Raw genomic sequence first — 113940 nt, 5'->3', positions numbered from 1 at the left:
GGACGTGTGTGCCGGCGCTGGTGCGCAGCCACTGTCCGGGGTGGAGGTCTCCGGCTTTCAGCCATTTCTTGAGTTTGGGTTCCCAGAAAGGGTGGGTGTCGGTTGCGATGATGCTTGAGTGGTTGCCGTTGTTGTCGGAGATGGTGATGTCGGTGAAGTCCTTGTCGTCCTCCGTGGTGATGGTGGAGACGACCTTTTTGTGGACTGTCTTTCCCGTGTTGGTGTCGGTAGTGACGACCGTGTCGCCGGCTTCGACATCCTCGATGGCTTTGTGTGTGCCGTCAGCCTGGAGGACTTTGGTTCCGGGGAGGAAGCTGTGGCACATGCCGAGGAATTTGGCTGCACCGAATCCGAGGTCTCCGGCGTGTCCGCGAGCCCGGGCGGCACCGCTGCGAGTGCGTCCGCCTCCGTGAGCGCGTCGAAGTCGGCCTCGACCGGGGCCGTCGCGACCGCTACGTCCACCACCACGACCGAGCCGACGCGTGGCAACGCCAACGGCAACCCCGGCCACGGTCAGGGGTCGACCAAGAAGCCCAGGTGACCGGCCCGCCGGGCCGGGGGAGCGGGAGAGCCGGGGAGACGGGGGAGCCGGGGAGACGGGGGAGCGGAGGCCCGTCCGCTCTGCACCTGCCCGGTGATCCTCTTCGCCGCGTGGTTCACCCCGAGCCGGGAGACCGCGCACCAAGATCAATCCGTACCGGGCCACCCGCCCCCGCTACGCGGCCAGGCGGCGGATTCCCGCCCGGCCCTCCGGCCAACCCCTCCCGGCCGGTGTCCTGCTCCCCGTCAACCGCTGTAACGGAAGGGGAGGCCCGCGATCACGGACGTGCCGCGAGTGGGGCGGGGCCGTACGGTCCAGGCGGTGGCGAGGTGGTCGACGAGGAGCAGGCCACGGCCGGTCTCGGCGTCCGTGTCCGGGTGGGCCGGCACGGGTTTGCCGGTGCCGGGATCGGAGACGGCGAGCCAGTAGTGTCCGTCGGCGGGCCACAGGACGAGTTCGACGAGGTCGTCGTCCTCCCGACAGGTCCCATGGCGGATGGCGTTGGTGACCAGTTCCGAGGTCAACAGGCCGAGGTCGTCGCCGAGGTGGGGGCGAAGGGCGTGCGGCAGGGATTCGGCAACGGCGTGCCGGGCTCGCCGTACGGAGGCGGGGTGGGCGGGGAAGCGCCAGAGGACAGGTACGAGAGGGATCTCGGGCATGGCGAACTCCATGGCGGTGGTGAGGGGTTGGGGTTGCCGGTGGCCTACCGCCCTGGTCGCGGGCGCACCCGTCCCAGGGCAGGCGGGCATGCTCGCGCGGTGCGCTTCCGGCGTTGCGGTGTGTAACTTGCTCGTGACCCAACGCTAGCGGTTCATCGTGGCGCGGCGCCAGAACTTCGATGGCAATTTGCCACGATAGGGTTGGACCAAGCGTGCGGAGCCCGGCAGACTGACGGGGCCGGGCAGAGAGGACAGCGTGTCGATGCGAAGTGCACCCACAGAACGCCAGCAGCGCGTTGGAGCTGAACTGCGTAAACTCCGCGTCGCGGCAGGTGCAAGCACGCAGTACGCGGCCGGCCTGCTGGGCCTGGACCGCGCGAAGGTCTCCAATATGGAAGCGGGCACTCGGATCGCGAGCCCGGAGCGAGTGCGGACGCTGGCCAGCAACTACGACTGCTCGGACGACATTTACGTCGATGCTCTGGCGGCCATGGCCGATGAAGCGGAACCCGGCTGGTGGGAGCAGTACCGCGGAACCCTGCCGTCAGGACTGCTCGACATCGCCGAGCTTGAGTGGCACGCCAAACGCCTGCTCACCGGGCAGATCGTCCACCTGCCTGGCCTCTTGCACACCGAGGAGTACGCCCGTGCGGTGTTCAACGCCGGGCTGCCGCGCATGTCCCGGCTTGAGATCGAGTTGCGCGTGGAACATCGGATGGATCGACAGCAGGTCCTGGATGAGCCGATCTCACTCCCGTACGTCGGATACGTCCACGAGGCGGCCCTCCGTATGCAGTTCGGTGGGAACAAAGTCACTCAGACCCAACTCGACCACCTGTGCGCCATGTCAGAGCGCGACAACATCACTGTGTGCGTCATCCCCGTCAGCTGCGACGGCTTTCCAGGAGCGGGGCACGCCCTCCTGTATGCCGAAGGCCCCGTGCCGCAGCTCGACACAGTCCAGTTGGATTCCACACACGGTCCCGAGTTCCTCCATGCCGAAGCCCAACTCGCCAAATTCCGCGCCCACCTCGACTGGATGGACGAGCACTCTCTGAGTCCCGAAAAGTCTCGGGAGCTCATCCACGCTGTCGCCCGCGAGCTCTGAGGAGCCCTCATGCCTGTCATCACCTGGGAAGCCCCCTTCTGCGCCGAAGGCAACAACTGCTTCCGCCTCGGCACCGACGCCGACGGGAACGCCTACATAGCCGTCAACGGCCAGGAGGACCGCTACCTCACCGACTCCCTCGAAGCCCTTCGCACCCTGATCACCGACATCAAGGCGGGCAAGGCCGACCACCTGCTGTAGGCCCGCGCCGGTGCCGTCTCGCCGTCCACGAGGGGGCACGGGCGCACGGGCCCTGGGCCAGCGCCCGCTGTGACCGTCCCCTGCTCGGGACCTGCTGGTCTTTTGCCCGACGCGGGCCCCGGCCCGGGGAGGTGGGTAAAGCACACGGAGCCAACCGCCTCACCGCCGGGCCCGCGCCTCGGCCAACTCCCCGCCGTCGGCCTGGCGCTCGTCGCGCGAGCGCGTCCGGCTCTCTCCCTGCTTCCGGTCATCCGCTGTGCTGTCGCGCGCTACCCGCGTCAGCGGGTCGCCTTCTCCGCTGCGTCCAGTCGCTGAAGCACCACCACGAACAGCAGCAGCGCGAGCGTGAGGCCGCAGGCACCACGTGGCAGCACGGCGGACACGTGTTCACCACTCTCCAGGGAAGAACGACCGAACCGACCAACCTCACCCGTACCTTCACCACGCTCCTCCGCAAGGCAGGCCTCCGCCGCATCCGCTTCTACGACCTCAGGCACTCGACGGCCACCCTGCTCCTGGAACAGGGCATCGAACTCGTAGTCATCAAGGAACTCCTCGGCCACGCCCACATCGGCGTCACCGCCGACGTCTACGCCCACGTCCGGCTACGCCTCCAACGCCAGGCCATCGATTCCCTCAACGACGTACTCAGCTTGGACGGCGACAGCTCCGACGACCCGCTCGCTTCAGCAACTGTCCGCTGACGTTGCCGTCAAATGCCGCAGAGGCCCCGCTGAAAGTTTCAGCGGGGCCTCTGCGGCATCACCCAAGATGATTTACGCCACCGGCGTCCGGGCAGGGTCAAAGCGATCCCATTCCAAGCCCCAAAAGGCATCGAATCCATGCGAGTAAACGAACTCCCGCTCCGAGGAATGGATGGGGTAGGCTCCGACAATTTCGACTAGGTCACGCCGCTTTGCGTCAACTTCATCATGACTTAGATCGAGCAATCTCGGGCCATACCCGAAGGCAGGTTCGGCCAAGACAATGCTATTCATCGGGGAGCCTTCTACGTACGGCTCCATATAGCCAAGGACTTGACCCGGACTAAATGGACAGATGCCCCGGAGTGCCGCAACTATCATTGCGGGAACCCGAGACCACTCAACGTCGTCAGAGCGGACAGTAATGGATAGCTCGCGACCCCTTGGCCCCCAATCTGGATTACTAGAGAGGGAAAGCCCGTAGGTGAAGCCTGTCACATATCCAGGTTCTGGCGTTCCGATGTACGAGACGGCACGAACCGGCCCGTCCCCTACCACCCGCGGCGTAACGTCACTGATGACAGGCGTCTCGCCCGTAAGCGAATCGAGCAGCTCGCAGTAGCGATCGAACCGGCCAAGCGTGTCGCGGCCAACCATGACGCCCCCTGAGTTAGCGCTGTTCCTGAAACGGATGGGCGCTGCCGACGATACGCGCGACAGCGCCCACATTACTACTTTCGCCTACTACCCAGACGGCGGATAGAAGTGCCCCAAGGCGGCGTCCCACCACTGAGTTTTACTGTGATCAATGAACGAGTTGAACTCGTCGATCCTGCCAGCTGGAATCCGCCACTCGGTCAGGCCGGTCATGCCGTTCTTATTTGGCAATTCGAATTCAAGATGTCCGAAAGCCTCTCGGAATCCCGGCTTCATCGCAAACCGATGGAATCCCATATCGTGCCCGTTTCCGGCGTACTGTGCGGCACCCTCTGGCTTATTGGCAAGATATGCCGTGGCGTGAGGTCCTGAATGGTTGTCTGCGTTCAGTCCACCCGCCTCACTCGCCCGCTTCCCTTCCGCCGGCGAGCGGTAGAGAATTGTTTCATCGCAATTATGGACGAGGACCGGCGTGGCCCCCGCCAGCACATAGTACGTGTGCTACGCGGCCCCTCCCCACCTGCGTTTTCGCAGGTCAAGCGGTATTCGGCGGTTCGCTGGGATGCGGGTTCGGCCGGGGTTGTTCGTGGTTGTTGCCGTCACTACTGCCGTCAAGGGTCTTGACCAGCCAGGCGGGGCTGGGGCCTCGCGGCGGCTCGGAGGTGGGCCTCCGAGGCGGCCCTCGGTCGGCGTGCGGCAAGGTTCGTGCGTCCGCCAGTCTGGCAGTGCGGGGGCCAGGGCGGGACGGGTTCGCCGCTCGGAGGGGCCGGGAGCTTCGCTCCCGGTCGGAGGCGACGCCAGCCACCGCTCGACGGCGAGCTGGCGATTCGCGCGGAGAGCCGGCCCCTGCCCGGCCCTGTTCCCCATATCCAACGGGACAACGACGCGCCAGCAGCCAGTTTCTGGTCAGCCTGGTCACAGGCCGCTGCCTCGTCTGGGAGCCGGGTCCGGCTGCGCCAGCGGCGAGCGGCTACTCCGCGCCGAGGATGCGCAGACCGTGGTGGGCTCGGAAGTCCTCGTAGTCCTTGAGGTTGAGCGTGGCCAGCGGCAGGTCGTAGGTGAGGGCACAGGCCGCGATCCACATGTCGTTGATCGGGCGTGGGCGTCCGCGCTGGATGCCCGCGGCTGACAGGCGGCCCCAGGTTGCGGCGACGGCTTCGTCGCCGGGCAGGATCGGGATGCCGGAGAGCCAGTCGGCGAGTTCCTGGCGGCTGCGGGTGCCCCAGTGGCGGATCTCGGTCCACTTGGTCAGTTCGCCGAAGGTCACGAAGGTGATCAGCGGCTTGCGGCCGATCAGCCTGGTGGCGAGCGGGCCGGTGAGCTTGCGCTTGTGGGACAGCGAGGCGACGTCGGTGTCGAGGATGACGGGTTGCACGGCGGCGGCTCAGGCGACGTCGCGGTGGCGCTCGGCGTACGTGAAGGCCAGGAACTCCTCCAGTTCCTCGTCCGACTCGAAGGTGTCGGCGGCGAGGTCGTCCAGGGACCGGATCGGCTGGGTGTTCTTCGCGGCCAGCAGCTCCTCGACCGAAACGCGGGGCCGAAGCGGCGGGTAGCCGGAGTACTCCGCGTCGGGTGTGCTCATCGGGACCTCCACGGGACGGGATGTGGCTACCGAGGCCAGCATACGGGGGCTGCCCCGCGCTGACACCGGGCTTCACCCCACGGAGCCGATCTCCGAACATGCGTGCGCCGATCCTCGCAGGTGCTGGCGGGATCTTGGGCCGGTGGCCTGCCTGGGGCGGGGTCGGGTACGGGCAGGGGGCCGTACACCGGGCCGGCGAACGGGGCAGGCACGTGGTCCTGCTACATCAGCGCGTCCGCCGGGACGGCTTGCTGCGCCGGAAGCCAGGTTCTGGTCAGCTCGGTCACCAGCCGTCGACGGATCCTGAGTCGGTCGTCGCTCAAGGCTCGACGCGCGTCCGTGAGCCGCGCCGGGAGCCAGCCGCGGCGAACGGCCGAGTGCATGTTCCGGGGCCGGGCGGGGAGGGATCGGCCGATGGCGGGGGCCGGGAGCTTCGCTCCCCGCCGGAGGCGACGCTGGCCACCGCCCTCGGTGCGCCCGGCGACGAACGTGAAGGGGGTCGGTCCCCTGGTCGGCCCTGTGCCTGCGATCCGGCCGTAGGACGGTCGTAGGCGACAACTTGCTGTGCGACGGGCAAGGGCTCCACGCCCACAACTTGCTGTGCGACGGGCAAGGGCTCCACGCCCACAACTTGCTCCCGATGGTGCCAGGTTGAGTCCTGCTCACGCCCGGGACCGGCCGCCCGCCGACACTCGGCACGAGCGTCGGCTGCTCGCCCGACGGCGGGTCAGTCGGCGATGTTCGGCCAGCTCCGACGGGCGGACGCCGCCTTGAACCTCGTAGAGAAAATCTGAACGCACGCCCCCGGGCCACTCGGCACGGCGGGTCAGCGGTCCCGCTCGCCGCTGCCCGTCTCCAGTGCCTCGACGCGGCCACGAAGGTCGGCAATCTGCTGAGCGGCCTCGGCCAGCGCCCGTTCCAGCGCCTCGACGCGGGCCGCCGTCCCGCCGACGGGTGCGGTCGCCTCCGGGCCGTCGAGGTCATCAGCATCGTCGGCGGCGTGGCCGCGGTGCGCGACGAAGGCGCCCTTGCCTGGGCGGGAGACCGCCCATCCCTCCTGCTTCAGCAGGGCCATGGCCTTCTGCACTGTCAGGCTCGCCGCCCCGAACTCCCGCATCAACACGGCCTGCGTCGGCAACGCGTCGCCCGGCCGCAGCCCACCCGAGCGGATCCGCTCACACAGGGTCTCGGCGATGAGCTCGAACGTCAGCGGCACCCCGCTGCCTGCCGGCCTGCGCCCGCGCCGCCCCACCACCACGCCGGTCACCCCCGCTTTCACGCCCTCTACCAGCACAATCCGGCCCGTCCAAACCGGGAAACCGCCCTCACACTACCCGCGTCCCACTACCCACGAGAAAGGAATCAGGAGGGATGCACTTGAATGCGCCCGTGATGCGATGTTAACGTCACGCACCCTCCGGTGATCACCACCGCGCCCCGCCGACCAGCCCCTCTGGTCTGGCCCCGCGCCCAACTTCGAGGCGCCCCCGTTCCCTGTGAGCCGATCACTTCGGCCTGCCCACGCCGCTCCGCGCCGTACCGCTTCCGCGCTCCCGCCGAAAGGCCCCGTCCCGCATGCCCGCACAGCTCCAACTCCCGTACCCCGCGACCGTTCCAGCCACCTCGCTCCCGTCGTCGGCGTTCACGGCGCCGACCTGCCCGGCGCACGTCACCGCATCGGCAGCAGGGCGGTCGGCGCTGGAGCGACGCGCCAGGCTGACCGCCAGGCTGGCGAAGCTCGCCGCCACCGGCCAACTCGCACCCCTCGCACGGCAGATAGCCGGACTCGGTGGCTGCGCGCACCCGATCCGCCTGACCGGGCACCGCACCCGTCTCGACAGCGCGACCGGCGAGATCCTGAACCACTTGGACTCCGGCCGGCTCCCGGCGGGCGAACTGCTGGTGCGCTGCGGCAACCGCCGCGCCACCCGCTGCCCCGCCTGCTCCACCGTCTACCGCTACGACACCTACCAACTCATCGCCGCCGGCCTGCGCGGCGGCAAGACCGTCCCGGCAAGCGTGGCCGCGCACCCGCGCGTGTTCGCCACCCTCACCGCACCCGGCTTCGGCCCCGTCCACAACCAGCCCGACACCGGCCGCTGCCACTGCGGCCACACCCACCCCGACGACGACCTGCTCCTTGGCACCCCACTCGATCCCGAGCGCTACGACTACGCGGGCGCGGTGCTGTGGAACGCGCACGCCCCGGCCCTGTGGGCACGCTTCACCACCCACCTACGCCGCGAGATCGCCAAGGCCGCCGGCCTCACCCAGCGCGCGCTGCGCCACCACGCCACACTCTCCTACGCCAAGGTCGCCGAGTACCAAAAACGGGGCCAGGTCCACTTCCACGCCGTCATCCGCCTCGACGGACCCACCGGCCCCGGCAGCACCCCGCCCGCCTGGGCCAGCACCCAGCTCCTCGACCACGCCGTCCGCGCCGCCGCCACACGCACCCATGTCCACCACGAGGGCGAGCCGTCGAAGCAACCGCAGCCCGCCGGACGCGTCCCCACATCCCAGCCCCAAGGCTCAGATCGGGCCGGGCGGTTGGTGTTCCGGTTCGGGCGGCAGATCGACGTCCGGGCGATCCGCAGCACGGACTTCACCGAAGGTGGCCCGGTCACCGAGCGGCACGTCGCCGCCTACATCGCCAAGTACGCCACCAAGGGATCCGAGACCACCACCGGCACCCTCGACCACCGACTCCGCCTCCTCGCCGAACTCGCCACCCACGACATCACCGACCACGCCCGCCGCATGATCCACACCGCCTGGCATCTCGCCACCAACCGTCGACACGCCCACCTCCGCCTGCGCCAATGGGCCCACATGCTCGGCTTCCGAGGCCACTTCTCCACCCGCACCCGCCACTACTCCACCACCCTCGCCCACCTCCGAGCCGAACGCACCGCCTGGCGAACCGGCCGACCCGACACCCAGACCCCAGCCCCAGACCCCAGCCCCAGCCCCAGCCCCAGCCCCAGCCCCAGCACCAGCCCCAGCACCAGCACCAGCACCGGCACCGGCACCGGCTGAAACGCAGGCCCGCCAAACGGACGGCACTCCGGTCGGTGACCACACCGAACACTCCACCAACCTGGCCGCCGGTCACCCCAACACCGCCGGTCAGCGCGTGGACTCGGACACCACGCTGGTCATCTCCCACTGGCAGTACACCGGAACCGGCCTCCTGCCCGAACTCGAACACCTCGCCAACCTCCTGACCGCGAAACGGCAGACCCGATCCGAGCAACCGACCCGAACCCGGCACTCGGAGCGCTCCGGCGACCGCGCCGGTCACTCCACCCATCGGCTGACCCGTGCTGTCCGGACGGGGGCCGTCGCGTGACCGCCGGCACCGAACTCCTCACCGTCCCCCAAGTCATGGAACGCCTCCAACTCGGCCGAACCGCCGTCTACGACCTCATCCGCACCCGGCAACTCGCCTCCCTCACCCTCGGCCGAGCCCGCCGCATCCCCACCCACGCCCTCACCGACTTCATCCACACCCGCCTCGAACAGGAAGCCGCCTGATGACCACACCCCGCGACACCCCAGCCTCTCGCCGCACCCGCGCCAACGGCGACGGAACCGTCTACCAGCGAAAAGACCGCCGCTGGGAAGCCGCCGGATACGTCCTCGCCCCCGGCAACACCCGCAAACGCATACGCGTCTACGGCAGCACGCGCACGGAGGCGCTGGCCAAACTGACGGAGAAGATCGCCGCCAGCAACCGCGGCGTCCCCGCCGCCACCGCGCAGGGCAGCGTGGCCGCGTACCTGACGTACTGGCTGGAGGCCGTCGCCGTCCACCACCTGCGCGAGAACACCCACACCCGCTACACCGCCGTCGCCCGGCTCTACCTCATCCCCGGACTGGGCAAGAAGCGGCTCACCAAGCTCACCGCCAAGGACGTCCGCACCTGGCTCAACCAGCTCCGCACCACCTGCCAGTGCTGCACCCGCGGCCTCGACACCGCCCGCGACCAGCCCCGCTGCTGCGCCACCGGGACGTGCTGCTCCAAGCGGCTCTCGCCGCTGACCCTGGCCTACGTGCACTCCGTGCTCAAGTCCGCCCTGGAGCACGCCGTCCGCGAGGAGGAGATCCCGCGCAACGTCGCCCGCAACGTCCGCACCGGCACACCCCGGCCCCGCCGCTTCGAACCCCTCACCGCCGAGGAAGCCCGCCAGCTCCTCACCACCGCACAGGGCCACCGGCTGCACGCGCTGTTCCAACTCGCCCTCCACACCGGACTCCGCAAGGGCGAACTCCTCGGCCTGCACTGGGAAGACCTCGACCTCGGCACAGGCACTGCTGCCATCCGCCGCACATTGCAGCGCACCAGCACCGGCGGGCTCACCCCACTGCCCACCAAGACGCGGGCCTCCGAACGCCGAATCGTCCTCCCCACCCGCTGCGTCCATTCGCTGAAGCTCCACCGTGAACAGCAGCAACACGAACGCGAGGCCGCAGGCACGGCATGGCAGCACAACGGGCACGTGTTCACTACAGCGCAGGGCGGACCGATCGACCCGACCAACCTCGCCCGCGCCTTCACCACGCTCCTTCGCAAGGCCGGCCTCCGCCGCATCCGATTTCACGACCTCAGGCACTCGACCGCGACCCTGCTACTGGAGCAGGGCGTCGAACTCGTCGTGATCAAGGAACTCCTCGGTCACGCCCACATCGGCGTCACCGCCACCGTCTACGCCCACGTCCGACTCCGCCTCCAACGCGACGCCATCGACCTCCTCGGCAACGCTCTCCGCAACCCCTGCGAGCCCATCGCCCGACCTGACGACGGCGGCGAACCACCCCTTTGCGCAGCGCACGTCCGCTGACGTTGCCGTCAACTACTGCCGTCAAACACCACTGAAGCCCCACCAGCCACAACCGGTGGGGCTTCAGATTTGCCATCGCGATCGACAGAGTGGGTGCAGTTACCGTGAATTCGAGTCCGCCCACGCATCACCGATGCAGGATTCCTCATAATCCCACCAATCGGCCTCAGCGCCTCGAACCAGAAGTCCTTTAACGCCGGGAATATCGGCCGACGGCGGCACGCTCAGAGCAATCATTCCGAATTGCTCAATTCCCTCAGCACGAACACCCAGCGGCGAGAAGATATCGATAACCCCCTGCGGGCCCCCAGAAAATCTACCCGACTCGTAGGGGATGATCCGCACCGTACAGTTCCCCGACCAGGAAACCTTCCCAACCGCCTCCAAATCTCCCCCGCCAGCCCTCGCGCGCGTCCTCACGATGTCATTCAGCGAGAGGTCGCGCACGAACCACGGCACGTTATCAATTCGAACTAGGTCGACATCCACCGGCATGGCCCACAGCCTCTCACTAGCCACAGGGGGCCACCCATCATTCTGTTCGAGCTGGAAAACAACTCGGACCCGATCATTCACTTCACCCTCAGGCATCGTCACTTGGCCAGTATGCACCAAGTGGCGAGACCTAGGTGGTGCAGGTTACGTCGAGCCAAGCAACTGCCACCCGCACCCCACTCCAACCCCCGCAGTCAGCACCAGCCATCAGCTCGCGCAGTTCAACGGGATAGGAAGACGGATGTGCCATGACTCGACCCCTCTCAAACGATCAAGTCTCTACAGAACCGGAACGGGTCACACTACCGATTACATCGATCTCCCCAGTCAACCCAGCGGGCCCTTTGGTGTATCGAGCCAAAATTCGTTACATGAGTAACACGTAACGCGGCCATTCCACAGAGCTCCCGGGCCGCCCAAACTCTGCGGCCAGATATGGTCAACGCGAGTTTCCTGACGATTCACGGGAACACCACTGCGTGATTGAGTCGCCGGAACAGTCTCTACCTGACAGTCATCACAGACCGTCTTCCCGCCATTGACATCCCTATTTTGCGCGATCACCTCCCTCTTACCCTTGGGAGTGAACGGCTTGCCCGCTCGCGACATGTCGGCTTCGAGATCAGTTGCCACGCCATTGGAATTGACCTCAAATCGGGCGGTATTGCAGTTGTGAACGAGGACCGGCGTGGCCCCCGCCAGCACATAGTACGTGTGCTGTGCGACCCCTCCTCACCTGCGTTTTCGCAGGTCATCGGCGGGTTCGTGCTCCGCTGGCGTCCGTGGCTGTGCCCTGGCGTCCGTGCTTGTTGCCGTCAGCGCTGCCATCAGAGGTGTAGACCTCTGGTCGGCCTACGGCAGGAGTGTCAGCGCGGGGACGTGGGCGGGCTTGACGACGCTGAAGTGCCGCCGGTCGAGGGTGGCTACCCGGTCCACGCCGAAGCGCTCGGCCACCGCGATGACCGAGGCGTCGACCCCGCCGAGCGGGAAGTCGGCGTACTGGAGGACCAGCTCACCCATGCGCGTCAGGTCGGTGGGAGTGAGGTGGACCAGCTCGAATGTTCCCCGTGCGACCTCGGCGAGGAACGCCGCTTCGACCTGGGGCCAGCGCTCCAGCAGACCTCGGTCATGACCGGGCTGGGCAGCAGACGGCGGCCGGTCAGCGACGTCAGCAGGGAGGCGCACTCCGGGTGACGCCGGTCGGCCGCGTTGAACGCCGCAGCCAGGGGTCCGGTGTCCAGGACCGTGGCAATCACGCCGAGTCGCCGAAGCGCTCGCGCATCCGCTCGCGGATGTAGTCGTCGTGCCGTTCAGCCAGATCCTCTGGGCCATTCACACTGCCGATCAGGGCCAGCAGCCCGGCCGGGACCGACTTCTCGTCCTCGTTCGCGTCGACTGCCGACAGTGACTGGGCAACCTGGGACAGTTCCTCATCCTGGGTGACGAGCAGGCGCAGGCGTCGCACCTGGGTCGGGGAGAGTCGGTCCACCAGGTGGTGCATGTCCTCGTAGTCGAATGCAGCGGTCACGCCAGCAGCGTAGGACGGCCCTGCGGCCTTGGACAGCTGGATCGGCAGAGGTTCACCCCCGCTGGCGTGCGGGCAGTCGCCCGAGAATTGCCAGGAACTTGGTCGATGTCCCCGCGTGTGTCCTGTCTGGTACTCCTCTGGCGGCCCGTTCGCCGGGGAGGGCGGTCCTTGGGCGTCGGGGCGATGCCGGTGCCCCCGCCAGTGCGGCAGCGCGGAGGCCGGGTGGGGAGGGGTCCGCCGAGAGGGTGGGCCGCTGGGGGTATCGCTCCCCGCTGGAGGCGGTGCCGGCCACCGCCCTCGGTGAGCCCGGCGACGGATGCTGAAGGTCGGCCCCCTGACTGGCCCTGTGCCTGCGATCCGGCCGCAGGACGGTCGTAGGCGACAACTTGCTGTGCGACGCGCAAGGACTCCTACTGGAACAGGGCGTCGAACTCGTCGTCATCAAGGAACTCCTCGGCCACGCGCACATCGGCGTCACCGCCGGCGTCTACGCCCACGTCCGACTCCGACTCCAACGCCAAGCCATCGACGCCCTCGGCAACGCACTCGATGGGACCGACGACGACCCTGGCGCCCCACCCGCCACAGCCGTCGTTCGCTGACGTTGCCGTCAAACGTCGCAGAGCCCTCACCGATATCACTGTCGATGAGGGCTCCGTCGCACTGCTACCGGACTTCGGTAACCCAGTCTCGGGTTACGGAGAAATCGTCGGAATACTCCATCCGGCGCACTCGGCTACGACTCGCGCAATCTGTCGACGCTTCGGATAGTTGGAGCGAATCCTAGAGAGGCGTTCCGCATATACTTCCGCGGCATCGACTCCTTCATTGGACAAAAGGTGGATATCTCCATCGCGCCAGATGTCCTCAACTCCCCGAAGAGTCGTCTTAATCCCCTTAAACTCTTCCCTTGAGTATCCACCGCCGACATGCAACAAGTCATCGCAGGAATCCCAAAAGTTTCCCACGCTTGACCTGATCCTCCACTCGCGGTCGCTTGCAGGCAGCTCTTGCGACGCCACCAGAATCGCTACGCCAGCAGCTGTCGATTGAAAATAGGCCGGGGTGGACGAGTCCTCTAGAGTGCCGATCTCACTTCGCCAGCTCCTCAGCGAAGCGATCTTCTCTGTACCTCCAGGAACCCCTGGAGCACTGCACCCAGCGACAATGTCATCGATCTCTGCCAGGCGCGAGGCCCCGGCAACCTCAAGGATGGGCCTCATCCTGGCGAGAGACAGCCCTCCTGTCAGGCTCCACAAGTCCATCAGCCGCCGCCCCCTAGAACCACTCGCCATGGCGTGTTTCCAGTACTCGACGCCCCGGTGCCCTTGCCGATCGGGCTCGGTGTGAGGCCCACGCCTGGACCTGTTGCTTGCGCGAAGCACGCAGGGCACATCCTAGTCGACGAAGCCATCCCCACGATCTCCCAGTCACTCCCCAAGCGATTCATGATCGTAGCCTCGGCATGACCTTGCCCGGGGATATAGCGCTCCCCACGCAGCGGCGCATTGCCTCCCTTCCATTCATCGGGGAGACCGGTACGTTCAGTTGCAACCCATGTTTCAGCTCTGCCCGTATTCACGTTCCGAACTCGGGCAACTGCAACTGTCGACGCCTCATCGGCCCGCGTTGCATAGAGCCCACGGGCTCGATCAAGCAGAGCGCCGCCGCAATTGTGAACGAGAATGGGGGTGGCCCCAGCCAGCACATAGTACGCGTGCACGTCCTGGATGGTCAGGTCGTGGGTGCGCTGGCGCTTGGTGTAGTGGGCGACTTCGGTGATCTGGACGTGTGTGCCGGCGCTGGTGCGCAGCCACTGTCCGGGGTGGAGGTCTCCGGCTTTCAGCCATTTCTTGAGTTTGGGTTCCCAGAAAGGGTGGGTGTCGGTTGCGATGATGCTTGAGTGGTTGCCGTTGTTGTCGGAGATGGTGATGTCGGTGAAGTCCTTGTCGTCCTCCGTGGTGATGGTGGAGACGACCTTTTTGTGGACTGTCTTTCCCGTGTTGGTGTCGGTAGTGACGACCGTGTCGCCGGCTTCGACATCCTCGATGGCTTTGTGTGTGCCGTCAGCCTGGAGGACTTTGGTTCCGGGGAGGAAGCTGTGGCACCCGACAATGAATTTTCCTGCACCGTATCCGGCAACGCCTGCTGCTGCGCCCCAGATGGCGGCCTCGGCTTGGCTTGTGAGCTGGCCGGACACGCTGTGATCGGCGTTGTCGTCAAGCGCGTTTCCTACTGCGCTGCCCGCTGCTGAGGCTACGGCTCCGCATCCGCCGGCAGCAGTGAATCCCGCGCCGCCGGTGGCCAGGCCTGCGCCGGTTGCTGCCGAGAGGCACGTTGCTCCCACTGCGAATTCAGTGATGGTCGCGATGACGACCTTGTGTTCTTTGGCAAAATTTATCCCGGCATGGGCCGCGTGCGACCAGCCGCAGGTTGAAAAGAAGCCGCAGCCGTTGCCATTCCGGACGTTTCCCTGACTGTCCGAGGAGGAGGTGCCGACCGTTCCTCCACCACGCGTTCCGTCGGAGTTGACGTTGGTAGACCCGTTGCCAGTGCTGGGGCCGTGGGGTTGGCCGTCGGCGCTACAGAAAGGGGGGCACTGCTTGTTGCCACCATCACCACTTCCGCCCGGGTCAGGATGGAGCATGAGACCGGTGGGGTCGCTCATGGTGACCGGGTTCTGGTTGGCGTACGTGTAGCCGTTGAGGGACTGGTGCTGGTCGACCGACAGCACTGGGTCGATGCTTATGAAGCGGCCTATGACCGGGTCGTATTCGCGGGCACCGAGGTGGGTGAGACCCGTCGAGGAGTCGGCGGAGGCTCCGAGGAAGGCTTTGTCGTCGGGCCAGGTTCCCGTGCCGCCGCTGCGTGGGGCGCCGAACGGAGTCGTGTAGCGCTTCGTCACCGCCTGGGTCGAGGCGTCCACGCCGATGGTGCTGGTGCCGTGGTGGTCGGCGGCGAGCCAGGTCAGCGTCGAGGTGCCGGACTTGTTGCTGCGCAAGGCGATGGCGGAGCCGGCGCCGGTGTAGTAGCGCTGGGCCCAGTACTTTGCGGTCGAGGTCGAGGTGTCGAGGTGGACCTCGGTGGCGCCGAGGTACAGCACGGTCTCGCCGCCGGTGTTGCGTCGGATCAGGAGGTTGCCGTCGGCGTCGTAGACGTAGCCGGTGGTGCCGGCGCCTTCCTTGGTCGTGTCGAGGCGGTCCTCCGCCGACCAGGTCAGGCTCTGGCTCGCGGTGCCGTCGGGCCGGGCGATGGTGTTGCCGGTGGTGTCGTAGCCGTAGGCCGCCGTGACGCCGGTGCAGGTGGAGCCGGTCGTGGTGGCGGTGAGCCGGTGGACCTTCGTGGCGTCGTAGCAGTAGGTCTTGGTGGTGGTCGCGCTGGTGGTGTGGGTGGTCTCCTTGTCGCGCAGGCCGGAGTCCTTGTAGGTATAGGACGTCCAGTACGGGGCGGCGCCACCGAGGTTCGCCGTCGTGCGGCCGGAGGTGGCGCAGTCTGCTGTGGAGGGGGTCCAGGCTTCGGTCAGGCGGCGGTGGCCGTCGTAGGTGAAGCACTGGTTGTCGGCCTTGCCCGTGCCGCCCAGGGTGGTCGGGTCGGTGATGGCCGTGACGTTGCCCGCGTTGTCGTAGGCGTAGTTCAGTTCCTGGAGCTTGTAGGAGTGGGTGTCGTCGGTGACCGACGACCGGGTCAGGCGGTCGGTGCCGGTCTCGTACAGGTTGCTGACGTACGCCTTCTTGGTGCCTGCTGCTTCTGAGGTGCCCAGGTTGAGGACTTCGGGCTGGCCGAGGGCGGAGTAGCTCGCACTCAGCAGGTAGCCGGTGGTGCCGGTGGTCTGGGTGTTCTGGCCGAGGCCGTTGTATTTGTAGCTGATGAACTCGGACGGCAGGCCGCCGGCGGCGGGTTCGCTGATGTTCTGCTGGGTGCCGTCGATGTTGTAGTAGGTGGAAGACGTCAGGGTCGAGGCGACGGCTTTCGAGGTGACGAGGGGGTCGCTGGCGGGCAGCAGGAGCTGGGTGGTGGTGGGCCGGTAGAGGCTGTCGTAGGCGGTGACCTTGTTGGTGTAGGCGCTGCCGCTGGTGGTGGCGCCGCCGACGTAACGGGTGGAGGAGTCCAGTTGGCCCTTGGCGTTGGTGACGCCGTCGTAGGTGTAGGCGGTGAGTTTGTTCGCGTCGACTTGTTCCTCGGTGGTGGAGGTCAAATCGGCGGTGGAGGGCGCGGACCAGGTGCCGGTGGGACGTCCGAGGACGTCGTAGGCGCTGATGATGACGCGTCCGGCGGCGTCCTTGATCCAGGAGACCTGGTCGAGGCCGGTGTAGCCGGTGGTTGAGGTGCCCTTGTCCGGGTCGGTTGCGGAGGTCTGGCGGCCGAACAGGTCGTAGCCGTAGGACCAGGTGCTGTCCGGCCCGGTGATGGTGTCCTGTTTGCCGTCGAGGGTGTACTTGAATTTCGTCGAGGTGTAGGACGCGCCGACCGTGGCCCCGTAACCCGTGTCGGCGGTGCTGGTGCCGGCGTATTCCCGGGTTTCGGTGGTGCGGCCGAGGGCGTCGACGATGGTGCGGCTCGCGGAGGCGCCGTCCAGCGCGGTGGTGGCGGTGGAGTCGCCGGTATAGGTGGTGGTGGTGCTCCACTTGCTTACGCCGTTGACGAGGAAGGTGCTGGTGGTGGGGCGTTCGGCGCCGTCGAATACGGTCTCGGTCTGCTTGGGGGCGTGGCCGTATTCGGCGCGCGTGTAGGTGCCCGAGGGTGCGGTGGTGGAGTCGTAGACGTCGGCGAAGGTCTCGTATGCGAGGCCGCGGGCGTTGTAGCGGGTGTCGGTGAGCAGGCGTCCGCCCAGGGGGGTGGGCGTCTGGGTCTGCAGCGTCCGCAGCAGGGAGTCGTAGACCGTGTAGGAGGTGTTGTACGTGATGCCGTCGGCCTTGATCGTCGAGGTGGAGGACCAGGACGGGGCGTTGTTGCTGACGGAGTAGGCGTAGGTGTAGTTGGGGCTGTATTTCGAGGCGCGGTCGCGGTTGGGCAGCCAGGTCGCGGTGGTGCGGCCGAGGGCGTCGTACGTGGTCTCGGTGATCTTGTTGTTGATGTCGTAGACCATGACCGGCAGGCCGCGGGCGTAGTCGCTGTAGGTGAAGGTGCTCTGCGTCTTGGCGTTGGTGACCTTGGTCTTGGTCAGCGGGCCGGTGGTGAGCGGGGTGTAGGTCGTGGTGGTGGGGTTGCCGGCGGCGTCGGTGGAGCTGGCTACGCGGCCCATGGGCTTGTCGTAGGTGGCCCGGCTGCGGGTCTGCCAGCTGGTGGGGCTGCGTTCGCCGCTGGTGGCGGTGGCGGGGTAGGCGGAGGCGCGTCCGGTCCAGGTGGCCTCGGCGAGGGTGGGCGTCTGGTCCGGGGTCCAGGCGGTGGTGGTGGCGGGGCCGTCGTAGACGGTGGCGGTGTCGGACAGGACATCGCCGCGGGTGGCTACGGAGGCGGGCAGCGACAGGGACGTCTCCGCGGTGGTACAGGCGCGGCCGACGGTGCGGGTGCGGGTGGGCAGGGAGTTGATGCCGAGTTGGGTGTTGGCGGCGTACCAGGTGCGGGTGCAGGTTTCGTCGCCGGTGACCGCGGCGTCGCCCTCGTCGTACACCTTCAGGGGGTTGCCGTAGCCGTCCCATTCGGTGGTGGAGGTGGTGCGGGTGCGCCAGCCCGGCTTGGCGGTCAGGTAGGTGTGGGTGGCGGTCTTCTGCGTGCCGGTGTAGTACGCCTCGGTGTCCGCGTAGGACTTGTGCTGGGTGGCGGTGCGGCGTGACCAGGGGTCGTTCACGGTGACGGTGACCGGGGTGGCGCCGTCGTAGGTGATCTGCTCGCGCAGTGATCCGGCGTACTGGTCGCTGTCGGTCTGGTCGGCGACGGCCAGACTGTTGACGTCGATGCCCTTGACGCTCACGGACCGGGGGGCGGCGGGGGCCTTGCGCTTGTCACCGTCCATGCCCTGCAGGTAGAGGGAGACGGTCTTGGACTGGGTGGTGCCGGAGACGCCCTTGGTGACGGTGACCTTGCCGTAGCCGCGCCACTCGGACCAAGTGCGCTCGTCCTCGGGGACCAGCGGGTTGTCGTTGTGGTGCCAGGCGGGGTCGGCGTAACTGTAGGAGTTCTCGGTGTTCTCGTTCTTGCCAGTGGGGTCGGCGGTGTTGACGGCGGTGACGCGGTACTTGTGGAACCAGTCCAGGGAGGCGTCCTGGGCGCCGTTGATGTTCCAGTACTGGGGGTAGCACGAGGTGTTGTTGTCGTCCTCGGCGGCCGGCATGTTCGAGCCGCGCACGCACTCGGGCCCGGAGAAGTTGACGGTGGTGAGTGCGCCGGTCTCGGAGGTGATCGACCGCATCCGGGGGCGGGTGAGCGGCAGGATGTCGTCGGTGGCGTCGACCCGGTTGGGGCGCATCTCGTAGGTGAAGGTCACCGGGTCGAGGGCGATCGCGGTGCCGTTCTTGCCGGTGTGACGCAGCGACTTGAGGGTGAGGCTCTGGTCGGTGGTGTCGCCGATGTCGCCGCCGTCCAGGAATTCCTGGGTCAGGTCCCAGGAGTCGACGTCGGTGAACTTGCTGTCGGTGGCGGACCAGGCGTGGGTGGTGATGTTGGTCAGGCGCTTGCGGGTGAAGAAGGCCGGACCGGTCGCGTCGCAGTCCGCGTCTGAGGCGCAGATGGAGTCGAAGGGGACGTCGGGCCAGCGGGTGGCGGTGGATTCCTTCAGGTCGGTGCAGTCGGAGGCGGTGCAGCGCTCGGTGTAGTCGAAGGTGACCTGGTCGGAGGTCACGCCGGAGAACAGGGTGTCCTTCTGCTGCCCATAGAGGATCTTGGTGAGGTAGCCGCCGCGGGTGTACCTGGCGGTGGCGGTGTCGGCGCCGTTCTTGGCGTAGTAGTTGGTCTCGGGGGTGTACCAGTAGGTCATGGCGTTGCCGTGGAGGTCGACGACGTAGTCGAGGTTCCAGCGCCACGCCTGAGTGGCGGACCGGTCGGTGAAGGCGGAGCCCTGGTCGTAGCCGGGCTCACCGGAGTCGTCGCCGTAGACGGGGACCGTCCACACCGAGTTGGTGGCGTCCGAAGTTCCGGCTCCGGGGAGTTTGTCGAGGCCGAAGACGTACCGGGTGCCGTCGCCGGTGGTGACGGTCCAGTACTCGCCGTTGCCGTCGCCGTTGTCGGCGCCGGTGGAGTGCGTGACCGTGGAGGCGTCGTCGTTCTTCAGGTGCCACGCACCCGAGGTGTCGTCCTTGACGAGTTCGCTCGACTTGCCGTTGAGGACGAGGGAAGCGTTGTCGTACTTCCAGCACAGGTCGAACTTGTCCTCCTGGCCGTCCTTGTCGCACGACCCGTAGGAACGGTCGATGTACGAGGAGGAGGACAGGTCGAAGCCTTCACCGACCTGGCTGCCCTGGTTGTTGGTGGTGGCGGTGCGGCCGTCGATGCTGCCCGAGTTGTAGGACAGGGACACCGAAGGAGCGGGGCCCGCTGCCGCGGGCGGCACCGTCATGCCGTAGGACCAGCCGAAGGCGCCGGATGAACTGCCTGCCTCCCAGGTCGACGATGGCGCGAGGGGGGTCGCGGTGTAGTCACCGGAACCGGCGGCGGAAGCACCCGTGGTGGCGGCCAGCGCCAGCACGGTCACCGGCGCGGGCTGCTTGGCCCGGGCGTCCGGTGCGCTGATCAGTGTGCTGGCGGTGACGGTGTGGGCAGAGATGTCGTTGTGGGAGGAAAGAGGGGTGCGCGTGCGGCAGGACGCCTTGTCCGGGGTGGTCAGGGCGCAGGCCGGGAGTTGGAACAGTTGCAGGCGGCCGGACCAGCCTCCGCCGTAGGCGGAGGCGAAGCGCGCGTAGTCGATGCCGATCTTCGCGGTGCCCGGCTGGTCGGCCGTCGCCGTGAGCAGGACTCCCTTGATGCCCGCGGCCTGCGTCCTCGCACGGCTCTGGACTGATACGTGGGTGGTGTCCGGGGCATGGTCGGCGGCTGCGGTGAGCGTGACGGGCAGGCCGCCGGCATTGAGGCGGACGGTCTTGCCCCGTGTGGCTAACTGCGCAGTGTCCGATGCGGGTGCGGGCCAGGACGCGGTCTGCTGCGCGCGGGCGTTGTGAGCCTGGCGGGTGTTGGCGGCGCGGGCGGCGGCTACCCGGTCACGGGCCGTTTTTGCGCCGAGTCCGGTGACGGCGCGGACCTTGCTGACTTCCTGCTTCGGCGTGGCGGGGCGGCCCAGTCCACCTTTCTCGGCTGCCTGGGCGGGGACGGCGACGACAGTGGATGCGATGAGCGCCAGGACCAGGGCCGGCAGGAATCTTCGCCTGACGGAACGTGTGGCCCAGCGCGCCTTGCTGCCGGTACTCATGACACGACTCCCCAAATGATCACTGCGGACAGAAGTGGAACGGTGGAACAGGAAGCGGGACAGACCGCGGTCAGGCATCAGAGCCGCCGGTGTAGTCCTTGATCTGCAGGTCAGACATGGCTCCGGCCCAGACCCGCGCTCTGGTGATACGTCCTTCGAGGTACTGTGCGGATTTCACGAAAGCCTCGCCGAGCGCAAACTCTCCGGAACCGGTGATGGCCGTGTAGGTGAGGTAGTCGCCGCTGCGGTTGGAGCCGAGGTACAGACTGATGGTGCTGGTGGAACCGTCACGGACTTCGAAGACACCAGTCAGCTGAGTCACGCTGTTGGACGACACGAGAGTGGGTTGATCGGAGACAACAGCAGTCCACGTGCCGTCCGCGTTCAGCCGGCCAAAACGCCAGACGCCCTTCGGGGTCTGGACGCCGGTCTCGGGATCCCGGATGCTCCCGGTCTTCTCGAACCACAGGCCCCACGAGGTCCCTCCGCCGGTGCCGCGCTGGCCGGCGACCTGGGCTACGTACCCGTCGTCCTTGGCGGCCATGGCCGCGGTGTCGAGTCTCACCCCCGCTGTGACAGTGAACGAACCGGACTCGTCGACGATCGGACCGGCGGCCGTGGCCGCGCCGTTCTTGCCGTCGAAGACGACGGCCTCACCGTCGAGGCTCCCCCCACCGGTGAGTGTGAGGTTGTGCCCGTATCCGATCGCGGCGTCGGCGAGGGTAGTGCCGCTCGCGCCGACAGGGTTCCAGTCCGCAACCAGTTCGACGTCCGGAGTCCTGTCGGCCTCCAGCAGGCGAGACTCGGTGACGACCTCGTCATCGGGCAACTGCCGCTGCCAGAGGGCCACCTCGTCGACCCGACCGCGCCAGTAGTTCTGGTAGACGCCCGGGGTGTAGGTGACCCGCCCGAACTGCAGGGTCCCATCTGACGATCCGGCGACCGCCGCCTCAGGCAGGACGGCCGTGGCCGCCTGCAGACGCCCGTTGACGTAGAGACGGATCGTCTTCGAGTCGGCGTCGTAGGAGCCCGCCAGGTGGGTCCACGTCTTCAGCGGTACCCCCGCGGCGTCCGCGTTGACGCCCTGGTACTTGCGTACCCCGTTCTCGTACCAGCTCCACAGGAACACCCAGCGCTGCACACCGGAGGAGTAGTACAGGGAGAACCCGGAGTTGTCGCTGCCCATCTCCGACACCACGGTGCGGAAGTCGGAGGAATCTGTCAGGTAGGTCCAGGCCGAGACGGTGAACGAGGAGTGGGTGTTGACGACCGACTCGGAGGTCGCGGCGTATCCGGACTGATTAATGGGGTTGGAGGTGTCGTTCAGCCACAGGGACCGGTCGCCCTCCCCGCGACGGGCCAGCGACGACCAGCCCGCACCCTTGGTGTAGAGGGTCGCGGGGTGCCGGGTGCCTTCAGTCGCGGTGTCCTTCGCGATCGTCACCGGCGAGTTCGGCGCCGCGTCGTCGAAGTGCCAGCGTCCGACCGCGTTCGTGCCCTCGGCGACCTTGAACTCGACGACGCTCTCGGCCCCCCAGCCGTTGGCGTCCCTGGCCCGCACGTGCAACTGCTGCAGACCGGCCAGACGGGGGGTGATCCACGGCTTGACCGTCTCATCGTCGATCGGCGGCGACGGCTCCTTCTCAGTCGACAACCGGTACTCGTAGCTGATCACTGTGCCCTTGTCTTCGGCCAGCGGCGCGAAGATGAACTGCGCCTTTGTCCCCGGCCCGCCGGCGGGCTCGCAGAGGTTGTCGGTGCATTCGGTGTAGGGGGTGCCGAAGGTGATGTTCACGCCCTTCGGGGCTGTCGTGTCGATCTTGAAGTAGCACCAGTCCTGTGTGGTGACCGTGCTGTGAGATTCCAGGTGGCTGGTGTCGTTGCTGCCGTACATGGACTGCGTGAACACGGCCAGCCGGTATGTCGCCCCGTCGGTCAGTGAGATCGGCGAAGGGTACTGGACCAGGCCGTTGTCGCCCACAGTGCCGCCACCCGGCAAGGGGCGTACCGGTTCCGTCGCCAGCTCCCAGCTGCTGCCGACCTTTTTCTGGACGTAGAAGTGGGCGCGCAGGTGGGCGCCGCTCTCTCCGCCCGCGGCGGTCTGCGGGCGGGCGCTGAGCGTCGGGGTGGGATCGGCGACGATGTCCGGGGCAGCGGCCGGGCGGCACGTGGTGCCGCTTCCGTGGACGATGCCCGCGCTGGTCGGCACGGCCGGCACGCCGACATAGGTGACCGAGAGGTTGGCGTCGTCGTCGAAGCGCTTCCAGCCGTTGGGGTCGGACTCGTCGTGTGCCTTCAGCATCAGCGTCAGCCGGGAGATGTCGCCGTCGGCGAAGCTCTTCACCGTCGACGTCAGGTTCTCGTAACTCTGCGAGGGGTCGTCGTGGAATTCGATCGGAGCGTCCGGCTGGTCCGGGTCACACAGCGTGCCGCGTCCCGCGGCGACGGTCCGGTCGCCCATCGTGTCCCAGTTGGAGGTCGGTCCCGGCCACCGCGTCGAGGAGGAGATGTTGCCGGTGCGCACCAGGTCGACGGTCGTCCTCGTGCAGGACATCGACCAGCGCTCCGTCACCCGGAACGTGGCGTCCAGGACGTGCTTGCCCGCCAGCTTGCTCGGCGAGAACTCGAAGTACATCCGCTGCTTGTAGCCCGAGCCGCAGTAGTAGGCGTAGCCGCCGGTCACATAGGTGCCGCAGTAGCCGACGCCCTCACCGTCGTCGCCTCCGGGGAAGTTGTAGAAGGTGTCGCCGTCGGAGGACAGGACGGTGCGTTCGTCCTCCCCCAGCCCGACGTCGGGGTCGATGTAGAGGGGGTAGACGGTGTCCTCGCCGCCGAGGAGGTCCGCATCCGGCTGGACGGCGACCGTGTTCCCGTCGACGGTGACGGGAACCATCACGGAGGCGTCTCCGTCGCTGGGACCGGAGGCCTGGTCCGTGGACGACTTGCCGCCGCCGTCCTGCACCGGGGTGTCCTCGTTCGCGGCGCGTGCCGGCTTGGCGGCCGCAGCATCGCCGGAGGAGTCCCACATCAGGGCGGCCGGGGAGCGGAAGACGGTGTTGCCGTCCTCATCCACCGCGTCCAGGCCGCCACCCGGGCGGGTGGCGACCGTCAGGCCGTCCGTCTTGAGAGAGAACTCGATCTTCTTCAGTCCCGGGTTCGCCGCGGCCTGCGCGTTCTTGACGATCAGTACCTGGCGCACGCCCTCGACGGTGGCCGTCATCCGCAGGTCCACCCCGGGCAGCACCTCCGGGTAGGTGGCGGAGGAGCCGTCGAGGACCGGCTTCGGCAGCGTCCCGGCCCAGCCCAGGCTCAGGGACCGCTTGTCCTCGGACAGCGTGACCAGCGGGTCACTGCCGCCCCCGGGCGACAGGGCGATACCGGCGACGGCCGCCTTGGGAGCGATCGCACCGTCAGCACGCCGCTCCAACGTCGTATCCGGTGCCGCCCACGAACCGTCAGGCCGCGCCACCCGCACCGGCACAACCGACTGCTCCAACGTGAGCGTGTAGCCATCAGGGTTCGCGTAGGTCGTGGAGTACTCCGCACGCTCGTCGAGGACCTCCACCCGCTCCCCCGACGCGGCGGCCTTGCGCAGCGCGGCCGCCGCGCCCGTCCCGTCCGACGGAAGGGCCTCGGCCACTGCCCCGGACACCCCCAGCACGGGCAAAGCCGCCAACAGCGCGGTCACCGCGGCGACTGAGACGAACCGTTCCCTCAGCCGCCTTCGTCCGCCACCCGGGCAGCATAAAACGCCCCGACCCATGTCCCCCACCCCAGACTTCTTACCTGATCCTCACAATGCGTACCCGAAGATCACACAGCAGGTAGTCAGCGCGGTCAAACAAAGAACAGGTGAACCAGCACCGAAAGCAAGGCGGCCATGAATCGGTCACAAAACCAGGAAAGCCGCTTACAGTCATGCGCACGCTTCTCGAATGTCGCAGCATGACGGAAAGACAACACTGTGCGAACTTTCAGGCATTCAGAGCGCCATGCCGGATTCCCTCGCGCTCCAACCCGTCTTCGCTTCAGCAGATGCCTCAGGCGTATGACAACGTCGACGGGCTCGACTGGGCATGAGCCTCATGTGTTCAGCTGGGGCCGTGACTTGATGCTCCGACGGAAAAAGGGTGCCTCCGACTTGTGATGGTCTGGACTTTCTGGATCAAAAGCGTCGCAGAGAAGAGGCACCCGGCAGGTGCAGGCTGCCGAATGGGATCACCGGCTTGCCGTGCGGGAGGGCGGGTAACTCCAGTACCGCTGGCGGCCGGTGTTCCCTGGGTCGGTCTCGGGCGGCACCCTGCGCCGCGCCCTGGCCGCGATCGACGCCCAGGTCGCGGCCCAGGTCCCCTGGGGGAATGAATCAAACATTGGGGATGTCCGGCTTCGCCGCGATGAGCATGTTCCTGGGGATCACCACGAGCCGTTCGTCGGGGCCGAGCGACACTCCAGCGGGCAGCTTCGTGCAGAGCGAGCTCGACAGGTCCCTGCCGATGACGGCTGCATCGCCGTTCTCGAGCTCCCGGATATCGGGGCAGTCCGGGCCGTCGGACGTGACCCCCAGATCCTGTGGCGACTTACCGATCCGCCGCAGAAAAGCCGTCTCCGAATCCGTTTCCCACGGCCTCGCCACAGCTGTCTACCTCGGTATGAATCCAAAACACACCGACTCCAGCGCTGAGCACATCAGTCCGGTCGGCCGATACCGAGGTGACTGACTGCATCGCACGCGAACACCGGGGAGTTCGCCCGCCTCCGGCGGTGACTCGGCGGTGATGGTCGGTCCCGCGGAAGGCTCCGGGCCGGCGGCTCGACCTACCAGAGGGGGCGGCGGACGGCGGGACGGGGGCGCGGCGCGTGGCGCAGGTGCGGAGGATCGGCGAGTTGGGCCGCTATGAGCTGATCGAGGAGATCGAGTCCGGCGGTATGGGCACGGTCTGGCGCGGCTGCGGCGCCGTCCTCGGCCGGGAGATCGCGGTCAGGCTCATCAGGCGTACTCCTCGGCGGGGATCACGAGGAGACCCGCGGGATCGCCGGCCTTCTGGTGCGCCCGCGCCGCCCGGCAGGGTGACCGCAGCTCCGCCTGTGCACCGTGCGCCGTGCACCGGTACGCATCGCATCACCAGAAGCAGGGAAAGCCGAGGTCTCGCGGGACAGGCCGGGACAGTGCGGGTGCGGACGGACGTTCCCCCGCGCCGACGGCCTGAACGCGCGGCCGGAAACCGCTCCTTGCCCACCGCGCCCCCTCGAATCACAATGCGCATGACAAAACTGGAAGTGGCCGGAAGATCTCCGGTCGCCCAAGTCGCAAGAGGGGACCCCCACATGAGAAAGCCTCTCGTCGCCGCGTTGTTCGCCCTGGTGATCGCCGGGGCGGGCGCGGCACCCGCGGTCGCGGCACCCGCGCCCGAGGCGGCGTCGGTGTCGGCGTCGGCGTCGGTGTCCGCGGTCACGACGGACACGAAGGCGGCGGCGCCGACCCTCCAGGCCGTCAGCCTCGCCGGGACCGTCGCGCTCAGCAACTGCTCCGGCTCCGTCATCCGCTTCCCCAACTCCGCGGCCACCGACCCGGCGCTCGTGCTCTCCAACGGCCACTGCCTGGAGACGGGCTTCCCGGAGCCCGGTGAAGTGATCGTCGACCAGGCGTCCACCCGTACCTTCGGCCTGCTCAACTCCGCCGGCACCCGGGTGGCGACGCTGCGGGCCAGCAAGGTCGCGTACTCGACGATGACCGACACGGACGTCACGATCTACCAGCTCACCAGCACCTACGCGACGATCCTGAGCTCGTACGGCATCAGCGCGCTGACCGTGCAGGACACGCACCCGACCGTCGGCACCGCCATCACGGTCGCCTCCGGGTACTGGAAGCGGCTCTACAACTGCAACATCGACGGGTTCGCGTACCGCCTCAAGGAGGGCGACTGGACCTGGAAGGACTCGATCCGCTACACCTCCGCCTGCAACACCATCGGCGGCACCTCGGGCTCGCCGGTCATCGACCAGGCCACCGGCAAGGTCGTCGCCGTCAACAACACCGGCAACGAGGACGGCGAGACCTGCACGCTGAACAACCCGTGCGAGGTCGACGCGAGCGGCAACGTCACCATCCACCCCGGCATCAACTACGCCGAGGAGACCTACCTGATCCCGGCCTGCTTCACGACCGGCAACAAGCTCAACCTGAGCGCGAGCGGGTGCGCCCTGCCCAAGCCGTGACCCCTGTGCGGCGGCGGGCGGTCACCGGGGAGTCCGGCGGACCGCCCGCCCCGCCAGTACGTCCGTCCGGCGCCCGTCCTCGATCACGAACCGGCCGTCGATCAGGACGTACGGGATGCCCGTGGGGAGCGTACGGGGGGAAGCGAACGTCGACCCGGCCGCGACCGTGTCCGGGTCGAACAGGACCAGGTCCGCGCGGTACCCCTCGCGGACCAGGCCGCGGTCGGGCAGACGCAGCCGGGCGGCCGGGCGGCCGGTGAGATGGGCGACGCACTCCTCCAGCGGGAGGACGCCCAACTCCCGTACGTACGTCCCCAGATACCGCGGGAACGTGCCGTACGCGCGCGGGTGCGGCTTGTCGCCGCGCAGGATGCCGTCCGAACCGCCGGTGTGCACACGGTGCCGCATGATCGCGCGGACGTTCTCCTCGTGCCCGACGTGCTGGAGGATCGTCGGCCCGAGCCGGTCGTCGAGGAGCAGGCGGCGGGCGGTCGTCCAAGGGGTCTCGCCCAGCCGGTCGGCGGACTGCCGGACCGTGCTGCCGACGTACGACGCGAGCGCCGGGTCGGTGACTCCCGAGATCTCGATCGTGTCCCACTCGATGGGCACGCCGTGGCAGCCGTCGGCCCCGATCACCTCCATGTGGTGCCGGATGCGTTCGGCCGTCTCCTCGTTTTTCAGGCGCGTGAGGACCGCCTCCGGGCCGCCCTCGCCCGCCCAGCTCGGCAGCATCGCGACGAGCGTGGTGCAGCCGGGGGTGTAGGGGTAGGTGTCGAGGCTGATGTCCGCGCCCTGGGCGAGCGCGCGGTCGAGGAGGGCGAGCAGCTCGGGCGCCCGGCCCTCGTTGACGCCGAAGTTCATGGTGGCGTGGGCGAGGTGGAGCGGGCAGCCCGCCTCCCGGGTGAGGGCCACCATCTCCTCGTACGCCTCCAGGGCGCCCGCCCCGTACGAGCGGTGGTGCGGGCAGTAGTAGCCGCCGTACTCCGCCACCACCCGGCACAGCTCGGTGAGTTCGGCGTCCCGGGCGTACATCCCGGGGGTGTAGGTGAGGCCGGAGGACAGGCCGACGGCGCCCTCCCGCAGGCCGTCGGCCACCAGCCGCCGCATCCGGTCCAGCTCCCGCGCCGTCGCCGGGCGGTCGTCCCAGCCGACGGCGAGCATACGGACCGTGCCCTGGGGGATCAGGTACGCGGCGTTCACCGCGATGCCCTCGCCGTCGAAGCCGTGGTCGAGCCGGTCCAGGTACTCGCCCACCGAGCGCCAGCCGAAGTCGATGTCGTCGCCGGGCCCGTTCCAGCCGGTGATCGCGCTGCGCACCTCCGCGAGGGTGCGGTCGTCGACCGGCGCGTACGACAGCCCGTCCTGGCCGATGACCTCCAGGGTCACCCCCTGCGCCGCCTTCGCGCTGTGATCGGGGTCGCGCAGGAGCGCGAGGTCGCTGTGGGCGTGCATGTCGATGAAGCCGGGGGAGAGGACCAGCCCCTCGGCGTCCAGCACCCGCCGGGCGACCGGCCGCAGACAGCCGGCCGCCGCGCCCTCCTTGAGCAGGGTGGTGATCCTGCCGCCCTCGACGCCCACGTCGGCGCGGTACGAAGGGCCGCCGGAGCCGTCGACGACCTCCGCGTCGCGGATGACGAGATCCATCACAGGGGCCTCCAAGAAACATTCGTCACAACGGCCTCTTAGAAGAACGTACGGACGTAGTCCACGACCGTGCCGTCCGCCTCCACCAGCGGGATCAGCTGCCATTTGTCGAAGGACGTGCAGGGGTGGGACAGGCCCATGCCGAGCCAGTCCCCGACCTCCAGATCCGCCTCGGGAGCCGTCCGCAGCCACGCGTGCTGGTCGGAGAGCGCGCCGACCTCGATGCCGGTCGCGGGGCGCTCGGAGCCGTCCCGGCGGACCACCTGGGCCAGGGGCAGGTCCAGGTCGTACGCCGCGTCCCGCTTGCCCGCGTTGACGAAGGCCTGCTCGGGGGAGGGGCGGGAGACGACCTGGGCCCAGAGGCGGAACGCGGGGTGCAGGGCGCCTTCCTCCGGGACACGGGTGAAGGGCGTCAGCTTCCGGTAGTGGCCGTCGTCGTGCGAGACGTACGCGCCCGAGCGCAGCAGCTTCAGCACAGGCAGGGAGAGTCCGGGGATCTCCGCGAAGACGTCGGCGACGGCGTCGAACCAGGCGCTGCCGCCCGCGCTGACGACGATCCTGTCGAGGCCCTTGAAGCGCCCGGCTCCGTCGAAGTCCACCGCCAGCGCGGTCAGCCGCCGCAGCCAGGCGTGCACGCGCTCGGGGTCCGCCCCCGGCACCTCGCCCTCGTACCCCGCCACGCCGACCAGCCGCAGTGTCCCCGTCGCGGCCACCGCGTCCGCGACCGCCGCGCACTCCGCCTCCGTACGGACGCCGGTGCGCGCCCCGTCACCGGCGGCGAGCTCGACGACGACGTCCACCGGGCGCAAGGAGCCGTGCAGCGCGGCGTCCATCAGCTCGACGCCGCGCACCGAGTCGACGTAGCAGATGAAGCGGAAGTCCGGGTCGGCCGTCAGCTCGGCCGCGATCCAGCGCAGCGCCGCCGCGTCCACCAGCTCGTTCGCGAGGAAGATCCGGTCGATCCCGAACTCCCGTGCCACCCGCACCTGGTGGGGTACGGCGAGCGTGATGCCCCAGGCGCCGTGCTCGATCTGCCGCCAGAACAGCTGCGGGGCCATCGAGGTCTTGCCGTGCGGGGCGAAGGTGAGGCCGTGGCGGGTGGCGTAGGTCTCCATCAGTTCGAGGTTGTGCGTCAGGCGCTCGGCGGAGAGGGCGAGGACGGGGGTGGTGAAGCCGCCGGTGAAGAGATTGCGGCGCTGGGCGGCCAGCTCACCCACGGTCAGGCCCCCGGCGTCCGGGGGGAGGCCCTTGAAGCGGTGGTCGACACGGTCGGCCGCGAGCCGGGCGGCCATCTCGGAGGCGGTCATGAGGGCCTTCCCTTCACCGTCATTGCGCTGTGTGCAACGGTCATTGCGTATGCCGCTTACTGCTGTCTAACATCCCAGCCAACGCAGGGTCAACGGTGCCGTTGCGCCACCGTCGGCCGCGAGAGCGAGGAGCCCCCGTCATCGTGACCCCCAACGGACCCGTCGACGCCCCGGACGCCGTGGCCGCCCCGGACGTGGTGGCCGCCCCGGACGGGGTGGACGTCGTGGCGCTCGGCGAGTCCATGGTCACGTTCCTGCCCACCCGGCCCGGGCGCCTCGCCGACGTCCCGTCGTTCGAGCGGGGGATCGGGGGCGCCGAGTCGAACGTGGCGTGCGCCCTCGCCGCCGCCGGCCACTCCGTGAAGTGGGTCGGCCGGGTGGGCGACGACGGGTTCGGCGACCATCTCGTCGAGGTGATCGCCGGATACGGCGTCGACACCTCCGCCGTACGACGGGACCCCGCGCGCCCGACCGGCATCTACTTCCGCACGGCGGGCGACCGGGCCACCGACGCCCACGAGGTCGCCTACTACCGGGCCGGATCCGCCGCCTCCGCGATGGCGGTGGACACCGTGGACCTGGACGACGTCCGCGCGGGCCGCGTACTGCATCTGTCCGGCATCACCGCGGCGCTGTCCGAGGACTGCCTCGGCCTGATGCGCGAACTCACCGCGCCCCGCGCGGGAGGCCCCCTCGTGTCCTTCGACGTCAACCACCGCGCCGGGTTGTGGCGCGACGCCGACGGACCGCGCGTCCTGCTCGACCTCGCGCGCGGCGCGGACATCGTGTTCGTCGGGGACGACGAGGCCCGCGCGGCCTGGGGGCTGCGCGGGCCTCGGGCGATCCGCGACGCACTGCCGGAACCCGCCGTCCTCGTCGTCAAGCAGAGCGGGGACGGGGCGACCGTCTTCGAGAGGGCCGCGGCGGGAGCCGCCCGGGACGCCACCGACACCGCCACGTTCGTCCCCGCCCTGCGCGTCGACGTGATCGCGGCCGTCGGTGCCGGCGACGCCTTCGCCGCCGGGTTCCTCTCCGCCACCCTGCGCGCCCTGCCCGCCCGGGACCGGCTGCGGCACGGCCACCTCATGGCCGCCGCCGCCCTCACCGTCGCCGGCGACCTCGCCGCGCCTCCCGCCCGCGACCACGCCGACCGGCTGGCCGCTCTGGACGACCACGCGTGGGAGACACTTCGACTCGGCCCCGGCTGGACCGAAGCCGTCATACGGGCCGAGGAGGAGGTACGTACCCCATGAGCCAGACCGTCGACCGAGCGCTGAGCATCCTGCCGCTCCTCGCCGAGGGCCCCGCCGACCTCGGTCAGGTCGCCGACCGCCTCGGCGTCCACAAGTCCACCGCGCTCCGCCTCCTGCGCACCCTGCACGAGCACGGCCTCGTCTACCGCCAGTCCGACCAGCGCTACCGCCTCGGCGCCCGCCTCTTCGCCCTCGCCCAGGAAGCCGTCGAGAACCTCGACGTCCGCGAGATCGCCCACCCCCACCTCGTACGGCTCAACGAGAACTGCGGCCACACCGTCCACCTCGCGGTGTACGAGGAGAACGAGGTCCTCTACATCGACAAGGTGGAGAGCCGCTACCCGGTGCGCATGTACTCGCGGATCGGGAAGCCGGTGGCCATCACCGTCGCCGCCGTCGCGAAACTCCTCCTCGCCGACCTCCCCGAGCCCGAGCGCCGCGTACTCGCCGACAAGCTCGACTACCCCATGTACACGGCCCGTTCGACCCCGGGCGCCGCCGCCTTCCTCAAGGAACTGGCCACGGTGCGCGAACAGGGCTGGGCCACCGACCTCGGTGGCCACGAGGAGTCCATCAACTGCGTCGCGGCCCCCATCCGCGGCGCCGACGGACGCGTCGTCGCCGCGATGTCGGTGTCCGCGCCGAACGTCGTCGTCACCGCCGAGGAACTCCTCACCCTGCTCCCGCTGGTGCGCCGTACCGCCGTCGCCATCAGCCACGAGTACTCCGGCAAGCCCCCAGCCAAGGAAGAGAGTCCAGGACGTCCATGACCGAGAAGACCGCCCTCACTCCCAAGACCCACACCACCCCGCCCGCCAGGTTCTCGCACGGTGTGCGCAAGGGGAACATCCTCCAGGTCGCCGGGCAGGTCGGCTTCCTCCCGGCCGAGGAGGGCAGGCCCCCGACGCCCGCGGGCCCCACCCTGCGCGAACAGACCCTCCAGACCCTCGCCAACGTCCGGGCGATCCTCGAAGAGGGCGGCGCGACCTGGGACGACGCGATGATGATCCGCGTCTACCTCACGGACGTCGGCCACTTCGCCGAGATGAACCAGATCTACAACACCTACTTCGAGGAGCAGGGCCTCACCGCGCCCCCCGCCGCCCGCACGACGGTCTACGTCGGCCTGCCGGCCGGCCTCCTCGTCGAGATCGACGCGCTCGCCGTACTGGGCTGAGCGACCGCCCCCCTCCGACTCCCGCTCCGACTCCCGCACCCGTACGACATCACGGCACGGCGTCCACCCCCACGGGACGCCGTGCCGCGATCCCCCTTGCCCGAAAGCCGCATGCTCCACCTACCCGACTGCAGAGGTCCCCCGCCCATGTCCTCGCTCATGTCCCCGCCCCTGCCCTCTCCCACGTCGTTTCTGCTCGCAGCCACCACCCCACCACCCGCCCCGCCCCACACCGGCGGCCTGATCGCCCTCATCCACGGCACCGCCGGTCTGCTGACCGTCGCCGCGCTCGGCATCGCGCTGCTCCTCGTCCTGATCATCAAGGTGAGACTGCAGCCCTTCGTGGCGCTCCTCGCGGTCTCCATAGCCGTCGGCCTCGCCGCCGGTCTCTCGGTCACCGAGCTCTTCGGCACGGTCCAGAGGTCCGACGCCGTCTCCCTCATCGAATCCGGCATGGGCGGCACCCTCGGCCATGTCGCGATCATCATCGGGCTCGGCACGATGCTCGGCGCGATCCTCGAAGTCAGCGGCGGCGCCGAGGTGTTGGCATCCCGGCTGCTGAACCTCTTCGGTGAGGAGCGGGCGCCCCTCGCCATGGGCCTCACCGGCCTGATCTTCGGCATCCCCGTCTTCTTCGACGTCGGCATCTTCGTCCTCGCGCCGATCGTGTACGCCGCCGCCAAACGCGGTGGCAAGTCGATCCTGCTGTACTGCCTGCCGCTGCTCGCCGGTCTGTCGATGACCCACGCGTTCCTGCCGCCGCACCCGGGCCCGGTCGCCGCCGCGGGACTGCTCCACGTACAGCTCGGCTGGGTCATCCTCATGGGCGTCCTCTGCGGTATCCCGGCCGTGCTCGCCGCCTGGGCCTGGTCCGCGTGGATCGGCAAGCGCATCTTCGTACCCGTACCGCAGGACATGGTCGAGGCCGCCGAGGAGTCCAGGGCCGCGCTGGTGGAGGAGCAGCGGGCGGCCGGGATCGAGCTGCGGGAGGAGCCGGTGCCGCTCGGCACGGTGCTGGCCATCATCGGTACGCCGCTGGTGCTGATCCTGCTCGCGACCTTCTCCTCGATCGCCTTCGACCCCTCCACCGGCCGTTCGGTCATCGAGTTCTTCGGCCACCCCTTCGTCGCGCTGACGATCGCGCTGATGCTGGCGTACTACCTGCTCGGTATCCGCCGCGGCTGGTCCCGCAAGTCGCTGGAGACGGTGTCCACGGCGTCACTGAAGCCGATCGGCAACATCCTGCTCGTCGTCGGTGCGGGCGGTGTCTTCGGCGCGGTCCTCAAGGGCAGCGGTGTGGCCCAGGCGCTCTCCGACACCTTCAACGACGTCGGTCTGCCGGTGGTCGTCCTCGCCTATCTGATCTCCCTGGTGCTGCGGGTCGCCCAGGGCTCGGCCACGGTCGCCATCGTCACCACGGCCGGCATCGTGGCCCCGCTGCTGACCGAGGGCGACCACTCCCAGGCCTTCGTCGCCCTGGTCATCATGGCCATCTCCGCGGGCTCCATCTTCGCCTCGCACGTCAACGACGGCGGCTTCTGGATGGTGGCGAAGTACTTCGGCATCAGCGAGCGGGACACGCTGCGGACCTGGACCGTCCTGGAGTCGGTGCTGTCCGTCGCGGGGTTCGCCGTGGCCGCCGTGGTGAGCCTCTTCGTATAACAGGCGGATAGCTAAGTGGGGGCTTGCTGTGCCAGACACAGGATCTTCGACCATACTTCCCGCTGTGGAGCAGCGCATAGGTTCGAAGAGCCAGCCCCTGGACGCCGCCGCGGTGAACCCGGCGTACATCCCCGGGCTTACGTCACCCGCGACGGCGGAGCCGAAGGGCGCGGTCGCCGAGGAGGCCGCCTCCGAAGAGGCCGCGTCCGAGGCGGCGGTTGTCGAGGACGCCGCCCCCGAGGACACCGCCCCCGAGGAGGCGGTCGCCGAGGAGGCGCCCGCCGAGCCCGAAGAGGAGGCCACTTCGGAGTCCGACCCGGACTCCGAGCCCGAACCGGACCCCGACGGGCCGGTCTTCGAGGCCTCCGACCGGCGGGCCTCGATCAAGGCCGACCACAGCGGTGTACACCTGCGCCTGGACGACCAGGCGGCGGAGTTCCGCTGGGACGAGATCGGCGCCGTCGAGACGGAGTCGCCCCGTTTCGGGAAGCGGTTCACCATCACGGTGCACACCCCGGACCGCCGCTGGTACCCGATCGAGATCGAGGCGACGGCCCGGGCGCGCTTCAAGGAGTGGGAGGACCAGCTGGACGCGGTGCTGGACGCCTACTTCGAGGAGGGCGACGATTCCGAAGAGGCCCCGGACGAGAGCGCCCCGTAGGGGCGCGGGGCTGTGACCTATGCGGCTTTGCCGCGTGGGCGCGCCCAGCCACAACCGGCCCGCAGTTCCCCGACCACCTGTCCGTCCCCACTCCTAGCTGCAGTACTGCGTCGCCTTCCCGATCGACCGGTACATGCAGTCCGCGTTCTCCAACAACTGCAGCACGGCGTCCCGGTTCCGTGAGGTCTCCCGCTCGATGACCTCGTCGGGCGGGTAGAACCCACCTCCGGAACTGGACGTCGGATACATCTCGAAGGTGTAGTCGAAGATCTTCTGACTGCCCCAGAGATAGTCGTCGATCGACCCGTCGGTGATGTACAGGTCGCTGGACTGCTCCGGCGTGTACCCGTTGCTGGCCGCCATCTTCTGGCCGACGGCCTTGAACGCGGCGGCGTCGTCCGCGGTCATGCCGGTCGCGGTGTCGGCGGTGGTCCACCCGAAGGGCCACAGGACCAGTTCGCTGTACGTGTGGAAGTCGATCCCGGCGGTGATCTGCTGCTTCCCGCCGACGACCCGGCTGCGTACGAAGTCGGCGACCACCTTCACCTCGGGCGCGGACTCGGCGGAGGCGCCGCGGTAGGTCTCCGAGGAGGTGGACCCGGACGAGCCGCCGCAGCAGCCCCACTTGTAGTTCCAGTTCCGGTTGAGGTCCGTACCGACGTACGAGGAACCGGAGTTGGGCTGGCGGTTCTTGCGCCACGAGCGGTACGAGCCGGTCGCGATGTCGTACTCGCCGCCGTCCGGGTTGAGGTCCGGGACGATCCAGATCTCGCGGTTGTTCACCATGCTGGTCACGCGGGAGTCGCTGCCGTATCCGGCCCCGAGCTCGCGCAGCAGATACAGCGCCATCTCGACGGTCAGGTGCTCGCGGGCGTGCTGATGAAAGGTGAGGATGACCTCGGGCTCGGACTCGTCCGTCGCCACGTTGTCGCTGACCTTGATGGCGACGATGTCCCGGCCCTCGTACGACTTCCCGATCACACGCTTGCTCATGATGCTCGGGTACGCCGCGAGCCGCTGGTTGATCTCCGTGTTCGTCTCGGTGTAGTTGTGGTACTTCGAGTCGGCTGTCGGGAAGTCGAAGAGCCGTACGTCGTCGGCGCTGCTGGACCGGTCCGGTGCCGAGCCCAACAGCGAGACCTCGTAGCCCTGTTGGCGCAGCTTCTTGATCTGGTCCGCGCGGCCGGAGACGACGACGGTCTCCTCGTCCGCCTCGTCCACGGTGACGCCGGTCTGCTGGATGGCCGTACGGGTCACCGGGGTGGTGCTCTGGTGGATCTCGTACTGGCGGATGTCGTCGGCCGAGGGCGCGGGGGCCTTCGCTCCGGTCGCCGTGGCGCTGGTGACCGTACCGGTGACGGGGGCCGCGAGGGCGAGCGCCAGCAGGGTGGCGAAGGCGGCGGTGCGCTTGCCGCGCCTGCCACCGGCGGTGTCTGCGGGGCCTGGGGCGCCGCTGCCGCGTATGCGAAGTCGCATGAAGTCTCCTTGTTTCTCCAGTGATCCGGGGTCGCCGGATGTGGGGGATGGAGCTGGGGGGTGCTTCTTTCACTGCGACGTACGGGGTGCGTGCGGGTGCGTGCGGGTGTGGCGCATATGGTGGGCGTTTGGCATGGCCAGGTCAAGAGGTGACAAAGAGCCGGTGGCGGGAATCGGCCGCGTACGTGGTCGTGGCTGTGGGCGCGGGCGTGACTCGGGCCCCGCCGACAGGTGCGGATGCTGTTGGCCAACCCGGTTGGCCACGCCGGCTCCGTGGCATGTGTGCCGGAAACCGTGAACACTAGATCGATCTAGTGTTCACGGTTTCCGGGGAGAGTGGTCCCTCCGGCGGATTTGCCAACAGGGTCAGGTGCGGCCGGCGGGGCCCGGGTCGTGCGCGCGGCGAGGGATCTCAGCTCAGGCCGCGCCACTTCGCGCTGAGGGCGATCGTCCTGAGCTGCTTCAGCGTGAGCGCGGGGGTGGCGCGCGTCGCGGCCGTCTCCTGGCTGCCGGAGTTGAAGGCGCTGACCACCACGCGGAACCCGTCGGTCCTGATGGTGTCGGCGGTCCACATGACGACCCCTGAGCCGCCCTTCTCTCCCGGCTCCTTGCGCGTGACGACCTTCGTGCCGTCCGGCAGCGTCTGGGTGCCCGGCCCGAAGAGCTGGTCCTCGACGTCCGACATGTTCGGCTGCACATTGATCTGGACGAGGCTCTTCCCCTTGCCGTCGTCGACGACGACGTACGCGTACTCGCCGCTTCCGTCGTCGCTCTTCGAGACCACCTCGACGCCCTTGGGGAGCAGGGAGACCAGCGCCGACCCGATCGCGGCGCCGCCGATGCCCGTGGGCTGTGCCGGAGCGGTCGTCAGGGCGGTCGTCGGGGCCTTGGGCTCCACCGGGATCGCGTCGACGACGTCACGCCACGTGCCGGCCGTGACGAGTGTCCTCAACTGCGCGGTGGACAACGGGGGTTCGGCCCTGCTGACCGGGGCACCTTTCTCCGCCGCGGCGTTCCACTCGCTCACGCTGACGTGCTGCCCCTCGGGGGTCACGAGGTCCGCCGTCCACAGCTTCGTGTCCACGCGGCGGTCCGGGTACTCGTAACCCTGGAAGAGCTTGAGCGCCGAGCCGTCGGGCAGCCTGGTCGTGGCACAGCTGTCGTACGGCGTCAGCGTCTTGTCCGGGCACGCGGTGGTCTGGCGGGTCTGCTCGCCGCCCGGTACGACCCGGTCGAGGCCGACGGCGACGACCGCCTCGCCCTTGCCGTCGTCGTAGACGACCTGCGCGTACGGCGGCAGCTGCGCGTCCGTGCCGCGGGCTTCCGCCTTGCTGAACTCCCCTTTGGGGAGGAGCTTCTTCAGCATGCCGACCAGTTCGTCGCCGGAGAACGACGGCTTGGGGGCGGCGGAGACGGTGGGGGTCTTCGCGCCGGTGGCCACGGACCGCTGTCCGCCCCCGTCGCCGGGCACGAGCAGCGCCCCGCCGAAGCCCACGAGCGCGATCGAGGCCGCGCCGGCCACGACGGCGGCCCTGCGCCGCCGTAGCAGTAGTCTGCGGCCGCGCAGTTCGCCGTCGGCGACCAGGGCGAGCCGGTCGGTCTCGTAGGCCCCGCCGGCCTGGTGCAGGGCCTCGCCGAACCGCTCCTCGAAGCGGTCCTGGTGGTCGTCGTGGTCGTGGTCGTGCCTGTCAACGGGCATGGCGAACCACCCTCTCTGCTCTCCGTAAGGGCTGTCTGTAGGTCGTCGGCGCCGGGTCAGGGTCTGGCGTGCTCGCCGAGGGAGTCGCCGAGCAGGGCGCGCAGCCTGGCGAGGGCGCGGGTGCTGCGGGTGCGTACGGCGGCCGAGCTGGCGTTCATGGCCTCGGCGGTCTCCTCGATGCTGCGGTCCTCCCAGTAGCGCAGCACGACCACGGCCCGGTCCTTGGCGGACAGCCGGCCGAGCGCCTCGACCAGGGTCAGCCGCAGGGGGGTGTCGGCCTCGGCCGTGTGCGGGTCGGGGAGGTCGGGGAACACGTCCGTGGCGCGTTCCCTGCTGCTGTGGCGCCGCTGGTGGGCGAGGAAGGTACGGGTGAGGACGGTCTGGGCGTACCCGGCGGGGTTGCCGACGCGGGACACCCGGTGCCAGCGGAGGTACAGGCGACCGAGGGTCTCCTGTACCAGGTCCTCGGCAAGATGGGTGTCCCCGCCGGTGAGCAGGCAGGCGGAGCGGTAGAGATGCCCCGCCCGCGCCGCCGCGAACTCGGTGTAACCGTCCGCCCGGCCCTGTCTCATACCGCCCCCCGTTGTCCCCCGCACCGCCGCCCTCACTCCATTGATGCGGTGGCCCCACGAAAATGTTTCAGAGCAGGTGGTCGGCCTTGCCGTCTTTGATGCCGAGGATGAGGGTGCGGAGGGCTTCGCGGGTGTCGGTCAGGTGGTGGTCTTCGGCTCCGGCTATGGCGATGTAGGCGTTGCCGTGGTCGTCGGTGCCGAGGCGGAAGCAGTTGTTGCCCTCGCCGCAGAACGGGTCTTCCCAGGCGATGTGGTCGGTCACGACGTCTCCTACAGTTCGTGGGCGATCTGTTGGATGAGGTCGCGTGACGCTGCTGGGGTCATCGCCGCACCGTCCATCCAGTCCAGATGGGAACGGTACTTCGTGAGCTGAGCCTCGGCATGGGTGAATTCCGGTCCGTGGGCCGAGTCCAGTTGCACGGTGTCCAGCGGGGGCACGGCCCCGTCCGCGAAGAGCACCGCGTGTCCCGCGCCGGGGAACCCGCCCTTGGATGTGGGGATCACACGGACCTCGATGTTCTCTCGCTCGGACTGGGCGCCCAGATGACTGAGTTGCTGCCGGGTCGCTTGCGCCCCGCCGTACGGCATACGCAGGGCCGCTTCATGGACGTAGGCGACGTACGGGAGCGGGTCCGGCCGCTCGAAGACCTGCTGGCGTTCCATCCGATGTGCGACCCGGAGTTCGACCTCGAGCCGGGTCAGCGGCGGCAGGACGGCGGCGAAGATCGCTCGGGCGTATTCCTCGGTCTGGAGCAGCCCTGGCGCGTGCATGACCTGAGCGGTCCGGACACGAGTGGCGTGCCACTCCAGCTCCGCGATGTCCAGGAGCCCGGAGGGCAGCGTGCCCCGATGACGCTCCCACCAGCCGCGCTCCTTTCCGTCTGCCATGGCCACCAGGGCTTCGACATAACCCTCGTCCGTGCAGGCGTAGTTGCATGCGAGGGTGCGGACGCGCTCGGGCGAGAAGGGGCGGATGCCCGACTCCATGTTGGACAGCCGTGTCCTGTCGATGCCGAGAAGACCCGCCGCGTACTCCGTGGTGGCTCCCGCCGCCAGGCGCATCTTGCGCAGCTCGGCACCGAGACGCTTCTGCCGTTCCGTCGGGGTGGTTCTGGTTGCCATGGCGACAGTCTGCCTGCGTCTGGCGGGACAGGTCCACGCCCTAAGGGGGTAATTATCCCCAAGGTGATGGACATAGTGACTCCGTAATCCCTACATTCGGTAACGCGCCAGCCACTCTTGGCAGTTGGAAGTGCATCGCAAGCCTCTGCCCGCGACAAGCCACCGCTGCCCTCCCCCCAGGAGGATCGATGTCCCCATGCCCCCTCGCGACCGCCCACCCCGCTGACCCCGCCCGGCCCAGCCCCGAAACCCTCGCCTACAGCCTCACTCTCCCGGCGGCGCTGGCCAGCCCGGCGCTCGCGAGAGCGGCCGCGCGTGCGTTCCTGACCGCGCATGACCTGCACGACATCATGGACGCGGCACTGCAGGCGGTCGGTGAACTGACGGCGGCAGCATGTCAGTTCACCGACTCCCCCGACTTCTACCTGTCGCTTCGCTACCGGGGTGGCGCGTTCCGCGTGACCGTCTATGACCGTCACCCCCGCCACACCCACCCCCGCTTGACCGCGGCCTGCGACACCCGTCGCCGCGCGGCCCTGCGGGTCCTGGCCTGCGTGTGCCGGGCCTGCGACGGCGACTGGGGCTTCGGGGAGTCGCGGGAGCCGGGCGGCGGAACGCGGATGTGGGCGACGCTGCCGCGGGCGAGCGCGGCAGCGTACCTCACGGGTGGTTGAGCCTCAGGTCCTCAGGTCCTCAGGTCCTCAGGTCCTCAGGTCCTCAGGTCCTCAGGTCCTCAGCTCCTCAGCTCCTCAGCTCCTCCTCAAATCCTCAGAGTCCGTGTACGTGCGGGCCCACCGAGTTCGACCACGCGTTGCCCGCCGCCGCGTCCCAGTTCGTCGACCAGGTCATCGCGCCGCGCAGGTCGGGGTAGGTCTTGGAGGGCTTGATGGAACCGCAGTTGGTGGCCTTCGTCAGGCAGTCCAGCGCGTTGTTCACCACCGTCGGAGACACATAGCCGCTGCCCGCGCCGCTCGTCGAGGCCGGCAGGCCCAGGCCCACCTGGGACGGGGCGAGGCCGCCCTGGAGCTGGATGCAGGCGAGGGCGGTGAGGAAGTCGACCGAGCCCTGGCTGTAGACCTTGCCGTCGCAGCCGAGCATCGAACCGCTGTTGTAGTACTGCATGTTGACGACCGTCAGGATGTCCTTGATGTTCAGGGCGGTCTGGAAGTACGCGTTCGACGTGGACTGCATGTCGATCGTCTGCGGGGCCATGGTGATGACCAGGGACGAGCCCGCCTTTGACGACAGCGACCGCAGCGCCTGCGTCATGTACGTCGCGTTGAGGCCGTTCTCCAGGTCGATGTCGACGCCGTCGAAGCCGTACGTCTGCATCAGGGAATAGACGGAGTTCGCGAAGTTCGCCGCGGACGTCGAGTCGTTGATGGACACCGTGCCGTTCTGGCCGCCGATGGAGATGATGACCTTCTTGCCCGCGGCCTGCTTGGCCTTGATGTCCGCCTTGAACTGGTCGACGGTGTAGCCGCCGAGCCCGGCCGAGTCGAGGGTGAAGGCGACCCAGCCGGGCATGGTGTGTGGCGTCACTTGTTGAAGTTCTGCCATTGGCGCTCCCGCCCGTGTGCGCACGGACGGTTCCTACCGCTCCACGCGAAGGAGCCTCGGTGGTTTCCTGCTTCACAGGTCGGCGCCGGGACGAGTCCCGGACTTACCCAGCCTCCACAGGCGTTTTACGTCTCCGCCTCCTCGGGCATCTCAGCCCGAGGTTTCCGCCCAGCGGCGACAGCGGTCACGTAATCACGCAGAGTGCCTGCGTGATTACGAATCCGCTGTCGCTGAAGTCCTTGCCGCCGCCGTCACCTTCGTGCCGGCCCGGTAGACGTTGTAGCCCGTCGCGCCCGACACCGTGTTCCGGGAGAGGGAGACGGAGGAGGAGGTGGTGGAGGAGACCGCCAGGCCGGCCGGCGCCGCCGGGATCGTCGGGGCCGGGTCGCCGCCTCCGCCGCCGTCGGGGCCGAACACCGAGAGGTCGTCGGCGTAGTAGGGGGCCTGGCCGTACCACCCGTGCGTGTAGACCGTCACCGAGGTCGTTGACGCGCCCGTGGTGAAGGTGGTCGAGAGCTGTTTCCAGGAGCTGGAGTCGGGCGTCCAGGTCGAGACGTCCGTGGTGCCCGTGCCCGTCACGCCCAGGTAGGCGTACCCGCCCTGCAGCCACGCGCTCAGCGTGTACGTCGAGTTGGGCTTGACCGCGACGGATGTGTGCACTGGGCGTTGTCCTGCCCGGCGGGCGTGCCCTTGAGCGCGGCCGAGCCGCCGTGCACCGGCGAGGAGACGGTCGTACCGCTGCCTGCGGTGCACGTCCAGTTGCTCAGGGCCGACTCGTAGCCGCCGTTCTTGGCGTTGTTGACGTCCGCGGCCTGGGCCTGGCCGGCCAGGCCGGTGAGGGAGAGGACGGCGGCGGTGACGGCGGCGGCCAGGGCGACCGCCCCTCTTCGTGCGGGCGTGCGTGTGACGCGGTCCACGGGGTCCTCCGGGAAGGTGGGGGAGGTGTGGGGGGATGGGGCATGGGGGAATGAGGGAGGGGTGCGGAACGGTGGCCACCGTCGATGTACAAGTTGGTCCAGACCAATTGGGCTGTCAAGACCTCCGGCGGTCTTCGGGGTCCGCCGAGTTCGCCAACGCCCCCACGGAGTGGGCGACTTGTGGCATATTCGCCTCACTCTCCGTTGATCAAGCCGTACCTTCCGTGAGTTGATCTGGAAGATTCGGTGTTGAGGCGGCCATGCCGTGGATATGGTGCTGATGCAAGAGGACGTCACAGGGGCCATCTGAGGCGGTGGTCGACCACCCCGCCACAGTGAACGGGGTGTGTGCAGCGTGCCGACCGCGATAGCCGTCACCAGTCCCGATCTGGTGCTCCCGCCGCACGACCGGCAGACTCCGCCCGCCGTGGTCCAGCCCCTCGAAAGTCTCGAAAGCTCCCTCACCGGCATGCACGCGCTCATCGAGCAGCACGGGTACGTCATCTCGCTCTACCCGGCGTCGGTCGAGGGGGCGGTCACCCAGCGGCTGCACACCGTCCGCTCCGTCCTGGAGAGCGACCGCATCGCGCTGCTCGGCGTCGATCTGCCGCCGCTCGGCGTGGCGTTGCTGGCCCAGCAGCTGCGGCAGCTGTCCGTCTGCGACTTCAGCCCCGGCGTGCTCGCCTCCTCCGCCCGGCTGCTCGCCCACTACATCTACGCCGGCGCCCTGCTCGGCTCGGTCGCCAAGCTGGACCGGGTCCCGGTCACACTGAAGTCGCACGCCAAGTCGTGGGTGCCGGGCGCCCAGTTCGCCGTACTGGCCAATCCGCGGCCGCAGCTCGTGCGGATCGGGCAGGACGAGCTCGCCGGGCCCGAGTTCAGCACCCGGCTGCTGGTCGCCGCGGGCCAGCCGCCCTCCGACTGGGTCACGGCGACCCTCGCGCCCGACTGGCGCGTGCAGGGCGTCGTGACCGTACCGCTGCCGGAGGAGTCGGCGCGCTGGTGGGGCACCACCAAGCTGGCCGAGTTCGCCGCCGGGCTGTACGACGTCTCCGTGCTCTACCAGCTCGTGTCGTCCGTACGACGGGAGGAGTGCCACTGGTGCGGTCTCGAACTCATCGGTGACCGCTGCGGGTTCTGTGCCGCACCGCTGTCCCCGCCTCCTGAGCTTCCGGTGGCCACTGTGCGGGCAGCATCCTCAGTACGCGCCCTGCCCCGAGGCGCCACGTAGGGCACGTCCGTACGGCCGAGCAACACGCCGAACATCACACCGAGCACCAGCGACCTTCTGAACAGCGCACCGAATGCCACATCGAACAACACGCCGAACGACCTGCCGAACGACCTGCTGAACGCCCCGCTGAACGACCCGCCGAACAACACCAGGCACGACCGCTCGACCCCGCCGTCCCCGCCCCACGATCGAGGTTGTCCGCGTCATGAACTCACGCCAGCGCCGCGGCGTCATCCTGTTGGTCCTCTCGGTCCTGTGCGCCCTGGGCGCCTTCGCCGGGGTGCTCTCGGTGATCCGCGACGTGAACTCCAAGGTCGGCCCGGAGGTCGCGGCGTACCGCCTGAAGAGCGACATCGCGCCCTACAAAGAGCTCTCGGCCGACCAGTTCCAGAAGATCTCGATGCCCGAGCGGTGGCTGTCGTCCACCGCTGTCACCAGCCTCACCCAGATCCGCGGGAAGATCGCCGTCACCCGGCTGGAGAAGGGCTCCCTGCTCCAGACCGACATGATCGTGAACCGGCCCGAGCTGACGGCCGGGCAGCAGGAGATCGCGATCATGATCGACGCCGCGACCGGAGTGGCCGGAAAGATCGACCCGGGCTCCCGCGTCAACATCTACGCCACCTTCAAGGCCGAGAACGGCAAGGGCATCGACCAGTCCAAGCTCATCGTCGAGAACGCCCGCGTCATCGACGTCGGCAAGCTCACCGCCCTCGACCCCGGCCAGTCCAGCTCCGACCGCCGCAACAGCGCGACCCAGGCCGTGCCCATCACCTTCGCGCTCGACACCGCGGACGCCCAGCGCGTCGCCTACGCCGAGTCGTTCGCCGAGCATGTCCGCCTCGCCCTGGTCGCGGGCGGCTCCGACGCGACCGTCGCCCCCGGCGACCGCACGTACACCCTCGACGAGGACAAGTAGGAGGCCGCGCATGAGGTCCACGCCCAAGGGGCTGTGCCGATGGCCGCGCACGAGGTCGACGGCGACGGGGCCGCGCCGATGGCCGCCCACCGGGCGGACGGCGACGGAGCCGCGCCGAGGGCCGTCCATGACGTCGACGGCCGCGGCGACGGCGGCGATGGCGGCGACGGCTGCGGCGATGGCGGCGACGGCTGCGGCGACGGGGCCGTGCCGATGACCGTCCGCATCCTCCCGGCCGTCGGCGACGTCGACTCGGCCCGCGCGCTCACCACCCTGCTGAGCCAGCTCGCCGACGCCGAACCGGCGCCGCCCGTCCCCGACTCCACCGCGCTCCTCGACACCCTCGCCCGGCTCGCCGCGGAGTCCTTGGACGAGCTGCCCGAGGTCGTCCTCGTCCATGAACGCATAGGCCCCGTCCCGGCCCTGGACCTGATCCGGGACCTGGTGATGCGCTTCCCGGCGGTCGGTGTCGTCCTCATCACCGCCGACACCGGCAACGGCGTCCTCACCGCCGCCATGGACTCCGGCGCCCGCGGCATCATCGGCCTGCCCCTGAGCTACGACGCCCTCGCCGAACGCGTCCAGGCCGCCGCCGGCTGGTCGCTCGGCATGCGTCGCCACCTCGGCGGCAGCACGCCCGAGCTGTACGCGGGCCCCGGCGGCACCGTCGTCACGGTCACCGGCGCCAAGGGCGGCGTCGGCGCGACCGTGACCGCGGTCCAACTCGCCCTGGCCGCCAGGGCGTCGGGACACGACGTGGCGCTGGTGGACCTCGACCTCCAGTCCGGGGACGTGGCGTCCTACCTGGATGTGCAGTTCCGCAGGTCGATCGCCGACCTCGCCGGAATCAGCGACATCAACCCCCGCGTCCTGCAGGACGCCGTCTACATCCACGACAGCGGAGTGGGCCTGCTGCTGGCTCCGGCCGAGGGCGAACGCGGCGAGGAGGTCACCGACCGGGTCACCCGCCAGGTCCTGTCCGCCCTGCGCTCCCGCCACGACGTCGTGGTCGTCGACTGCGGCGCCCAGATGAACTCCGCGACCGCCGCGGCCGTCGAGATGGCCGACCGGGCGCTGCTTCTCGTCACCCCCGACGTCGTCGCCGTGCGCGCCGCCAAACGCATGGTCCGCATGTGGGACCGCCTCCAGATCCGCAAGGCGGAGGAGACGACCACGGTCGTCAACCGGTTCGCGCGCGGTACGGAGATCCAGCCCTCCCTGGTCGAACGCGTCACCGGCACCAAGGTCGCCCGCACCCCCGTCCCCGCCGCCTTCAAGGAACTCCAGTCCGTCGTCGACGCGGGACGCCTGCAGGACCTGGACGCCCGCTCGACGGTCAAGCAGGCGTTGTGGGCGCTGGCGGGGGAGCTCGGGCTGGTGGTCGCCCAGGAGACCGGCGGTGGTGGCGGCAGGCGTCGCAAGGCCTCCTCGGACCGGGGCGCGCTGCGGCGCCGGGGCGGCGACCGGGGAGCCGTGACTCTGGAGTTCGCGGGCATGTTCCCGATCCTGCTCGTCGTGATGACGATCCTGTGGCAGTGCGTGCTGTACGGCTACTCGTACTCGTTGGCCGGGAACGCGGCGGACGAGGCGGCGCGGGCGGCGACGGCTGCGTACGCGGTCGACGGTGACGTCGACGGGGCGTGCGCGGCGGCGGGGAACAGGCACCTGCCCGGCGCCTGGAGGGGCGCCACGATCGACTGCGCCCCGGCGGGCTCGGTCATGAAGGCCGGCGTCGACGTCGACGTGCCCCTGTTCTTCCCCGGCTTCGACGCCGGGTGGCGCGTGCACGGGGACGCGGGCGCCGCGCTGGAGGGGGTCGACAACGGATGAGGCCCTTCCCGAAGAGGCCGAGGCGTCGGCTCCGTGACGACCGGGGCGTCTCCATGCTGGAGTTCGCCGGGTTCCTGCCCATCCTGCTCGTCATCGGGATGGCCGCCATCCAGCTCGGTCTCATCGGGTACGGCATCAACCAGGCCGGGACGGGGGCGCGGGCGGCGGCACGGGTCGCCTCGCAGGAGGGCGACGGCGCGGGCGCGGCGGCCGGACAGGCCGCCGTCAGCGGCTGGCTCGACCCGGAGGTGACACCCGCCGAGGGACCCGACCTCACCACGGCGACGGTCACCGTGCGAGTCCCCGGAGTCATCCCTCTCCTGGGCCCCTACACCGTGACCCGCCGCGCCACCATGCCCACCGACGACTGACCCGTACAGCCGACGTACAGCCGACGTACAGCCGACATAAAGCCGACGTAAAGCCGACCCGTACGACCGAACCGACGAACGACCGAACCGACGAACGACCGAACCGACGAACGACCGGGAGGAGCTGAACCCATGAGCCTGCGCAGCCGACTCTCCACCCCCGACGAGTCAGGGCCCGCCCGCGAGGACGGACACCTCGTCGCCGTCTACCGCGCCAAGCTCCTGGAGGAGATCGACCTCGCCGAGATGTCGAGCCTGGCGGCAGCCGAACGGCGGGTACGCCTGGAGCGCGTACTCGGCCACATCATCAGCCGCGAAGGCCCGGTCCTCTCCTCCGCCGAACGCTCCCAGCTGATCCGCAGGGTCGTCGACGAGGCCCTCGGGCTCGGCGTCCTCGAACCGCTCCTCGCCGACGCGTCGATCACCGAGATCATGGTCAACGGGCCGGACTCCATCTTCGTGGAGCGCGCGGGACGGGTCGAACAGCTCCCCCTCCGCTTCGCCTCCAACGAACAGCTCATGCAGACCATCGAGCGCATCGTCTCCACGGTCAACCGGCGCGTCGACGAGTCCAACCCCATGGTCGACGCCCGCCTCCCCACCGGCGAGCGTGTCAACGTCATCATCCCGCCGCTCGCCCTCACCGGGCCCACCCTCACCATCCGCCGCTTCCCCCGCGCGTACACCCTCCCCGAACTCATCGACCTCGGCTCGCTCGACGAGCAGATGCTCATGCTGCTCGCGGCCTTCGTACGGGCCCGCTTCAACCTCATCGTCAGCGGCGGCACCGGCAGCGGGAAGACGACCCTCCTCAACGCCCTCTCCGGCCTGATCCCCTCCCACGAACGCATCATCACCATCGAGGACTCGGCCGAACTCCAGCTCCAGCAGGAACACGTCATCCGCCTGGAGTCCCGGCCCCCGAACGTCGAGGGCAAGGGCCACATCACCATCCGTGACCTGGTCCGCAACTCCCTCCGTATGCGACCCGACCGCATCATCGTCGGTGAGGTCCGCGGCGGCGAGACCCTCGACATGCTGCAGGCCATGTCGACCGGCCACGACGGCTCGCTCGCCACGGTCCACGCGAACTCCGCCGAGGACGCCCTCATGAGGCTCCAGACCCTCGGCTCGATGTCCGAGGTCCAGATCCCCTTCGAGGCGCTGAGGGACCAGATCAACTCGGCGGTCGACGTCGTCGTCCAGCTCTCCCGGCACGCCGACGGCTCCCGCAAGGTCACCGAGATCGCGCTGCTGATCTCGCACGGCCGCCAACAGTTCCGGGTCATCCCCGTGACCCGTTTCGTGCCCCGCCCGGTCGGGCCCGACCGCGTCGTGCACGGCCGCTTCGAACACCTCCCGCTGCCCCGTCCGGTCGCCGAGAAGCTGTACGTCGCCAACGAGTCGCTGCCGCCCGCCTTCGGCGTCGCCGAGGTGCTCGACCCGCTCGACACGAGGCAGGCCATCGGATGACCAGCCCCGCCCCCGAAGGGAGGCAGCCATGAAGGACCCCACACTCCTCGCCCTCGGCGCCACCGTCCTGTGCGGCACCCTCGCCGTCGCGGGCGTCCACACCTACGCCTCGGGCCGCGCCCAGCGTCAGGCGCTCGTCGACCGCCTCGCCGGTGGCGGCCCCCTGCGCACCGCGGCCGGCCGGGTACGCCGTTTCGCCGCGATCGACCGCCGACTGCGCCGCACCCGCCTGGGCCGCACCATCCATCTGCGTCTGTCGGCGACGGGCCTGGACGTGACGGCGGGCGAGTTCGCCACCTACGTCACCGCCCTCGTCGTCGCGCTGTGGCTGCTCGCGGCGTCGCTGCTCGCTCCGTTCTTCGGCCCGATCGCGGGGCTCGTCGGTGTCTGGAGCGCGGCGATCTTCCTCAACTGGCAGCGCCAGAAACGCATCGAGGCCTTCATCAACCAACTTCCCGACGTGGCACGCCTGCTGGCCAACGCCACCGCCGCCGGACTGGCCCTGCGTACGGCACTCGCGATGGCGGCGGAGGAGCTCGAAGCACCCGCGGGCGAGGAACTCGCACATGTGGCACACCAGTTGACGATGGGCCGGAGCATCGACGACGCCCTCGGCGAGCTCTCCGAACGCCTCCCCTCCCGCGAGCTGATCGTCCTTGTCACGACCCTGGTCCTCGCCAACAAGGCGGGCGGCTCGGTCGTCAGCTCGCTGCGCAACCTCACCCAGACCCTGGAGGACCGCAAGGAGACCCGCCGCGAGGTCCGCACCATGCTCTCCGAGGTCAACGCCACGGCCTTCACCGTCCCGATGCTCGGCCTGGGCTCGCTGCTCCTGATCAACTCCTCGAACGAGGGCGCCCTCGCCCGTGTCACCGGCTCCGGCCTCGGCCAGGCGCTCGTTCTGATCTCGCTCGCCCTCTACACCGTCGGCTTCTTCGTCATCCGCCGTCTCGGCAAGATCGAAGTCTGAGGGAGGAGGGGTTACGTTGCTCGCGTTGCTGCTCGCCCTGCTGACGGCCGGGGCCGTCGCGGGCGCCCTGCTGGGCATCCGTATGATCCGCGCCGACGCCAAACTCCCCAGCGACCTCGCGCTCGCCCTGGAGGTCGGCGGAACCCGGGTCTCCGCGGCGGAGTCCGCCGTCGACCGCCTCGGCATGCGCTTCGCGCCCACCGTGCTGCGGCTGATGGGCCCGCGCCGCGTGGACGCCAAGCGCCGCCGCATAGACATGGCGGGCAACCCCGGCGGTCTGACCCTCAACCGCTACGCCGCCCGCCGCGCGGTGTACGGCGTCTTCGGCGTCCTGTTGGGCCTCATCTTCCTCTCGAACGGCCACCCCCTTCTCGCCGTCCTCACGCTGGCCTTCGGGCTGTCCGCCGCCGACGCCCTCATCTGGCAGGCCGTCCGCGAACGCAAGGAGGTCATCGACCGCACCCTCCCGGATTTTCTGGATGTGCTGGCGGTCGTGGTCTCGGCGGGCCTCGGCTTCCGCCAGGCCCTGGACCGGGTGGCGGAGAAGTACGAGGGCCCGTGGGCGGACGAGCTGCGCATCACGCTCCGCCAGATGGACATGGGCGTCAGCCGCCGCCAGGCCTTCGACGAACTGCGCAAGCGCAACTCCTCCGAGCAGGTGGCCCAGTTCGTCTCGGCGCTGCAGCAGGGCGAGGAGCTGGGTTCCCCGATCGCCGAGACCCTCATCCAGCTGGCCACGGACATGCGCCGGACCGACGCCCAGAACGCCCGCCGCCGCGCGGCCAAGACCATCCCCAAGGCGACGATGGTCACCCTCGTCTTCATGCTCCCGGCGACGATGATCCTGATCGCCACCGGCATGTTCCTGGGGTCGGGCACGAACTTCGGCTCGATCCTGGGCCGCTGATGAACAGCCGCCGTACGCCGTTGCCCTGGCTGTCACAGCTCTTGCCGTGGCCGTGGCCGTGGCCGTGGCCGTGGCCGTGGCAGGGGCAGGGGCAGGGGCAGGGGCAGGGGCAGGGGTCGGGATCGGGGTGGGCGTGGGCGTGGGCACGGCGGCACCCGGCCGCCACCGACTCGGGCGGCGGCCTCCACGGCGCGACCACGGGCCGGCCCCCGGAGGACGGCGCGGGTGCCGACGCCGGCTATCTGGCCGACGACGCCCCGCCCCCGGGAAGCGTCCGCCTCCAGCTCAACGCCCTGCAGGCCCTCTGCCGCCAGGCCTTCGCCGTCCGTCTCGCCGCGATCGCGATCGGCGCCCCGTTCGCGATGACCAACACCACGGACGGCCCGCCCCACTACACCGTCCTCGCCGCCGCCGTCCTCGGCGTCATGGGCTCGTACGCCATGCTCAGGGACTGGGACCGCTTCGGCCCCCGCCTCCTCGCACACCCCACCCTGATGGCGGTGGACCTGACCTTCGGCGCGGTCCTGCTCCTGACGGCGTCCCCCGCGTCGCCCCTCGCGTACGCGACGGTGTGCACCCCGCTGCTCGCGGGCCTGCTGTACGGCTGGCGCGGCTCCGGCATCTTCACGGGGCTGCAGCTGATCGTCCTGGTGACGGTGTACAGGGCCTGGCAGCACCACCCCGGAGCCGGCGCCAACACCCTTCTCGTCGCGGGCTTCTGCGTCGGCGCGGGCGTCATCGGCGTCACCCTCCGAAACCTGATGTTCCGCTTCGGTACGGCGAGCCAGGCGCTGTCGGAGGCGAACTCACGCCTCGCGGTAGCCGAGGCCGTGGAGTCCGAACGGGCCCGCCTGGCCCGCGAGATGCACGACTCGGTCGCGAAGACCCTGCACGGCCTGGCCCTGGCGGCGGAGGCCCTGGCCGCCTCGGCCTCCTCGGAGAACTCGGACCCGCGCACGCTGGGACAGCAGGCGACGATCGTCGCGGGCGCGGCCCGCAGGGCGGCGAAGGAGTCCCGCGACCTGCTGTCGGACCTGCGCCGCCACACCGACCTCACGACCCCCGACATGGACGTCTTCGCCGAACTCACCTCACGTGCGGGCGATTTCGAGTCCCGCACGCACCTCGCGACATCGGTCCGACACCGGGGCGGGCGCCCGATCCTCCCCTACGCCATCGCCCACCACGTCCTGGCGATCGTGTCCGAGGCACTGGAGAACGCGTACCGCCACGCGGGTGCGACGGGGGTGACGGTGGAACTCGACGTGTCGGGGGCCGCCTTCACCGTACGGGTGCAGGACGACGGAATCGGTCTGCCGCCCGCTGTCGTGCTCGACGACCTGACCAGAACCGGCCACTTCGGTCTGCTCGGCATGGCGGAGCGAGCCGCCTCGCTCGGCGGCCGTGTCGACCTGGGCCGCGCCCCGCGAGGCGGTGCGGAGGTCCATCTGACCCTCCCGCTCCGCTCCGCCGTCCCCCACCCTCCCCACACCCCCCAAGAGGAGGCCGCACATGCCTGACCAGGCACTTTCCGGCCCGAACCTCCGCGTGCTCGTGGCCGACGACAACCCCGTCGTGCGGGCCGGCCTGACCGCGCTGCTCGGCGGCCACCCGGACATCGAGGTCGTCGCACAGGCCGCCGACGGCGAGCAGGCCCTCAGGTCCGCGACCCGCCTGCGCCCGGACGTCGTCCTCCTGGACGTCCGCATGCCCGGCACGGACGGGCTCACGGCCCTGCCGGGCCTGGCCCGCCTCGCCCCCGTGATGATGCTGACGTACAGCCGTGAACCCGAGGTCGTGGCCGAGGCGTTGCGCCGCGGCGCGGTCGGCTATCTCGTCCACGGCGAGTTCACGGCCGCCGAACTGATCTCCGCCGTGCGCGAGATGAGCCGGGCGAGGGCCACTGTCCCGGATTCACTCGGTGTTTCGTACGAACCGAACCAATTCTCTTCGCATCTGCAACCATCTATGGCACAGTCGTCAAAGGGTCGCCCCGGCTACCCGGCAAGGCTTCGCCGTCGTGTGCCCGACCGGCTCAACTTCGACCTGAGTTCGAGGGAGGTGGAGGTGATGGACCTCATCGCCGCCGGCATGAACAACCGTCAGATCGCCGCCGCCTGCTTCATCAGCGAGAAGACCGTCAAGAACCACATCAACCGCATCTTCGCAAAGCTGCACAGTTCTTCGCGCAGCGAAGCGATCGCCCACTGGCTGGGCACGGCACGGGAGGGGTGGAGCCGATGACTCCACCCATCGGAAGTTGGGCCCCTGGGCCCACCCGGAGTAGGCGTGCTCTCACGTACGGTGCTCAGGTCGGTAGTTGCGTCGCGCGGGAGGGCAGTGACGATGAACAGGTTCGACAGGTGGAAGCGGACTGTTGTCTCCCGGATGCGGGGCGAGAGGCGGGACGCGGGGGCCGGGTTCGTGGAGTACGCGGGCCTGATGATCATCATCGCGGGGATCTTCACACTGATCGACCAGATCGGCCTGGACGGGTTGATCTCGAATGCGATTCGGACGGCCGTCACCCAGGTGACCGGCGGTGGTGGCTGAGCCGACCGGTCCGCAGTGACCGAGGGCAGACCCTCCCCATCTACATCTGGCTGACGGGGATTCTGCTCTTCGCTGCGCTCGCCTTCTTCGTCTTCGCCCAAGCAGCGTCCGCCCGGAACGGAGCACAATCCGCGGCGGACGCTGCGGCGTTGGCGGCCGCACAGGACGCCCGTGACGAGTTGATGACCAACCTGGGCGACGCCATCGGCCAGGAGGACAACTGGCTGGACTGGCTCGACGGCGTGCAGGACCCGGAGGGGACGGGGGCCGCCGCCGCAGCTCAGCAGCTGGCTGCCGAGAACGACTCGACTGTCCAGGGCGGAGCCCAACCCACCGAAGTGGACGGCTATCCCGGATACCGGGTCGACATCCAGACCAACTACACGGTCGGCAAGTCGATCATTCCCGGTACGGAGGACAGACGGGCCACGGCTCATGCCGTCGCCGTCATCCAGCCGCGCTGTGACTTCGACCCGGCCGCGGATCCCCAGAAACCCGTTGAGCTGGACTGTGACGGCCAGACCGTCGACATCGACCCCGGAAATTTCGATCCGGTCGACCTTCCGGACGCGTCCGTGCTGTTCTCTGTGCATCTGGCCGAGTGAGAGGAAGCCGTACCGATGGATCTCCGGCACACCATGAAGGGCCGACGCGCACTGGCCGCGGTGGCCATCACGACTGGGTTGCTCCTCACGGTGTCCGGTTGCGGCGGGGGAGACGGCGGCGATAAGCCGAACGGGGCTTCCTCCTCCTCCCAGTCGAGCAAGAGCGACAGCGGAAGCAAGCCCCAGGCGTCTCAGACGCAGAGCCAGGAGGCGGCACTGGCGGAGGTGAAGGGCGGCGACATCACACTCACCATCACCTCGGCCGTCCGTGACCAGGGCGACTATGTGACCGTGAGCGGCAAGGTGACCAACGGCGGCGGTCAGTTCTGGATCGCGTCGAACTGGCGGGGCGATGAGCGGGAGTTGAGCGGAAACGGCGCATCCCTGGCCGGAGCGTCCCTGATCGACAGCAAGGGCAAGAAGAAGTACCTCGTCCTGCGCGACACCCAAGGGCGCTGCCTCTGCACGAAGTTCGACGGCGGAGGCGTGGAAGCGGGCCAGTCGGCCGACTGGTTCGCCCAGTTCCCCGCCCCCCCAACCGACACCACCACCGTCGACTTCCAAGTCGGCTCCATGCCCCCCGCCTCCATCACGATCTCCGAGGGCGAGTAGCCATGGCCCTCCCACCCCGTACCGCCGCGACGACGCTCACGGCCCTCGCCGTCCTGGTCGCGCTGGGCCTCACCGGCGGCCCGGCGCACGCCGACGGCACCGACCCCAGCGCGCCGCCGGGCAGTGTCACCACCTCCCCGCCCCCCGAGGTGGACGCCAACAGCCCGGGCCTGAAGCTCGCCGACGGCGCCACGCTCGCGCCGGCCAAGGTGCTGGACATCAAGTCGGTGGTGGAGGACCTCGGCGGTGAGGAGCGGCGCGAGGACACCAACTCGGACGTGACGTTCGCGTTGCAGGCCGAGGTGCTCTTCCCCAAGGACAGTTCGAAGCTGAATCCCGATGCCCGTTCCCGTATCGACGCGATCGCGGACGAGATCAAGGCGCAGAACGCGACGACGGTCAGGGTCTTCGGCTTCACCGACAACCTCGGCTCGTACGCCCACGGTCTGCTCCTCTCCAAGCGGCGCGCGGAAATCGTCCACGACGAGCTCGCGGCGGCGCTCGGCTCGACGGACGTGACCTTCGAGGTGCGCGGCTACAGCGAGGACTACCCGATCGCGGACAACACCTCGGAACAGGGCCGCCGGAAGAACCGCCGCGTGGAGGTGACGTTCCCGAGGGGCGCGACGGCAGGCTCCAACGCAAGCTGAGGCCCTATTCGTAGTGGTAGCGGGCTTGGAGCACGATTACCTCGTCGTTCCGGGGCAGGTACACCAGCCGGTGTTGATCGGTGATGCGCCCGGGACCAGGCCCCGGCCTGCGCGTGCTTGAGGGGCTCGGGCTTGCCGACGCCTCCGTAGGGGCACGGAGGGTGTCGTCGACGAGGCAGTTGGTGCGCTTACGAGCGGAGCAGCCGAGGGCGTCTCGGGGGAACGCAGTAGGTGGGCGGTCTCCCGAAGGCCCTCGTTGTTGCCGGAGTGCTCTGCGGGCATGCCCCTCACCCTCTCTTCTCGCACTTATCGTTCCGCGACGAAGGAGCCCATGCCTTGGGTCGTGATGATGAGGCCTTCTTCACGTAGAGCCGCAGTGGCTTTGCGCACCGTCACGCGGGCGACGCTGAACTCCTGCTCCAGCTTCACTTCCGAGATGAGTCCGCGCGCGGGGTACTCGCCGCTGGCGATCCTTGCCCGGACCACCTCTGCAATTTGCTGCCACTTGGGCCTCGTGGGGTCGAATTCGAACACAGGTGGACTGTACGTAGGGGCTGGGGGATAGGCATAGCAGGCCTCTTAAGCGCATAGCTATAGACAGGTGCTTACATGTGGACCTACGGTGAAGCAGAAGAAGACCCCCGCGACCGATTGGGACGGCCCGGGGGCATGGCCAACGCTGCTCTAGGAGCGTCAACATGCTGGACCTTACCGTCCGCACCCTCGCCTGGATGCTGAGCATCTGCACCCCACGCCCCCGAGGCCGCCACCGCTTAGGCGCGGTCCCGACGTTGTGCATCACACACGCCCCGCCGCCCCGCTTCACCGAACCGCTCGACGGCAGTGCGTCACACCTCGTACGTCCCTACGTCCTGGACCCGGCCGAACGCCGTCGCCGGCGCGAGCCCCGTCGCGCCGCCTACCTGGCAACCCTCGGCATCGACTTTGGCCCGGACCGCATCCACGGCGTACGCGTACCGGTGGCCGCCCGATGACGCGACCTGCCCTGCGGATGTGTGCCCGCTGTCAACGCACGACGGACGAACCCGTCCTGGTCCATGAAGTCCACGCCCCGACGGGCCCCGGCTTCAACGTGTACGCATGCCAGGAGTGCGCGGATCACTACCCGCCGATGACCGACGTACTGGAACTTCTGGAATCCACCCGCCACCGGTCACGACTCACCCTCCGCGTCTACAAAGTCGACGCGGAGGGTGCCGTCACCGAGGACCGAGGCAAGATCGAGATCCTGATCGGCGGCCGGGCTGACCCCGTACCGCCCACGTCGGCGTATCCGCCGTGCGGGTGCCGACGGTGTCGAGCGCGCCGACCATGACCACCTCCAAGCCGGGACACGGGGCATGCTCCCGCGTCCCGGCTTGGGCAGGACCAGCCTCAACGGTCCACGACCACCACGATCCGGTGATACCGCGGCGAAGCGGCCAGGTCCGCCGCAGGTACCCCCTGGAGATGGGACCGGACATCTGACGAGAACGGAACGCGATGCCAGAGCCGGATGGTGATTTCACGATCGAGCTGGAGCCAGAAGCGCGCGCATGGCTGGAGACGCTTTCCCCGCCCGACCACAGGGCCGCAGAAAGGTTCGCCGACCGACTCGCCGCCGAGGGCACGGCCCTGCCCTGTCCTCTCGCCAGTCATCTCGGTGACGGCCTTCGAGAACTCCGGATCGGCGCCATCCGCGTCACGTACTGGCTGGCGCCCGGCCGAAGGGCCGTCCTGCTGACCGTCTTCCGGAAGGCGAAGATGCGGGAGAACGAAGAGGTCCTGAGAGCGCAAAGGGTGCGGAAGTACTGCGAGGCCGAGCACCCGCCGGTGGCCGAGCACGACGTCAACAGTAGGGGCGAGGAGGCCCGATGATGAGCAGCGGATACCACACCAGCTGGAAAGTGCCGCCCGAGCACCGCGAGGACCCCGCTTACCGTGCCGCGGGACGCCGGATGGACTTCGCTCAAGCGGTCTACGACCGCCGTTCGGCTCTGGGCTGGAGCACGGCTCAGCTGGCGCACCGGGCCGGGATGTCCGAAGAGGACATCGAGTCCATCGAGGAGAGCGGGGTCGATCCAACCCTGGAGCTGATCGAGCAGTTGGCCACCGCCCTCGAATCGGGCGCCAGTATCGACCCGCGCACTTCCCCTGAGTTCCGCTTCGAGGAGCGCGCTGCCTGAGCGGCCGGGTGATGGGCAGATTCAGGCCAACGGGGATCAGGGCAGTACTGATGCTGTTGGCAAATCCGCCGAAGGGAACACTCTCGCCGGAAGCCGTGAGCACTAGATCGATCTAGTGTTCACGGTTTCCGGCACACGTGCCGCGGAGCCGACGTGGCCGACCGGGTTGGCCAACAGCATCAGTACTGCGCTGGGTGCCAGGGAGGCGGCCGGAATCTGCCAATCACCGTGCGGGACAGGGGGAGTGGCCGCCCCGACGCCGCTGCATTCCGGAGGGGCGACACGGTCCAGGCAGTCCTGGCCGACTGGCTGAGCCTCCTGTCACCATGCTCCCGGAACGGCCTGGCAACGACCCCGGCGAGGATGCGATGAGGAAGATCGTCCTGATGATGTCGGTGTCCCTGGATGGATTCATCGAGGGACCGCACCGCGAGATCGACTGGCACCGTGTCGACGCGGAGTTGCACCGCCACTTCAACGAGGAGATCAAGAAGCTCGGCGGCCTGCTGGACGGGCGGGTGACGCACGAGCTGATGGCGGAGTTCTGGCCGACAGCCGATCAGGACCCGGAGAGTACGGCCGAGGTGGCCGAGTTCGCCGGGATCTGGCGGGACCTGCCGAAGATCGTGTACTCCCGGACGCTGGAGCACGCCGACTGGAACACCACGATCGTGCGCGACGTCGTACCGGACGAGGTCAGGGCACTCAAGGAGCGGCCCGGCGGGGACCTCGGCCTCGGCGGCGCCGACCTCGCGGCCACGTTCCTGCGGCACGACCTGGTCGACGAGGTGCGGGTGTACGTCCATCCGGTGCTGATCGGCCGCGGCAAACCCCTGTTCCCCGAGTCGGACACCCCGACCGACCTGCGGCTCGTCGAGTCGCGGACCTTCGGCAACGGTGTCGTACTCCTGCGGTACGAGACCAGGAAGGCCTGACGACCCCCATGACCGTTCTCGGTGCCGTGTTCCGGCCCCAGCTGCCCCCCGAACGCCTGCGCGCCGTCGCACGCGCGGCCGACGAAGCGGGCCTGGAGGAGCTGTGGCTGTGGGAGGACTGTTTCCTCGAAGGGGGCATCTCGGCCGCGGCGGCCGCCCTCGCCTGGACCGAACGGGTGCGGATCGGCGTCGGTCTGCTGCCTGTCCCGCTGCGGAACGTCGCCGTCACCGCCATGGAGGCCGCCACACTGCACCGGATGTTCCCGGGGCGCGCGATCCTGGGCGTCGGCCACGGCGTACAGGACTGGATGGGACAGGTCGGAGCGCGGGCCGAGTCACCCGTGACGCTGCTGCGCGAGCACCTCGACGCGCTGCGCGCCCTGCTGCGGGGCGAGCGGGTCAGCACCGACGGCCGGTATGTGAAGCTCGACGGCGTCGCCCTCGACTGGCCGCCGACGGGGTCCTCCGAGGTCGCCGGGGTTCCCGAGGTGCTCGCCGGCGCCACCGGACCGCGTACGCTCCGGCTCTCCGGCGCCGCCGCGGACGGCACGGTCCTCACGGCCGCCACCGCACCGGACGGGGTACGGCGGGCGCGCGGACTCATCGACGAGGGGCGGAAGTCGGCGGGCCGCACCGACCACCACCGGGTCGTCGTCTACCTCCACACGGCCACCGGCCCCGACGCGGCCGCCCGGCTGCGCGCCGAGATCGCGGCGAACGGCGAGGACCCGGTGCCGGAACACGGCGTGGCGGGGGACGCGGCCGCGGTCGCCGAGGCCGTGCGGCGCCTCGCGGACGCCGGCGCCGACACCGTCGTCCTCCAGCCCACCGCCGACGAACCGGACCCCGAGGGCTTCGTACGGTTCGTGGCCGGAGAAGTACGGCCGCTCGTCGCGTAGATGTAGATGTAGATGTAGATGTAGATGTGGATGTGGATGACGAGTCTGCCGGGCGTTTGGCGCCTTCCCTTCGACCTCGCCCGGGAAGCCTTCCGCGCCGGCAGCCGCCCCGTCGGCGCCGTCCTCCTCGATGCCGAGGGCCGACCCGCCGCCACCGGCCGTAACCGCAGCCAGGAGTCCACCGCCCCGCCCGGCCAACTCGTCGGCACGGCCCCCGGTCCGGCCGGTGATCCCCCGGGCCGTCGTCCCGCCCGGGTCGGCGCTCCGCCGGAAAATCCCTCGCCCGTGCGGCGTCCCGTTGAGAAGATCCGCCCATGACCGCCGCCCGTACCTTCGAAGCCCTCGTCGCCGAGGCCGAGGCCGCGTCCGTCGACGGCTGGGACTTCTCCTGGTTCGAGGGCCGCGCCACCGAGGAGCGGCCTTCCTGGGGGTATGCGCGGGCCATGGGGGAGCGGCTCGCGCACGCGTCCGCCGCGCTCGACATCCAGACCGGCGGAGGCGAGGTCCTGGCCTCCGCCGCACGGCTGCCCCCGCTCACCGCCGCCACCGAGGGCTGGCCCCCGAACGTCGCCCGGGCCACCGCCCTGCTCCACCCGCGCGGCGCCGTGGTCGTCGCCTCCCCCGAGGACGCGCCGCTGCCCTTCGCGGCCGGCGCCTTCGACCTGGTCACCAGCCGGCACCCGGTCACGACGCACTGGGCCGAGATCGCCCGCGTCCTGCGCCCCGGCGGTACGTACTTCTCCCAGCAGGTCGGCCCCGCGAGCGTTGTCGAACTCGTCGAGTACTTCCTCGGGGAGCAGCCGCAGGACGTCAGGAACGGCCGTCACCCGGACCGTGCCCGCGCCGCCGCCGAGGCCGCCGGGCTCGACGTGGTCGACCTGCGCGCGGAGCGGCTGCGCATCGAGTTCCACGACATCGGAGCCGTCGTCCACTTCCTGCGCAAGGTGATCTGGATGGTCCCCGGCTTCACCGTCGACCGGTACCTTCCGCGGCTGCGCGCCCTGCACGAGCGGATCGAGGCGCAGGGGCCGTTCGTCGCCCACAGCACCCGCTTCCTGATCGAGGCGCGCAAGCCGGAGTAGCCGGAGTAGTACGGGTCCCCGGCCCGCGGTTCGGGGCGCGCCCCAGCGGGCGGGAGACGATTGACCGAAAATACCCTGATGCCGCCCACCATGTGTGAGATGTCCGTCCATATGTTGGAAGAACGGACGAACGGGCGAGCGGTGAACGCGTGAGTCAAGTGCGGCGCAAGTGCGGGGTTCCCACATCGTTATCGGAGGTGGCTCGCCCCGGCCGTTGGCCTCACGTAAGTTCAGACCAAGGTAATTCGCGTGAGCAAAGCTGCGCGTGTGGCACCGCGCAGTGGAGGGGGCTGCGCGGTGCTGCGCCCACCGCCTGAGGCGCTGTCACCGCTCGTGCATCGTGACCCGTACTCCGCGTCGCACACCCCACCGCTCCATGGACCCGGCCTCCGCCTCCAGGACGTACCGGGAGCGCGGGCGAGGTCGCCCCACCCGCCCCGGACGCATCGTCCGTACCGCGAGGACCCGGAACTTCCGGTCCAAATAGGCGACGTCGATCGCGAACCGCATCCCCAGGGTGTGCACCGCGCTCGCCGGGCCGAGCAGCAGAGCCCCGTCGACCCCGTCGCGCCCGAGCAGTCCACGGCGCCGGGCGCGCGCCGACTCGGCGACTTCCAGCGGCACCGGTTCGGGCGTCAGGGGTGTGCTGAACATGGCCATGGCTGCGAAGTTAGCGGCGCCGTCAAGCGGACGACCGCGAGACCCGTCACTCTCCCGGAGGACGCGGGGGTGAGTCGGGGAGGAAAAGCGCACCGGGGGCAAACCCTCTGGATCTCCCCGTTTACCTCTCCATTTCCTTTGAATCCGCTGTGATTCGGCCATGATCGCACCCTGAATGGGGGGTTCCGCGGCCACCGCGGCGTCGTCGGCCGGTTTCGGAGAGTAGTTGTGGCACGCCGATGCACGCAGCATCACTTACGAAGGGTTATGGTGAAACCCCCCCCCTCGGGCCGGTCCGTCTCCCCCCCACGGACCGGCCCGTTTTTTCTGCCCGCACACGCCGCCCCGCCGCCGTCCCGGCCTGCGCCCCCGTGCGCCCCCCTGGCCCCGCGGGACCGTCCCGGTAACTCAGCGCCGCTCGGCCCGCCCGGCGCCCGCTTCGCCCGGTACGCCGACATTCCATCGAGTCGTACCGCTCCGTTGTGCAGCGGTACAGAGACGGGCCGTTCGTGGGCACGAACCTGTGTCAGGGCACTGACACCCCTTGGCGGAGCCTGGGTATCGCGGGGGTAGGCTTCGCCCCCGGGGACCGCCATACGGGCAGGGACCGCGCGGAGCGAGGCCGTTCCGTCGCGCCCGTCCGATCCGCACGGAGGGGCTGACAACACGTGAACCTGCGGGACAACCTGCGCCGGCTGCTGCTCAGGTTCTACACACGCAGGGTGGAGGGTCACCTCGACCACGACCAGGTGCCCAAGCACATCGGGGTCATCATGGACGGCAACCGCCGCTGGGCGAAGGCGGCGGGCAGCACGGCCGCCCAGGGCCACCGCGCCGGTGCCGACAAGATCGAGGAATTCCTCGGCTGGTGCTCGGAGACCGACGTCGAGGTCGTCACCCTCTGGCTGCTGTCCACGGACAACTTCGACCGTCCCGAGGACGAGCTCGTTCCGCTCCTCGGCATCATCGAGGGCGTCGTCCGCACCCTTGCCTCCGACGGCCGCTGGCGCGTGCACCACGTGGGCACGCCGGACATCCTGCCCTCCGAGATGCAGACCGCGCTCAAGGAGGCCGAGGAGGCCACCGCGCACGTCGACGGAATAGTCGTCAACGTCGCCATCGGCTACGGAGGCCGCCAGGAGATCGCCGACGCGGTGCGCTCCATGCTCCTCGACGCCGCCGACAAGGGCTCCTCGATCGAGGACGTCGCCGAGTCGGTGGACATCGACCTCATCGGCAAGCACCTCTACACGAGCGCCCAGCCCGACCCCGACCTGGTGATCCGTACCAGCGGTGAACAGCGTCTGTCCGGATTCATGCTCTGGCAGACCGCCCACTCGGAGTACTACTTCTGCGAAGTCTTCTGGCCGGCGTTCCGCAAGGTGGACTTCCTGCGCGCCCTGCGTGACTACGCCGCGCGACACCGCCGTTACGGAGGCTGACCAGCAGGGGTGCGAGGGGTGCGCGTCATCCGGTGTTAACGAACCCGTGGTCACATGCTCTTGCATGGCCGCGCATGTTCGAGGGCATAAGCCATGCAGGTCGACGCCCGAACCACGGGTGTCGTATCTCAGCGGACGGCACGGGGCCGTCCGCCCGGGAGGCCCTTTGCACCAGCCCGACCGTGCGGTCAGCATGGACGAGACGGAGGGCCGGTCCCCGGCCCGCGCAATGCGGCCGGGACCGGTCCAGCTCTTCTCCGTCGCTCCCCGACCTCATCCGAGGGGGTACGTCCTTCCGTGGTGACCAGCACAAAGCGTCGTATGCCAGACCGGCGCACCTATGTTCTCGACACCAGCGTCCTGCTGGCCGACCCGAACGCTCTGAGCCGCTTCGACGAGCACGAGGTCGTGCTTCCGATCGTCGTGGTGACGGAACTGGAGGCCAAGAGGCACCATCCCGAGCTCGGCTACTTCGCCCGGCAGGCCCTGCGCCTGCTCGACGAGTTCCGGGTGCGGTTCGGCCGCCTCGACGCCCCCATCCCGATCGGGGAACTCGGTGGGACCGTACGCGTCGAGCTCAACCACTCGGACCCCAGCGTCCTGCCCAGCGGGTACCGCCTGGGGGACAACGACTCCCGCATCCTCGCGGTCGCCCGCAACCTGCAGGCCGAGGGGTACGACGTCACCGTCGTCTCGAAGGATCTGCCGCTCAGGATCAAGGCCTCGTCCGTCGGTCTCCTCGCCGAGGAGTACCGCGCGGAACTCGCCATCACAGGCTCCTCCGGCTGGACCGGAATGTCTGAACTGACCCTGTCCGGCGAGCAGGTGGACATCCTCTTCGAGGAGGGGCACGTGTATGTCCCCGAAGCGGCCGACCTGCCGGTGCACACCGGTCTGACGATCCAGTCGGAGCGCGGCAAGGCCCTCGGCCGTGTCACCTCCGAGGGCAACGTCCGGCTGGTGCGCGGCGACCGGGAGGCATTCGGCATCAAGGGCCGCAGCGCCGAGCAGCGCATCGCACTCGATCTGCTGCTCGACCCGGACATCGGGATCCTGTCGATGGGTGGCCGGGCCGGCACCGGCAAGTCGGCGCTCGCGCTCTGCGCGGGTCTGGAGGCCGTGCTGGAGCGGCGTCAGCACCAGAAGGTGATGGTCTTCCGGCCGCTGTACGCGGTGGGCGGGCAGGAACTCGGCTATCTGCCCGGCTCCGAGGCCGAGAAGATGGGCCCCTGGGCGCAGGCGGTCTTCGACACCCTGTCGGCGGTCACCTCGCGCGAGGTCATCGAGGAGGTCACCGCGCGCGGCATGCTGGAGGTCCTGCCGCTCACACACATCCGCGGCCGCTCCCTGCACGACGCGTTCGTGATCGTGGACGAGGCCCAGTCACTGGAACGGAACGTACTGCTGACCGTTCTGTCCCGTATCGGCGCCAACTCGCGGGTGGTTCTCACCCATGACGTGGCACAGCGGGACAATCTGCGCGTCGGTCGATACGACGGTGTGGTCGCCGTCGTGGAGAAGCTGAAGGGCCATCCGCTCTTCGCGCACGTGACGCTGAACCGTTCCGAGAGGTCCCAGATCGCGGCACTTGTGACCGAAATGCTGGAGGACGGGCAGATTTGATGCCAGTGGTGAAGATGGTGAACATGTAGTAGCCACTGGGTAGTTTGGCAGTGGACGCCGTCCGGCAGAAGGCGAAAAGCCTAGCCGGGCGGCGTCTTTGTGCGCGCTTGGTTCCGTGAAATTCCTGGGCCAAACGAAGTGTGAGCTTTCACACGCAACTGAGAATTGCCTCGCGGTGTCGGGTTGCGGCAGAGTCTCATTCCTGTCAGGCCCCGCATACGACACACCTGTACCCCCAGCGGTATGGCACCACAGGACAGTCAGAACTCCATAGAGCAGTCGTATGCCGCCCGTGCACCACGCGGCGCTCCCTTCACGGGAGTTGCCCACCGGGCCCGCGCCTCCCGTGACCCCGCAGTTGGGAGGCCAGTGTTCAGGGGCACGATTGCGTCCGCGAGGGTCACCTAAGCGGGCGATGCTGGAAGGAAACCGTGTGAGCCGGATCTCGGTCCGGGGACTCGCAGTGGCCTCGGCCACCGCGGTCACCGCTGTCGGCGCCGTTAGTGGTGTTGCCTCGGGCAGCACTGGCCAGCCCTCGATCGACGCTGAGGCGACGGCGAGTGACTCGACCCTCCTCGCGGATCTACCTGCGGGCCAGCAGGCCCAGGTACAGACCGCGTCCCTGACGCAGCAGGCCGATTCGCAGGCCATCGCCGCGGACGCGAGTGCCAAGAAGGACGCGGAGGAGGCTGCCCGCAAGCAGGCGGCCAAGGACGCGGTCGCCAAGCAGCAGGCCGCGGCGAAGGCCGCGAAGGAAGCCCAGGACCGCAAGGACGCCGCGGAAGCGGCTTCCCGTTCGGCGTCGCGAGGCGCCATCAGCCTGGCTCCGCAGTCCTCGTACACCGTCGCCGAGGTCCAGGCCCTCGCGCGCCAGATCATTCCCAGCGGCCAGTTCCAGTGCTTCAGCAACATCGTGGACCACGAGTCCACCTGGAACTACCGGGCCCAGAACCCCTCTTCCGGCGCTTACGGTCTCGTCCAGTCGCTGCCCGGCAGCAAGATGGCGTCCGTCGGTGCCGACTGGGCGACCAACCCGGCCACGCAGATCAAGTGGGGCCTCAACTACATGAACGACCGCTACGGCAGCCCCTGCGGCGCCTGGTCGTACTGGCAGTCTCACGGCAACTACTGAGCCGTCGCCACCCTCCGGCCGCTCAACCTTTCGAAGCCCCTCCCCGTCCTACGGGGAGGGGCTTCGGCCATGTACGGTCGGACCCGAACGACTCCAGGGGGGAGTGGTGGGGAGCAGCGGGGGAAGAGGACCGATCATGTCGCGAGTGCCAGGGTTGCTCGGTCGGCTCGGTGCCGGACTGACCGAGCTGGGAGAGCGGCTGGACAAGCGCCGCGCGGAGGTGGAGAAGGAGTCGAGCGGTTCGTTCGACCCGGAGCAGTCGGCCGAGGGCGGGAACGCTCACGATTCCACGGACGAACCGCAGGACGCGAAGGCGCCTACGTCGGCCCCTACATCCGCACCCGCATCCACGCCCGTTTCCGCACCCGCACCCGCACCGACATCCGCATCCGCCGCCGCACCTGCCGTCGGATCTTCCCCCGGATCTTCCCCCGGGACTTCCCCCGGATCCTCACCCGAACCCACTCCCGTGGCCGGGCCCGCGCAGGCCTACGACTACGGGCTGGAGGCGGCGGTTCGGCGCGATCCCGATCCCGATCCCGCGCTGGCCGTGCCGTGGGGTGTGCGGGTCGCGGCCGAGGCCGGCTGGCGGCTGCTCGTGCTCGCGGGCACGCTGTGGGTGTTGATGCGGGTGATCAGCGCCGTACAGCTGGTCATTCTGGCCTTCGTCGCCGCGTTGCTCATCACCGCGCTCCTGCAGCCGACCGTGGCGCGGCTGAAGCGGTACGGGATGCCGCGGGGCCTCGCCACCGCGCTCACCGCCATCCTCGGCTTCGTCATCATGGGGCTGGTCCTCTGGTTCGTGGTCTGGCAGGTCCAGGAGAACATCGACAACCTCTCGGACCAGATCCAGGACGGCATCGACGAGTTGCGCAAGTGGCTCCTCAACAGCCCGTTCCATGTGACGGACAAGCAGATCAACGAGATCGCCAAGAACCTGCGGGAGGCGATCGGCGCGAACACGGACCAGATCACCTCGGCGGGTCTGGAAGGCGTGACGGTCATCGTCGAAGCGCTGACCGGCATCCTGCTGACGATGTTCTCGACCCTCTTCCTGCTGTACGACGGCAAGCGGATCTGGGAGTGGACGCTGAAGCTGGTGCCGGCCGCGGCGCGGCCGGGGGTGGCCGGGGCGGGGCCCCGTGCGTGGCGGACCCTGACGGCGTATGTGCGCGGCACGGTGATAGTGGCTCTGATCGACGCGATCTTCATCGGCCTCGGCATCTACTTCCTCGATGTGCCGATGGCCGTCCCGCTCGCCGTCTTCATCTTCCTCTTCGCGTTCATCCCGCTGGTGGGCGCCGTGGTTTCGGGGGCGTTGGCGGTGGTGGTCGCGGTGGTGACGCAGGGGGTGTTCACCGCGCTGATGACGCTGGTCGTCGTGCTCGCGGTGCAGCAGATCGAGGGGCACATTCTGCAGCCGTTCATTCTGGGGCGGGCCGTACGGGTGCATCCGCTGGCGGTGGTGCTGTCCGTCGCGGCGGGGGGGCTGGTCGCCGGGATCGGGGGGGCCGTGGTGGCGGTGCCGTTGGTGGCGGTCACCAACACGGTGGTGGGGTATCTGCGTTCGTACTCTCATGAGCCGGGGCCGGGGCCGGGGCCGCGGCAGTCGTCGGAGCCGCGCGGTGCGACGGCGGACCGTTCTTGAACCGGGTGCGTTGTATGTCAGCGGGCCCGGTGGGGGCTGGTCGCGCAGTTCCCCGCGCCCCTGAAAGCCTCAGCCTGTCCGGCGTTTGAGGACGAGGCCGTTCAGGCCGAACGGGGGGCTGGGGGCGGAGCCCCCAGGTTGGGGATGATGGGGGTCCCCCCTGCTCGAGCGAAGCCGAGAGCTTGGGGGAGGGTAGGGGCGGCGGGGGCGAAAAAAACTGGGCCCCGGTCACCAGGTGAGGTGAACGGGGGCCCAGGGGAAGGCGCCGGAGGCTAGTCGGCGAGGATCGCCTCGGCATCCAGGGTCGTACCGACCGCCTGGATCACCGACGCGATCTTGAACGCCTCCTGGATGGTCTCCCGGTCGACGCCCGCCTTACGCAGCACCTGCTCGTGGGAGTCGAGGCACTGCCCACAGCCGTTCACCGCGGAGACCGCCAGCGACCACAGCTCGAAGTCGACCTTCTCCACACCGGGGTTGCCGATGACGTTCATCCGCAGACCGGCCCGCAGGCTCCCGTACTCGGGATCCGACAGCAGATGCCGCGTCCGGTAGAAGACGTTGTTCATCGCCATGATCGCGGCAGCGGACTTGGCGGCGGTGTACGCCTCCGGCGACAGGTTCGCCTTCGCCTCGGGCGCAAGCTCACGCAGCACCCGGGGCGAGCGGGACGCGATCGCGCACGCCAGCACCGTCCCCCACAGCTGCTGCTGGGGCAGCTCGGAGTTGCCGATGACCGAGCCCAGGTTGAGGCGCAGGTCCTTCGCGTAGTCCGGTAGGGCGGACTTCAGTTCGTCGAGGGCCATGGAGGGTCACTCACCCGCCAGCAGGGCCACCGGGTCGAGGGTGTTCTCGCCCTTGGTCCAGTTGCACGGGCAGAGCTCGTCGGTCTGGAGCGCGTCGAGGACCCGCAGGACCTCCTTGGGGTTACGGCCGACGGAACCCGCGGTCACCATGGAGAACTGGATCTCGTTGTTCTGGTCGACGACGAACACCGCACGCTTGGCGAAGCCGTCCTCGCCCTCGATGCCGAGGTCCCGCATGAGCTCGTGCTTCGAGTCGGCCATCATCGGGAAGGGCAGGTCACGCAGGTCGTCGTGGTCCTTGCGCCAGGCGTGGTGCACGAACTCGGAGTCGCCGGAGAAGCCGAGCACCTGGGCGTCACGGTCGGCGAACTCGTCGTTCAGCCTGCCGAACGCCGCGATCTCGGTCGGGCACACGAAGGTGAAGTCCTTGGGCCATGCGAAGATCACCTTCCACTGACCCTCGTAGGTCTTGTGGTCGATCTGCTGGAACTCCGCGCCCTTCTCCAGCGAGACACAGGCGGTCAGATCGAACTCGGGGAACTTGTCACCGACAGTGAGCACGCGCTCTCCTTGCAGCGAGGAAAAGCCCTTTTTGGGGGCGTTTCCCGGGGGTTGGACGTTCTTGATGTTGGCACAGGCTGCATTGATTATGGAAATAGCTACACTCGGTCGTGTTGATCGGCTGCAACTATCAGTGACTATGAGTAAGAGGTACGGCCATGGCCAGCCCCGCAGGCAGGGCGAGCACCAAGGGGAACGGCCGCCGTCAGCCGACCCTCGCCCAGCTGCGCGCCTTCGCCGCCGTGGCCGAGCATCTGCACTTCCGTGACGCCGCCGCCGCGATCGGCATGAGCCAGCCCGCGCTGTCGGGCGCGGTCTCCGCCCTGGAGGAGACGCTCGGGGTGACCCTGCTGGAGCGTACGACCCGCAAGGTGCTGCTCTCACCCGCCGGCGAGCGTCTCGCCGTACGCGCGAAGGCGGTACTGGACGAGGTCGGCGCGCTCATGGAGGAGGCCGAGGCGGTGCTGGCGCCGTTCACCGGGGTGCTGCGCCTCGGCGTCATCCCCACCGTCGCGCCCTATCTCCTGCCCACCGTCCTCAAACTGGTCCACGACCGCTACCCGGACCTCGACCTGCAGGTCCACGAGGAGCAGACGGCCAGTCTGCTGGAGGGGCTGGCGGTCGGACGGCTCGACCTGCTGCTGCTCGCGGTGCCTCCGCCGGCCTCGGACGAGCTCGGCCGGGGGGACCCCCAGGGTAGGCCCGGCGTCGTCGAACTCCCTTTGTACGACGAGGACTTCGTGCTGGTGACCCCGTTGGACCACTGGCTGGGCGGCCGGGAGGGAATCCCCCGGGAGGCGCTGCGCGAGCTCAACCTCCTGCTGCTCGACGAGGGGCACTGTCTGCGCGACCAGGCCCTCGACATCTGCCGGGAGGCGGGGCGCGCGGACGCTCCCGTCACCACCACCGCCGCCGGTCTGTCCACCCTGGTCCAGCTCGTCGCCGGCGGGCTCGGTGTGACCCTGCTGCCGCGTACCGCAGTCAAGGTCGAGACGACCCGCAGCAACCAGCTCCTCACCGGCTGCTTCGCGGACCCGGCGCCGACCCGGCGGATCGCCCTGGCGATGCGCGCGGGGGCCGCGCGCGGCGACGAGTACGAAGAACTGGCCGCAGCGCTCCGAGAAGCGCTGCGGCCGTTGCCGGTACGGGTGTTGTAGCGGGCCAAGGGCCCCGCGCGCCGGAGGTTATTCGGTGCGCAGACCCTCCGGTCGCATCATCCGCAGCAGCGGAGGCAGGCTCAGCAGCGTGACCACCAGGACCACCAGCGCGCCGATGCCCGTCATGGACAGCACGCTCAGCCAGTCCACGACGACCGGGGTGGCGGTCATCTTCAGCAGGACCGTGCCCAGAGCCAGGCCCGCCGCCGCCGCCAGCACCAGACCGATCCCGACCGGGACCGCGGTCTGCCACAGCACCGACAGGCTCAGCGTGCGGCGCCGGGTGCCGAAGGCGACCAGGGCCGAGAGCAGCTTCCTGCGCTCACGCAGCTGCTCCAGCTGGGAGACCAGCAGGCTCGCGCCGATCAGCGCCAGCACACAGGCCGCGCCCACGAACAGACCGGTGCGGATGGACGCGTAGCGCCGGGAGGGGGTGGACAGGAACCACTGCGAGTCCTTGGTCAGTGGATCGATCCTCGCCATGGTGTTGTGTACGAGTTCCAGTGCGTCCGGCACCGACTTGTCCAGCTGGACGAAGACCTGCCCCCGGACCACCGCGGCGGCCGCCCTGGGCAGCGCGCTCGCAGTGACCAGGACGCCCTCGTGCTCGGTGCCGAACGGGTCGACGCGGGTTTCCGCCTTCTTGATGCCCTGCGGCACCGTCCAGGCGATCTCCATGCCCTCTTCCGAGCCGGAGAAGGACGGGTCGATGTAGAGCGTGCGGCCGGGCTTGCCCAGCTCCGACGTCTCGGCGGCGTAGTCACTGCCCAGCGCGACGAAGACGTCGCCGTCGCGGCACGACGGCAGCTTCGCCAGCTTGCGCAGTTCCGTGCAGCCGGCGACCGTCATCGTCGAGTAATGCTCGGGGTCCTTCTGCCGCTCGCCCAGCTCGGTGTCGGAGAACGCCGTCGTGCTGAGCACGCCCTTGGTCCCGGCCAGCCGGCGGTTGGCGTCGGCGAGCGAGGTGCCCCGCGGCAGGTCGATCGCCATCCTGGAGTTCGCGTCGTCCCTGTTCGCGGGCGAGGTGTCCGTGTAGGCGGCGGAGGTCCCGGCGAAGAGCATCTGCAGGGCGATGGCGCCGGCCACCGCCACCGCGATGCCGTTGACCATGCGGGCCGCCGTGCCGCTGCTCAACTGGAGCCTGCGGACGGCCAGTTGCCAGGACACGCTGCCGGAGCCGAGCCGCGCGACCACCGTCTCCACGACCCACGGCAGCAGCGCGGTGATGCCCACCAGCAGCAGGACGACACCGGCGGTCACCATGTACTGGTTGAAGTTCCCGTTGTCCTGCCCCTGGCCGATCATCGGGTAGAGCAGCGCGAGCCCGCCCAGCGGCAGCAGCAGCCGCCACCACAGCCGGCGCCGCGGGGGTTTGGCCGTGCGCACCACGCCGAGCGGCTCGATGACCACTCCGCGCATCGCCAGCAGCGTCACCGCCACCGCCGCGGCCGGCACCGTCACCGCCACCAGCAGGGCGAGGGCGGGGGAGGGGTCCAGATAGCTCGGGAACACGCTGATGCCGAGGATCTCGACGGAACCCGCCACCTGACGCCCGATCAGGAAGAACCCCGTGCCGAACACCAGCCCCAGCACGGCACCGGCGAGCGCCTCACCGGCGGCGATCCTGCGGGTCATCCCGCTGTCCGCGCCGACCAGCCGCAGCGCGGCCAGCCTGCGGTCGCGCCGCTCGCCGCCGAAACGCACGGCCGCGGCGATGAAGACGCCGACCGGCATCAGCAGGACCACGAAGACCACGAGGACCAGCAGCAGCAGTACCGGGTCCCACGGGTCGCCCGGCTCGCCCGGCGAACCGAACATGTCGAGCCGTGCCACCGTGGCGTCGTCGAGGTGCGCGGCGAGCCCGGTGGCGCCCGTGAAGAAGGCGAGTTCGTGCGAGCCGATCAGGCCCTTCTCGTCGATGGTGCCGATCGTGCGGTACGGCAGGCGTTCCCGGAGCAGCTTGCCGCCGTCGGACTTCAGCAGCCGGTCCAGCGCGGGCGAGACCACCATCTCGCCGGGCTCGGGGAACTTGCCCACCCCCGGCGGCAGCGGCGCCCGTGCGCCCTCGGGCTCCAGCTCGCGTCCCCGGACGTCCGTGTCGTGGAAGGTCGTGTCGACGTTGGCGACGAGCAGCGTGTTGTCCGCCTTGGCCTTGTTCGGCCGGCTGATGCTGACGTCCGTGCGGGCGTCCTCACGTTCGTGCCGCGCGCTCAGCATGTTGGGTACCGCCGCGGTGAGCAGCAGCAGCGCCACGCCGAGGCCGACGCCGACGGCCGTGAGCACGACCCGGGCCCAGCCCTCGCGGCCGCCGGTGACGGCGAACCTGACGCCCATCGACAGATCCTTGGCCCAGCTCATACGGCCCGCTCCATGTCGCGGGACTTGCCGTCGCGTACGACGATCTCGCGGTCCGAGTAGGCGGCCACCCGCGCCTCGTGCGTGACGAGTACGACGGCGGCGTTGGTGGACCGGGCGGCGTCCGTGAGCAGTTCCATCACGCGCTCGCCGTTGAGCGAGTCGAGGGCGCCGGTGGGCTCGTCGGCGAAGAGCACGCGCGGGCTGGTGACGAGGGCGCGGGCCACGGCGACCCGCTGGCCCTGGCCGCCGGATATCTCGCCCGGCCGCTTGGCCCCGAGGTCGTCGACCTCCAGGCGTTCCATCCAGGACAGGGCGGTGCGCTCGGCCTCCTTGCGGGAGGTGCCGTTCAGCCGCAGCGGCAGCGCGACGTTCTCGACGCAGGCCAGCTCCGGGACCAGCTGTCCGAACTGGAACACGAACCCGAACTCGCTCCGCCGCAGCGCGCTGCGCCGGGCGTCGTTCATGGTCGCCATCTCCTGGCCGTTGTAGACGATCGAGCCGGAGTCGGGTGTCACGATGCCGGCCAGGCAGTGCAGCAGGGTCGACTTGCCGGAGCCGGAGGGGCCCATCACGGCGACGACCTCGCCCGGGTGGATGGAGAACTCGGCGCCGTCGAGGGCGTTGGTGGGGCCGTACGCCTTGCGCAGGTCGTGGGCCGTGAGCAGGGAACCTGCGGGGGTCATCGGGTCACCGCCGCGGCGAGTTTTTCGAGGCGCGCGGCGGTGAGTTCCAGCCACCGCAGGTCGGCCTCCAGATGGAAGAGGGCATGGTCGCAGATCAGCTGGTCGGCGAGGTCGCCCTTGCGCTTGCGGTCGGTCAGGATGCGCATCATGCGCAGATGCTCGGACCGCTGGGTGTCGAGGATGTCGGACGCGTCGCGGTGGGTGAGCAGCGCGAGGACGACCTTCGTGTAGAGGGTCGACTGCAGATACGGTTCCGGCTTCTCCGGCGTCGCGAGCCACTGCTGTACGTCGGTGATCCCGGCGTCGGTGATCGCGTACCGCTTGCGCTCGGGGCCGCCGCCCGCCTCTATCCCGTCTACTTCGACGAGCCCGTTCTTGAGCAGCCGTGACATCGTCGAATAGACCTGGCCGTAGTGCAGCGGCCGATCGTGACCGAACTTCTCGTCGAAGGCCCGCTTCAGGTCGTAACCGTGCCGGGGCCCGGACTCCAGGAGTCCTAGGAGGGTGTGACCGATGGACATGCGGAGCACTCTACACACGGCGTATACACCCCGCGTATACACACCGCGAATAGATCATGGTGAGGGGCGTATGAGCGCAGGTCGGACCCCATTGTCACGGTTCCGTCACCGGCGTCTTCTCGTGTCCATGCCCCCTCGTCCTCAGACCCTGGGCGGGGCTGAATGACGCGAGCCCGGGGTGGGTGAGAGGGGCGCGAGGAACCGCGCGATCAGCACCCGCCCGTACCCGGAGGAACCCCCGGGCGATGAGGCGGGCGGATGGCGGCGGGGGCGGCTAACTCTCCGGGTCGCCGGAGGCACGGGCGCCCGGGGGGTCGGAGGCCCGGGCGTCCGGGGGGCCGACGACGGGCGGCCGCCCCCGGCGGGGAATCGGCCTCGTGCCGCCCGGCAGCCGCCCCGCCTCGGCCAGGGCCCGCCGCAGCAGAAACTCGATCTGCGCGTTGGCCGAACGCAGTTCGTCCCCCGCCCAGCGGGCCAACGCTTCGTAGACGAGCGGATCCAGTCGCAGCAGGACTTGCTTGCGCTGCTGCGGCGGCCGTCGCTCGGAGGCGGGTCCCCCGGAGGGGCCGGTGGCTGAGGGATCCGTCACTGGTGGAGGGGCCCCGTGTTCAGGACGGGCTGCGGGGCCCGGTCCCCGCACACCACCACCATCAGGTTCGACACCATCGCCGCCTTCCGCTCGGAGCCCAGCTCGACGATGTCCCGCTCGGTGATCCGGGCGAGTGCCGCCCCGACCTCCTGTGTGGACATGAGCGGGTCCCCCGTCTCGTACGGCATGTTTCGATCGTAGCTTTGACCTAACTAACTGTTATCAGATTACACATCTCGACAACCTTCCACCCCTCTCGCTCGTCGGTACTTATGGGGCTGATGAGAAGTCCGTGCGGAGGCGTGCTGATTGTCACGTCCGCAAAAGGCCGGATCGGCAGCCCTTTGCCACAGCGGTCGGTGTTAGCTTGCTGAGCTGACCTGAGCGATGAACCTGTGTGACGCACGAGAACCAACACGACACAAGACGTGTGAGTGAACGCGGCAGGACACGCGTACAAGAGAGCGCGACACGAGAGCGAGCGGAGCGGACGCAGCCATGGGACGAGCGGAAGAGAGACGAGCGCGGCAGCGCGGTGGCCGCCGCGCGGCGGCGATGCCCTCGTCCGGAGCCAGGACCGGCCGCACCGGCATCCGCCGGTTCGTGAACTGGAAGACGATCCTCGGCACGTTCTTCGGCTTCTGCCTGCTCGGCATGGGCGCCTTCATCGTGCTCTACATGGTCGTGTCCATACCCAAGGGCAACGCCTCCGCGGAGCTGCAGAGCAACGTCTACAAGTACAGCGACGGCAGCACGCTCGCCCGCACCGGCGAGGTGAACCGCGAGATCGTGGACCTGTCCAAGGTCCCCAAGGACGTACAGCTGACCTTCGTCGCCGCCGAGAACAAGTCCTTCTACAAGGACGCCGGCGTCGACCTGAAGGGCACGGCCCGCGGTCTGATCAACACGCTGTCCGGCAAGGGCAAGCAGGGTGGTTCGACGATCACCCAGCAGTACGTCAAGAACTACTACCTGAACCAGGACCAGACCGTCACGCGCAAGCTGAAGGAACTGGTCATCTCGCTGAAGCTGGACCGTCAGAAGTCGAAGGACGACATCCTCGCGGGCTACATCAACACCAGCTACTACGGCCGCAACTCCTACGGCATCCAGGCCGCGGCGCAGGCGTACTACGGCAAGGACGCGAGCGACCTCTCGGTCGAGCAGGGCGCGTACCTCGCCTCGCTGCTGCAGGCCCCGAGCCAGTACGACTGGGGTGTCGCCACCGCCACCGGCAAGCGGCTGGTCACCGCCCGCTGGAACTACACCCTCGACAACATGGTCGAGGAGGGCTGGCTGCCCGCCGTCAATCGCCAGGCCATGAAGTTCCCGGTGCCGCAGGACCCCAAGGGCGTGCCCGGCATGGAGGGCCAGGCCGGCTATCTGGTGGACGCGGCCAACAGCGCGCTGGCCAACCGGCTCGTCGCCCAGGGCGCGGCCGCCAACTACGACGACGCCAAGGCGATCGTCGACGCGGGCGGCTGGACGATCACGCTCAACATCGACAAGAAGAAGCAGACGCAGCTGGAAGTCGCCGTCAAGACGAAGCTGACCGGCAAGCTGGACGCCAAGGAGCGGAAGGTCGACGGCGATGTGGAGGCCGGTGCCGCGTCCGTCGATCCCAAGACGGGCAAGGTCGTCGCGATGTACGGCGGCGAGGACTACTTCAAGCACTATGTGAGCAACGCGACCCGCCGCGACTACCAGCCCGCCTCCACCTTCAAGCCGCTGATCTTCGCGGCGGCCCTGGACGAGCAGGCCAGGACGCAGGACGGTGAGGACATCACCGCGAGCACGGTCTACGACGGTACGAGCGGCCGCTCGGTCAAGGGCAGCTCCATCGGCTTCGCGCCGCCCAACGAGGACGACCAGGACTACGGTGACGTCACCGTCCAGACCGCGATGAACAAGTCGATCAACTCCGTCTTCGCGCAGATGGGCGTCGACGTCGGGATGAACGAGGTCCTCAAGGTCGCCGGCAAGCTCGGCATGGACACCAAGGGCATGCAGGCGGTACCCGCGCAGACCCTCGGCACCATGGGCGCGAGCCCGCTGGAGATGGCGGGCATCTACGCGACCCTCGACAACCACGGCCGGAAGGTCACCCCGGCCATCGTCGCCTCGGCCGAGCACAAGGACCGTCCGGTCGACTTCCCGAACCCGATCGGCGAACAGGTCATCAGCAGTGAGGCGGCCGACACGGTCACCTCGGTGCTCACCGGCGTGGTCAACGACGGTACGGCCCAGGTCTCGGTGGCCCAGGCCGTCGACCGCAACGGCCAGCAGGTCGCGGGCAAGACGGGTACCTCCGACAACAACAAGTCGGCCTGGTTCACCGGCTACACGCCGAGCCTGGTCACCTCGGTCGGTCTGTTCGGCGAGGTCCCCAAGGACCGCAAGGACACCGCCGGCAAGGTGGTCAAGCAGGGCACGCAGGTGTCCCTGAAGGGCGCCGCGGGCGGCGGCCGCGTCAACGGCGGTGGCTTCCCGGCCCAGATATGGGCCGCGTACACCTTCAACGCGATGGGCAAGGTCACCGAGTTCGAGCTGGACACCACCCAGGGCGCGGCGATGGAGCCCTCCTTCACGCCGACGATCACCGAGACGCCGAGCGACACGCCGTCGGAGACACCGACCACCGAGGAACCGACGACGGAGCCGCCGACGAGCAGCAGCGCGCCGCCCACGACGTCCGAGCCCCCGGCCAGCCCGACGACGACGGCCCCGACCACTCCGATCGAGACCCCGACCGACGAGATCTCGCCGGACCCGTTCGACCAGAACGACCAGAACGACCAGTAAGAGGCTCGTGGACCAGTACTCGTGAACCAGTACTCGTGAACCAGTGAGAGGCTCGTGAAGAGGGCGCCCGGTGATCCACCGGGCGCCCTCTTCCTGTTCGTACTCAGCCTCCGTTGACGCCGTTCGCGATCCGGTCGCCGAGCTCCTTGTCGATGTTGCGCCAGTACTGCAGGGCGCGGTCCAGGACCGGGCGGGACACATCGGCCTTCAGATGGCCGCTGACGTTCGACACGAGCCGGTCGCGGGCCGCGTCGTCGAGGACCTGGCGGACCATCGTGCCCGGCTGGCCCCAGTCGTCGTCCTCGCGATGCAGTTTGTACGCCTCGCGTACCAGCTCGCCCGTGGCCTCCCAGCTCGCCGGCTCGCCGAAGCCCGAGAAGTCGGCCGCGGGGCCGCCGTAGGAGTTGGGCGCGTACGGGCGGGCCGCGGTCGACGGCTCGTGGCGCATCGGGCCGTCCTTGGCGTACGAGTGCACCGGGACGTGCGGCCGGTTCGGCGGCAGCTGGGCGTAGTTCGGGCCGATCCGGTACCGGTGGGTGTCCGGGTAGGAGAACAGCCGGCCGAGCAGCATCTTGTCCGGCGAGGGGCCGATACCCGGCACCAGGTTGGACGGCTCGAAGGCGGCCTGCTCGATGTGGATGAAGTAGTCCTCGGGGTTCTTGTCGAGCGTCATCCGGCCGACGTCGATCAGCGGGTAGTCCCCGTGCGGCCAGACCTTGGTCAGATCGAAGGGGTTGAACCGGTAGTCCGCCGCGTCCTCGAACGGCATGATCTGGACCTTCAGGCTCCAGCTCGGCGCGTTCCCGGACTCGATCGCCTTGTAGAGGTCCATGCGGTGCAGATCCGGGTCCGTACCGGCCAGCTCGTCGGCCTCGGCCTGGGTGAGGAAGTCGATGCCCTGGTCGGTCTTGAAGTGGTACTTCACCCAGAACCGCTCACCGGCGCCGTTGATCCACATGTAGGTGTGGGAGCCGTAGCCGTTCATGTTGCGGTAGGTCTTCGGGATGCCCCGGTCGCCCATCAGATAGGTCACCTGGTGCGCCGACTCGGGCGAGAGCGTCCAGAAGTCCCACTGCATGTCGTTGTCGCGCAGCCCGTTGTCGGGGCGGCGTTTCTGCGAGCGGATGAAGTCCTGGAACTTGATCGTGTCGCGCACGAAGAAGATCGGGGTGTTGTTGCCCACCAGGTCGTAATTGCCCTGCTCGGTGTAGAACTTGAGCGCGAAACCGCGGGGGTCGCGCCAGGTGTCGGGCGAACCCTGCTCGCCGGCCACGGTGGAGAAGCGGGCCAGCATCTCGGTGCGCCTGCCGGGCTGGAAGAGATCGGCCTTGGTGAACTGACTGATGTCATTGGTTACTTCGAAGAATCCGTACGCGCCACTGCCCTTGGCGTGCACCACCCGCTCGGGGACCCGTTCCCGGTTGAACTGGGCCATCTTCTCGATGAGGTAGTGGTCCTGGAGCAGGATCGGACCGTCGGGGCCGACAGTGAGCGAGTGTTCGTCGCTCTCCACCGGAATGCCGGCGTTGTTCGTGGTGTAGGGAGTTTTCTGGGGTGCCTGCGTCACGAGCGTTCTCCCGTCAAAAGAGAGTCGTCAGGTCGCTTCGCTCACCCCAGAGTCAACTCCGCCGACGGGATGTCGGCAACTTTTGGACGAAGTCCAAGTCCGGTGCGGGTCCGGACCACCGTCGGGGTGCGCCCGCACGCGTACCCCTCAGCTCCGGTTCAACTCGAACCAGACCACCTTTCCCGTGCTCAGACGCGTGGCGCCCCACCGTCTGGCCAGTTTGTTGACCAGGTAGAGGCCGCGTCCGCCCTCGTCCGTGGCCCGCGCCTGGCGCAGCCTGGGCAGCTGCGGCACGTCGTCGCCGACCTCGCAGCGCAGGACGTCCGTGCGCAGCAGCCGGAGCGTGACCGGGCGCGACGCATAGCGCACGGCGTTGGTCACGACCTCGCTGACGAGCAGCTCGACGGAGTCGCTCATGTCCTCCATGCCCCAGCGGGACAGCGCCCGGCGGGCCAGCCTCCGGGCCCGCCCGGGGGCCGCGTCCTCCGGCTCCAGGAACCAGTACGCCACGTCACTCGGCGCGATCCCGTCGAAGCGGGCGGCGAGCAGCGCGATGTCGTCGTCCCGGTCGCCCGGACCGAGCATGTCGAGCACCTCGTCGCAGAGCGCCTCCAGCGGCGGCGGATGGTCCGGGCCCGTCAGCTGCGCGGTGGCGGCGAGCTTCTCGCGCAGTTGCTCTATCCCGGTCCACACGTCCCTGAGGCGCGACTCGACCAGCCCGTCCGTGTACAGCAGGAGCGTCGCCCCGGCGGGCGCGTCCAGCTCGACCGCCTCGAAATCCACCCCTCCTACGCCGATGGGGGCGCCCGGCGGCACCCGCAGCACCTCGGCCCGGCCGCCCAGGTGCAGCAGCACCGGCGGCGGGTGGCCCGCGTTGGCGATGGTGATCCGGTGCGCGACCGGGTCGTAGACGGCGTACAGGCAGGTCGCCATGCGGTCGGTGCCCAGGCGCTGGGCCTGCTCGTCCAGGTGGTGCAGGACCTCCTGCGGGGGCAGGTCGAGCCCGGCGAGGGTCTGCGCGGTGGTGCGCAGCTGGCCCATGATCGCGGCCGAGGTCATCGAGTGCCCCATGACGTCACCGACGACGAGCGCGACGCGGCTGCCGGGCAGCGGGATCGCGTCGTACCAGTCGCCGCCGACGCGCGCGGTCTCCGCGGCCGGCAGATAGCGCGACGCCAGGCGTACGCCGGTGGGGCGCGGCAGCGTCTCGGGCAGCATCGTGCGCTGCAGCTCGTCCGCGATGTACGCCTCGCGGCCGTACAGCACCGCCTTGTCGATGCCGAGCGCGCTGTGTGTGGCGAGCTGGGCGGCGACCAGCAGATCGTCGGACTCGAAGGGCATGCGCTCGGGACGGCGGACGAACAGCGCAGCGCCGATCACCCGGCGCCGCCCGCGCAGCGGGGCCAGGATCGCGCGCTGGCCGCTGGGCACGATCAGCTCGTCGCCGAGCAGCTCGGGCAGCGCGGCGCGGGCCGCGGGCGCGTCCGCGAAGACCGGGCGTACGCCGCGCAGCACCTCGGCGAGGGCGCCGCCGGGGCGCACCTCGCACAGCTCGGCCGTCATCGCCGACAGCTCGTTCGGCTCGGGCCGCAGCGCGGGCATGAAGCCGTTCTCGGTGTCCCGCTCCTCGGGGATCCGGTCGGTGCGCCGCAGCCGCAGCACGAGGGGCCCGGTGGGCCGCTCGTCGCCCACCGGCAGCGGGTCGCGCAGATAGACCAGGATCGCGTCCGAGAAGGTCGGCACGGTGGCCCGGCACAGCCCCATCACGATCTCGTCGAGATCGATGCCGCGGGCGATCCGCCGGGTCGCGGCGCCCACGAAACGCAGCCGGTCCCCGTCCCGCCGCATCGGCATCGGACCGCCCTGCGGCAGCCCCTGCCCGATGCGCCGGTCCTTGCCGCCGCCGCTTCCGGGCGTGGCCCGGTCCTGGTCGAGCGGCTGGGCCGGGATGCCCTCGGGAGCCGGGCGCGGGCGGTGCGGATCGGGCTCGCTGGCCGAGGGCTGGGAGTGCTCGGGCCCGGGGGAGGTGGGCGACGGGGTGGGCGCGCCGGTGCCGGAGGGCGACGGCGTGTCGGTGCTCGCCGAGGCCTGGGTACCGGACTGCCCGTGATTGCCGCAGGCCGCGCTGGTGCCGGAACCCGCCGGGACATCGCCCGTGCGGGCCGGTTGCGCCGGTAAAGCGCCCGGCGCGCGAGGCGGCTCCGGGGTATGCAGGAGCGCCCCGCGGGGGTCCGCGGGGGTGGAGGGCCGGCCGGCGCCGCTCTGGCGGCGCTCGTGCGAGGTGGGGTGCTCCGTCACGCGTGTCGAATCCATCCGTCCGGGGCTGCGCGCCGCGCGTGCAGTTCGTCCCGCAGCCCCGATACCCGGAATGTGTGTCCCAGGAACGGAATCTGCGCGTCGTCGGGACGGGGCCCGGGCGTCGCCGACATGAACGCCGTCGTCGGCATGAACGCTGTAGCGGCCCCGCGCGGCCCGGCGGGCCGTCCGCCGACCGTACCCCCGTGGCCCTCGTACCCCTCGCTCACGTCCTGCCGCCCCTCGGTGACGTATGGTCAAGCCCAGCGCATGCTGCGGGAGTTGCTGCTGTGCGCCCTTGCGGAGGCCGATCCTACGGTTGTACCACGGGGGCGCATCAAGGGTCTCATGAGGACACGTACGCGGGCGTACGGTCCCAGTCATCCGGCAGGGCGGGAACCGGCCAGACGGGATCCGGGCGCCAGTGTTGCCAGCCGTCCGAGAACGGCGGGCCCCAGGCGCGGATCACTTCCGCCGCCGACTGTCCCGCCGCCCGCACCCGAGCGGCCAGTCGAGTATCCATCAAACCGGCCCGTTGCGCCTGTGCGAATTCGTCCTCATCGAGCCAGCGCCAACTCCGGTCCGGGTGGACGGAGATGTCCAGGAAGTGGTCCTCGGAGTCGACCCCGCCCTTCCAACGCGTCAGCGGGGCCTCCAGATTCACGTACCAGTTCTTGAACCGCCAGCCCGGCTCCCAGAAAAGCCACACCGACCAGGGCTCGCCGGGCCGTGCCAGCTTCAGGACCCCGGTGCCGAACCAACGGTCCCGCTGCACCGTACGGGCCTTGGTGTAGCGGGACTCCAGCGGCTCCCCGTGCACCGGCGTGCCGTCGGCCAGCACGGGCTTCACACACTCCGTGCCGGGGGCCAGCCACACCGCGAGCAGTTCCGCGTCGTCCCGTACGACGGTCACGGGGCGGCAGATATGGAAGCGCTCACCGGCGTTCTCCCGGTACCGCCACAGGATGTGACTCCCGGGAGTCCAGTACTCCGTCGCCCCACCCGCCGCCACGCGTCTCACCGCTCCACCCTCTGCCATGACCAGATATTAGGTGCCACAGGCATACGACGCTGCGGCGCGCGTCACGGTTCGCGCCATGGACCGAATCCCGTAACGGAGGCTTCATCGAAGGTCGTCCGGGCGTCGAACGCCGTTACGGACGCGTCATCCTCAGGACATCGAGCGCCTCGTCCAGCTGCTCCAGGGTGAGGTCGCCGCGCTCCACGTAACCGGATTCCAGCACGACCTGGCGGATGGTCCTGCGCTCCGCCAGTGCTTTCTTGGCCACTTTGGCGGCCTCCTCGTACCCGATGTACTTGTTGAGCGGCGTCACGACCGACGGCGACGACTCGGCGTACTCGCGGGCGCGTTCGCGGTGCGCGACGATGCCGTCGACGGTGCGGTCGGCGAGCAGCCGGGAGACGTTGGCGAGCAGCCGGACGGACTCCAGGACATTCTTGGCGATGACCGGAAGCATGACGTTCAGTTCGAAGTTGCCGGCCGCCCCGGCGACGGCGACCGTCGCGTCGTTTCCCATCACCTGGGCCGCGACCATCAGCACGGCCTCGGGAATGACCGGATTCACCTTGCCGGGCATGATCGAGGAACCGGGCTGGAGGTCGGGCAGACTGATCTCGGCCAGACCGGTGCGCGGCCCGGACGCCATCCAGCGCAGATCGTTGGCGATCTTCGTCAGCCCGACGGCGATCGTCCGCAGCTGCCCGCTCGTCTCGACGATCCCGTCCCGCGCGCCCTGCGCCTCGAAGTGGTCGCGGGCCTCGGTGAGCGGCAGCCCGGTCGCCCGCGCCACCTCCGCGATGACGGCGGCGGAGAACCCGGGCGGCGTGTTGATCCCGGTCCCCACGGCGGTCCCGCCCAGCGGCAGTTCGGCGAGCCGGGGCAGCGCGGCCCGGAGGCGCTCGACGCCGTACCGGACCTGGGCCGCGTATCCGCCGAACTCCTGTCCGAGCGTCACGGGCGTGGCGTCCATGAGATGCGTACGCCCCGACTTCACGACATCGGCGAACTCCCGCGACTTCCGCTCCAGGGCGGCGGCGAGGTGTTCCAGGGCCGGAACGAGATCGCGGGTCACGGCGGCGGTGGCGGCGATGTGGATCGAGGACGGGAAGACGTCGTTCGACGACTGCGAGGCGTTCACATGGTCGTTGGGGTGCACGTCCCTGCCGAGCCGCTCGGTCGCGAGCGTGGCGATGACCTCGTTGGTGTTCATGTTGGAGGACGTACCGGAGCCCGTCTGGAAGACGTCCACCGGGAAGTGCGCGTCCCAGCGCCCCTCGGCGACCTCGGCGGCCGCCTCCTGAACGGCCTCGGCCACGTCCTTGTCGACGACTCCGAGCCGGGCGTTGACCTTGGCGGCCGCCCCCTTGATCTGTGCCAGGGCCTCGATGTGCGCGCGCTCCAGACGCTGACCCGAGACGGGAAAGTTCTCCACGGCCCGCTGGGTCTGGGCCCGCCACTTCGCGTCCGCGGGCACCCTGACCTCGCCCATGGAGTCGTGCTCGATCCGGTACGGGGCCTGTGCCTGTCCGCCTGCCTGTTCATCGGCCATTGCCGATCACCTCCACTGGGGACAGCATCGCGGACGTGTGCGGTGTTCCCGCGCAGTCAGCTCCGTGCGCCGCCCAACGGGCCCGTGCACGCGGACTCTCCGCCGACCTTGGCGCAGGCCTCCGCCCCGCGCGGGCTCGACGCGGCCAGCATCGGGCTGCTGTAGCCGTCGGAGGGGTCGCCCGGGTAGGCGGCGGAGAGCTCGTCCTCGTCCGATCTGATCGAGATCTCCCGCGCTCCGCCCGCCTTGGTGCGGACCTCGGACCAGACCGTCGCGCACGACGGGGAGAAACGCAGCAGCACGACCTGTCCGGCGCGCGTGGCGGTGCTCTCCGTCCGTGCGTCACGGCCGCAGGTCTCGGCGGTCGGGAACTGCCCCTGGCAGCCGCGGCCGCGGCAGGAGGCGGCCACGGGGGCCGTGCGGTGGCCGGGGTCCAGGACGTCGGCGGCGCCCGCGGTGACCGCCACGGTGGCCGCCGTCGCCGCGAGGGCGACGACGGCCCGGTTGGGCCCCCGGGCGCGCCGGCCCCGAACCGGCGCGCCCGGCACCGCGGCCGGTGGGACCGGGGACGGTGGGAGCGCGGCCCGCGGGGGCGGGGTGGCCGCCCTGGACTGGGCCCGGGACGCGGCGTCCCACAGGGCGAGGAGCGGACCGGGGTCGGTGTCCGCCAGGCGGCCGAGCGACTCGACCGCCGAGCGCGGCGGGAACTGATCACCGTTCAGATAGCGGTGCCAGGTCGACTTGCTGAACGGGGTGACGCAGGCCAGCGCGGCCAGGCTCAGCCCCGTCCGCTGCTTGAGGCGGCGCAGCCGCTCCACCAGGAGCTGCTCCGCGTCGGCCTGTTCGGTGCCGACGCGCTCCGCGTCGGCCGACGAGTCGGGCAGCGGCTGTCTCTTGACCGTCACGTGGCTCTCCCTCTCGCTCCCCCGCCCTGCCGGGGTGACCGCCCTGATGTGTTCCCTCGCACGGTGCTCGGGCACACTCCGATCGCCCGAATGCGAACCGCATATGAAGGGGAGTTGACCTGCCGTTTCGCCAGGGGGGTGGGATCGTCGGCCGATCGACTTGTCCTACCGGCCGGCGGGACGGAACCCGTCCCGCCGGCCGGCGCCGGACCTCCGTCCGATCTCATCAGGAGCCGAGCGGTGAGGCGTCCGTCAGCACCAGCGGACGGCGCGGAGGTTGCGGACGTAGTGGGCGGAGACGTAGCCCTTGCCGTGCGCGAGCCGGTACCAGAGCCGGTTGCCCAGGACGGAGGACCCCTGCCTCTTGCAGGTGATCGCCAGTACGCGGCCGGCGGGCCGGGAGCCGATCACCCGGTAGCCGGTGCCCGGTCCGGACCGGACGTGCAGCCGCATGTGGTGGGTGGTCACACGGCCGAGGACATGGCGGGTGAGGTGGTGCCGGGGGCCGGGGAGGCCGGGGATCGAGGACTGCGGGACCGAGGGGTGCCGGTTCGACGACGCGACGACCGAGGGCGGGGTGCCCCGGCCGGGAACGTGCGTGGCCGGGGCGGCGGAGGCGACGGCTGTCACCGGGAAGACGGCGACAGCCGCGATCGCGGCCACCAGGCCGCTGCGCAAGGCGCGACTCATCATGGGATTTCCCTCCGAGATGACCTGTGGACCACAGGATGTGATCCAGTCATCACCGAGGGTTTCCGGCAAAGCTCGCAAGAATGCCGTCCCACCCGTTCCTGGGACGAAGTGGGACAGCATCGGGGCGAAGCGGGACGCCGGACCAATCGGCCCGGCCACCCCCGAGGGCGCTACGCGAGCCCGGGGCCCCGCACCGGAATGGACGTGAACGTCGGTTGGGGAGCGGGATCCTGGAAGAAGTCGTTGCCCTTGTCGTCGACGACGATGAACGCCGGGAAGTCCTCGACCTGGATCTTCCAGACGGCCTCCATGCCGAGCTCCTCGTACTCGACGACCTCGACCTTCTTGATGCAGTCCTGGGCGAGCCGCGCGGCGGGCCCGCCGATGGAGCCGAGGTAGAAGCCGCCGTGCGCGTCGCAGGCGTTGGTGACCTGTGCGGACCGGTTGCCCTTGGCGAGCATCACCTTGGAGCCGCCCGCCGCCTGGAACTGCTCCACATAGGAGTCCATGCGGCCGGCCGTCGTCGGCCCGAAGGAACCGGACGCGTACCCCTCGGGCGTCTTCGCCGGGCCGGCGTAGTACACCGGGTGGTCCTTCAGGTACTGCGGCATCTCCTCGCCCGCGTCCAGCCGCTCCTTGATCTTGGCGTGTGCGATGTCGCGCGCCACGACGAGCGGACCGGAGAGCGACAGCCGGGTCTTGACGGGGTACTTCGTCAGCTCGGCGAGGATGTCGTCCATCGGCTGGTTCAGGTCGATCCGCACGACGTCGTCCGCGGCGGAGTCCAGGTGCTCGTCCGTGGTCTCGGGCAGGAACCGCGCGGGGTCCGTCTCCAGCTGCTCCAGGAACACACCCTCGGCGGTGATCTTCGCGACGGCCTGGCGGTCGGCGGAGCAGGACACCGCGATCGCGACCGGGCAGGACGCACCGTGCCGCGGCAGTCGCACCACGCGCACGTCGTGGCAGAAGTACTTGCCGCCGAACTGCGCACCGATGCCGATCTTCTGCGTCAGCTCGAAGACCTTCTGCTCCAGGTCCTTGTCCCGGAAGCCGTGCCCCAGCTCCGAGCCCTCGGCCGGGATCTCGTCCAGGTAGTGCGCGGAGGCGTACTTCGCGGTCTTCAGGGCGTACTCCGCGCTCGTACCGCCGACGACGATCGCCAGGTGGTACGGCGGGCAGGCCGCCGTGCCCAGCGAACGGATCTTCTCCTCCAGGAACTTCATCATGGAGGCCTCGTTGAGGACCGCCTTCGTCTCCTGGTAGAGGAAGCTCTTGTTGGCCGAGCCGCCGCCCTTCGCCATGAACAGGAACTTGTACGCGCCGCCGTCGGTGGCGTACAGCTCGATCTGGGCCGGGAGGTTGGAGCCGGTGTTCTTCTCCTCCCACATGGTGAGCGGAGCCATCTGCGAGTAGCGCAGGTTCAGCTTGGTGTACGCGTCGTAGATGCCGAGCGAGAGGGCTTCCTCGTCGCCGCCCCCGGTGAGCACGTTCTGTCCGCGCTTGCCCATGACGATCGCGGTGCCGGTGTCCTGGCACATGGGGAGTACACCGGCGGCCGCGATGTTCGCGTTCTTCAGGAGGTCCAGCGCGACGAACTTGTCGTTGCCGGACGCCTCCGGGTCGTCGATGATCCGCCGCAGCTGCGCCAGGTGCGCGGGCCGCAGGTAGTGCTGGATGTCGTGGATGGCCTCCGCCGCCAGCTCGCGCAGCGCCTCCGGCTCGACCTTGAGGAACGTCCGCCCGTCGGCCTCGAAGGTGGAGACACCCTCGGAGGTCACCAGCCGGTACGGAGTGGTGTCCTCTCCCTGGGGGAGCAGATCGGTGTACGCGAACTCAGGCACTAGCCCATTCCTCACTCGGCAGACAGCGGCATGCCTCCATTGGCAGCGTCACCCAGCGTAGAACCTGGCGCGGACGGTGCGTCTGTGAGGTAAGGCTCAGTTGGCGTGAAGGCCGGTTTTCCACAGGTCGCGAGAAGGGGTAGTCGCGATCTATCGCGTTTGGGTACGCTGCTGTCGTGGACCTTCAGAAGCGCACCGACACCCGTGCCTCCGATGCCGAACTCCGGGCCTCCGACGCCGACCGCGACCGGATCGCCGACATCCTGCGCGAGGCCCTCGCCGAGGGGCGCCTCACCGCCGACGAGCACGCCGAGCGGATCGAAGGGGTGCTGGCCACCAAGACCGTGGGCGAACTCGACCAGTTCGTCCGGGACCTGCCCGCCGCCCACCAGCGCCGAGCGACCTCCGCGTACGCGGCCACGCCCAACCGCCCCCAGCCCGGCGGGATCCCGGCCGAGGCCGCCGAGAACGTGGTGGCGGTGTTCAGCGCCGTGGTGCGCAAGGGCCGCTGGCGCGCCGGGCGCCGCATCCACGCGTACGCCGTCTTCGGCACCGTCGACATCGACCTCAGTGAGGCGATCTTCGAGTACCAACAGGTCGTGATCAAGGCGATATCGGTCTTCGGCAACGTCGAGATCAAGGTCCCCGAGAACGTCTCGCTGCGCAGCAGCGGCGGCGGAGTCCTCGGCAACTTCGAGGCGCACACCATGGACGCGGGCGACCCCGACGCCCCGGTCGTCTATGTCGAGGGCCTCGCGGTCCTGGGCAATGTCGAGGCGCGGCCCAAGCGCGGCAAGGTCGTCGCCGACATCCTCGATCGCGCGATGGACCGGGTGGACAGGAGTTTGCGCAAACACCTGGACCGTTGACGCCTGTGAACGCGACGGCGCGCGGGGCGCACCGGTCCACTGGCCCGCGCCCCGTTTTGAACGACCGGCTCCGCTCTTGGGAACTCAGTGCATAGGCGCGCGCACAGCGGGTAGGCCTTGCTGCATCGCCTCTTGGAGGGCGCTGTGGAACCTCCCGCGGTGCCCGGTACGCCCGCGAAGCCGTCGTCAGGAGTAGACCGTGCTGCAACCGCCGCATCAGTCCCTGCAGGTAGCTGCCGTTCCGGCGCAGCGGGCGCCAGTGCGGGACAGGGATCAGGAAGCCCCATGGCACACGGAGGCGGTGTGCCGGAGGGACGAGGCCGGCCTGTTCTTCGCACCCTCCAAGGAGCCCACCGCGGCCCGGCTGTCCCGCGAGGAGGCGGCCAAGCGTGTCTGCGCGCGCTGTCCCGTGATGGTCGAGTGCCGCGAACACGCGCTGCTGCAACCCGAGCCGTACGGAGTGTGGGGCGGCCTGACCGCCGCCGAGCGCCGCGTGGTGCTCGCCCGGCGCCGCCGCCGCGACCTCGAACTCAAGAAGGCCGCGCGCGGCCCGATAGCCGCGGCCGGCTGACACGCGCACACCGAAGGGGCCACCCCTCCGCACAGGGATGGCCCCTTCGCCGTACTCGCGCCCCGCAAGGGGCGCGGGGAACCGCGCGATCAGCCACGACGCACCCGCAGTGATCCACAGACCCGCAGTTCCCCGGCACTCCCAGCGGAGCGACCCCGCGGAGCTATTTCGCCCGGTCGAAGTCGATCGCGCTGTACGCCCGCAGCTTGCTCAACCGGTGCTCGGACGTGATCTGCCGCACCGTCCCCGACTTGGACCGCATGACGATGGACTCGGTCGTCGCGGTCTCCGCCCGGTACCGCACCCCGCGCAGCAGCTCGCCGTCGGTGATGCCGGTGGCGACGAAGAACACGTTCTCGCCGGAGACCAGGTCGTCGGTGAGCAGGACGCGGTCGAGGTCGTGCCCCGCGTCGATCGCGCGCTGCCGCTCCTCGTCGTCCTTGGGCCACAGCTTGCCCTGGAGGGTGCCGCCCAGGCACTTCACGGCACAGGCGGAGATGATGCCCTCGGGCGTACCGCCGATGCCGAGGAGCAGGTCGATGCCGGTTCCCTCGCGCAGCGCGAGGATCGAGCCCGCGACATCGCCGTCGGAGATCAGCTTGATCCGGGCGCCGGTCTCGCGGATCTCCTTGATGATGCCGTCGTGCCGCGGCCGGTCGAGGATGACGACGGTGACGTCCTCGGGCGTGGACCGCTTGGCCTTGGCGACCCGGCGGATGTTCACCGAGACGGGCGCGTTGATGTCGACGAAGTCGGCGGCCTCCGGCCCGGTGACCAGCTTGTCCATGTAGAAGACCGCGGACGGGTCGAACATGGTGCCGCGGTCGGCGGCGGCCAGCACGGCGATCGCGTTGCTCATGCCCTTGGCGGTCAGGGTGGTGCCGTCGATCGGGTCGACGGCGATGTCGCACACGGGACCGGTCCCGTCGCCCACGCGCTCCCCGTTGAAGAGCATCGGGGCCTCGTCCTTCTCGCCTTCACCGATGACGACGACGCCGTTCATCGAGACGGTGGAGACGAGGGTGCGCATGGCCCGTACGGCGGCGCCGTCGGCGCCGTTCTTGTCGCCGCGGCCGACCCAGCGGCCGGCGGCCATCGCGGCGGCCTCGGTGACCCTGACGAGTTCCAGGGCGAGATTTCGGTCGGGGGCCTGGGAGGGGACCTCGAGTTCGGAAGGCAGATGATGCTCGGTCATCGGAGCGCACCTTTCTGATACGACGACGGCCGGATGAGGGTGTGCCCCGACTCTATCTCCAGGCCGACAAAATGAGCAGGGGGGCCCACGGATGAGCGGGCCAGGGCACCTGCGACGATAGGGGTGTGGCAGGTACGACAGGCAAGCAGAAGACGGTCCGGGACATGCTCCTCTCCCTGGGCCTGATCGGGCTCATGGCGGGCGTGATCTACATCTTCATCCCGCACGACGACTCCGCGCCTCCTCCCAAGCGCGTCGACTACCGTGTCGAGCTGCTCACGGCACGCCGCGCGGCGTCGTACCCCGTGGCGGCCCCGGTGGGTCTGCCGACGGCGTGGAAGGCGACCTCGGTGCGGTACGACGGCACGCAGTTCGACGCCTGGCACCTGGGCTTCCACGCCCCCGACGGTCAGTACGTGGCGATCGAGCAGTCCACTCAGAAGCCGACCGTGTTCATCGACGCGGCCAGCCAGGGCGCCGCGGCGACGAAGGTCACCCAGCGGATCGGCGACCAGACGTGGCAGCGGTACACGGGCAGCAAGTACGACGCCCTCGTGCTCAAGGACAAGGGTTCGACCACGGTGGTGACGGGGACGGCGTCGTTCGGGCAGCTGACGAAGATGGCGGAGGCGCTGAAGACGTCGTGACGCGTCCGCGTGACGTGTCCGCCATGGCGTGTCCTCGTGACGCGTATGCGTGACGTGTCCGCGTATGAGTATGCGTATGCGTATGCGTGAGAAGGGCCCCCGGCGCCATTGCCGGGGGCCCTTCTTGTGCGCGGGGGATCAGACGGTCGTGACGACCTCGTCGAACTCCAGGCGCGGGGAGCGCGGGAACCAGGCGTCCTCGCCCGGCTTGCCGATGTTGACGACCATCAGCGGGGTGTGGTCGTCGTCCAGGAACTCCTTCTGGACGCCCGCGAAGTCGAGACCGGTCATCGGGCCGGCGGCGAGGCCGGCGGCGCGGATGCCGATGATGAAGTAGGCGGCCTGCAGGGCGGCGTTCAGCCGGGCGTTGCTCTCGCGGACCGCGCGGTCACCGAAGACGGCGTCCTTGGCCTGCGGGAAGTGCGGGAACAGGTTCGGCAGCTCCTCGTGGAACTCGTTGTCCGCGGAGAGGATCGCGACCAGCGGGGCGGCGGCGGTCTTCTTCTGGTTGCCCTCGGCAAGGTGCTGCACGAGGCGCTCGCGGGCCTCGGGGGAGCGGACCAGGGTGACGCGCAGGGGCGACTGGTTCATGGAGGTCGGGCCGTACTTGACCAGGTCGTAGATCGCCTGCACCTGCTCGTCGGTAACCGGCTCGTCGGTGAATGTGTTCGCGGTGCGGGCCTCGCGGAACAGCAGGTCCTGGGCGGCGGAGTCGAGAACGAGAGACATGGGAGAACCTCTTGAGACATGGGGGGCGAGATCCGAGGGGGATCGGCTGACATCGTCGACAGTACGACGAAGAAATTTAAGCTTCAATCAAAATGGGGGTGAGGTGACCTGCTTCACAGGGTTGGGGCTGGTGCGATCGCCGCGACCGTGGGCAACGGGGTGGGGTGGGGGAGAGGGGGCGGCCGGGCTCGGAGGGCGGCTACCGGACTGGGGGAGTGGCCAGGCTGGGGGGAGCGACCGGGCTGGGGGAGAGTGGCCGGGCTGGGAGGGGAGTGGCCGGGCTGGGAGGGGAGCGACCGGGCTCGGTTCGGGGGCGGCTACCAAGCCCGGAGGGGAGCGGCGGTCAATCGGAGTCGGCGACCTGGTCCCTGCTCCCCTTCGCGTTCCCGCTCCTGCTGCCGGTCCCGTTCTCGTTCCCGGCCTGCGGCTCCTCCTCGGCCAGCGCCGCGTCCAGTCGGGCCCGCGCGCCCTCCAGCCAGCGGCGGCACACCTTCGCCAGCTCCTCGCCGCGCTCCCAGAGGGCCAGGGACTCCTCAAGGGTCGTGCCGCCCGCCTCCAGGCGGCGTACGACCTCGATCAGCTCGTCCCGCGCCTGCTCGTACCCGAGTGCCTCGTCCACCTTGCTGGTCATGCGCCCACCCTATGCATCGACTCGTACCGTGAATTCACCCTCGGCGACCCGCGCCCGCAGCGCCTCACCCGCCGCCACCTCGTCCGGGTCCCGGACCACATGCCCGTCGGCCTTCTGCAGCACCGCGTACCCCCGCTGGAGGGTCGCGGCGGGGGAGAGCGCCACCACGCGCGCGCGGGTGTGAGCCAGCTCCGAGTCGGCGCGGTCGAGGAGGTGCCCGAGCGTGCGCCGCCCGCGGTCCAGCAGCGCGGCGACCTGATCGGCGCGCTCGTCGACCATCCGGTGCGGATCCTCTATCGAGGGCCGGGCCAGCGCGTGCGCGAGCCCGCGCTCCTCCCGCTCGATGAAGGACTGGACGCTCCGCCGCGCCCGGTCGCGCAGGAACCGCACCCGCTCGTACTCCTCCCCGACGTCCGGCACGACCTTCTTGGCCGCGTCCGTCGGCGTGGACGCGCGCAGGTCGGCCACGAAGTCCAGCAACGGGTTGTCGGGCTCGTGCCCGATGGCCGACACGACGGGCGTACGACAGGCCGCGACCGCCCGTACGAGCTGCTCGTCCGAGAACGGCAGCAGATCCTCCACGCTGCCGCCGCCCCGCGCCACGACGATCACGTCCACATCGTCCAGGGCGTCCAGTTCCTTCACGGCCTGCACGACCTGAGGCACCGCGTGCACGCCCTGCACGGGGACGTTGCGCACCTCGAAGCGGACGGCGGGCCAGCGGTGCCGCGCGTTCTCCAGCACGTCCCGCTCGGCCGCGGACGCCCGTCCGCACACCAGCCCGATGAGCTGCGGCAGGAACGGCAGTGCCTTCTTGCGCTCGGGCGCGAACAGCCCCTCGGCGCCGAGAGCCTTCTTCAACTGCTCCAGCCGGGCGAGCAGTTCCCCCACGCCCACCGGCTTGATCTCGGAGGCCCGCAGCGACAGCTGTCCCCGCGGCGCGTACCACTCGGGCTTCGCGAGGACGACGACGCGGGCGCCCTCTGTCACCACGTCCGCCACGGCGTCGAACACCTGCCGGTAACAGGTGACGCTCACGGAGATGTCGAACGACGGGTCGCGCAACGTCAGGAAGACGACGCCTGCGCCCGGGCGCCGCGACAACTGGGTGATCTGCCCCTCGACCCACACCGCGCCGAGCCGGTCGATCCATCCCCCGATGAGCCGCGACACCTCGCCTACGGGCAGCGGGGCGTCCGCGGACGTGTTCTGAGCCATGAGCCCGAGCGTAACCGCCACCACCGACAGGCAGGCCCCGTCGCGGAGCGGTGCCGTTTTCCGCCGCGGAGCGGCAGCGGGTTCGCCCCGAGGAGGCGATCCCTCGCCTGTCGGGCGCGGCCTTACGATGGGTGCCATGACTGCTTCGCCTGGCCGCCGTGTCCTGCTCGCCGCCCCCCGTGGCTACTGCGCGGGCGTGGACCGCGCCGTGATCGCCGTCGAGAAGGCCCTTGAGCAGTACGGGGCCCCGATCTATGTCCGCCACGAGATCGTCCACAACAAGTACGTCGTGCAGACCCTGGAGAAGAAGGGCGCGATCTTCGTCGAGCAGACGGCCGAGGTCCCCGAGGGGTCCATCGTCATGTTCTCGGCGCACGGCGTCGCCCCGGTCGTCCACGACGAGGCCGCGGCCGGCAGGCTCGCCACCATCGACGCGACCTGCCCGCTGGTCACCAAGGTCCACAAGGAAGCGGTCCGGTTCGCGAACGAGGACTTCGACATCCTGCTGATCGGGCACGAGGGCCACGAGGAGGTCATCGGCACCTCCGGCGAGGCGCCCGACCACATCACCCTCGTGGACGGCCCCCGGGACGTCGCCAAGGTCGAGGTCCGCGACCCGTCCAAGGTCGTCTGGCTCTCCCAGACCACGCTGTCGGTCGACGAGACCATGGAGACGGTCGACGCGCTGAAGGAGAAGTTCCCGCAGCTCATCTCCCCGCCCAGCGACGACATCTGCTACGCCACGCAGAACCGCCAGCTGGCGGTGAAGCAGATGGGCGAGGAGGCGGACCTGGTCATCGTGGTCGGCTCGCGCAATTCCTCCAACTCCGTGCGCCTGGTCGAGGTCGCCAAGCTGGCGGGCGCGCGGGAGGCGTACCTCGTGGACTTCGTCGACGAGATCGAGGAGGGGTGGCTGGACGGGGTGACCACCGTCGGTGTCACCTCCGGCGCCTCCGTCCCGGAGATCCTCGTCGAGCAGGTCCTGGAGTGGCTGTCCGCGCGTGGCTTCGAGGACGTCGAGATCGTCAAGGCGGCGGAGGAGTCCATCACCTTCTCACTGCCGAAGGAGCTGCGCCGCGATCTGCGTGCGGAAGCGGCGGCGCTGGTGGCGGAGCGCACGGTCGGGAAGTGACGGACCCGGCGGCCGTACGGGGCCGGGCTCGTGCCGGTCCTACGGAGCCGGGCTCCTGCCGGGGGTAGAGAGCCGGGCGCTCGCTGGCCGTACGGGGCCGAGATGTCGTACCGGAACGTACGAAACCGGTAGGCGGATATCACGGGGTACGGCACTGTGCGCCGTTCGAGAAGTGACTGTCAGTCCATCGACGTAACGTAGGGCCATGCAGATCTTCGGCGTGGACATCGGCGGATCCGGGATCAAGGGCGCCCCTGTGGACCTGGACCGCGGCGATTTGACGGAGGAGCGCTACAAAGTGCTCACTCCGCATCCGGCGACACCGGACTCGGTGGCCGACGGCGTGAAGGACGTCGTCGGCCACTTCGGCTGGACCGGTCCCATCGGCATCACCTTCCCCGGCGTGGTCACGGGCGGTTCCACCATCCGTACGGCCGCCAATGTCGATCAGGCGTGGATCGACACCGACGCGCGCGCCCTGCTGAGCGGGCGGCTGGGCGGCCTCCCGGTGACGGTGCTGAACGACGCGGACGCGGCGGGAGTCGCCGAGATGGAGTTCGGCGCGGGCCGCGACCGCCGGGGCACGGTCCTCCTGCTCACCTTCGGCACGGGCATCGGCAGCGCGCTCTTCACCGACGGCGAACTGGTTCCGAACACGGAGCTGGGACACCTCGAACTGAACGGCCACGACGCGGAGAAGCGCGCCTCCACCAAGGCCAAGGAGGACCACGAGCTGACCTGGGAGCAATGGGCCCACCGGGTGCAGAAGTACCTCGCCCATGTGGAAATGCTCTTCTCGCCCGAGCTCTTCATCATCGGCGGCGGCGTCAGTCGCAAGGCCGACAAGTTCCTGCCGCTGATCGAGGGCATCAAGGCGGAGATCGTCCCGGCGCAGCTGCAGAACAACGCGGGCATTGTGGGGGCGGCGATGAGGGCGGCGAAGTCGGCGTAGGCGGTGTAGACCCGCCGGGGGCGCGCCGGGGCCAGGGGGCGGTGCGGTCGTGAACGTCAGACCGGACGGCGGCGTGGCTGGAGCTCCGGGCGGGGTGCCTGGGCCCTGCGCCGGGCGGCCCTGAGGCTCATCAGCCGGACCTTCCGTACGGTCGAGATGACCCCCGCGACCAGCGTTCCCCCGTACAGCCATCCCGCCTGCGTGGCGAGCGCGGTGACGAGCCCCATCAGGCGGCCCCCCAGGCCGCCGCCCCCGTCCGCGACGGGCAGCAGCCCGAACGTGAAGGCGATCGGCACGACGACGGGCGCGGTGACGAGGTCACCGCGCCGCACCCACAGTGCGGTCAGCGCGCAGACGGGCAGGAACAGCACCCCGTACACCACCAGCGCCCCGTCGAACAGCAGCTGGTCGAGGCAGGCGAGCGCGAACATGGACGCCCCGCAGAACAGTCCGCCGCCGAGCCCGGTCAGCCGGGGGTTCGGCAGCCGCCGTCCCGCCTGCGCCCCGGCGGGCACCGGCGCGGGCCGCCGCGCGGGCGGCGCACTCCTGCGTACGCCGCCTTCCGCGGTCCGCCCGGCCTGGGCGGGGAGAGGCGCGCCGCGTCGCGGTCGGTACTGAGGGGGACGCGTCCTGTGTTGCTCCACCGGACCAACTTAGGTCGGTTAATGTGCCGAACAGCTCCTCAGACACGCCGAGGGGCCGACCTTGGCCATGCGTTCGATACGTCGCCGGTAAGGGACCCGGCACCCCGTAGACTGGTGGATCGGCCCGCGCGCCCCGCGGATCTGTCGCCCACCCTCACGTACGGGAAGTCGCAACGTGTCGCTCACGATCGGAATCGTCGGTCTGCCCAATGTCGGCAAGTCGACCCTGTTCAACGCCCTGACCAAGAACGACGTGCTCGCGGCCAACTACCCGTTCGCCACGATCGAGCCGAACGTCGGCGTGGTCGGCGTCCCCGACGCGCGCCTGACGAAGCTGGCCGAGATCTTCTCCTCCCAGAAGATCCTCCCGGCGACCGTCGACTTCGTCGACATCGCGGGCATCGTGAAGGGCGCCTCGGAGGGCGAGGGCCTGGGCAACAAGTTCCTCGCGAACATCCGTGAGTCGGACGCGATCTGCCAGGTCATCCGTGCCTTCAAGGACGAGAACGTCGTGCACGTCGACGGCAAGGTCTCGCCCAAGGACGACATCGAGACGATCAACACCGAGCTGATCCTCGCGGACCTCCAGACCATCGAGAAGGTCCTGCCGCGCCTCCAGAAGGAGTCGCGCATCAAGAAGGACATCGCTCCCAAGGTCGCGGCCGTCGAGGCGGCGAAGGAGATCCTGGAGAAGGGCGACACCCTCTTCTCGCAGGGCATCGTCCAGGGCTCCGGCAACGAGGAACTCCTGCACGACCTCCACCTCCTCACCACCAAGCCGTTCCTCTACGTCTTCAACGTGGACGAGGACGAGCTGGTCGACGACGACTTCAAGGCCGAGCAGCGCACCCTGGTCGCCCCCGCCGAGGCGATCTTCCTCAACGCCAAGCTGGAGGCGGACCTCGCCGAGCTCGACGAGGAGGACGCCATGGAGCTCCTGGAGTCGGTCGGCGCCGAGGAGCCCGGCCTCGCCACCCTCGCCCGCGTCGGCTTCACCACCCTCGGCCTGCAGACCTATCTGACGGCCGGCCCCAAGGAATCCCGCGCCTGGACCATCAAGCAGGGCGCCACCGCCCCCGAGGCCGCCGGAGTCATCCACACCGACTTCCAGAAGGGCTTCATCAAGGCGGAGGTCATCTCCTTCGAGGACCTCGTCGAAACGGGCTCGGTCGCCGAGTCCCGCGCCAAGGGCAAGGCCCGCATGGAGGGCAAGGACTACGTCATGCAGGACGGCGACGTGGTGGAGTTCCGCTTCAACGTCTAGCGCTCCTCACGGTCCGGCGAGCATTCCGCAGGACTCGCAGCGTGCCCAGCAGTGGGGGGCTCGCGGAGCCGTGCAGCAGCGCTGCTCCGCGTGCCAGGGCCGCGTCGGCGGTCAGTAGCTCGATCTCGACGAATGCGTTCAGGAGTGCCCGCCCGGAGGGCGAGACCTGGGTGGGCAGTTCACGGGCTGCCTCCAGGGTGGCCCGGGCTGCCCTGACCTCGTGCTCCACCAACAGGCGCAGGCCCGGCGGCTCGTGTCCCGCCGCGAGGTCCGCCGCCGTGACCGAGAAACGCGCCAGCGTCTGGGCCGGGATGCCCGGTCGCCCTTCGGCGATGTCCTCGGCGAGATCATTGACGAAGTCCAGCCGCTGGCTGCCGTCGATGAGTGTCCGGCACATCGCCCGGTACCGGCCGCCGTCGTCCTCAGGACCCAGTAGTACGGCGACCAGCATGAAGGCGGGCAGTGAGTAGGCGTCCACGTAGGCCTGGTAGTCGGCCTCGGAGGCGAAGCCGGTGAACTCCAGCTCGGCGCCGGCGGTGGACAGATACTCCTGCACCACCCCCCGAAGCCGCGGATACGCGGCGACGGTGTGCAGCAACGTGCGGATCAGCGGGTCGTCGGCCACCCCTGATTCCAGTGCCTTGCGCAGCTGCTGCTCCCAGGACGCCCACGCCGCGATCCGCTGCGGCTTCGGGCCGGTGTCCAGCAGGTTGTCCCCGTGGTGCATCACGGCCGTCGCGGCCACCACATGCGGCAGCACCGACGGCGGCAGCAGCACGCGGGCCGCCAGGTAGGAACTACGGCGGAACCGCGCCACCAGCCGACGCGCGTCGCCGTAGTCGTTGCGCAGCTCCGGTTCCCGGACCCCGGCCGCGGTCAGGCTCCGCTGCCACGTGCTCATCCTCGTCACCCTCCCGGGCATTCGTAGCGCCCTCGCTCCAGCGGAGTGCACTCCGACAAGCCGGTGACGTTGAACTCGTACACCTGCTTGGGGTGTTCCGCTATGCCGTGCACCGTGAAGCCCTTGCCGTTGTTCGTGATGTCCTGAGTGTGGGTGCCGTCCGAGTCCACATAGGTGACCTCGAAGGCCTTCCAGGTGCAGTCCTTCGTCCCGGACGTGACCTGGATGCGCAGGCCGCCGGGCGTGGCGCCGTTGCCGAGGTCGATCTTCTTGTGTGCGAAGTACGGCTCGCCGTAGTGCTCTTCGTCGCTCCCGGTGATCAGGGGGACGCTGGTGGAGCGCGTCACGTCGAAGAGCATTCCGCCGTAGCTGCCCTCGCCCTCACCGCGCGCGATGATCACGGTGTCGGCCTTGGCCGGGGTGCACCGGACGTCCTTCATCCGCATGCCGTTGATGACGAGGGCGGCCTGCCGGTCGCTGATGAGGTCCGCCAGCCATGCCTCGGAGTAGCCCCACCACTGCGAACGCGTCAAGGGGTGCCAGACGTCGGAGTAGAAGACGTCGCGTGCGTGGTGGGCCTTGCCGAACGGACGTAGGTCCTGGGGCGGGCCGAGGATCTGCTGCTTCTCCTGATCGGAGAACGGTGCGTTGTAGAGCGCGGCCTCGGCGTATTCGGTGTCCTGCCGGACGCCGGCGGAGAACGCGGGCCCCTCCCGGTCGACCTTGTCGTCGGCCTCGCTCGCCACCCTCGCGTCGTGCTCCGAGGTCAGCCAGTCGATGCCCTTCGTCAGCAGGAACAGCATGAGCGAGCTGACGACCACCCAGCCCACCCTGATGAGGATCTTCCGGTTCCGCCTGCGCCGGTCCGTGTCGGCTGCGTCAGGAAGGACACTCTCGATCACGTCGTCCACGAATGACGAGGACGCGCCGTCATCCGCGGCGTCGTCGGCGTCCGCCGTGTCTCTGTCTGGCATACGAGCAGCCTTGGGGGAGTAAGTGGCCAAGTGGAAAGGGGAGTTGATGGTATGTCATGCCCATGTGGCCGCCCGGCGCGCCTCCGCGTACCCCCGCACCGGCGGTCGTCGGTCGTCCTCCCGGCCGACCTGCCGCAGCCGGACGGCCGTCTGCGGACGCGCGGTCACCAGGGGCGGGCCGCCACGGGAGCCGGGCCGGGTTGTCGGTGTCGGGCGGTACTGTCGGGTCCGTGGGGAAACGTGAGCGGAGTCTGCTCGCCGAGGGCGTCGGGCTGCACGAGGCCGCGCGGGGTGTGCTCGCTGATCACGTCCGCGCGCTCGAAGCGGTGCGTGCGGCGCTGGCGCCGATCCGCGCCGAACTCGTGGCCGAGGAGCTGGAGTCCATCCCGGTCTCCCGGCTGAAGGACGTCACCGAGGGGCGCCTGAGGCTCGGCGCCCTGGAGACGGCCGGGTTCGCGTCCGTCCGCGCGGTGTACGACACGAGCCGGCACGCGCTGCGGCAGCTGCCCGGGGTGGGCGCGCAGACCGCCGACCGGGCCCTCGCGGCGGCGCGGCAGATCGCGCGGGCGGTGGAGGAGACCGTTTCCGTACGGATCGACGTCGACCGCCCCGAACCCCGTACGACCGCCCTGGTGATCGCGCTGCGCACGCTGGTCGAGGCCGGTCCCGAGCTGCGCCGGGCCGTGGACGCGGCCACGCGCCTCGATGCGCGGCTCGGCGAGCTGCTGCCCGCGGCCCGGCCCGCGGGCGGACGGCTGGGGACGCTCCTCGCGGGGCGTCGGAAAAAGGAGCGCGCGCTCTCGGCGCTCGCCGGACTCCGCGAACTGACCGCCGACGCGGGCGCCCGGGACGTACGCCTGCTGCTCGCGCAGGCCTCGACCGACCTGCTGCGCACGCCCGCCTCCGACATCGAGGCGTGGGTCGACTTCGAGCTGCGCTCCCCGGAGTACTACAGCCAGCTCGCCGAAGTCTCCGAGCACCGTTCGGACGCGGCGGCGGCCGAGGGCTTCCTGCCGTCGGAGGTCGCCGAGCGGGTGCACGCCCAGCGGCTGGACGACACCCGGCGGCGGGTCTCGCTGCGCGGCTACCAGGCCTTCGGCGCCCGGTTCGCGCTCGCCCAGCGCCGGGTCGTCCTCGGCGACGAGATGGGGCTCGGCAAGACCGTGCAGGCCATCGCCGCGCTCGCCCATCTCGCGGCGGACGGCCACAGCCACTTCCTGGTCGTCTGTCCGGCCAGTGTGCTGATCAACTGGACGCGTGAGATCGGCACCCGCAGCACCCTGCGGGCCCTGCCGGTGCACGGCGCGGAACGGCTGGACGCCTACGAGGAGTGGCGTGAGCGCGGCGGTGTCGCGATCACCACGTACGACGTGCTGCACAGCCTGCCCGCGCCGGACGCGCCGGACGCGCCGGACGCGCCGGACGCGCCGGACGCGCCGGACGCGCCGGACGCGCCGGACGCGAAGGGTACGAGGGGTACGAAGGGTACGAGGGGTACGAAGGGTGGCGGTGCGAAGAAGCCGGGGATGGTGGTCGTCGACGAGGCGCACTACGTGAAGAATCCGGACACCCGTCGCTCCAAGGCGGTCGCGGCCTGGACCGGGCACTGCGAACGCGTCCTGTTCCTCACCGGGACGCCCATGGAGAACCGGGTCGAGGAGTTCCGTACGCTCGTGCGCCAGCTCCAGCCGGCCCTGCTCCCCGCGATCGACCACGGCAGCGCGGCCGCCGGTCCGCACGCCTTCCGCAAGTCCGTCGCCCCCGCCTATCTGCGCCGCAACCAGCGGGACGTCCTCACCGAACTGCCCGCCCTCGTCCAGGTCGACGAGTGGGAGGAGTTCAGCGCCGCGGATCGCGAGGCGTACCTCAGGGCGGTCGAGGACGGGAACTTCATGGCGATGCGCCGGGCCGCGTACGCCGACGCCGAGAAGTCCGCGAAGCTGGGGCGGCTGCGCGAACTGGTGGCCGAGGCGGCCGAGAACGACCTGAAGGTCGTGGTCTTCTCCTACTTCAGGGACGTTCTGGGAACGGTCCAACAGGCGCTCGGGAAGGGCGTGTTCGGACCGATCTCCGGCGGGGTGCCCGCCGCGCGCCGCCAACGACTGGTCGACGACTTCACCGCCGCCCCCGGCCACGCGGTCCTCCTCTGCCAGATCGAGGCCGCCGGGATCGGCCTCAACCTCCAGGCCGCGTCCGTGGTCGTCCTGTGCGAACCGCAGGTCAAGCCCACCATGGAGCACCAGGCCGTGGCCCGCGCCCACCGTATGGGCCAGGTTCGCCCCGTCCAGGTGCACCGGCTCCTCGCCACCGACAGCGTCGACCAGCGCCTCCTGCACATCCTCAAGAACAAGACCCGTCTCTTCGACGCCTACGCCCGCCGCAGCGACACCGCCGAACAGACCCCGGACGCCGTCGACATCTCCGACAGCGCGCTGGCCCGCCGCATCGTCGAGGAGGAGCAGATGCGGCTGGCGGGCCGGGTGGGGCCGGTGCAGGGTGGTGCGCGGGAGCCGTGAGGGTCACGGGTCCGCGTGCCAGGGGGTGGGACACGGGTCCGCGTGCCGGGAGGCGGGACGAACAGGGTGTGGCTGGTCACCGGGGCCGGCGGCGGGCTGTCTTCCGAGGGCCCGCGACCCCGGCTACTCCCGGGCCAGGCCCGTCTTCAGCCCCGCCCCGCACAACGGCACCACCGCCGTCCGCTCGCCGAGCACCCCCTCGCGTACGGCCGCCCAGCACGCCACCCCCGTCGACTCGACGTACAGGCCCCGGGACGCGAGATCGCGTTGGGCATGGCGGATCTGGTCCTCCGTCACCGTGAGGAAGGTGCCGCCCGAGTCGCGTACGGCCCGCAGGATCTGACGGGCCCGCGGCGGGCGCGGAATCGCGATGCCCTCGGCGAACGTGGGGGCCGCCGGGGTGACACCGACCAGGTCGTCCGCGCCCTCGGCCCAGGCGTGCGCCAACGGCGCCACCGCGGCGGCCTGGACCGCGTACAGCGCGGGCCGCCGGTCGATGAGCCCCGCGCCGTGCAGTTCGGCGACGGCGAGCGCGGCGCCGAGGAGCAGTGTGCCGTTGCCGACGGGCACGACGATCACGTCGGGGAGGCGTCCGCCGAGGTCCTCCCAGAGCTCGTGCACATAAGTCTTCGTACCGTGCAGGAAGTACGGGTTGAAGACGTGCGAGGCGTAGAACGTGCCGGGCGCGTCCGCGGCCTCCCGTGCCGCCCGCGCCGTGGCCTCCCGGTCCCCGTCCACGACACGCACCCGCGCCCCGTGCGCCTCGATCTGCTCCAGCTTCTTCGGCGAGGTGCCCTCGGGGACGTACACCGTGCAGGGCAGCGCGGCCCGCGCGCAGTACGCGGCGATCGACGTGCCCGCGTTGCCGCTGCTGTCCGCGAGCACCTGCGCGGGCCCCAGCCGCAGCGCCAGTTCGGCCAGTACGACGGCGCCGCGGTCCTTGAACGACAGCGTCGGCATCAGGAAGTCCAGCTTGGCCGAGACGCCTTCGCGCAGTTCCACCAGGGGAGTGCGGCCCTCGCCCAGGCTGACCGTGGGCGCGGCCAGCGGCAGGCACTCCGCGTACCGCCACAGTGAGTTCACGCGCCCGGTGAGCGACTTGAGGGACGCGGGGGTCGGCGCGAAGTCCAGGTCGAGCGGGCCGCGGCAGACCGGGCAGCACCAGTCGAGCGAGCCGCCGGGGACGCGCGTGCCGTCCGCCGGGCAGAAACAATCCGGCAAAGGTGTCATGGGCGCAGGGTATGCGCGCACCGCGACCGGCCCGCGGAGGCCTCCGGCGCGACGCGGTACACCACCGCGGTGGAGGCCGTCGCGGGCCGTCGGGTCATCCGGCCCGGTGACCGCTCCGAGCCGGATGACCGCGCTGACCGACTGCGCTGACCGACTCCTCTGACCGACTGCGCTGACGCTCTGACCGACTGCGCTGACCGACCGCTCTGACCGACTGCGCTGACGCTCTGACCGACCGCTCTGACCGACTGCTCTGTCCGACTGCGCTGACGCTCTGACCGACCGCTCTGACCGACTGCTCTGTCCGACTGCGCTGACGCTCTGACCGACCGCGCTGACCGACTGCTCTGTCCGACTGCGCTGACGCTCTGACCGACCGCTCTGACCGACTGCTCTGTCCGACTGCGCTGACGCTCTGACCGACCGCGCTGGTCTCCCGTCGTGATCCGCGTTCCGTCCTCGCCCGTGCCGCGCTTACGATGCGCCCAGCCGTTCGGCGAACATACGATCGGCGCTCGTCGGTCGCACGTCTCCCGGCCGGACCTACCCGTTTCCGGACGACCGACCTCGCCTGGACTAGGAGCAAGGTACTCGTGGCCATACCCCCGCCGCCCGGACCCCAGCAGCCCGAGGGCCCGTCGTACCCGCCGCCGGGCCAGGTGCCGTATCCGCCGCCCTATCCCCAGGCGCCGTACCAGACCTGGGGGCAGGGTTACTCCCCGTACAACCGCCCCGCACCCGTCAACGGGCTCGCGATCGCCGCGCTCGTCCTCGGCATCCTCTGCTTCCTGCCCGCCGTCGGCCTGGTCCTCGGGATCGTCGCGCTCGCGCAGATCAGGAAACGGGGCGAGCGGGGCAGGGGCATGGCGGTCGGCGGCATCGTGATGTCCTCGCTCGGCCTCGCGCTGTACGTGCTGGCCTTCGCCACCGGCGGCGCGGGCGGCTTCTGGGACGGTGTCAAGGACGGCGTGAGCGACTCGGCGGGCACGGCCTTCACCCTCAAGAAGGGCGACTGTTTCGACGCGCCGGGCGGCTCGCTGGAGGGCCTGGCCTACGACGTGGACAAGGTGCCCTGCGCCGGGACGCACGACGCCGAGGTGTTCGCCGACTTCAGGATGAGCGGCGGGTCCTACCCGGGCGACGGCAAGGTCGTCGACGCCGCCGACGCCAAGTGCTACACGCTCAAGGACGCGTACGCGATGGACGCCTGGGCCGTCCCGGACAACGTCGACGTGTACTACTTCACGCCGACCCGGGACAGCTGGGCCGGCGGCGACCGCTCCATCACCTGCATGTTCGGGAACACGGACGAGAAGAGCGGTCTGAAGGGCTCGCTGCGCAAGGACGGCCTCACCCTGAACGCGGACCAGTTCGCGTATCTGCAGGCCGCGGTCGTGCTCAACAAGGCCATGGACACGGGACCTGACAAGGAGTACGTCGAGGACGACCTGCCGGGTTACCGGCAGTGGGCGACCCGGGTGTCCGTCGCGCTCGACGAACAGGCGCGGCTGCTGCGCGGACACGGCTGGTTCCCCGCCGCGGAGAAGCCCGTCACCGCCCTCGTCGACGACATCGAGGCGTCACGCAAGGAGTGGACGAAGGCGGCCGCCGCGCAGGACGCGGACACCTTCTACGCCCACTACGAGAAGGGCCTGAAGCTCATCGAGCCGACGAAGACGGTCACCGCACGCAAAGTTCTGGGCCTCGCCACCACCCCGCCGTCGAGCGGCGGGGGCGGGGACGGCCAGGGCGACGGGGAAAGCGGCGGCGGCATAGAGGTGTGACGCGGCCCATAGCGGGGAGAAAGTGCCTGGGTAAAGCCCTCGGTGGTCATAAGTAATCACATCGAGTGATTCTCTGGCCTTCGCTTGCATGGCACAACCCACGGTTGCCAGGCTGTAGCTGTCTGTACAACCTGATGGGAGCGGCCAGTGACTTTCGGTGAGCAGCCGGCGTACCTGCGCGTCGCGGGTGATCTCCGCAAGAAGATCGTCGACGGCTCGCTGCCACCGCACACCCGCCTTCCCTCCCAGGCCAGGATCCGCGAGGAGTACGGCGTCTCGGACACGGTCGCCCTGGAAGCGCGCAAGGTGCTGATGGCCGAGGGGCTGGTCGAGGGCCGATCCGGCTCGGGGACGTATGTGCGGGAGCGGCCGGTGCCGCGCCGGGTCTCCCGGTCCGGATACCGTTCGGACAGCGGTGCCACCCCGTTCCGCCAGGAGCAGGCCGACCTGTCCGTGCGCGGCACCTGGGAGTCGCACAGCGAGCAGGCCGAGGCGAGCGGCGCGATCGCCGAGCGGCTCTCCATCCGGCCCGGCGACCGCGTGATGTGCACGAACTACGTGTTCCGGGACGCGGGCGAGGTGATGATGCTCTCCACGTCCTGGGAGCCCCTCGCCGTCACGGGCCGTACGCCGGTGATGCTGCCGGAGGAGGGCCCGCTGGGCGGCATGGGTGTCGTCGAGCGGATGGCGGCCATCGACGTGATCGTGGACAACGTCACGGAGGAGGTGGGCGCCCGCCCCGGCCTCGCCGAGGAACTCCTCGCGCTGGGCGGCGTCCCCGGGCATGTGGTCGTCGTCATCCAGCGGACGTACTTCGCCTCGGGCCGCCCGGTCGAGACGGCCGACGTCGTCGTACCGGCGGACCGGTATCGCATCGCGTACCACCTGCCGGTGAAGTAGGCGCAGTTGTAGGCCTTCGCGGACGTTCGGCGTCCGCGGGCCCCGGACACCCGCGCGCCAAGTCGCCCGCGTGGAAGCTCGGTTGGAATCTGGCCTTTCTCGAATACCCTGCCCGGGGCGGAGTTCGCGCCGCCTGACAGGCGCACGGAGGGCGGTCGACGGCGCGTTCGTACGCATGCGCCCCCTCCGTCTTGGCTGGTTGCGTACCTCTTTGTGAAAAGCCGTATTCGCTGCGTGAAGGTTAGGCGTAGGCTCGGGCATATGCGGATTGCGGTTTCCTCAGGTGGGGCACGGCGTGAGCCGGGGGCGGGAAGGGGAGGGGCTCGATGAACGACAGCACGATGACTCTTCCCTGGCTCGTCATACGGCAGGACGACAACGGCAATCGCTATCGCGTCGGCAGGTACGCGACCAGGGCCGAAGCCCAGAAGATCGCGGACAGCCTCGACGACCGCGGTCACAAACAGCTCTACTGGGTCGAGCGGATCGCGCAGAACGGATCCAAGTAGGCTCCGGCGTATGGACGAACGGACCGTGGTGGTGGGGGGTGCCCTGCTGCACGGCGGACGCCTACTCGCCGCGCGCCGGAGTGCGCCCCCCGAGCTGGCCGGACGCTGGGAGCTGCCCGGCGGCAAGGTCGAACCGGGCGAGGCTCCCGAAGCCGCCCTCGTACGCGAACTGCGCGAGGAACTCGGCGCCGCGGCCGAGCCCGTCGAGCGCGTCCCCGGCGAGTGGCCCCTGCGCACGCCGTACGTCCTGCGGGTGTGGACCGCGCGGCTGCTCCCCGGCTCGGCCGACCCCAGGCCCCTGGAGGACCACGACGAACTGCGCTGGCTGACCCCGGACGAGATCTGGGACGTGCCCTGGCTGGATCAGGACGTCGCCGCCGTGAAGGCCGTGCTCCAGGGATGGGACACGAAGGACACAGAGGACACGGGGGACGCTCGGGACACCGCGCCCGGAGCCTGATCCGGACACGCGCGCCGCGCCCCGCGATGTACGGGGAGTGCCACCCAGGAGCGAGTGGCACGCGGGGATGAGTGACCCACGGGGATGAGTGACCCACGGGGATCAGTCGGTTTTGTCGGGCGGTTCCCTGGTCTGGTTCGTCGGCCGGGGCTGCGGTCAGGGCTCGTCGAGCAGGCTGGTCACCGAACCCGTTCTCGAAGATCCCCGGATGGATCGCGTGCGCGACCACGGGCGCGATCGACAGCACCTCCACCTTGTCCAGGACCGCCGCGGCGACCGCTCCCCGCTCCCCTCGCCCCGGGGCCCTCGCCGTCGGCGTCATGATCGGTTCCGCGGCCCTCGCCGACCGTGTGGACCGCCTGGTGGCCCGAGGCCTCGTCACCCGCGAGGCCATCGCCGGCGACCGTCGCGGCTTCCACGTCACCCGCACCGACAAGGGGCCTGCCCGCAGTCAACGGAAGATCCTCTTCGGTCTCGACGACGTCGACCGCGCGGAGTTGGACCGGGTGCCGCGCGCCGCTCGTCTCCCTGGGGGACACCCGCTGACGTCCGGGGCGCTGACGTCCGGGGCGCGGGCGCCGGAGTACGGCTCCGCGTGCCCGGCTTCCTGGAGCGGGAGAGCGCGAGCCATGGCCGCGATGCAGGGTCCCGTACGCCGTTCGTGCCACAGTGCGCCCACGTGTGCGGTAAGGCATCCGGGATATCGGGTATGTGCCCATTAACCCCACGAAACCGGACATGGGTGCGTTCCTGGCCTGGGAAGTGATCGGCGTGATCGACACCGAAGGCGACTGCGCCGAGTGGAGCTTTCCCTCGGAACCGGGTGCCGTCCGCACCGCCCGCGCCGTCGTCCGGGGCCAGCTGCGCACCTGGGAGCTGGATTCCCTCGGCGATGTGACCGCGCTGCTGGTCAGCGAGCTGGTGACCAACTCCCTTCGGTATGCCACCGGTCCCATCGGTGTCCGTCTGGTCAGGCCCGTCGGAGTGCCGGGTGCCCTCCTGGTGGAGGTCTCCGACTCGCTGCCCGACCCGCCCCGTGAGCGGGCCGCCGGCGCCGACGACGAGAGTGGGCGGGGGCTGCAGCTCGTGGCCGGTTCCTCGCGCTGCTGGGGTACCCGCCCCGGGGACACTGGAAAGACGGTGTGGTTCGAGCTGGCGGTACCTGGCTGAAGTCGTACAGGGGGGACCGATCGGTTCAGGCCACCGGAGTTGTCCGGAGTCTTTGGTTCGACGGGGCGCCACCTGGTTAGAAGACTGGGAGTATGTCGCGGCCGGTCCAAAAACCATCGGGACCGTGCTGTGATCGTGAACACCGTGTTGTGCGGCGCCGTAGTGCTGGATACTGCGGGCAGCCGCCCCCGGTGACCGGTGCCGGGCGCGGTGAGCTGGAGGGGACGGTTCGCGTGAGCGAGATACCAGCGAAGGCCACGGAGTCCGAGGACCCGTCGGACGGCGCGAGGGCGGAGGCCACGGGCGATTTTGCCGTGGCCGGGGTGACGGGCGAGGCGATCGGCGGAGCCATGGCCGAATCGCCGGGCACCGTGAGAGCCGACCCGGCCGTGGACCCGACGACCGCCCCGAGGACAGGGCTCTCGGGCGACGCGACGGGCGTCTCCGGGGCCGGACCGGGGGGCGACACATCGGGCGGGCCGACGGGCGAGCGGGCCCACGGGCCGAGGACCGGGCTGCCCGGCGAGCCGGCGGACGAGCCGGTCGGTGGGCCGATGGGTCGGTCGATGGGGCAGTCGATGGGTGAGCCGGTGGGGCAGTTGACGGGTGAGCCGACGGACGCGCTGGTCGGCGAGCCGATGGGTGGGTCGATGAGTGAGCCGGTGGGGGAGCCGGCGGGCGACGCGATGTGGCAGAGCAGTCCCCCCGGTTCGATCTACGACTACATCAAGGTCGCCTCGTTCTCCATCGGCGCGGACGGCCTTGTCGACCAGTGGAGTCTGCGCGCCGAACAGCTCTTCGGGATATCCCCGGAGCGCGCCCTCGGCATGGACCCCATCGAGGCGTTCTTCGAACCCGACCAGCGCGAACGCGGCCAGCGCAAGATGGCGGAGATCCTGGACGGCCGCGAGTGGACCGGCGTGGTCCCCTTCCGGATGCCGGCCTCCGAGGACGGCGAGCCGGGCGCGGAGGGCCTCGCCGAGGTCTATGTGATGCCCACCATGACGGAGGACGGCGAGCGGGCCGCCGTATGCATCGTCGTGGACGTCCGGACCCTCCGCAGCATCGAGACGGACCTCGCCGCCTCGCAGGCGATTTTCGGTCAATCTCCGTTCGGCTTCCTGCTGATCGACACCGACCTGCGGATCCGGCGTGCGAACAAGCGGTTCGCCTCGCTGTTCGGCGGAGACGTGGACGGTCACCGCGGCCGTACGGTCCATGACTATCTGCCGCGCAGCGAGGCCGAGCGCGTCGCCGCGACACTGCGCCGTGTTCTCGAAACCGGCGACTCCATCACGGACATGCACGTCACGGGCTTCGTGCCCGGCTCCGAGGAGCGCCGCCACTGGTCGATCAACCTCTACCGCGTGCACAGCGGCAGCGGCCGCCCCATCGGTATCGCCTGGCTCGGAACCGACATCACCAGTCGGCGCGCAGCAGCCCGGGAAGCGGCCGCGGCACGGCGCAATCTCGCCCTTCTGAACGAGGCGGGCGCCCGTATCGGCAACTCCCTCGACCTGGAGACCACCGCACGCGAACTCCTCGACGTCGTCGTGCCCGGTTTCTGCGACCTCGCGACCGTCGACCTCTACCAGGGCCTGCTGGCGGGCGACGAGACCCCGCGGGCGCTCGCCGACGGCAGCGCGGAGCTGCGCCGGGTCGCCTTCGCCAGCGCCGTGTCCGACGCGCCGTTCATCGGCGGACCGGCACCGGTCGCCGTGGGCGCGGTCCACCACTACGCCTTCAACTCGCCCTGCGCGGACGCCCTGCGCACCGCCCGCCCGCAGCAGGTCCCCGCCGAGGACGGCGGCCTCATCCAGTCCACGCTGGCGGTCCCGATGGTCGCCCACGACACGGTGGTCGGCCTCGCCCAGTTCTCCCGTACGAAGGGCAGTGAGCCGTTCGGCGACCGCGACCGCTCGCTCGCCGTGGAACTCGCGGCGCGCGCCGCGGTCTGCATCGACAACGCCCGGCTGTACCGCCGCGAGCACGAACGCGCGCTGATCCTGCAGCGCTCGCTCCTCCCGCCGGGCGACCCGGAGGCCTCCGGGCTGGACATCGCGTGCCGGTACCTGCCCGGCAACGCGGCCACCGAGGTCGGCGGCGACTGGTTCGACGTCATCGAACTCCCCGGTCACCGCACGGCGTTGGTGGTCGGCGACGTCATGGGCCGCGGACTGCGCGCGGCGGTCGCCATGGGTGAACTCCGCACCGCGGTCCGCACGCTGGCCCTGCTCGACCTCGAACCCGCCGAAGTGCTCTCGGCGCTGGACGAGATCGCCCGCGGCCTCGGCACGCCGAGCGGTGTCCAGCAGGCCACCCGCGCGGCCCGCCAGCCCCGCGACGCCGACCTCTCCGAGGTGTACCTCGCGACCTGTGTGTACGCGGTCTACGACTCGGTGACCAGGAGGATCACCTTCGCCAACGCGGGCCATCTGCCGCCGGTGCTGGTCGAACCCGGCGAGAGCGCGCTGATGCTCGACGTGCCGCCGGGCATGCCCCTGGGCGTCGGCGGCGAACCCTTCGAGGAGGTGGAGGTCGAACTACCCGAAGGCGCCCTATTGGCGCTCTACACGGATGGACTGGTCGAATCGCGCGATCACCCCCTGGACGAGGGCCTGCAGGCCTTCGTCGGCGCGCTCACCGACCCCTCCCGACCCCTGGAGGACGTCTGCGACCACGTCCTCAACACCCTTGACACCCACCACGGCGAGGACGACATCGCCCTGCTGATGGCACGTGTTCAGGGGCTGCCCGCCGAGTCCGTCGGCGACTGGACGCTGCCGCGCGAGCCGCGCAGCGTGGGCCGGGCCCGTGAGTACGCGCGCACCCAGCTCACCGCCTGGGGCCTGGAACCGCTCATCGACACCGCCGAGCTGCTCGTCAGCGAACTCGTCACCAACGCGCTCCGTTACGGCGAGGGGGAGATCAGGCTGCGCCTGCTGCTCGACCGGACGCTTGTCTGCGAGGTCTGGGACGCGGGGCTGGTGCAGCCGCGCCGGCGTCGCGCCCGTGACACGGACGAGGGCGGCCGGGGTCTGCAGCTCGTCGGTCTCCTCTCCGCCGCCTGGGGTTCACGGCGTACGCCGCGTGGCAAGACGGTCTGGTTCGAACTCCCGCTCCCGGACGCCGGCACCCCCCTCACGGATCCGGCGGAGGCCCTCCTGAGCCTGTTCTGACCCGTCTCCTCCGGCTGCGGGCGGGTGGCGGGACAACGGGCCCGGTCACCGGGGGGAGTCGGCCGTCGCGGCCCGCCGGCGCCCCCGCGTACGGGGGCCGCCGAAGCTCGCCGCGGGCCCGCCGCGCGCGTCGCCCAGCAGGATCCCGCCGAGCACCGCACCACCGACCCCCGCGGAACCGTCCCCGGGCCCCTCCTGTCCCGCGTACGGATGCCCGTACGCCCGTACATCGCGCTCCGCGAGCCGCTCCGCGTCCTGGGCGAGCCCGTCGGCCCGCTCGATGTCGGCGAGGGCGAGAGGGGTGAGAGCGAGGTGGCGTTCGGCCTCCGCCAGCCGGGTCCGGGCCTCGCTGCCGACCGCTCCCCGGTGCGTGGTGACGAAGTCCGCGGCGAGCGCGACGGCGCTCCGGGCCGGGAGGAGGGCGTGGTCGAGGCGGCCGGGCGCGTCGGGCAGGGCCGCCACGGCCCCGGTGACGCGCCGGAGGGCGTCGAGGGGGTCGTACGGGCCGCCGGCGGCCATCTGGCGCCGTATCTCCGCGACGACCGACTCGACGTGCGCGATCCGGCCGGGCGGGGCACCGGCGGCCGGGAGGGCCCGCGCCGCCTCGGGACCGCCCGCCGCGCCGTCGAGCGCGGCGGGCAACAGGTCGGCCGCGGCGGCGAGTTCGCGGGCCCGCCGGTCGATACCGTCCAGGAAGAGGCCCGCCTGGTCGACGGCGCCCTCGGCGGCCCGCAGAGACACCGTCGCCCGCGTGTCCTCGCCCCGGTCGAGCGACTGCCGGGCCCGGTTGAGGTGCGCGGTGGCGAACACGAGCCGGTCCTTGGCCTGTTCGACGTGGCCGGCGACGGGCAGGGACGCGGAGGGCGCGTACCGCACGTGGAGCTCGGCGAGGGTCGCCGCCACGGCCGGGGTGCGTCCGGCGAGCTCCCGGAAGCGGGCCTCCGCCGAGTCCAGCGCGGCGGGCAGGGTCCGCTCCAGGGCGCGCAGCAGGTCGAACCCGGCCGCCTCCGAGTCCAGCCGCCGCCCGGCCTCCGTGCACCGCGTGACGATCTCCTCCAGCAGCTGCCGCTTGACCAGGCCGTCGTCCGGCACGGTGTCGTCCAGCCGCTGTCGCAGCCGGAAGGCCACGGCCAGTTCGGCACGCGCGAAGGCCGACGCCCGCGCGTACGGTGCGACCGCCTCGTCCCCGAACCGGGCGGCGGCCCAGCCGAGTTCCTCGGTGCAGGTGCGTACGCAGTCGTCGATCTCGACGAGCAACCGTCGTGCCCTCCGTTCGAGTTCGGCGAACGGCTCCGCCACCGCGGAGCCGCCTCCGGGTGTCGTACGGGTCCGCGCGCGCCGTATGCGCCGGGTGTAGGTGTAGGCCGCCAGCGCTGCCGCCGCGACCACCGCGACGAGAGGCAGCACGAGATCGCCGGTGGCCGTCCCGCCCTGTCCGGGCGCGGCCGCCCCCTCCTCGGCCACCTGGACCTGCTCGCTCCGCGACGACGACGACCGCGACGGATCCTCGGCGCCCGCCCGGACGACGGGCAGCACCAGCCACCCGATCGCCACCAGCGCCCCGAGCACGGCATGAGCCACCCGCACGGCTATGTGGGACGCGGCTCGGCGTGACCGGGTTCGGCTACGGGTCGACGTCACATTTGGGAGCGTATGACCGCTTGCGCGGTGGCGCGACCGGGCGTGCGCCGAGATGGGGGCCTTTAAGGTACGAGTGATACGGGGGCGTACGAAGGGGGCGCGGGGGATGAGCGAGGGGCGCACGGGGGCAGGCGCGGGGCCGGGAGCAGAGCCAGGGCCGGAGCCGGGAGCAGGGCCGCAGCCAGGTGCAGGGCCGGAGACGGAGCCGGGAGCTGAGCCTCGGGCGACAGCGGCCGGGGCGGACACGCGAACGGGTGAGCCGAGGGAGTGGCCGCGCCGCGTGGCCCGGGTCTGGCGGCATCCCTACGTCCGCTGGCCCAGGCGCATCGCACTCGGGCTCGTTCTCGCCCTGCTGCTCTCCACCCTCGCCGCGGGCATCGCCCTGCGGGTCAACTACGCCGGAGACCCGGCCCCCGGTACCCAGACCAGGAACCGTGACGCCATCTGGATGGGCCACGCCTGGGTGGACGGCCGGAAGAAGGACGCGGACGTCAAGGCGCTCGCGAAGCGGCTGCGGGCGACCGGGATCCGGGATCTGTATGTGCACGCGGGACCGCTGGAGCACGACGGGACCCTGCCCGAGTCGGCGTACCCGAAGGCGCGTTGGCTGATCGAGGCCGTGCACCGCGAACTGCCCGGCGTCCGTGTCCAGGCCTGGCTCGGCGACGTGCTCGCCACCGAGGGGGAGGTCGGGATGCGCCTGGAACGGGCGGCCACCCGGGCCGCCGTCGTCCGCTCCGCCGGGCAGATCCTCGACGCCGGTTTCGAGGGCGCCCACTTCGACCTGGAGCCCCTGCACTCCGACGACTCGAACTACCTGTCCCTGCTCGACGATCTGCGCCGCGTCACCCGCGCCCACGACGCCCAGCTCTCCGTCGCCGCCCACCAGATCGACCCGCTCCCGAACCTCCACTCCGTCTTCGGCGCCTTCACCGCGCACCCCAAGTGGTGGTCCCAGTCGTTCTTCGGACAGGTCGCCCGCCGGGTCGACCAGATCGCCGTGATGTCGTACGACACGGCGCTTCCGCTGGAGAGCCTGTACGGGGGCTACGTCGCCGAGCAGACCTCCCTCGCCCTCGAAGTCACCCCGAAGTCGACCGACCTGCTGATGGGCCTGCCCTTTTACTACGAGGACAACATGGACCACCACGGCTCCGCCGAGACGGTCGCGGCGGCCGTCCGCGGCACCCGCCTCGGCCTCTCCCGCACCGACCGCACCCGGGAACGCTTCGGCGTCGCCCTGTACGTGGACTTCGCCGCCCGGGAGAAGGACTGGACGGCGTACGAGGATGGCTGGGTCCGATGACCGCCATGCGCAGGCCGCTCACGAGGGACGAGCTCGCGCCCCTCGCCCGCGCGGCTCTCGGCCCGGCCCGGACGCTCACCGCGGTCGCCCGGCTGCGCGGTGGCAGCAAGAAGGGTGTCTACCGGCTCTTCCTCGACGACGGCTCCACCGCGGTCGCCTGCGTCTGGGACCCGGCCGAGGACTACTGGGACGCGGCCCCGGCCGACCCCCGCGACTCCTTCTCGCACGCCTCCGGGCTCGACCTCTTCACCGCCGCGTACGACAGGCTCACCGCCCTCGGTATCCGCACCCCCCGCCTGCTGTTCGCAGACCGCAGCCACACGCATCTGCCCTCGGACGTGGCCGTGGTGGAGGACGTGCGTGGCGGCAGTCTGGAGGACCTGCTGCACCGCGACCCCGAGGCCGCCGAAGGGCCCCTGCGGGAACTGGCCGAGGCCCTGCGCACCCTGCACGCCCACCCCGCACCCCGCCACGGCAAGGTCGCCGTCGTCGACAACGGCGGCAGCGCGTACGGCGGTTCGTGCGAACAGGTCGTCCTCGAACGGGCCCTGGCCGACCTGGCGGAGGCCGCCGCACGCGACGCCCGGATCGCCGCCGTACGCGAGGCCCTGCACGACCGTCTGCACGCCCTCGCCGGGACGGTCCGACCACGCAACCGCGTCGGCCTCGTCCACGGCGAACTCGGCCCGGACCACGTCCTCGTGGACGAGCACGGCCACCCCGCCCTCATCGACATCGAGGGCCTGCTCTACTTCGACGCCGAGTGGGAGCACGTCTTCCTGCGCCGGCGCTTCCACGACGACTACGCAGCTCTGCGTGCCGACGGTCTCGACGAGGACCGGCTGCGCCTCTACCGCCCGGCCATGCACCTCTCGCTGGTCGCGGGCCCGCTCCGGCTCCTCGACGGCGACTTCCCGGATCCGGAGTTCATGCGGGCGATCGCGGAACACAGCGTCGGGCAGGCCCTCACGCTGCTGGAGAATCCCGTGCCATGATCTGAGGGCACGCCTGGTCGGCGCGCTGTGGGGGAGGGAGAGACGGTGCACCTGTATCTGGTGGGCTTCGCCGCGCTGGCGATGACGGGCTTGGCGCTGATGGGGATCGCCGGGATCATCACGGGCTGGGTGCCGCCCTGGGGTCGCAGACGCGTCCTCCGGCCGAAGCTGTGGGGGTACGGCGCCGTGATGGGGGCCGTCGGCATGTCCCTGTACATGTTCATCGGGCCGCTCAGAGGCCCCGACCTCAGCATGGCGCCCTTGGCGATGACCGGTATGGCCATGTTCTTCGCGGGGCTCTGGCTGCAGACGCTCTCGCAGCGTCCCGGTCGCCCCGGCATCCCCGAACGCCGATGACAGGGCCCTGGCTCTTCGCGGCGGGCCTCGGCGAGGGCGTGGTCCTCGGACTCGCGGCGGCCGTCGGGATCGTCGCCGTGCGCGGCGGCCGGGTGCCGGGGTGGGAGCGCCGTCCCGTCGTCCGGCGCCGCCTGTGGGGCCGGGGCGCGCTGCTGGTGACGGCGGCCGTCGCGCTCCAGTCGTTGAACCTGGCCTTCTCGGGCCCCGGCTTCCTCCAGTTCGCGGGCGCCCTCGTGAGCGGCGCGGGCCTGATCACCGGGGCCGCCCTGATGCACCGGGCGACCCGAGACCGCCGCCGCGGCCCCACCGCTCCTACGATGACGAATCCCGCCTCCTGATCTTCGAACCCAGCCACACCAGCGGGTCGTACTTGCGGTCGACCGCCCGTTCCTTCAAGGGGATCAGGGCGTTGTCCGTGATCTTGATGCCCTCGGGGCAGACCTCGGTGCAGCACTTGGTGATGTTGCAGTAGCCGAGGCCGTGCTCGTCCTGGGCGGTGCGTTTGCGGTCCAGGCCGGTGTCGGCGGCCGCGTCCAGCGGGTGCATGTCCAGTTCGGCGACGCGCATCAGGAAGCGCGGGCCCGCGAACGCGGGCTTGTTCTCCTCGTGGTCACGCACGACATGGCAGGTGTCCTGGCACAGGAAGCACTCGATGCACTTGCGGAACTCCTGCGAGCGGTCCACGTCCTCCTGCTGCATGCGGTACTCGCCGGGGCCGAGACCCGCGGGAGGCACGAAGGCCGGGACCTGCCGCGCCTTCGCGTAGTTGAAGCCCACGTCCGTGACGAGATCCCGTACGACCGGAAAGGCGCGCAGCGGTGTGACGGTGATCGTCTCCTCCCGCGTGAACACCGACATACGGGTCATGCACATCAGCCGGGGACGCCCGTTGACCTCCGCCGAGCACGAACCGCACTTGCCCGCCTTGCAGTTCCAGCGGACGGCGAGGTCCTGGGCCTGTGTCGCCTGGAGCCGGTGGATGATGTCGAGCACCACCTCACCGTCGTTGACCTCGACCGCGAAGTCCTCCAGGCCGCCGCCCTCGGCATCCCCGCGCCACACCTTGAAGCGGGCCTCGTAGCTGCTCACTGGTAGAGCTCCTCTTCGGCGAGGTACTTGACCAGCTCCTCCTTCTCGAAGAGGGCGAGCAGGTCGGGGCGA

At 69.9% G+C, this 113940-nt stretch carries 104 protein-coding genes and 4 pseudogenes (2 of these 108 running past the window's edge); 59 read left to right on the top strand and 49 right to left on the bottom strand.

The genetic code is table 11. The annotated features are described in order from the left end of the window. Nucleotides 1-325 carry the 5' portion of a polymorphic toxin-type HINT domain-containing protein gene (locus tag RV986_RS19095; RefSeq protein ID WP_475918575.1) on the bottom strand. It extends 77 nt beyond the left edge of the window, so only the first 325 of its 402 coding nucleotides appear in the window; the start codon lies at nt 323-325; its stop codon lies beyond the left edge, outside the window. Between RV986_RS19095 and RV986_RS19090 the strand changes: the two genes are divergently transcribed. Further along, the gene (locus tag RV986_RS19090) at nt 317-541 is read left to right on the top strand and encodes a hypothetical protein (protein ID WP_475918574.1); all 225 of its coding nucleotides are present in this window, start codon (nt 317-319) and stop codon (nt 539-541) included. The two genes, RV986_RS19095 and RV986_RS19090, sit on opposite strands and share 9 nt — an antisense overlap. A 245-nt stretch (nt 542-786) precedes the next feature. Here the strand turns inward: RV986_RS19090 and RV986_RS19085 are convergent, their stop codons facing one another. Continuing rightward, complete coding sequence (locus RV986_RS19085) at nt 787-1200, bottom strand: ATP-binding protein (protein WP_475918573.1); 414 nt, start codon at nt 1198-1200, stop codon at nt 787-789. A gap of 262 nt (nt 1201-1462) precedes the next feature. On the opposite strand from RV986_RS19085, the gene RV986_RS19080 reads away from it, so the two are divergent. The 3 genes and pseudogenes from RV986_RS19080 to RV986_RS19070 all read left to right on the top strand — a co-directional run. After that, nucleotides 1463-2308 carry a helix-turn-helix domain-containing protein gene (locus RV986_RS19080; RefSeq protein WP_475918572.1) on the top strand — a complete coding sequence of 282 codons (846 nt, stop codon included), beginning with the start codon at nt 1463-1465 and terminating at the stop codon, nt 2306-2308. A gap of 9 nt (nt 2309-2317) precedes the next feature. Beyond that, entirely contained in the window at nt 2318-2509 is a 192-nt protein-coding gene (locus RV986_RS19075) for a hypothetical protein (protein ID WP_475918571.1), read from the top strand. 296 nt (nt 2510-2805) lie between these two features. Further along, nucleotides 2806-3213: pseudogene (locus tag RV986_RS19070) on the top strand (tyrosine-type recombinase/integrase); the annotation flags it as partial. Nucleotides 3214-3285: 72 nt separating this feature from the next. Here RV986_RS19070 and RV986_RS19065 read toward each other — a convergent pair. From RV986_RS19065 to RV986_RS19045, 5 genes are all read right to left on the bottom strand, one after another. Beyond that, entirely contained in the window at nt 3286-3870 is a 585-nt protein-coding gene (locus RV986_RS19065) for a suppressor of fused domain protein (RefSeq protein ID WP_475918570.1), read from the bottom strand. 87 nt (nt 3871-3957) lie between these two features. After that, nucleotides 3958-4359, bottom strand: a complete 402-nt coding sequence (locus RV986_RS19060; RefSeq protein WP_475918569.1) for a hypothetical protein — start codon at nt 4357-4359, stop codon at nt 3958-3960. A gap of 481 nt (nt 4360-4840) precedes the next feature. Beyond that, nucleotides 4841-5245: a type II toxin-antitoxin system VapC family toxin gene (locus RV986_RS19055; protein WP_168488495.1), complete on the bottom strand. Its 405-nt coding sequence runs from the start codon at nt 5243-5245 to the stop codon at nt 4841-4843. Between the two features lie 9 nt (nt 5246-5254). Continuing rightward, on the bottom strand, nt 5255-5452 hold the full coding sequence (locus RV986_RS19050) for a hypothetical protein (RefSeq protein WP_155057999.1): 198 nt from the start codon (nt 5450-5452) through the stop codon (nt 5255-5257). An 826-nt stretch (nt 5453-6278) separates the two neighbouring features. Continuing rightward, nucleotides 6279-6731, bottom strand: a complete 453-nt coding sequence (locus RV986_RS19045) for a GntR family transcriptional regulator (RefSeq protein ID WP_475918568.1) — start codon at nt 6729-6731, stop codon at nt 6279-6281. A 296-nt stretch (nt 6732-7027) separates the two neighbouring features. Between RV986_RS19045 and RV986_RS19040 the strand changes: the two genes are divergently transcribed. From RV986_RS19040 to RV986_RS19025, 4 genes are all read left to right on the top strand, one after another. Next, nucleotides 7028-8491 carry a replication initiator gene (locus RV986_RS19040; protein WP_475918567.1) on the top strand — a complete coding sequence of 488 codons (1464 nt, stop codon included), beginning with the start codon at nt 7028-7030 and terminating at the stop codon, nt 8489-8491. A 97-nt stretch (nt 8492-8588) separates the two neighbouring features. Then, entirely contained in the window at nt 8589-8804 is a 216-nt protein-coding gene (locus RV986_RS19035; protein ID WP_475918566.1) for a hypothetical protein, read from the top strand. Further along, on the top strand, nt 8801-8989 hold the full coding sequence (locus tag RV986_RS19030; RefSeq protein WP_365434528.1) for a helix-turn-helix domain-containing protein: 189 nt from the start codon (nt 8801-8803) through the stop codon (nt 8987-8989). The genes RV986_RS19035 and RV986_RS19030 overlap by 4 nt, the downstream gene beginning before the upstream one ends. Then, on the top strand, nt 8989-10296 hold the full coding sequence (locus tag RV986_RS19025; RefSeq protein ID WP_475918565.1) for a tyrosine-type recombinase/integrase: 1308 nt from the start codon (nt 8989-8991) through the stop codon (nt 10294-10296). The genes RV986_RS19030 and RV986_RS19025 overlap by 1 nt, the downstream gene beginning before the upstream one ends. A 99-nt stretch (nt 10297-10395) precedes the next feature. On the opposite strand, the gene RV986_RS19020 is transcribed toward RV986_RS19025, so the two are convergent. The 3 genes from RV986_RS19020 to RV986_RS19010 all read right to left on the bottom strand — a co-directional run bounded on the left by RV986_RS19020 (nt 10396) and on the right by RV986_RS19010 (nt 12319). Beyond that, entirely contained in the window at nt 10396-10887 is a 492-nt protein-coding gene (locus RV986_RS19020) for a DUF4265 domain-containing protein (protein WP_475924328.1), read from the bottom strand. A gap of 756 nt (nt 10888-11643) precedes the next feature. Next, the gene (locus tag RV986_RS19015; RefSeq protein ID WP_475918564.1) at nt 11644-11976 is read right to left on the bottom strand and encodes a PIN domain-containing protein; all 333 of its coding nucleotides are present in this window, start codon (nt 11974-11976) and stop codon (nt 11644-11646) included. A 67-nt stretch (nt 11977-12043) separates the two neighbouring features. Continuing rightward, complete coding sequence (locus RV986_RS19010) at nt 12044-12319, bottom strand: hypothetical protein (protein WP_475918563.1); 276 nt, start codon at nt 12317-12319, stop codon at nt 12044-12046. A 404-nt stretch (nt 12320-12723) separates the two neighbouring features. Here RV986_RS19010 and RV986_RS19005 point away from each other — a divergent pair. Then, nucleotides 12724-12921 (top strand): annotated as a pseudogene (locus RV986_RS19005) (site-specific integrase); the annotation flags it as partial. A 662-nt stretch (nt 12922-13583) separates the two neighbouring features. Here the strand turns inward: RV986_RS19005 and RV986_RS19000 are convergent. From RV986_RS19000 to RV986_RS18990, 3 genes are all read right to left on the bottom strand, one after another. Then, nucleotides 13584-20657, bottom strand: coding sequence for a polymorphic toxin-type HINT domain-containing protein (locus tag RV986_RS19000; protein ID WP_475918562.1), 7074 nt, complete (start codon nt 20655-20657; stop codon nt 13584-13586). A gap of 70 nt (nt 20658-20727) precedes the next feature. Then, on the bottom strand, nt 20728-24345 hold the full coding sequence (locus RV986_RS18995) for a laminin G domain-containing protein (protein WP_475918561.1): 3618 nt from the start codon (nt 24343-24345) through the stop codon (nt 20728-20730). Between the two features lie 675 nt (nt 24346-25020). Further along, on the bottom strand, nt 25021-25290 hold the full coding sequence (locus RV986_RS18990) for a hypothetical protein (RefSeq protein WP_475918560.1): 270 nt from the start codon (nt 25288-25290) through the stop codon (nt 25021-25023). A 692-nt stretch (nt 25291-25982) separates the two neighbouring features. Here RV986_RS18990 and RV986_RS18985 point away from each other — a divergent pair. Then, nucleotides 25983-26876, top strand: coding sequence for a S1 family peptidase (locus RV986_RS18985; protein WP_475918559.1), 894 nt, complete (start codon nt 25983-25985; stop codon nt 26874-26876). Between the two features lie 21 nt (nt 26877-26897). Here the strand turns inward: RV986_RS18985 and RV986_RS18980 are convergent, their stop codons facing one another. Continuing rightward, nucleotides 26898-28520 (bottom strand): N-acyl-D-amino-acid deacylase family protein, encoded by a 1623-nt coding sequence (locus RV986_RS18980; RefSeq protein WP_475918558.1) that lies wholly within the window; start codon nt 28518-28520, stop codon nt 26898-26900. A 38-nt stretch (nt 28521-28558) separates the two neighbouring features. Then, nucleotides 28559-29827 (bottom strand): amino acid deaminase, encoded by a 1269-nt coding sequence (locus tag RV986_RS18975; RefSeq protein ID WP_475918557.1) that lies wholly within the window; start codon nt 29825-29827, stop codon nt 28559-28561. Nucleotides 29828-29970: 143 nt separating this feature from the next. Between RV986_RS18975 and RV986_RS18970 the strand changes: the two genes are divergently transcribed. From RV986_RS18970 to RV986_RS18950, 5 genes are all read left to right on the top strand, one after another. Continuing rightward, nucleotides 29971-31080 (top strand): sugar kinase, encoded by a 1110-nt coding sequence (locus RV986_RS18970; RefSeq protein ID WP_475918556.1) that lies wholly within the window; start codon nt 29971-29973, stop codon nt 31078-31080. After that, nucleotides 31077-31850 carry an IclR family transcriptional regulator gene (locus RV986_RS18965; protein ID WP_475918555.1) on the top strand — a complete coding sequence of 258 codons (774 nt, stop codon included), beginning with the start codon at nt 31077-31079 and terminating at the stop codon, nt 31848-31850. Before RV986_RS18970 ends, RV986_RS18965 begins: the two co-directional genes overlap by 4 nt. Further along, complete coding sequence (locus RV986_RS18960; protein ID WP_475918554.1) at nt 31847-32257, top strand: RidA family protein; 411 nt, start codon at nt 31847-31849, stop codon at nt 32255-32257. Before RV986_RS18965 ends, RV986_RS18960 begins: the two co-directional genes overlap by 4 nt. A 159-nt stretch (nt 32258-32416) precedes the next feature. Continuing rightward, the gene (locus RV986_RS18955) at nt 32417-33919 is read left to right on the top strand and encodes a GntP family permease (protein ID WP_475924327.1); all 1503 of its coding nucleotides are present in this window, start codon (nt 32417-32419) and stop codon (nt 33917-33919) included. A 64-nt stretch (nt 33920-33983) separates the two neighbouring features. Then, nucleotides 33984-34580, top strand: a complete 597-nt coding sequence (locus RV986_RS18950) for a hypothetical protein (RefSeq protein WP_475918553.1) — start codon at nt 33984-33986, stop codon at nt 34578-34580. Between the two features lie 93 nt (nt 34581-34673). Here RV986_RS18950 and RV986_RS18945 read toward each other — a convergent pair whose 3' ends face one another. The 5 genes from RV986_RS18945 to RV986_RS18925 all read right to left on the bottom strand — a co-directional run bounded on the left by RV986_RS18945 (nt 34674) and on the right by RV986_RS18925 (nt 39449). Next, nucleotides 34674-36056, bottom strand: a complete 1383-nt coding sequence (locus RV986_RS18945; protein ID WP_475918552.1) for a M14 family metallopeptidase — start codon at nt 36054-36056, stop codon at nt 34674-34676. A 412-nt stretch (nt 36057-36468) separates the two neighbouring features. Next, entirely contained in the window at nt 36469-37755 is a 1287-nt protein-coding gene (locus RV986_RS18940; protein WP_475918551.1) for a hypothetical protein, read from the bottom strand. Nucleotides 37756-37811: 56 nt separating this feature from the next. Further along, complete coding sequence (locus RV986_RS18935) at nt 37812-38327, bottom strand: SigE family RNA polymerase sigma factor (RefSeq protein WP_475918550.1); 516 nt, start codon at nt 38325-38327, stop codon at nt 37812-37814. Nucleotides 38328-38394: 67 nt separating this feature from the next. Beyond that, nucleotides 38395-38589, bottom strand: a complete 195-nt coding sequence (locus tag RV986_RS18930; protein ID WP_475918549.1) for a hypothetical protein — start codon at nt 38587-38589, stop codon at nt 38395-38397. Nucleotides 38590-38597: 8 nt separating this feature from the next. Further along, nucleotides 38598-39449 carry a helix-turn-helix domain-containing protein gene (locus RV986_RS18925; RefSeq protein ID WP_475918548.1) on the bottom strand — a complete coding sequence of 284 codons (852 nt, stop codon included), beginning with the start codon at nt 39447-39449 and terminating at the stop codon, nt 38598-38600. A gap of 188 nt (nt 39450-39637) precedes the next feature. Here RV986_RS18925 and RV986_RS18920 point away from each other — a divergent pair, with 188 nt between their 5' ends. Then, complete coding sequence (locus RV986_RS18920) at nt 39638-40123, top strand: ATP-binding protein (protein WP_475918547.1); 486 nt, start codon at nt 39638-39640, stop codon at nt 40121-40123. Nucleotides 40124-40217: 94 nt separating this feature from the next. Here the strand turns inward: RV986_RS18920 and RV986_RS18915 are convergent. Beyond that, nucleotides 40218-41926 (bottom strand): annotated as a pseudogene (locus RV986_RS18915) (glycosyl hydrolase family 18 protein). 355 nt (nt 41927-42281) lie between these two features. On the opposite strand from RV986_RS18915, the gene RV986_RS18910 reads away from it, so the two are divergent. The 13 genes from RV986_RS18910 to RV986_RS18850 all read left to right on the top strand — a co-directional run bounded on the left by RV986_RS18910 (nt 42282) and on the right by RV986_RS18850 (nt 54050). Continuing rightward, nucleotides 42282-43157, top strand: a complete 876-nt coding sequence (locus RV986_RS18910; RefSeq protein WP_475918546.1) for a hypothetical protein — start codon at nt 42282-42284, stop codon at nt 43155-43157. Between the two features lie 208 nt (nt 43158-43365). Next, on the top strand, nt 43366-44079 hold the full coding sequence (gene cpaB, locus RV986_RS18905) for a Flp pilus assembly protein CpaB (protein ID WP_475918545.1): 714 nt from the start codon (nt 43366-43368) through the stop codon (nt 44077-44079). Between the two features lie 213 nt (nt 44080-44292). After that, nucleotides 44293-45909 carry a CpaE/TadZ family protein gene (locus RV986_RS18900; protein ID WP_475924326.1) on the top strand — a complete coding sequence of 539 codons (1617 nt, stop codon included), beginning with the start codon at nt 44293-44295 and terminating at the stop codon, nt 45907-45909. After that, on the top strand, nt 45906-46280 hold the full coding sequence (locus RV986_RS18895) for a TadE/TadG family type IV pilus assembly protein (RefSeq protein WP_475918544.1): 375 nt from the start codon (nt 45906-45908) through the stop codon (nt 46278-46280). The genes RV986_RS18900 and RV986_RS18895 overlap by 4 nt, the downstream gene beginning before the upstream one ends. Before the next feature lie 132 nt (nt 46281-46412). Then, nucleotides 46413-47753 carry a CpaF family protein gene (locus RV986_RS18890; RefSeq protein ID WP_475918543.1) on the top strand — a complete coding sequence of 447 codons (1341 nt, stop codon included), beginning with the start codon at nt 46413-46415 and terminating at the stop codon, nt 47751-47753. A gap of 28 nt (nt 47754-47781) precedes the next feature. Beyond that, complete coding sequence (locus RV986_RS18885) at nt 47782-48723, top strand: type II secretion system F family protein (RefSeq protein WP_475918542.1); 942 nt, start codon at nt 47782-47784, stop codon at nt 48721-48723. A gap of 16 nt (nt 48724-48739) precedes the next feature. Continuing rightward, entirely contained in the window at nt 48740-49630 is an 891-nt protein-coding gene (locus RV986_RS18880) for a DUF5936 domain-containing protein (protein ID WP_475918541.1), read from the top strand. Beyond that, nucleotides 49630-51150 (top strand): sensor histidine kinase, encoded by a 1521-nt coding sequence (locus tag RV986_RS18875; RefSeq protein WP_475918540.1) that lies wholly within the window; start codon nt 49630-49632, stop codon nt 51148-51150. Before RV986_RS18880 ends, RV986_RS18875 begins: the two co-directional genes overlap by 1 nt. After that, nucleotides 51143-51874, top strand: a complete 732-nt coding sequence (locus tag RV986_RS18870) for a response regulator (RefSeq protein WP_475918539.1) — start codon at nt 51143-51145, stop codon at nt 51872-51874. The genes RV986_RS18875 and RV986_RS18870 overlap by 8 nt, the downstream gene beginning before the upstream one ends. 102 nt (nt 51875-51976) lie before the next feature. After that, on the top strand, nt 51977-52183 hold the full coding sequence (locus RV986_RS18865) for a hypothetical protein (RefSeq protein WP_475918538.1): 207 nt from the start codon (nt 51977-51979) through the stop codon (nt 52181-52183). Then, on the top strand, nt 52180-52788 hold the full coding sequence (locus RV986_RS18860) for a pilus assembly protein TadG-related protein (RefSeq protein ID WP_475924325.1): 609 nt from the start codon (nt 52180-52182) through the stop codon (nt 52786-52788). The genes RV986_RS18865 and RV986_RS18860 overlap by 4 nt, the downstream gene beginning before the upstream one ends. Nucleotides 52789-52803: 15 nt before the next feature. Then, nucleotides 52804-53400 carry a hypothetical protein gene (locus RV986_RS18855; protein WP_475918537.1) on the top strand — a complete coding sequence of 199 codons (597 nt, stop codon included), beginning with the start codon at nt 52804-52806 and terminating at the stop codon, nt 53398-53400. A 2-nt stretch (nt 53401-53402) separates the two neighbouring features. Next, nucleotides 53403-54050 (top strand): OmpA family protein, encoded by a 648-nt coding sequence (locus RV986_RS18850; RefSeq protein ID WP_475918536.1) that lies wholly within the window; start codon nt 53403-53405, stop codon nt 54048-54050. 4 nt (nt 54051-54054) lie between these two features. On the opposite strand, the gene RV986_RS18845 is transcribed toward RV986_RS18850, so the two are convergent. Together RV986_RS18845 and RV986_RS18840 are read right to left on the bottom strand one after the other, a co-directional pair. Next, complete coding sequence (locus RV986_RS18845; RefSeq protein ID WP_475924324.1) at nt 54055-54360, bottom strand: type II toxin-antitoxin system YoeB family toxin; 306 nt, start codon at nt 54358-54360, stop codon at nt 54055-54057. Beyond that, the gene (locus RV986_RS18840; RefSeq protein ID WP_475918535.1) at nt 54357-54584 is read right to left on the bottom strand and encodes a GntR family transcriptional regulator; all 228 of its coding nucleotides are present in this window, start codon (nt 54582-54584) and stop codon (nt 54357-54359) included. Before RV986_RS18840 ends, RV986_RS18845 begins: the two co-directional genes overlap by 4 nt. 164 nt (nt 54585-54748) lie before the next feature. On the opposite strand from RV986_RS18840, the gene RV986_RS18835 reads away from it, so the two are divergent. The 7 genes from RV986_RS18835 (at nt 54749) to RV986_RS18805 (ending at nt 59152) form a co-directional block, all read left to right on the top strand. Beyond that, complete coding sequence (locus RV986_RS18835) at nt 54749-55045, top strand: hypothetical protein (RefSeq protein ID WP_475918534.1); 297 nt, start codon at nt 54749-54751, stop codon at nt 55043-55045. Between the two features lie 508 nt (nt 55046-55553). Next, nucleotides 55554-55928 carry a type II toxin-antitoxin system RelE/ParE family toxin gene (locus tag RV986_RS18830; protein ID WP_475918533.1) on the top strand — a complete coding sequence of 125 codons (375 nt, stop codon included), beginning with the start codon at nt 55554-55556 and terminating at the stop codon, nt 55926-55928. Next, nucleotides 55925-56236, top strand: a complete 312-nt coding sequence (locus tag RV986_RS18825; RefSeq protein ID WP_475918532.1) for a helix-turn-helix domain-containing protein — start codon at nt 55925-55927, stop codon at nt 56234-56236. The genes RV986_RS18830 and RV986_RS18825 overlap by 4 nt, the downstream gene beginning before the upstream one ends. A 368-nt stretch (nt 56237-56604) precedes the next feature. After that, nucleotides 56605-57171: a dihydrofolate reductase family protein gene (locus RV986_RS18820; RefSeq protein ID WP_475918531.1), complete on the top strand. Its 567-nt coding sequence runs from the start codon at nt 56605-56607 to the stop codon at nt 57169-57171. An 8-nt stretch (nt 57172-57179) separates the two neighbouring features. Then, entirely contained in the window at nt 57180-58070 is an 891-nt protein-coding gene (locus RV986_RS18815; RefSeq protein WP_475918530.1) for an LLM class flavin-dependent oxidoreductase, read from the top strand. Between the two features lie 36 nt (nt 58071-58106). Beyond that, a complete protein-coding gene (locus tag RV986_RS18810) occupies nt 58107-58388 on the top strand; it encodes a cytidine/deoxycytidylate deaminase family protein (protein WP_475918529.1) in 282 nt (93 codons plus the stop codon). Then, a complete protein-coding gene (locus RV986_RS18805) occupies nt 58385-59152 on the top strand; it encodes a class I SAM-dependent methyltransferase (RefSeq protein WP_475918528.1) in 768 nt (255 codons plus the stop codon). The genes RV986_RS18810 and RV986_RS18805 overlap by 4 nt, the downstream gene beginning before the upstream one ends. Before the next feature lie 324 nt (nt 59153-59476). Here RV986_RS18805 and RV986_RS18800 read toward each other — a convergent pair whose 3' ends face one another. Next, the gene (locus RV986_RS18800) at nt 59477-59812 is read right to left on the bottom strand and encodes a DUF192 domain-containing protein (protein WP_475918527.1); all 336 of its coding nucleotides are present in this window, start codon (nt 59810-59812) and stop codon (nt 59477-59479) included. 668 nt (nt 59813-60480) lie between these two features. On the opposite strand from RV986_RS18800, the gene RV986_RS18795 reads away from it, so the two are divergent. The 4 genes from RV986_RS18795 (at nt 60481) to RV986_RS18780 (ending at nt 65657) form a co-directional block, all read left to right on the top strand. Next, nucleotides 60481-61254 carry an isoprenyl transferase gene (locus tag RV986_RS18795; protein ID WP_475918526.1) on the top strand — a complete coding sequence of 258 codons (774 nt, stop codon included), beginning with the start codon at nt 60481-60483 and terminating at the stop codon, nt 61252-61254. A 297-nt stretch (nt 61255-61551) separates the two neighbouring features. Further along, entirely contained in the window at nt 61552-62877 is a 1326-nt protein-coding gene (locus RV986_RS18790) for a PhoH family protein (protein WP_475918525.1), read from the top strand. Between the two features lie 433 nt (nt 62878-63310). Continuing rightward, nucleotides 63311-64009, top strand: coding sequence for an aggregation-promoting factor C-terminal-like domain-containing protein (locus RV986_RS18785; protein WP_475918524.1), 699 nt, complete (start codon nt 63311-63313; stop codon nt 64007-64009). A gap of 136 nt (nt 64010-64145) precedes the next feature. Further along, nucleotides 64146-65657: an AI-2E family transporter gene (locus tag RV986_RS18780; protein WP_475918523.1), complete on the top strand. Its 1512-nt coding sequence runs from the start codon at nt 64146-64148 to the stop codon at nt 65655-65657. A gap of 272 nt (nt 65658-65929) precedes the next feature. Here RV986_RS18780 and RV986_RS18775 read toward each other — a convergent pair whose 3' ends face one another. After that, nucleotides 65930-66463, bottom strand: coding sequence for an alkyl hydroperoxide reductase (locus tag RV986_RS18775; RefSeq protein ID WP_475918522.1), 534 nt, complete (start codon nt 66461-66463; stop codon nt 65930-65932). A gap of 6 nt (nt 66464-66469) precedes the next feature. Continuing rightward, entirely contained in the window at nt 66470-67024 is a 555-nt protein-coding gene (locus tag RV986_RS18770; RefSeq protein WP_475918521.1) for a peroxiredoxin, read from the bottom strand. A 158-nt stretch (nt 67025-67182) separates the two neighbouring features. Between RV986_RS18770 and RV986_RS18765 the strand changes: the two genes are divergently transcribed. Then, complete coding sequence (locus RV986_RS18765; RefSeq protein ID WP_475918520.1) at nt 67183-68181, top strand: LysR substrate-binding domain-containing protein; 999 nt, start codon at nt 67183-67185, stop codon at nt 68179-68181. Nucleotides 68182-68208: 27 nt separating this feature from the next. On the opposite strand, the gene RV986_RS18760 is transcribed toward RV986_RS18765, so the two are convergent. The 5 genes and pseudogenes from RV986_RS18760 to RV986_RS18740 all read right to left on the bottom strand — a co-directional run. Beyond that, complete coding sequence (locus RV986_RS18760) at nt 68209-70539, bottom strand: FtsX-like permease family protein (RefSeq protein WP_475918519.1); 2331 nt, start codon at nt 70537-70539, stop codon at nt 68209-68211. Further along, complete coding sequence (locus tag RV986_RS18755) at nt 70536-71222, bottom strand: ABC transporter ATP-binding protein (RefSeq protein WP_475918518.1); 687 nt, start codon at nt 71220-71222, stop codon at nt 70536-70538. Before RV986_RS18755 ends, RV986_RS18760 begins: the two co-directional genes overlap by 4 nt. Beyond that, nucleotides 71219-71743: a PadR family transcriptional regulator gene (locus tag RV986_RS18750; protein ID WP_475918517.1), complete on the bottom strand. Its 525-nt coding sequence runs from the start codon at nt 71741-71743 to the stop codon at nt 71219-71221. Before RV986_RS18750 ends, RV986_RS18755 begins: the two co-directional genes overlap by 4 nt. A 274-nt stretch (nt 71744-72017) precedes the next feature. Then, on the bottom strand, nt 72018-72332 hold the full coding sequence (locus RV986_RS18745) for a type II toxin-antitoxin system antitoxin (protein WP_475918516.1): 315 nt from the start codon (nt 72330-72332) through the stop codon (nt 72018-72020). Next, nucleotides 72329-72478, bottom strand: a pseudogene (locus RV986_RS18740) (SPFH domain-containing protein); the annotation flags it as partial. The gene RV986_RS18745 and the pseudogene RV986_RS18740, both read right to left, overlap by 4 nt. Before the next feature lie 352 nt (nt 72479-72830). On the opposite strand from RV986_RS18740, the gene RV986_RS18735 reads away from it, so the two are divergent. Continuing rightward, complete coding sequence (locus RV986_RS18735; RefSeq protein WP_475918515.1) at nt 72831-75134, top strand: transglycosylase domain-containing protein; 2304 nt, start codon at nt 72831-72833, stop codon at nt 75132-75134. Nucleotides 75135-75237: 103 nt separating this feature from the next. On the opposite strand, the gene RV986_RS18730 is transcribed toward RV986_RS18735, so the two are convergent. The 7 genes from RV986_RS18730 to RV986_RS18700 form a co-directional block, all read right to left on the bottom strand. After that, a complete protein-coding gene (locus RV986_RS18730; protein WP_475918514.1) occupies nt 75238-76701 on the bottom strand; it encodes a catalase in 1464 nt (487 codons plus the stop codon). 147 nt (nt 76702-76848) lie between these two features. Then, nucleotides 76849-79014 (bottom strand): SpoIIE family protein phosphatase, encoded by a 2166-nt coding sequence (locus RV986_RS18725; RefSeq protein WP_475918513.1) that lies wholly within the window; start codon nt 79012-79014, stop codon nt 76849-76851. Nucleotides 79015-79342: 328 nt separating this feature from the next. Further along, nucleotides 79343-80035: a cytidylyl-2-hydroxypropylphosphonate hydrolase gene (gene fomD, locus RV986_RS18720; RefSeq protein WP_475918512.1), complete on the bottom strand. Its 693-nt coding sequence runs from the start codon at nt 80033-80035 to the stop codon at nt 79343-79345. Nucleotides 80036-80150: 115 nt separating this feature from the next. Next, entirely contained in the window at nt 80151-81566 is a 1416-nt protein-coding gene (locus RV986_RS18715; protein ID WP_475918511.1) for a class II fumarate hydratase, read from the bottom strand. 56 nt (nt 81567-81622) lie between these two features. After that, nucleotides 81623-82471 (bottom strand): helix-turn-helix domain-containing protein, encoded by an 849-nt coding sequence (locus RV986_RS18710; protein WP_475918510.1) that lies wholly within the window; start codon nt 82469-82471, stop codon nt 81623-81625. A 252-nt stretch (nt 82472-82723) separates the two neighbouring features. After that, complete coding sequence (locus RV986_RS18705; RefSeq protein ID WP_475918509.1) at nt 82724-83164, bottom strand: SH3 domain-containing protein; 441 nt, start codon at nt 83162-83164, stop codon at nt 82724-82726. Between the two features lie 170 nt (nt 83165-83334). Then, complete coding sequence (locus tag RV986_RS18700; RefSeq protein ID WP_475918508.1) at nt 83335-85005, bottom strand: fumarate hydratase; 1671 nt, start codon at nt 85003-85005, stop codon at nt 83335-83337. Nucleotides 85006-85181: 176 nt separating this feature from the next. On the opposite strand from RV986_RS18700, the gene RV986_RS18695 reads away from it, so the two are divergent. Then, nucleotides 85182-85874 (top strand): DUF1707 SHOCT-like domain-containing protein, encoded by a 693-nt coding sequence (locus tag RV986_RS18695; RefSeq protein WP_475918507.1) that lies wholly within the window; start codon nt 85182-85184, stop codon nt 85872-85874. 199 nt (nt 85875-86073) lie between these two features. Further along, on the top strand, nt 86074-86445 hold the full coding sequence (locus tag RV986_RS18690; protein WP_475918506.1) for a WhiB family transcriptional regulator: 372 nt from the start codon (nt 86074-86076) through the stop codon (nt 86443-86445). Nucleotides 86446-86608: 163 nt separating this feature from the next. On the opposite strand, the gene glpX is transcribed toward RV986_RS18690, so the two are convergent. Continuing rightward, a complete protein-coding gene (glpX, locus tag RV986_RS18685) occupies nt 86609-87640 on the bottom strand; it encodes a class II fructose-bisphosphatase (protein ID WP_475918505.1) in 1032 nt (343 codons plus the stop codon). Nucleotides 87641-87765: 125 nt separating this feature from the next. Here glpX and RV986_RS18680 point away from each other — a divergent pair, with 125 nt between their 5' ends. Next, a complete protein-coding gene (locus RV986_RS18680; protein WP_475918504.1) occupies nt 87766-88287 on the top strand; it encodes a DUF4245 domain-containing protein in 522 nt (173 codons plus the stop codon). A gap of 138 nt (nt 88288-88425) precedes the next feature. On the opposite strand, the gene RV986_RS18675 is transcribed toward RV986_RS18680, so the two are convergent. The 3 genes from RV986_RS18675 to xseA form a co-directional block, all read right to left on the bottom strand. Then, nucleotides 88426-89016, bottom strand: coding sequence for a malonic semialdehyde reductase (locus tag RV986_RS18675; RefSeq protein WP_475918503.1), 591 nt, complete (start codon nt 89014-89016; stop codon nt 88426-88428). Between the two features lie 343 nt (nt 89017-89359). Continuing rightward, complete coding sequence (locus RV986_RS18670) at nt 89360-89647, bottom strand: exodeoxyribonuclease VII small subunit (protein WP_475918502.1); 288 nt, start codon at nt 89645-89647, stop codon at nt 89360-89362. A gap of 9 nt (nt 89648-89656) precedes the next feature. Continuing rightward, nucleotides 89657-90865 (bottom strand): exodeoxyribonuclease VII large subunit, encoded by a 1209-nt coding sequence (xseA, locus tag RV986_RS18665; RefSeq protein WP_475918501.1) that lies wholly within the window; start codon nt 90863-90865, stop codon nt 89657-89659. Nucleotides 90866-90992: 127 nt separating this feature from the next. On the opposite strand from xseA, the gene RV986_RS18660 reads away from it, so the two are divergent. Beyond that, nucleotides 90993-91997: a 4-hydroxy-3-methylbut-2-enyl diphosphate reductase gene (locus RV986_RS18660; RefSeq protein ID WP_475918500.1), complete on the top strand. Its 1005-nt coding sequence runs from the start codon at nt 90993-90995 to the stop codon at nt 91995-91997. 205 nt (nt 91998-92202) lie between these two features. Further along, the gene (ppgK, locus tag RV986_RS18655) at nt 92203-92949 is read left to right on the top strand and encodes a polyphosphate--glucose phosphotransferase (RefSeq protein ID WP_475918499.1); all 747 of its coding nucleotides are present in this window, start codon (nt 92203-92205) and stop codon (nt 92947-92949) included. A 56-nt stretch (nt 92950-93005) separates the two neighbouring features. Here the strand turns inward: ppgK and RV986_RS18650 are convergent, their stop codons facing one another. Next, complete coding sequence (locus RV986_RS18650; RefSeq protein ID WP_475918498.1) at nt 93006-93593, bottom strand: DUF6542 domain-containing protein; 588 nt, start codon at nt 93591-93593, stop codon at nt 93006-93008. Between the two features lie 175 nt (nt 93594-93768). On the opposite strand from RV986_RS18650, the gene ychF reads away from it, so the two are divergent. Beyond that, nucleotides 93769-94857: a redox-regulated ATPase YchF gene (ychF, locus tag RV986_RS18645; RefSeq protein WP_475918497.1), complete on the top strand. Its 1089-nt coding sequence runs from the start codon at nt 93769-93771 to the stop codon at nt 94855-94857. On the opposite strand, the gene RV986_RS18640 is transcribed toward ychF, so the two are convergent. Continuing rightward, nucleotides 94847-95758 (bottom strand): squalene/phytoene synthase family protein, encoded by a 912-nt coding sequence (locus tag RV986_RS18640; RefSeq protein WP_475918496.1) that lies wholly within the window; start codon nt 95756-95758, stop codon nt 94847-94849. The two genes, ychF and RV986_RS18640, sit on opposite strands and share 11 nt — an antisense overlap. A gap of 5 nt (nt 95759-95763) precedes the next feature. Continuing rightward, nucleotides 95764-96732, bottom strand: a complete 969-nt coding sequence (locus RV986_RS18635; RefSeq protein WP_475918495.1) for a hypothetical protein — start codon at nt 96730-96732, stop codon at nt 95764-95766. A gap of 230 nt (nt 96733-96962) precedes the next feature. Between RV986_RS18635 and RV986_RS18630 the strand changes: the two genes are divergently transcribed. Next, nucleotides 96963-99248: a DEAD/DEAH box helicase gene (locus tag RV986_RS18630; protein WP_475918494.1), complete on the top strand. Its 2286-nt coding sequence runs from the start codon at nt 96963-96965 to the stop codon at nt 99246-99248. Nucleotides 99249-99371: 123 nt separating this feature from the next. Here the strand turns inward: RV986_RS18630 and RV986_RS18625 are convergent, their stop codons facing one another. Further along, nucleotides 99372-100478, bottom strand: coding sequence for a threonine synthase (locus RV986_RS18625; RefSeq protein ID WP_475918493.1), 1107 nt, complete (start codon nt 100476-100478; stop codon nt 99372-99374). A 593-nt stretch (nt 100479-101071) separates the two neighbouring features. Between RV986_RS18625 and RV986_RS18620 the strand changes: the two genes are divergently transcribed. From RV986_RS18620 to RV986_RS18595, 6 genes are all read left to right on the top strand, one after another. Continuing rightward, nucleotides 101072-102262 carry a DUF4190 domain-containing protein gene (locus RV986_RS18620; protein WP_475918492.1) on the top strand — a complete coding sequence of 397 codons (1191 nt, stop codon included), beginning with the start codon at nt 101072-101074 and terminating at the stop codon, nt 102260-102262. A 147-nt stretch (nt 102263-102409) separates the two neighbouring features. After that, entirely contained in the window at nt 102410-103162 is a 753-nt protein-coding gene (locus tag RV986_RS18615) for a GntR family transcriptional regulator (protein ID WP_475918491.1), read from the top strand. Between the two features lie 326 nt (nt 103163-103488). Beyond that, nucleotides 103489-103671: an SPOR domain-containing protein gene (locus RV986_RS18610; protein ID WP_475918490.1), complete on the top strand. Its 183-nt coding sequence runs from the start codon at nt 103489-103491 to the stop codon at nt 103669-103671. Between the two features lie 10 nt (nt 103672-103681). Continuing rightward, entirely contained in the window at nt 103682-104131 is a 450-nt protein-coding gene (locus RV986_RS18605; protein WP_475918489.1) for a (deoxy)nucleoside triphosphate pyrophosphohydrolase, read from the top strand. A gap of 738 nt (nt 104132-104869) precedes the next feature. Then, nucleotides 104870-105301, top strand: a complete 432-nt coding sequence (locus tag RV986_RS18600; protein WP_475918488.1) for an ATP-binding protein — start codon at nt 104870-104872, stop codon at nt 105299-105301. Nucleotides 105302-105534: 233 nt separating this feature from the next. Then, nucleotides 105535-108480 (top strand): SpoIIE family protein phosphatase, encoded by a 2946-nt coding sequence (locus tag RV986_RS18595; RefSeq protein ID WP_475918487.1) that lies wholly within the window; start codon nt 105535-105537, stop codon nt 108478-108480. A 45-nt stretch (nt 108481-108525) separates the two neighbouring features. Here RV986_RS18595 and RV986_RS18590 read toward each other — a convergent pair whose 3' ends face one another. Continuing rightward, a complete protein-coding gene (locus tag RV986_RS18590; protein WP_475918486.1) occupies nt 108526-110061 on the bottom strand; it encodes a hypothetical protein in 1536 nt (511 codons plus the stop codon). Between the two features lie 166 nt (nt 110062-110227). Here RV986_RS18590 and RV986_RS18585 point away from each other — a divergent pair, with 166 nt between their 5' ends. From RV986_RS18585 to RV986_RS18570, 4 genes are read left to right on the top strand one after another with little or no spacing between them, the layout of a single operon-like run. Continuing rightward, nucleotides 110228-111427: a glycoside hydrolase family 18 protein gene (locus RV986_RS18585; RefSeq protein ID WP_475918485.1), complete on the top strand. Its 1200-nt coding sequence runs from the start codon at nt 110228-110230 to the stop codon at nt 111425-111427. Beyond that, the gene (locus RV986_RS18580) at nt 111424-112422 is read left to right on the top strand and encodes a phosphotransferase family protein (RefSeq protein WP_475918484.1); all 999 of its coding nucleotides are present in this window, start codon (nt 111424-111426) and stop codon (nt 112420-112422) included. The genes RV986_RS18585 and RV986_RS18580 overlap by 4 nt, the downstream gene beginning before the upstream one ends. A gap of 45 nt (nt 112423-112467) precedes the next feature. Continuing rightward, complete coding sequence (locus tag RV986_RS18575) at nt 112468-112779, top strand: hypothetical protein (protein WP_475918483.1); 312 nt, start codon at nt 112468-112470, stop codon at nt 112777-112779. Then, entirely contained in the window at nt 112776-113117 is a 342-nt protein-coding gene (locus RV986_RS18570) for a hypothetical protein (protein WP_475918482.1), read from the top strand. The genes RV986_RS18575 and RV986_RS18570 overlap by 4 nt, the downstream gene beginning before the upstream one ends. Here the strand turns inward: RV986_RS18570 and RV986_RS18565 are convergent. After that, the gene (locus RV986_RS18565) at nt 113092-113868 is read right to left on the bottom strand and encodes a succinate dehydrogenase/fumarate reductase iron-sulfur subunit (protein WP_475918481.1); all 777 of its coding nucleotides are present in this window, start codon (nt 113866-113868) and stop codon (nt 113092-113094) included. The two genes, RV986_RS18570 and RV986_RS18565, sit on opposite strands and share 26 nt — an antisense overlap. Beyond that, nucleotides 113865-113940 carry the final stretch of a fumarate reductase/succinate dehydrogenase flavoprotein subunit gene (locus RV986_RS18560; RefSeq protein ID WP_475918480.1) on the bottom strand. 1868 nt of this gene lie beyond the right edge of the window, so only the last 76 of its 1944 coding nucleotides appear in the window; its start codon lies beyond the right edge, outside the window — the gene reads right to left on this strand; its stop codon occupies nt 113865-113867. The genes RV986_RS18565 and RV986_RS18560 overlap by 4 nt, the downstream gene beginning before the upstream one ends.

The sequence above is a fragment of the Streptomyces sp. RLA012 genome (genome assembly GCF_056270325.1).
The sequence above is the reverse complement of the archived record's forward strand: the minus strand, read 5'-3'. Positions and strand labels throughout refer to the sequence as shown.

Coding starts and splice junctions, on each gene's coding strand:
- RV986_RS19085 (WP_475918573.1), bottom strand. CDS start 1,200: ATGCCCGAGATCCCTCTCGTACCTGTCCTCTGGCGCTTCCCCGCCCAC.
- RV986_RS19080 (WP_475918572.1), top strand. CDS start 1,463: ATGCGAAGTGCACCCACAGAACGCCAGCAGCGCGTTGGAGCTGAACTG.
- RV986_RS19075 (WP_475918571.1), top strand. CDS start 2,318: ATGCCTGTCATCACCTGGGAAGCCCCCTTCTGCGCCGAAGGCAACAAC.
- RV986_RS19065 (WP_475918570.1), bottom strand. CDS start 3,870: ATGGTTGGCCGCGACACGCTTGGCCGGTTCGATCGCTACTGCGAGCTG.
- RV986_RS19050 (WP_155057999.1), bottom strand. CDS start 5,452: ATGAGCACACCCGACGCGGAGTACTCCGGCTACCCGCCGCTTCGGCCC.
- RV986_RS19040 (WP_475918567.1), top strand. CDS start 7,028: ATGCCCGCACAGCTCCAACTCCCGTACCCCGCGACCGTTCCAGCCACC.
- RV986_RS19025 (WP_475918565.1), top strand. CDS start 8,989: ATGACCACACCCCGCGACACCCCAGCCTCTCGCCGCACCCGCGCCAAC.
- RV986_RS19020 (WP_475924328.1), bottom strand. CDS start 10,887: ATGCCTGAGGGTGAAGTGAATGATCGGGTCCGAGTTGTTTTCCAGCTC.
- RV986_RS19000 (WP_475918562.1), bottom strand. CDS start 20,657: ATGAGTACCGGCAGCAAGGCGCGCTGGGCCACACGTTCCGTCAGGCGA.
- RV986_RS18985 (WP_475918559.1), top strand. CDS start 25,983: ATGAGAAAGCCTCTCGTCGCCGCGTTGTTCGCCCTGGTGATCGCCGGG.
- RV986_RS18980 (WP_475918558.1), bottom strand. CDS start 28,520: ATGGATCTCGTCATCCGCGACGCGGAGGTCGTCGACGGCTCCGGCGGC.
- RV986_RS18975 (WP_475918557.1), bottom strand. CDS start 29,827: ATGACCGCCTCCGAGATGGCCGCCCGGCTCGCGGCCGACCGTGTCGAC.
- RV986_RS18965 (WP_475918555.1), top strand. CDS start 31,077: ATGAGCCAGACCGTCGACCGAGCGCTGAGCATCCTGCCGCTCCTCGCC.
- RV986_RS18960 (WP_475918554.1), top strand. CDS start 31,847: ATGACCGAGAAGACCGCCCTCACTCCCAAGACCCACACCACCCCGCCC.
- RV986_RS18955 (WP_475924327.1), top strand. CDS start 32,417: ATGTCCCCGCCCCTGCCCTCTCCCACGTCGTTTCTGCTCGCAGCCACC.
- RV986_RS18945 (WP_475918552.1), bottom strand. CDS start 36,056: ATGCGACTTCGCATACGCGGCAGCGGCGCCCCAGGCCCCGCAGACACC.
- RV986_RS18940 (WP_475918551.1), bottom strand. CDS start 37,755: ATGCCCGTTGACAGGCACGACCACGACCACGACGACCACCAGGACCGC.
- RV986_RS18935 (WP_475918550.1), bottom strand. CDS start 38,327: ATGAGACAGGGCCGGGCGGACGGTTACACCGAGTTCGCGGCGGCGCGG.
- RV986_RS18925 (WP_475918548.1), bottom strand. CDS start 39,449: ATGGCAACCAGAACCACCCCGACGGAACGGCAGAAGCGTCTCGGTGCC.
- RV986_RS18920 (WP_475918547.1), top strand. CDS start 39,638: ATGTCCCCATGCCCCCTCGCGACCGCCCACCCCGCTGACCCCGCCCGG.
- cpaB (WP_475918545.1), top strand. CDS start 43,366: ATGAACTCACGCCAGCGCCGCGGCGTCATCCTGTTGGTCCTCTCGGTC.
- RV986_RS18900 (WP_475924326.1), top strand. CDS start 44,293: ATGACCGTCCGCATCCTCCCGGCCGTCGGCGACGTCGACTCGGCCCGC.
- RV986_RS18895 (WP_475918544.1), top strand. CDS start 45,906: ATGAGGCCCTTCCCGAAGAGGCCGAGGCGTCGGCTCCGTGACGACCGG.
- RV986_RS18890 (WP_475918543.1), top strand. CDS start 46,413: ATGAGCCTGCGCAGCCGACTCTCCACCCCCGACGAGTCAGGGCCCGCC.
- RV986_RS18885 (WP_475918542.1), top strand. CDS start 47,782: ATGAAGGACCCCACACTCCTCGCCCTCGGCGCCACCGTCCTGTGCGGC.
- RV986_RS18875 (WP_475918540.1), top strand. CDS start 49,630: ATGAACAGCCGCCGTACGCCGTTGCCCTGGCTGTCACAGCTCTTGCCG.
- RV986_RS18870 (WP_475918539.1), top strand. CDS start 51,143: ATGCCTGACCAGGCACTTTCCGGCCCGAACCTCCGCGTGCTCGTGGCC.
- RV986_RS18865 (WP_475918538.1), top strand. CDS start 51,977: ATGAACAGGTTCGACAGGTGGAAGCGGACTGTTGTCTCCCGGATGCGG.
- RV986_RS18855 (WP_475918537.1), top strand. CDS start 52,804: ATGGATCTCCGGCACACCATGAAGGGCCGACGCGCACTGGCCGCGGTG.
- RV986_RS18850 (WP_475918536.1), top strand. CDS start 53,403: ATGGCCCTCCCACCCCGTACCGCCGCGACGACGCTCACGGCCCTCGCC.
- RV986_RS18835 (WP_475918534.1), top strand. CDS start 54,749: ATGCTGGACCTTACCGTCCGCACCCTCGCCTGGATGCTGAGCATCTGC.
- RV986_RS18830 (WP_475918533.1), top strand. CDS start 55,554: ATGCCAGAGCCGGATGGTGATTTCACGATCGAGCTGGAGCCAGAAGCG.
- RV986_RS18825 (WP_475918532.1), top strand. CDS start 55,925: ATGATGAGCAGCGGATACCACACCAGCTGGAAAGTGCCGCCCGAGCAC.
- RV986_RS18820 (WP_475918531.1), top strand. CDS start 56,605: ATGAGGAAGATCGTCCTGATGATGTCGGTGTCCCTGGATGGATTCATC.
- RV986_RS18815 (WP_475918530.1), top strand. CDS start 57,180: ATGACCGTTCTCGGTGCCGTGTTCCGGCCCCAGCTGCCCCCCGAACGC.
- RV986_RS18810 (WP_475918529.1), top strand. CDS start 58,107: ATGACGAGTCTGCCGGGCGTTTGGCGCCTTCCCTTCGACCTCGCCCGG.
- RV986_RS18805 (WP_475918528.1), top strand. CDS start 58,385: ATGACCGCCGCCCGTACCTTCGAAGCCCTCGTCGCCGAGGCCGAGGCC.
- RV986_RS18800 (WP_475918527.1), bottom strand. CDS start 59,812: ATGGCCATGTTCAGCACACCCCTGACGCCCGAACCGGTGCCGCTGGAA.
- RV986_RS18780 (WP_475918523.1), top strand. CDS start 64,146: ATGTCGCGAGTGCCAGGGTTGCTCGGTCGGCTCGGTGCCGGACTGACC.
- RV986_RS18775 (WP_475918522.1), bottom strand. CDS start 66,463: ATGGCCCTCGACGAACTGAAGTCCGCCCTACCGGACTACGCGAAGGAC.
- RV986_RS18765 (WP_475918520.1), top strand. CDS start 67,183: ATGGCCAGCCCCGCAGGCAGGGCGAGCACCAAGGGGAACGGCCGCCGT.
- RV986_RS18760 (WP_475918519.1), bottom strand. CDS start 70,539: ATGAGCTGGGCCAAGGATCTGTCGATGGGCGTCAGGTTCGCCGTCACC.
- RV986_RS18755 (WP_475918518.1), bottom strand. CDS start 71,222: ATGACCCCCGCAGGTTCCCTGCTCACGGCCCACGACCTGCGCAAGGCG.
- RV986_RS18750 (WP_475918517.1), bottom strand. CDS start 71,743: ATGTCCATCGGTCACACCCTCCTAGGACTCCTGGAGTCCGGGCCCCGG.
- RV986_RS18735 (WP_475918515.1), top strand. CDS start 72,831: ATGGGACGAGCGGAAGAGAGACGAGCGCGGCAGCGCGGTGGCCGCCGC.
- RV986_RS18725 (WP_475918513.1), bottom strand. CDS start 79,014: ATGGATTCGACACGCGTGACGGAGCACCCCACCTCGCACGAGCGCCGC.
- fomD (WP_475918512.1), bottom strand. CDS start 80,035: ATGGCAGAGGGTGGAGCGGTGAGACGCGTGGCGGCGGGTGGGGCGACG.
- RV986_RS18715 (WP_475918511.1), bottom strand. CDS start 81,566: ATGGCCGATGAACAGGCAGGCGGACAGGCACAGGCCCCGTACCGGATC.
- RV986_RS18705 (WP_475918509.1), bottom strand. CDS start 83,164: ATGATGAGTCGCGCCTTGCGCAGCGGCCTGGTGGCCGCGATCGCGGCT.
- glpX (WP_475918505.1), bottom strand. CDS start 87,640: ATGACCGAGCATCATCTGCCTTCCGAACTCGAGGTCCCCTCCCAGGCC.
- RV986_RS18675 (WP_475918503.1), bottom strand. CDS start 89,016: ATGTCTCTCGTTCTCGACTCCGCCGCCCAGGACCTGCTGTTCCGCGAG.
- RV986_RS18670 (WP_475918502.1), bottom strand. CDS start 89,647: ATGACCAGCAAGGTGGACGAGGCACTCGGGTACGAGCAGGCGCGGGAC.
- xseA (WP_475918501.1), bottom strand. CDS start 90,865: ATGGCTCAGAACACGTCCGCGGACGCCCCGCTGCCCGTAGGCGAGGTG.
- RV986_RS18660 (WP_475918500.1), top strand. CDS start 90,993: ATGGGTGCCATGACTGCTTCGCCTGGCCGCCGTGTCCTGCTCGCCGCC.
- ppgK (WP_475918499.1), top strand. CDS start 92,203: ATGCAGATCTTCGGCGTGGACATCGGCGGATCCGGGATCAAGGGCGCC.
- RV986_RS18640 (WP_475918496.1), bottom strand. CDS start 95,758: ATGAGCACGTGGCAGCGGAGCCTGACCGCGGCCGGGGTCCGGGAACCG.
- RV986_RS18635 (WP_475918495.1), bottom strand. CDS start 96,732: ATGCCAGACAGAGACACGGCGGACGCCGACGACGCCGCGGATGACGGC.
- RV986_RS18625 (WP_475918493.1), bottom strand. CDS start 100,478: ATGACACCTTTGCCGGATTGTTTCTGCCCGGCGGACGGCACGCGCGTC.
- RV986_RS18610 (WP_475918490.1), top strand. CDS start 103,489: ATGAACGACAGCACGATGACTCTTCCCTGGCTCGTCATACGGCAGGAC.
- RV986_RS18605 (WP_475918489.1), top strand. CDS start 103,682: ATGGACGAACGGACCGTGGTGGTGGGGGGTGCCCTGCTGCACGGCGGA.
- RV986_RS18600 (WP_475918488.1), top strand. CDS start 104,870: ATGGGTGCGTTCCTGGCCTGGGAAGTGATCGGCGTGATCGACACCGAA.
- RV986_RS18585 (WP_475918485.1), top strand. CDS start 110,228: ATGAGCGAGGGGCGCACGGGGGCAGGCGCGGGGCCGGGAGCAGAGCCA.
- RV986_RS18580 (WP_475918484.1), top strand. CDS start 111,424: ATGACCGCCATGCGCAGGCCGCTCACGAGGGACGAGCTCGCGCCCCTC.
- RV986_RS18570 (WP_475918482.1), top strand. CDS start 112,776: ATGACAGGGCCCTGGCTCTTCGCGGCGGGCCTCGGCGAGGGCGTGGTC.